The 115343-nt window shown below is 60.0% G+C and carries 92 protein-coding genes, 5 tRNA genes, 3 rRNA genes and 5 pseudogenes (2 of these 105 cut by a window edge); 42 read left to right on the top strand and 63 right to left on the bottom strand.

Annotation, left to right across the window (positions count from 1 at the left end; translation table 11 throughout):
- The 3 genes in view from sctC to PSH80_RS04170 are tightly spaced (each overlapping or abutting the next) and all read left to right on the top strand, a layout consistent with a single transcriptional unit that may run on beyond the window.
- On the top strand, positions 1-2026 hold the 3' portion of the coding sequence (sctC, locus tag PSH80_RS04180) for a type III secretion system outer membrane ring subunit SctC (RefSeq protein WP_305419314.1). The gene continues 116 nt to the left of window position 1, outside the view; the window shows 2026 of its 2142 coding nt (coding positions 117-2142); the start codon falls outside the window, past its left edge; the stop codon is at positions 2024-2026.
- Positions 2023-2226 (top strand): HrpT family type III secretion system protein, encoded by a 204-nt coding sequence (hrpT, locus tag PSH80_RS04175; RefSeq protein WP_305419312.1) that lies wholly within the window; start codon positions 2023-2025, stop codon positions 2224-2226. The genes sctC and hrpT overlap by 4 nt, the downstream gene beginning before the upstream one ends.
- Entirely contained in the window at positions 2223-2594 is a 372-nt protein-coding gene (locus PSH80_RS04170) for a hypothetical protein (RefSeq protein WP_057958288.1), read from the top strand. Before hrpT ends, PSH80_RS04170 begins: the two co-directional genes overlap by 4 nt.
- On the opposite strand, the gene sctU is transcribed toward PSH80_RS04170, so the two are convergent.
- From sctU to sctW, 11 genes are read right to left on the bottom strand one after another with little or no spacing between them, the layout of a single operon-like run.
- Positions 2591-3688 (bottom strand): type III secretion system export apparatus subunit SctU, encoded by a 1098-nt coding sequence (gene sctU / locus PSH80_RS04165; RefSeq protein WP_169990137.1) that lies wholly within the window; start codon positions 3686-3688, stop codon positions 2591-2593. The genes PSH80_RS04170 and sctU overlap by 4 nt on opposite strands.
- Positions 3685-4473 (bottom strand): type III secretion system export apparatus subunit SctT, encoded by a 789-nt coding sequence (gene sctT, locus PSH80_RS04160; protein WP_305419309.1) that lies wholly within the window; start codon positions 4471-4473, stop codon positions 3685-3687. Before sctT ends, sctU begins: the two co-directional genes overlap by 4 nt.
- 10 nt (positions 4474-4483) lie before the next feature.
- Positions 4484-4747, bottom strand: a complete 264-nt coding sequence (gene sctS / locus PSH80_RS04155) for a type III secretion system export apparatus subunit SctS (protein ID WP_057958285.1) — start codon at positions 4745-4747, stop codon at positions 4484-4486.
- Between the two features lie 7 nt (positions 4748-4754).
- Positions 4755-5408, bottom strand: coding sequence for a type III secretion system export apparatus subunit SctR (sctR, locus tag PSH80_RS04150; protein ID WP_057958284.1), 654 nt, complete (start codon positions 5406-5408; stop codon positions 4755-4757).
- Complete coding sequence (locus PSH80_RS04145; RefSeq protein ID WP_057958283.1) at positions 5405-6427, bottom strand: FliM/FliN family flagellar motor switch protein; 1023 nt, start codon at positions 6425-6427, stop codon at positions 5405-5407. The genes sctR and PSH80_RS04145 overlap by 4 nt, the downstream gene beginning before the upstream one ends.
- Complete coding sequence (locus PSH80_RS04140; protein WP_057958282.1) at positions 6424-6882, bottom strand: type III secretion system HrpP C-terminal domain-containing protein; 459 nt, start codon at positions 6880-6882, stop codon at positions 6424-6426. Before PSH80_RS04140 ends, PSH80_RS04145 begins: the two co-directional genes overlap by 4 nt.
- Positions 6879-7304, bottom strand: a complete 426-nt coding sequence (locus PSH80_RS04135; protein ID WP_057958281.1) for a YscO family type III secretion system apparatus protein — start codon at positions 7302-7304, stop codon at positions 6879-6881. The genes PSH80_RS04140 and PSH80_RS04135 overlap by 4 nt, the downstream gene beginning before the upstream one ends.
- On the bottom strand, positions 7291-8649 hold the full coding sequence (locus PSH80_RS04130) for a FliI/YscN family ATPase (protein WP_057958280.1): 1359 nt from the start codon (positions 8647-8649) through the stop codon (positions 7291-7293). Before PSH80_RS04130 ends, PSH80_RS04135 begins: the two co-directional genes overlap by 14 nt.
- The gene (locus PSH80_RS04125; protein ID WP_305420539.1) at positions 8646-9551 is read right to left on the bottom strand and encodes an FHA domain-containing protein; all 906 of its coding nucleotides are present in this window, start codon (positions 9549-9551) and stop codon (positions 8646-8648) included. Before PSH80_RS04125 ends, PSH80_RS04130 begins: the two co-directional genes overlap by 4 nt.
- Positions 9552-9608: 57 nt before the next feature.
- The gene (sctV, locus tag PSH80_RS04120; protein ID WP_198830825.1) at positions 9609-11705 is read right to left on the bottom strand and encodes a type III secretion system export apparatus subunit SctV; all 2097 of its coding nucleotides are present in this window, start codon (positions 11703-11705) and stop codon (positions 9609-9611) included.
- Positions 11702-12793 carry a type III secretion system gatekeeper subunit SctW gene (sctW, locus tag PSH80_RS04115; protein WP_057958277.1) on the bottom strand — a complete coding sequence of 364 codons (1092 nt, stop codon included), beginning with the start codon at positions 12791-12793 and terminating at the stop codon, positions 11702-11704. Before sctW ends, sctV begins: the two co-directional genes overlap by 4 nt.
- Positions 12794-13055: 262 nt before the next feature.
- On the opposite strand from sctW, the gene PSH80_RS04110 reads away from it, so the two are divergent.
- Positions 13056-13607 carry an RNA polymerase sigma factor gene (locus PSH80_RS04110; protein ID WP_057437724.1) on the top strand — a complete coding sequence of 184 codons (552 nt, stop codon included), beginning with the start codon at positions 13056-13058 and terminating at the stop codon, positions 13605-13607.
- 38 nt (positions 13608-13645) lie between these two features.
- Here PSH80_RS04110 and PSH80_RS04105 read toward each other — a convergent pair whose 3' ends face one another.
- The gene (locus tag PSH80_RS04105) at positions 13646-14863 is read right to left on the bottom strand and encodes an MFS transporter (protein WP_057958276.1); all 1218 of its coding nucleotides are present in this window, start codon (positions 14861-14863) and stop codon (positions 13646-13648) included.
- 387 nt (positions 14864-15250) lie between these two features.
- On the opposite strand from PSH80_RS04105, the gene PSH80_RS04100 reads away from it, so the two are divergent.
- Together PSH80_RS04100 and PSH80_RS04095 are read left to right on the top strand one after the other, a co-directional pair.
- A tRNA-Met gene (locus tag PSH80_RS04100) sits at positions 15251-15327 on the top strand.
- 140 nt (positions 15328-15467) lie between these two features.
- Positions 15468-15908, top strand: coding sequence for a hypothetical protein (locus PSH80_RS04095; protein WP_128593266.1), 441 nt, complete (start codon positions 15468-15470; stop codon positions 15906-15908).
- A 164-nt stretch (positions 15909-16072) separates the two neighbouring features.
- Here the strand turns inward: PSH80_RS04095 and PSH80_RS04090 are convergent, their stop codons facing one another.
- Entirely contained in the window at positions 16073-16678 is a 606-nt protein-coding gene (locus PSH80_RS04090; RefSeq protein ID WP_057958356.1) for a nucleotidyltransferase domain-containing protein, read from the bottom strand.
- Positions 16679-16740: 62 nt separating this feature from the next.
- Positions 16741-17697, bottom strand: a complete 957-nt coding sequence (locus PSH80_RS04085) for a GlxA family transcriptional regulator (RefSeq protein WP_057958274.1) — start codon at positions 17695-17697, stop codon at positions 16741-16743.
- A gap of 115 nt (positions 17698-17812) precedes the next feature.
- On the opposite strand from PSH80_RS04085, the gene PSH80_RS04080 reads away from it, so the two are divergent.
- Together PSH80_RS04080 and PSH80_RS04075 are read left to right on the top strand one after the other, a co-directional pair.
- Positions 17813-18814, top strand: coding sequence for an SLAC1 anion channel family protein (locus tag PSH80_RS04080; protein WP_170060234.1), 1002 nt, complete (start codon positions 17813-17815; stop codon positions 18812-18814).
- Positions 18815-19097: 283 nt separating this feature from the next.
- Positions 19098-19364 (top strand): hypothetical protein, encoded by a 267-nt coding sequence (locus tag PSH80_RS04075; RefSeq protein ID WP_225923839.1) that lies wholly within the window; start codon positions 19098-19100, stop codon positions 19362-19364.
- Between the two features lie 194 nt (positions 19365-19558).
- On the opposite strand, the gene PSH80_RS04070 is transcribed toward PSH80_RS04075, so the two are convergent.
- Positions 19559-21613, bottom strand: coding sequence for a TonB-dependent receptor domain-containing protein (locus PSH80_RS04070; RefSeq protein WP_057442027.1), 2055 nt, complete (start codon positions 21611-21613; stop codon positions 19559-19561).
- Between the two features lie 309 nt (positions 21614-21922).
- On the opposite strand from PSH80_RS04070, the gene ggt reads away from it, so the two are divergent.
- Positions 21923-23767 carry a gamma-glutamyltransferase gene (ggt, locus tag PSH80_RS04065; protein ID WP_186625427.1) on the top strand — a complete coding sequence of 615 codons (1845 nt, stop codon included), beginning with the start codon at positions 21923-21925 and terminating at the stop codon, positions 23765-23767.
- Between the two features lie 116 nt (positions 23768-23883).
- Here ggt and ddlA read toward each other — a convergent pair whose 3' ends face one another.
- Positions 23884-24978 (bottom strand): D-alanine--D-alanine ligase, encoded by a 1095-nt coding sequence (gene ddlA / locus PSH80_RS04060; protein WP_057442032.1) that lies wholly within the window; start codon positions 24976-24978, stop codon positions 23884-23886.
- A 153-nt stretch (positions 24979-25131) separates the two neighbouring features.
- Between ddlA and PSH80_RS04055 the strand changes: the two genes are divergently transcribed.
- Positions 25132-25941 carry an AraC family transcriptional regulator gene (locus tag PSH80_RS04055; protein WP_057442033.1) on the top strand — a complete coding sequence of 270 codons (810 nt, stop codon included), beginning with the start codon at positions 25132-25134 and terminating at the stop codon, positions 25939-25941.
- Positions 25942-26095: 154 nt separating this feature from the next.
- Positions 26096-26611, top strand: a complete 516-nt coding sequence (locus PSH80_RS04050; protein ID WP_057442037.1) for a GNAT family N-acetyltransferase — start codon at positions 26096-26098, stop codon at positions 26609-26611.
- A 35-nt stretch (positions 26612-26646) separates the two neighbouring features.
- On the opposite strand, the pseudogene PSH80_RS27260 reads toward PSH80_RS04050, so the two are convergent.
- Together PSH80_RS27260 and PSH80_RS27255 are read right to left on the bottom strand one after the other, a co-directional pair.
- Positions 26647-27078: pseudogene (locus tag PSH80_RS27260) on the bottom strand (methyl-accepting chemotaxis protein); the annotation flags it as partial.
- Between the two features lie 156 nt (positions 27079-27234).
- Positions 27235-27873, bottom strand: a pseudogene (locus PSH80_RS27255) (PAS domain-containing protein); the annotation flags it as partial.
- A 448-nt stretch (positions 27874-28321) separates the two neighbouring features.
- On the opposite strand from PSH80_RS27255, the gene PSH80_RS04040 reads away from it, so the two are divergent.
- From PSH80_RS04040 to PSH80_RS04025, 4 genes are all read left to right on the top strand, one after another.
- Complete coding sequence (locus PSH80_RS04040) at positions 28322-29650, top strand: OprD family porin (RefSeq protein WP_305419293.1); 1329 nt, start codon at positions 28322-28324, stop codon at positions 29648-29650.
- 185 nt (positions 29651-29835) lie between these two features.
- Complete coding sequence (locus PSH80_RS04035) at positions 29836-30009, top strand: hypothetical protein (RefSeq protein ID WP_162947689.1); 174 nt, start codon at positions 29836-29838, stop codon at positions 30007-30009.
- 291 nt (positions 30010-30300) lie between these two features.
- On the top strand, positions 30301-30975 hold the full coding sequence (locus tag PSH80_RS04030) for a heavy metal response regulator transcription factor (protein ID WP_057958269.1): 675 nt from the start codon (positions 30301-30303) through the stop codon (positions 30973-30975).
- A complete protein-coding gene (locus PSH80_RS04025) occupies positions 30972-32378 on the top strand; it encodes a heavy metal sensor histidine kinase (RefSeq protein ID WP_200660717.1) in 1407 nt (468 codons plus the stop codon). Before PSH80_RS04030 ends, PSH80_RS04025 begins: the two co-directional genes overlap by 4 nt.
- A 95-nt stretch (positions 32379-32473) precedes the next feature.
- Here the strand turns inward: PSH80_RS04025 and PSH80_RS04020 are convergent, their stop codons facing one another.
- The 3 genes from PSH80_RS04020 to PSH80_RS04010 are packed head-to-tail and all read right to left on the bottom strand — an operon-like array spanning position 32474 to position 38046.
- Positions 32474-35623: a CusA/CzcA family heavy metal efflux RND transporter gene (locus PSH80_RS04020; RefSeq protein ID WP_057958267.1), complete on the bottom strand. Its 3150-nt coding sequence runs from the start codon at positions 35621-35623 to the stop codon at positions 32474-32476.
- An 18-nt stretch (positions 35624-35641) separates the two neighbouring features.
- Positions 35642-36805 (bottom strand): efflux RND transporter periplasmic adaptor subunit, encoded by a 1164-nt coding sequence (locus tag PSH80_RS04015; protein ID WP_120731596.1) that lies wholly within the window; start codon positions 36803-36805, stop codon positions 35642-35644.
- 17 nt (positions 36806-36822) lie between these two features.
- On the bottom strand, positions 36823-38046 hold the full coding sequence (locus tag PSH80_RS04010) for a TolC family protein (protein ID WP_057958265.1): 1224 nt from the start codon (positions 38044-38046) through the stop codon (positions 36823-36825).
- A gap of 183 nt (positions 38047-38229) precedes the next feature.
- Between PSH80_RS04010 and PSH80_RS04005 the strand changes: the two genes are divergently transcribed.
- Positions 38230-38904 carry a heavy metal response regulator transcription factor gene (locus PSH80_RS04005; RefSeq protein WP_120731594.1) on the top strand — a complete coding sequence of 225 codons (675 nt, stop codon included), beginning with the start codon at positions 38230-38232 and terminating at the stop codon, positions 38902-38904.
- Between the two features lie 3 nt (positions 38905-38907).
- Here the strand turns inward: PSH80_RS04005 and PSH80_RS04000 are convergent, their stop codons facing one another.
- Together PSH80_RS04000 and PSH80_RS03995 are read right to left on the bottom strand one after the other, a co-directional pair.
- Positions 38908-39804: a cation diffusion facilitator family transporter gene (locus PSH80_RS04000; protein ID WP_305419287.1), complete on the bottom strand. Its 897-nt coding sequence runs from the start codon at positions 39802-39804 to the stop codon at positions 38908-38910.
- Between the two features lie 389 nt (positions 39805-40193).
- Positions 40194-41479, bottom strand: a pseudogene (locus tag PSH80_RS03995) (MFS transporter).
- A gap of 199 nt (positions 41480-41678) precedes the next feature.
- On the opposite strand from PSH80_RS03995, the gene PSH80_RS03990 reads away from it, so the two are divergent.
- The 4 genes from PSH80_RS03990 to PSH80_RS03975 all read left to right on the top strand — a co-directional run bounded on the left by PSH80_RS03990 (position 41679) and on the right by PSH80_RS03975 (position 45652).
- Entirely contained in the window at positions 41679-43097 is a 1419-nt protein-coding gene (locus tag PSH80_RS03990; RefSeq protein WP_057442063.1) for a short-chain fatty acid transporter, read from the top strand.
- A gap of 200 nt (positions 43098-43297) precedes the next feature.
- On the top strand, positions 43298-43507 hold the full coding sequence (locus PSH80_RS03985; RefSeq protein WP_169990524.1) for a hypothetical protein: 210 nt from the start codon (positions 43298-43300) through the stop codon (positions 43505-43507).
- Positions 43508-43768: 261 nt separating this feature from the next.
- The gene (locus PSH80_RS03980; RefSeq protein WP_305419284.1) at positions 43769-44959 is read left to right on the top strand and encodes a hypothetical protein; all 1191 of its coding nucleotides are present in this window, start codon (positions 43769-43771) and stop codon (positions 44957-44959) included.
- 168 nt (positions 44960-45127) lie between these two features.
- Positions 45128-45652, top strand: coding sequence for a hypothetical protein (locus PSH80_RS03975; RefSeq protein WP_057958259.1), 525 nt, complete (start codon positions 45128-45130; stop codon positions 45650-45652).
- Here the strand turns inward: PSH80_RS03975 and can are convergent.
- On the bottom strand, positions 45649-46293 hold the full coding sequence (gene can / locus PSH80_RS03970; protein WP_057442066.1) for a carbonate dehydratase: 645 nt from the start codon (positions 46291-46293) through the stop codon (positions 45649-45651). The genes PSH80_RS03975 and can overlap by 4 nt on opposite strands.
- A 151-nt stretch (positions 46294-46444) precedes the next feature.
- On the opposite strand from can, the gene PSH80_RS03965 reads away from it, so the two are divergent.
- Positions 46445-46849, top strand: a complete 405-nt coding sequence (locus tag PSH80_RS03965) for a hypothetical protein (protein WP_057442067.1) — start codon at positions 46445-46447, stop codon at positions 46847-46849.
- A gap of 134 nt (positions 46850-46983) precedes the next feature.
- Here the strand turns inward: PSH80_RS03965 and rimI are convergent, their stop codons facing one another.
- Together rimI and PSH80_RS03955 are read right to left on the bottom strand one after the other, a co-directional pair.
- Positions 46984-47436 (bottom strand): ribosomal protein S18-alanine N-acetyltransferase, encoded by a 453-nt coding sequence (gene rimI / locus PSH80_RS03960; RefSeq protein ID WP_057442068.1) that lies wholly within the window; start codon positions 47434-47436, stop codon positions 46984-46986.
- Entirely contained in the window at positions 47429-48181 is a 753-nt protein-coding gene (locus tag PSH80_RS03955) for an energy transducer TonB (protein ID WP_305420537.1), read from the bottom strand. The genes rimI and PSH80_RS03955 overlap by 8 nt, the downstream gene beginning before the upstream one ends.
- A gap of 229 nt (positions 48182-48410) precedes the next feature.
- Here PSH80_RS03955 and mksB point away from each other — a divergent pair, with 229 nt between their 5' ends.
- The 3 genes from mksB to mksF are packed head-to-tail and all read left to right on the top strand — an operon-like array spanning position 48411 to position 53216.
- The gene (mksB, locus tag PSH80_RS03950) at positions 48411-49688 is read left to right on the top strand and encodes an Mks condensin complex protein MksB (RefSeq protein ID WP_220172694.1); all 1278 of its coding nucleotides are present in this window, start codon (positions 48411-48413) and stop codon (positions 49686-49688) included.
- Positions 49678-50379, top strand: coding sequence for an Mks condensin complex protein MksE (gene mksE, locus PSH80_RS03945; RefSeq protein ID WP_305419278.1), 702 nt, complete (start codon positions 49678-49680; stop codon positions 50377-50379). Before mksB ends, mksE begins: the two co-directional genes overlap by 11 nt.
- Positions 50376-53216, top strand: a complete 2841-nt coding sequence (gene mksF, locus PSH80_RS03940; RefSeq protein ID WP_057958257.1) for an Mks condensin complex protein MksF — start codon at positions 50376-50378, stop codon at positions 53214-53216. Before mksE ends, mksF begins: the two co-directional genes overlap by 4 nt.
- Before the next feature lie 85 nt (positions 53217-53301).
- On the opposite strand, the gene PSH80_RS03935 is transcribed toward mksF, so the two are convergent.
- From PSH80_RS03935 to mrcB, 17 genes and pseudogenes are all read right to left on the bottom strand, one after another.
- Positions 53302-55605, bottom strand: coding sequence for a PqiB family protein (locus PSH80_RS03935; RefSeq protein WP_186625423.1), 2304 nt, complete (start codon positions 55603-55605; stop codon positions 53302-53304).
- Positions 55598-56221: a paraquat-inducible protein A gene (locus PSH80_RS03930; RefSeq protein WP_057442078.1), complete on the bottom strand. Its 624-nt coding sequence runs from the start codon at positions 56219-56221 to the stop codon at positions 55598-55600. The genes PSH80_RS03935 and PSH80_RS03930 overlap by 8 nt, the downstream gene beginning before the upstream one ends.
- Positions 56208-56867: a paraquat-inducible protein A gene (locus tag PSH80_RS03925; protein WP_057442080.1), complete on the bottom strand. Its 660-nt coding sequence runs from the start codon at positions 56865-56867 to the stop codon at positions 56208-56210. The genes PSH80_RS03930 and PSH80_RS03925 overlap by 14 nt, the downstream gene beginning before the upstream one ends.
- A 164-nt stretch (positions 56868-57031) precedes the next feature.
- A 5S ribosomal RNA gene (gene rrf / locus PSH80_RS03920) occupies positions 57032-57147 on the bottom strand.
- Positions 57148-57319: 172 nt separating this feature from the next.
- Positions 57320-60205, bottom strand: a 23S ribosomal RNA gene (locus tag PSH80_RS03915).
- A gap of 246 nt (positions 60206-60451) precedes the next feature.
- Positions 60452-60527: transfer RNA gene (locus PSH80_RS03910), tRNA-Ala, on the bottom strand.
- Between the two features lie 30 nt (positions 60528-60557).
- A tRNA-Ile gene (locus tag PSH80_RS03905) sits at positions 60558-60634 on the bottom strand.
- A 78-nt stretch (positions 60635-60712) separates the two neighbouring features.
- Positions 60713-62249: ribosomal RNA gene (locus PSH80_RS03900) — 16S ribosomal RNA — on the bottom strand.
- The 16S, 23S and 5S rRNA genes sit together here with 2 tRNA genes alongside, the layout of an rRNA operon.
- Before the next feature lie 544 nt (positions 62250-62793).
- Positions 62794-63414, bottom strand: coding sequence for a protein-methionine-sulfoxide reductase heme-binding subunit MsrQ (gene msrQ, locus PSH80_RS03895; RefSeq protein WP_057440148.1), 621 nt, complete (start codon positions 63412-63414; stop codon positions 62794-62796).
- A complete protein-coding gene (gene msrP / locus PSH80_RS03890; RefSeq protein WP_120731579.1) occupies positions 63414-64427 on the bottom strand; it encodes a protein-methionine-sulfoxide reductase catalytic subunit MsrP in 1014 nt (337 codons plus the stop codon). Before msrP ends, msrQ begins: the two co-directional genes overlap by 1 nt.
- A 63-nt stretch (positions 64428-64490) precedes the next feature.
- A complete protein-coding gene (gene pssA, locus PSH80_RS03885; RefSeq protein ID WP_029298897.1) occupies positions 64491-65348 on the bottom strand; it encodes a CDP-diacylglycerol--serine O-phosphatidyltransferase in 858 nt (285 codons plus the stop codon).
- 143 nt (positions 65349-65491) lie between these two features.
- Positions 65492-66508, bottom strand: coding sequence for a ketol-acid reductoisomerase (gene ilvC / locus PSH80_RS03880; RefSeq protein WP_003194132.1), 1017 nt, complete (start codon positions 66506-66508; stop codon positions 65492-65494).
- A gap of 47 nt (positions 66509-66555) precedes the next feature.
- Positions 66556-67047, bottom strand: a complete 492-nt coding sequence (ilvN, locus tag PSH80_RS03875) for an acetolactate synthase small subunit (protein WP_003176102.1) — start codon at positions 67045-67047, stop codon at positions 66556-66558.
- 2 nt (positions 67048-67049) lie between these two features.
- On the bottom strand, positions 67050-68774 hold the full coding sequence (locus tag PSH80_RS03870) for an acetolactate synthase 3 large subunit (protein ID WP_305419273.1): 1725 nt from the start codon (positions 68772-68774) through the stop codon (positions 67050-67052).
- Positions 68775-69205: 431 nt separating this feature from the next.
- The gene (locus PSH80_RS03865; protein ID WP_057440149.1) at positions 69206-69535 is read right to left on the bottom strand and encodes a YqcC family protein; all 330 of its coding nucleotides are present in this window, start codon (positions 69533-69535) and stop codon (positions 69206-69208) included.
- Complete coding sequence (locus PSH80_RS03860) at positions 69535-70266, bottom strand: M48 family metallopeptidase (protein WP_057960638.1); 732 nt, start codon at positions 70264-70266, stop codon at positions 69535-69537. The genes PSH80_RS03865 and PSH80_RS03860 overlap by 1 nt, the downstream gene beginning before the upstream one ends.
- A 16-nt stretch (positions 70267-70282) precedes the next feature.
- Positions 70283-72608 (bottom strand): annotated as a pseudogene (gene mrcB / locus PSH80_RS03855) (penicillin-binding protein 1B).
- A 117-nt stretch (positions 72609-72725) separates the two neighbouring features.
- Here mrcB and PSH80_RS03850 point away from each other — a divergent pair.
- From PSH80_RS03850 to PSH80_RS03840, 3 genes are all read left to right on the top strand, one after another.
- A complete protein-coding gene (locus PSH80_RS03850; RefSeq protein WP_169961059.1) occupies positions 72726-74282 on the top strand; it encodes a bifunctional aminoglycoside phosphotransferase/ATP-binding protein in 1557 nt (518 codons plus the stop codon).
- A gap of 91 nt (positions 74283-74373) precedes the next feature.
- Positions 74374-74718 (top strand): pentapeptide repeat-containing protein, encoded by a 345-nt coding sequence (locus PSH80_RS03845; protein ID WP_057960641.1) that lies wholly within the window; start codon positions 74374-74376, stop codon positions 74716-74718.
- A gap of 201 nt (positions 74719-74919) precedes the next feature.
- Complete coding sequence (locus PSH80_RS03840; RefSeq protein ID WP_057440152.1) at positions 74920-75192, top strand: TfoX/Sxy family protein; 273 nt, start codon at positions 74920-74922, stop codon at positions 75190-75192.
- A 269-nt stretch (positions 75193-75461) separates the two neighbouring features.
- Here PSH80_RS03840 and PSH80_RS03835 read toward each other — a convergent pair whose 3' ends face one another.
- Genes PSH80_RS03835 through PSH80_RS03825 form a run of 3 tightly spaced genes read right to left on the bottom strand, consistent with a single transcriptional unit; the run spans position 75462 to position 78141 of the window.
- On the bottom strand, positions 75462-76229 hold the full coding sequence (locus tag PSH80_RS03835; protein ID WP_057440153.1) for a heme ABC transporter ATP-binding protein: 768 nt from the start codon (positions 76227-76229) through the stop codon (positions 75462-75464).
- Positions 76229-77266 (bottom strand): iron ABC transporter permease, encoded by a 1038-nt coding sequence (locus PSH80_RS03830; RefSeq protein WP_057440154.1) that lies wholly within the window; start codon positions 77264-77266, stop codon positions 76229-76231. Before PSH80_RS03830 ends, PSH80_RS03835 begins: the two co-directional genes overlap by 1 nt.
- Positions 77263-78141, bottom strand: a complete 879-nt coding sequence (locus tag PSH80_RS03825) for a hemin ABC transporter substrate-binding protein (RefSeq protein ID WP_057960642.1) — start codon at positions 78139-78141, stop codon at positions 77263-77265. The genes PSH80_RS03830 and PSH80_RS03825 overlap by 4 nt, the downstream gene beginning before the upstream one ends.
- A gap of 174 nt (positions 78142-78315) precedes the next feature.
- Between PSH80_RS03825 and PSH80_RS03820 the strand changes: the two genes are divergently transcribed.
- Positions 78316-78633 (top strand): Rieske (2Fe-2S) protein, encoded by a 318-nt coding sequence (locus tag PSH80_RS03820; RefSeq protein ID WP_057960643.1) that lies wholly within the window; start codon positions 78316-78318, stop codon positions 78631-78633.
- Here PSH80_RS03820 and sfsA read toward each other — a convergent pair.
- Both sfsA and PSH80_RS03810 read right to left on the bottom strand, forming a co-directional pair.
- A complete protein-coding gene (sfsA, locus tag PSH80_RS03815; protein ID WP_057960644.1) occupies positions 78630-79343 on the bottom strand; it encodes a DNA/RNA nuclease SfsA in 714 nt (237 codons plus the stop codon). The two genes, PSH80_RS03820 and sfsA, sit on opposite strands and share 4 nt — an antisense overlap.
- Positions 79343-80513 (bottom strand): annotated as a pseudogene (locus tag PSH80_RS03810) (pyridoxal phosphate-dependent aminotransferase). Before PSH80_RS03810 ends, sfsA begins: the two are co-directional and overlap by 1 nt.
- Positions 80514-80834: 321 nt before the next feature.
- Between PSH80_RS03810 and dksA the strand changes: the two are divergent.
- The 14 genes from dksA (at position 80835) to PSH80_RS03740 (ending at position 100518) form a co-directional block, all read left to right on the top strand.
- Entirely contained in the window at positions 80835-81278 is a 444-nt protein-coding gene (gene dksA / locus PSH80_RS03805) for an RNA polymerase-binding protein DksA (RefSeq protein ID WP_057440158.1), read from the top strand.
- Positions 81279-81362: 84 nt separating this feature from the next.
- Positions 81363-82250: a tRNA glutamyl-Q(34) synthetase GluQRS gene (gene gluQRS, locus PSH80_RS03800; protein ID WP_057960646.1), complete on the top strand. Its 888-nt coding sequence runs from the start codon at positions 81363-81365 to the stop codon at positions 82248-82250.
- Positions 82251-82312: 62 nt separating this feature from the next.
- Positions 82313-82489: a hypothetical protein gene (locus PSH80_RS03795; RefSeq protein ID WP_003176118.1), complete on the top strand. Its 177-nt coding sequence runs from the start codon at positions 82313-82315 to the stop codon at positions 82487-82489.
- Positions 82473-85427, top strand: coding sequence for a sensor histidine kinase (locus PSH80_RS03790; RefSeq protein WP_170045325.1), 2955 nt, complete (start codon positions 82473-82475; stop codon positions 85425-85427). The genes PSH80_RS03795 and PSH80_RS03790 overlap by 17 nt, the downstream gene beginning before the upstream one ends.
- Positions 85428-85449: 22 nt before the next feature.
- Complete coding sequence (locus PSH80_RS03785) at positions 85450-86877, top strand: sigma-54 dependent transcriptional regulator (protein WP_057960648.1); 1428 nt, start codon at positions 85450-85452, stop codon at positions 86875-86877.
- 712 nt (positions 86878-87589) lie between these two features.
- Complete coding sequence (locus PSH80_RS03780; RefSeq protein WP_057960649.1) at positions 87590-88987, top strand: polynucleotide adenylyltransferase PcnB; 1398 nt, start codon at positions 87590-87592, stop codon at positions 88985-88987.
- A 5-nt stretch (positions 88988-88992) separates the two neighbouring features.
- Positions 88993-89478, top strand: coding sequence for a 2-amino-4-hydroxy-6-hydroxymethyldihydropteridine diphosphokinase (gene folK / locus PSH80_RS03775; RefSeq protein WP_128593137.1), 486 nt, complete (start codon positions 88993-88995; stop codon positions 89476-89478).
- Between the two features lie 272 nt (positions 89479-89750).
- Entirely contained in the window at positions 89751-90551 is an 801-nt protein-coding gene (panB, locus tag PSH80_RS03770; protein WP_057960650.1) for a 3-methyl-2-oxobutanoate hydroxymethyltransferase, read from the top strand.
- Positions 90548-91402, top strand: coding sequence for a pantoate--beta-alanine ligase (gene panC / locus PSH80_RS03765; protein ID WP_057960651.1), 855 nt, complete (start codon positions 90548-90550; stop codon positions 91400-91402). The genes panB and panC overlap by 4 nt, the downstream gene beginning before the upstream one ends.
- 317 nt (positions 91403-91719) lie before the next feature.
- Complete coding sequence (gene pgi, locus PSH80_RS03760; RefSeq protein WP_057440163.1) at positions 91720-93384, top strand: glucose-6-phosphate isomerase; 1665 nt, start codon at positions 91720-91722, stop codon at positions 93382-93384.
- Between the two features lie 122 nt (positions 93385-93506).
- On the top strand, positions 93507-95444 hold the full coding sequence (gene acs, locus PSH80_RS03755; protein ID WP_057960652.1) for an acetate--CoA ligase: 1938 nt from the start codon (positions 93507-93509) through the stop codon (positions 95442-95444).
- A gap of 16 nt (positions 95445-95460) precedes the next feature.
- Positions 95461-96330 (top strand): oxygenase MpaB family protein, encoded by an 870-nt coding sequence (locus PSH80_RS03750; RefSeq protein WP_057440165.1) that lies wholly within the window; start codon positions 95461-95463, stop codon positions 96328-96330.
- Between the two features lie 130 nt (positions 96331-96460).
- The gene (locus PSH80_RS03745) at positions 96461-97477 is read left to right on the top strand and encodes a class I SAM-dependent rRNA methyltransferase (protein WP_305419256.1); all 1017 of its coding nucleotides are present in this window, start codon (positions 96461-96463) and stop codon (positions 97475-97477) included.
- Positions 97478-97584: 107 nt separating this feature from the next.
- The gene (locus PSH80_RS03740) at positions 97585-100518 is read left to right on the top strand and encodes a DUF748 domain-containing protein (protein ID WP_252117705.1); all 2934 of its coding nucleotides are present in this window, start codon (positions 97585-97587) and stop codon (positions 100516-100518) included.
- A gap of 231 nt (positions 100519-100749) precedes the next feature.
- Here the strand turns inward: PSH80_RS03740 and PSH80_RS03735 are convergent, their stop codons facing one another.
- The 15 genes from PSH80_RS03735 to ftsH form a co-directional block, all read right to left on the bottom strand.
- Positions 100750-101097 carry a BON domain-containing protein gene (locus PSH80_RS03735; RefSeq protein WP_057960655.1) on the bottom strand — a complete coding sequence of 116 codons (348 nt, stop codon included), beginning with the start codon at positions 101095-101097 and terminating at the stop codon, positions 100750-100752.
- Positions 101098-101393: 296 nt separating this feature from the next.
- Positions 101394-103499: a polyribonucleotide nucleotidyltransferase gene (gene pnp, locus PSH80_RS03730; RefSeq protein ID WP_057960656.1), complete on the bottom strand. Its 2106-nt coding sequence runs from the start codon at positions 103497-103499 to the stop codon at positions 101394-101396.
- A gap of 194 nt (positions 103500-103693) precedes the next feature.
- Positions 103694-103963: a 30S ribosomal protein S15 gene (rpsO, locus tag PSH80_RS03725; RefSeq protein ID WP_003176135.1), complete on the bottom strand. Its 270-nt coding sequence runs from the start codon at positions 103961-103963 to the stop codon at positions 103694-103696.
- Positions 103964-104078: 115 nt separating this feature from the next.
- On the bottom strand, positions 104079-104996 hold the full coding sequence (truB, locus tag PSH80_RS03720; protein WP_060764100.1) for a tRNA pseudouridine(55) synthase TruB: 918 nt from the start codon (positions 104994-104996) through the stop codon (positions 104079-104081).
- Between the two features lie 3 nt (positions 104997-104999).
- Complete coding sequence (rbfA, locus tag PSH80_RS03715) at positions 105000-105395, bottom strand: 30S ribosome-binding factor RbfA (protein WP_029298974.1); 396 nt, start codon at positions 105393-105395, stop codon at positions 105000-105002.
- Between the two features lie 159 nt (positions 105396-105554).
- Complete coding sequence (infB, locus tag PSH80_RS03710) at positions 105555-108080, bottom strand: translation initiation factor IF-2 (protein ID WP_057440169.1); 2526 nt, start codon at positions 108078-108080, stop codon at positions 105555-105557.
- 27 nt (positions 108081-108107) lie between these two features.
- The gene (nusA, locus tag PSH80_RS03705; RefSeq protein WP_038445977.1) at positions 108108-109589 is read right to left on the bottom strand and encodes a transcription termination factor NusA; all 1482 of its coding nucleotides are present in this window, start codon (positions 109587-109589) and stop codon (positions 108108-108110) included.
- Positions 109590-109648: 59 nt separating this feature from the next.
- On the bottom strand, positions 109649-110107 hold the full coding sequence (rimP, locus tag PSH80_RS03700) for a ribosome maturation factor RimP (protein WP_032862957.1): 459 nt from the start codon (positions 110105-110107) through the stop codon (positions 109649-109651).
- A gap of 141 nt (positions 110108-110248) precedes the next feature.
- Positions 110249-110325: transfer RNA gene (locus PSH80_RS03695), tRNA-Met, on the bottom strand.
- A 97-nt stretch (positions 110326-110422) separates the two neighbouring features.
- Positions 110423-110508: transfer RNA gene (locus tag PSH80_RS03690), tRNA-Leu, on the bottom strand.
- 21 nt (positions 110509-110529) lie between these two features.
- Positions 110530-110913 carry a preprotein translocase subunit SecG gene (secG, locus tag PSH80_RS03685; protein ID WP_029298979.1) on the bottom strand — a complete coding sequence of 128 codons (384 nt, stop codon included), beginning with the start codon at positions 110911-110913 and terminating at the stop codon, positions 110530-110532.
- A 4-nt stretch (positions 110914-110917) separates the two neighbouring features.
- The gene (tpiA, locus tag PSH80_RS03680) at positions 110918-111673 is read right to left on the bottom strand and encodes a triose-phosphate isomerase (RefSeq protein ID WP_057960657.1); all 756 of its coding nucleotides are present in this window, start codon (positions 111671-111673) and stop codon (positions 110918-110920) included.
- 66 nt (positions 111674-111739) lie between these two features.
- Positions 111740-113077 (bottom strand): phosphoglucosamine mutase, encoded by a 1338-nt coding sequence (gene glmM / locus PSH80_RS03675; RefSeq protein WP_057440170.1) that lies wholly within the window; start codon positions 113075-113077, stop codon positions 111740-111742.
- Positions 113078-113093: 16 nt separating this feature from the next.
- Positions 113094-113945, bottom strand: a complete 852-nt coding sequence (gene folP / locus PSH80_RS03670; RefSeq protein WP_198792408.1) for a dihydropteroate synthase — start codon at positions 113943-113945, stop codon at positions 113094-113096.
- Positions 113946-113953: 8 nt separating this feature from the next.
- On the bottom strand, positions 113954-115343 hold the 3' portion of the coding sequence (gene ftsH / locus PSH80_RS03665) for an ATP-dependent zinc metalloprotease FtsH (protein WP_029298988.1). The gene runs 521 nt beyond the window's last position; 1390 of the gene's 1911 nt are visible here — the last part of the coding sequence; its start codon lies off the right edge, out of view; the stop codon is at positions 113954-113956.

The raw sequence follows: 115343 nt of genomic DNA, 5'->3' as shown, positions 1-115343 counted from the left end.
AAGTACGCTCGCGGCTATCCCCAGTGAATGGAAAAACACCGCGTATGCCTATGAAGCCGAACATAAGCCGGTGCAAGAAGTCCTGGAGGATTTCGCCCAGACCTTTGGCACGCAATTGCAGATCGACGGCCTGCTGGAGGGCAACGTCAATGGCAAGATCCGCGCTGATACCCCCCAGTCACTGCTCGACAGGCTGGGAGTAGAACATCGTTTCCAGTGGTACATGTACAACAACACGCTGTACATCAGCACCCTGGACCAACAGGAGTCCGCGCGCCTGGAAGTCTCCTCCGAAACCGTGGCGGACTTGAAGCAGGCCTTGACCGACATTGGCCTGCTCGATAGCCGTTTCGGCTGGGGAGAATTACCTGACGATGGTGTGGTGCTAGTGTCGGGCCCCAAGCGTTATATCGACCAGATCAAGCAGTTCAGCAGCCAGCGTAAATCTCCCGATGAAAAACAGAGTGTGCTGACGTTCCCGCTGAAGTTCGCCAACGCAGCAGACCGCCCGATTGATTATCGTGGCGAAAAGTTGGCCATCCCCGGGGTTGCCAGCATGTTGCGAGGCTTATTGGAACCTCGGGACACCTCAGTGCTTTCGTCGAGGACCTCACGTCCCGCCTCGTCATCGCAGCCCTCGCCTGTCACCCCGATCCTGCCCCGCCTGAGCAACCCGATGCTGGACCAGATGCTCGGCGCGCCAGCTCCCCTCGGGCAGATAAATCCAGGCATGCCGCTCACCACCAGAGCCCCGGTTGCAAGAGGCCGGATCCGCGTTGAAGCGGATGTGCGTAACAACGCCGTATTGATCTATGACCTGCCAGAGCGCCAGGCAATGTACCGCGAGCTGATCGCCCAGCTCGATGTGGCACGCAAGCTGGTGGAGATCGACGCGATCATTCTCGATATCGAGCGCACGCAGCTGCGTGAGTTCGGGGTCAACTGGGGTTTCCAGAACAGCCGCTTTCGTGGCGGGGTGAACATGGCGCCGGGTACCTCCGCACAGATGTCGATTGGAAACCGCGACCGCTTCTACGCCGATATCCGCGCCCTGGAGGCCAAGGGCCTGGCGACCATGGTGTCCAACCCGTCGGTGCTGACCCTGGAAAACCAGCCCGCTGTGATTGATTTCAATCGCACCCAGTACCTGACCGCTGGCGTCGAAAACGCGACCATCTTGCCCATCACCGTGGGCACCAGTTTCCAGGTGGTGCCACGGGTCATCACCTCGCGCGGCAGCCATCAGGTCCATCTGGCGGTGGATATTGAAGACGGCAACTTCGACGAAACCAACCCCGAACGCATCGGCCCCGATGTACGCCGCGGCAAGGTCAGCACCCAGGCGGTGATGGCGGAAAAACGCTCGCTGGTGGTCGGCGGGTTCCATGTCAGCGAAAGCGCCGACAGACGCAATAAAGTGCCGGTGCTGGGCGATATTCCCTTGCTGGGCAAGACGCTGTTCTCCTCCACCGAGCGCAAGAACAACCGCCGTGAACGCCTGTTTATCCTGACCCCGCGGGTGATCGGCGACCAGGCGGACCCGTCGCGCTATTTGCCCCAGGACGACCAGGCGGAACTGCAGGCCGCCCTCAAGCCTTTGGCCAGGCGCTATGCCGAGCATCAGCCCGTGATCAAGCGCAGCGATATCACCAGCGCCCTTGCACACCTGGTCACCGGTCAAGTGCCCCACACGTTCAAGGCTGAGCCTATGCCGCTAGGCCTGAACACCTTGTGCAGCACCCGTGATCTGCTGGCGCTCAACACCGAACGCAGCCAGTGGTACACCGGCCCGCAGTTCAACGTGGCGGTGGTCGTGCTGCGTAACCAGTTCAAGCGCAACGTGCGCATCGATGAGAAGGAATGCAGCAACTCCCAGACCCTGGCCGTCGGTGTCTGGCCGCGGGCCTGGCTCAAGCCGGGTGAAGAGGCCGAGGTATTCATCGCCATGCGCCCGGTGGTGAAGGATGAACATATCGGTGTGACCCGTCCCTCCCTGCTCACCCCAACACGGAAAACTGCGCCATGAAACAGCGAATCGCCTGCATCACCCTCCTCGGCCTGACCCTGCTGCTGGAGGGGTGTACACCGACATGTCGAGGCGACTCCTGCTCCCGCCCTCAATCGAGCACCGACAAACTGGTGGTGTGGTGGCCGCCGCAAATGCGTGTCGAACCCGGCCCCTCGGGGGAGCGCTCGGATTACCAGACAATCTCCCTGGAGCGATGACGGTCATGCCATTACCCGACGCTGGTTCGCATGACCAGGAGTTTCTGCAGAACCTGGTGAGCGGCCGTGTCGCTTACCACTCGCTGCACCCGGGCATTGGCCTGTGCCGTTTGAATCCCGGCTCGCAACCCGGCCTGGCCTTGCAGATTGCGCCTGAGGCGTTGCAGGTCGGCCAGTTGGAACGGGTGCTGGAGCGGCGCTTTGAACACGCAACGGCGTTCGATGGGTGCTTTGTGTTCCTCGATGCCAAGGGCAGCCTGGTGATCTGGCATGCACTGCCCTCCTGTGGCCACTCGCCCGCTGACACCCTCAGCCGCATGCTTTCCCTGGCCCGGCTCGAAGCGCTGGATGTACACCGCGCGCCCTAGCGGCGCGCAAGCTCCGGCAACTCCAGGGTCTGGCGCTTGGCTTCATCATCCAGTTCACGCAAGGTGCGATAGATCAGCGCCACTGCCTGCAGGGTCTCCCGGGGAATCGGCGCGCCCAGCTTGCGCTCATACAGCATGCGCGCCAACCACACACACTGGATCACCGGCACGTCGGCGGACTTGGCCCGTTCAATCAACTTACGGGCCAGGGCATCCGTGCCTTTGTCCACCAGCATCGGCAGCGGGGTTTTGCCGGGGCGGTAGTACAACGCCACGGCATAGTGCGTGGGGTTGACCACCAGCATGTCGGACTCTTCCAGCTTGGGTAACTTGATCTTGGGTTCTTCCTGGGCGAGCTGGTAAGCCAGGGAACGCCGCTGCCCCTTGACGTGGGGGTCGCCCTCCATGTCCTTGTACTCCTTGACCACCTCCACCTGGGTCATGCGCATGCGCTTGGCAAAGAAGTGCTTCTGCATGGCCAGGTCGATCAGCGCGAGCACCAGCAGCAGCCCCAGGCAGGCATGCAGCAAGTGGCGGAACAAGGTGATCAGCGCCACGATATAGCTTTGCAGATCGCTGGTGGCCAGGTTGATCAACACCTGCAAAGAGGGGGTGATAACCACATACAGAATCAGCGAGAGCAGCAATGCCTTGCCCAGCCCCATCAACAGGTTGATCACCGACTGGGCGGAAAACATCTGCTTGAGCTGGTTCAGCGGATTGAGGCGATTGAAATCCGGCTTCAGGCTTTCCGGGGCAAACAGGAAGCCGAACTGCATCCAACTGCTGATCAGTTTCGTCGCGATCGCCACCGCGCACATCAACAGACCAAACGAGAAAAAAACGACCAGGCCATCGAGCAACACTTCTTCCAGGGCGCGAACAAACGGTTGGTCCAAGCGCGAAAACGGCAACACCATCAACTGCTGGAAGCGCTGCATGCTGGTTTCGGCGGTGAGCAACGCGATCTCGCTGATCGCGGTGAGCACCAGCAACTTGGGCACGTCCTGGCTTTGTGCAACCTGGCCTTTCTTGCGTTGGTCCTTGAGCTTCTTGGGCGTTGCCGCATGTTTTTTCTCGCCGGAATCGCTCATTGGTTCACGCCCCGGAACATCAGGCCAAGGGCATGCTTAAGGTCGCCCAGCAGACCCATGCGCCCTACGATCAGATCTTGCAGCAATGGAAAATACAGCAGTAAAAAGGCCAGTCCCGCCAGGCTCTTTGCCGGCATTGCCAAGGTACTGACCTGCAACTGCGGGCTGTACAACCCGAGTAAGGCGAAACCGAACTCCAGTAACAGCAGCACCGCGATAAAAGGCGCAGCGTAAAGCATCATGTGTGTGAAGGTTTCGCCAAGCAGTCCAACGAACACGCTGAAACCGTTGACGGCCACCACCGGCAGCCAATCCGTGGCGGGCCAGATCAGGTAGCTATCCCAGATAACCTGGGTCAATACGCCCAGCCCAAAGGTGGCAATCAACAGGAAAATCACCACCTGCTTGAATAAATGCCCCACGGGCGTGGCGTCCGGGCCGAGCGAGGGGTTCAGTTGCCCGCCCGCCAGGGCCCCACGCTGGTTATCCAGCAGCGCGCCTACCGACTCGAACATCCAGAATGGCATGGACAACAAGACACCCAGCAAAACCCCCAGGCCCACTTCCTTGAGCAATAGCCCACCGAGCATCAGCACCGAGTATTCGTTGCCCGCCAGCGCAACATGGATCATCGGCGCCGGCATAAACGCCATGACCATCACAATGGTATGCCGGGGCATACCGCGTATATGTTGAAAACAGAAGGCCGGCACCAGGAACGCGCAAGGGTAGATGCGTGCCATGGCGATCACCAGGCTGGCCAGGAAGTCGAGATAAGGCAGCACCGGTCGTACCTCAGTTCAAGGCCGAACGGGCGATCATGTCGAACATCAGGTTGATCAGTTGGATCAATTCCACGCCAATCCAGCGCCCCGTCAGGATCAGGGTAATGCCAACCGCCACCAGCTTGATGCCAAAGGGCAGCGTCTGGTCCTGTATCTGCATCAGGGCCTGTACCAGAGATGTCATCACGCCGACGATCACTGCCACGATCAACGGAGGTGCCGATAGCACCACCACCAGCAACATGCCCTGCTTGAAGAGTAGGATCGGTTCCATAGGCCACTCAGAGATAAGAAAAGAACAAGCTGTCGAGCAGGCGCGACCACCCGGACACCAGCACGAACAACAACAACTTGAGGGGTAAGGAAATGGTCATGGGTGAGACCATCTGCATGCCCAGCGCCAGTAACAGGTTGGAAACAATCAGATCGATGACGATAAAGGGCACATAGATCAGGAAGCCGATCTCGAACCCTGCCTGCAACTGCGAAAGCACAAAAGCCGGGATCAGCAGCAACAGGTCATCGCGATGGGCGTTTTGCGCCATCTCCGGCGGCCACATGCGCGCGGTGTTTTCCACCAAATGGGTCAGGACGTCCGGGTCGGTGTTGCGGCTCATAAAGGTGCGCAGCGGCTTTATCGCCTCTAGCCCCGTTTCTTGCAGGCGCTGCACGCTGCTCATGTCCACGGGGAATTGCTTGGCATTCTGTGCCATTTCATATCCCACGGGCGCCATGACAAACAGGGTTGCCGCCAGCGCTATGCCGTTCAACGCCATGCTGGGCGGCACCTGCTGCACGCCAATCGCGTTGCGGGTGATCATCAGCACAATGACGATTTTCAGAAAGGCCGTGCAGACAATCAACAACATAGGCATCAACGACAATGCCGCGAGAAACAACGCCAGGACAATGGGGTCGATCCCCTGAAAAGTCATCGCGCGAAAATCACACGGGACAACTGCAAGCCGAGGCGTCCATCCACCTCCACCAACTGGCCCTGACCAATCGGTCGATCGCCGTAGTAAAGCCCTGCCATGCCCGGGGCGTAGCCCGCGATGCTCAACACCGCGCCGGGGGCCAGATTGCGCAGCTCCCCGAGGGTCAGGTTCAGGGTCCCACAGCGCACATTCAAGGCCATGCTCAACTCATCGAAAGGCTCATGGCCAAAAACATCTACCACGGGTTCATCAAGATCATGCTCGTCATACCCTGAGTAATGTTGTGCTGAAAGATCCTCGTCCACAGACGTCTCCTCGATAGATATAAGTGTCAGGCACACAGACCCCGATTCATCATCAAGGCGCCCATGCACGCGATGCCTTCCCATCCGCAACCGACCATTGCCGTGCACATCGAAAAAGGCCTGTTCCAGCATCACCACATCACCGACACGCAGGCTGCGAACCTGGGTCAGGGGTAGCTGCAAGCGCCCCAGCGTCACGGCAATCGCCAGTTGAAACGAGGCCGGTAATGGCTGGGCCGTCGGCTGCCATTGCCCCGCCTCGCACAGCGCCAACAGACTTTCAGGGGTCAGCAACAGATACCCCACCACCCTGGAGGGCCCCAGCGTCACCGTAAGCCGGCAACCGAAATTCAGTTTTCCAGGAGGCGTGCGAAGGCGCAGGTAACCGAACAGCGCTCGCACCTGAGGGCTCAAGTGGTGCTGGAACAGCTCCCAGAACCAGGAATCCGGATCATTGCCAGCCTCTGCCAGCGTCACCGGGCACTCCCCCAGCAGGCTGAACATCGGCCCCGGCTCGCTGAAGGCCAGCAGGCCGCAAGCACTGTCGAAATACAGGGGGGCAGCGCTTCTGGGCGCGCGCCCGGGTTCCAGCAGCAACTCTCCCTGCTGGTCCTGGACCGTAAACCCCATGCGCAAGCCGCGCCCCAAACGAAGCCTCGCCGCCACCGTGCCGCTTTTGACCGATGGAATGAGCAAGGTCGGCAGGATCATGCCGTCCCCACATGCACCAGATGCACATTGACCGGCTGGCCCAACCCTTCGGCCAAACGCTCCTCGCAGCACTGGCGCACGCCCCCCAGCCAACGGGCGGTCAGCTCCTGTTCTGCCGCCAACTCTATGCTCCAGGCCCCCTGTTCACGACGCACACTGGCATTGATCCGGCCCAGGCGCGGCAGATACAGCAACGCCTGCAGGGGCCACTGCACTCCCCCACGGATCTGGGGGAGCAACTGGCCGGTCATGGCTTCAATCATCAAGATATCGGCGGACGCCGCAGCACCCGTGGCCGATGGGCCGTAACCGGCGCTCTCGTCGGTGTCGCCAAGCAGATGAGTAAACAACTGCCCCAGCTCCCTGGCCAAGCCGCCCACCATCACCGGCTCCCTGTCGTCCCGAGGCTCACGCAGACGCGGGCGTTCGGGTTTGCTTGCTGGAACTTGCGTCATATTTCTTCCTGTATTGCTTCCTGAGCCAACAAAACGGACAACTCCTGAAGTTTCTCGACCTCTTTAAGGCATTGGCTCACCTGTTGCTGCGCACTGGCGACCTGCACCACCTGCTCCTCACGCCGGCCATGCAGCTCATGCAACTGCCCTTCTTCGCGCCGGGTTCCGGCGGACAAAGTGCGCTCCTGGGTCCCCCAGGACTTGAGCTGGGACAGCGAGAGCACCTGCCCCTGGTGCTTCTCCAACAGCTCTGCGGTTTTCTGGATTTCCTCCAGGCGGGTCTGCTCAAGGGCTTGCTGGGCCTGCTGGATTTGCGCCAACAAGGCCTGCTGGTGCCGCTTGGCCTCACGCAACGCGCGCTCGGCGCGGTCGGCGCGATGCCTGCGCAGACGCCGCAAGGTGTCGAGTTCAGAAAGGGACATGGGTGGTCAGGCTCATCAATTGATCGAGGGTCATCGGCATCGGTGCCGGCTCGCGCAAGTCCTGGCGCAGGAAGCCATCCACCGCCTGGCGGCTGTCCACGGCCAGGTCCGTCAGGGCATCGTTGCCGGGCTGGTATTCCCCCAGCTTGAGCATCAGCTCGATCTGTTGGTACGCCGATAACAAGCGACGCAGTGCCGTCCCGGCCTGGATATGCGCGGGCTCGGCGACGTTGCTCAAAATCCGTGACAGGCTGGCCAGCACATCCACCGCCGGGTAGTGGCCGCGCTCGGCCAATTTGCGCGACAAGACGATATGGCCATCGAGCAGCGAGCGCACTTCATCGGCCACCGGATCGCTCATGGAGTCCTGCTCGATCAGCACCGTATAGATCGCCGTGATCACCCCCTCGCGGGTCAGCCCTGCGCGCTCTACCAGACGCGGCAGCAAGCTGTACACCGACGGCGGCAGGCCGCCACGCCCCAGCGGTTCGCCGGCGGCCAGGCCGATTTCGCGCTGGGCCCGGGCAAAACGGGTCAGGGAGTCGATCAGCAACAGGACCCGCTTGCCCTTGCGTCGGTAGCCTTCGGCCAGTGCCGTGGCGGTGAAGGCAGCCCGGGCGCGCTCCATGCTTGAACGGTCGGACGTCGCACACACCAGCACCGCCTTGGCCCGCAGTTGCTCATCCAGTTCATGATCGAGAAACTCGCGCAACTCGCGGCCCCGCTCGCCAATCAGGCCGAACACAATCACATCACAGTCGACGTTACGGGCGATCTCCGCGAGCAAGGTGGTCTTGCCACAGCCGGCCCCCGCAAACAGGCCAACGCGCTGGCCTTCACCCAGGGTCAGCAGGCCGTCGATCGAACGCACCCCGGTGGACAATGCGCGGTGGATCCGCGGCCGCTCGGTGGGCAACGGCGCCTCGCACAACACCAGGCTGGTATCGTGGGCGTGCGCCTCGACAAAGGCGCTGGCCCCCTCCCCCGTAATCGGGCGGCCAAAGCCGTCCAACACCTGGCCCAACAGGTCATCGCCGACCCGCACCCGATGCGCAACCCCCAACTGCTCGACACTGGCCCCCACGCGCACGCCTTCCAGGTTGCCCAGGGCACTGAGCACCGCATCCTGCTGATCGAAACCGATAATCTCGGCCAGCATGTAGTCGCCCGTGGACTTTTCCACCTGGCACAAATCGCCAATACGCGCGTCGGGCAAGCGGCATTGCAGCAACATGCCGTTGACCCGCTGAATACGCCCACGTACCGAGACCGGCGCAAAATTGGCCAGGGCCTGTGATCGGTCCTGCTGCCAGGCCTCCAGGCGTGCCTGCAGCTCGCCACTCACCAGCGCACCTCATAGCGCTGCACGCCGTCGAACACCACCTTGCTGTTATCAATCAGGACCAGCCGCAAGCCATCCACTTCATCCCCGACAAACAGCCGGCTGCCTTCATCCAGGACCACATGCCCATTGGGCCCGCCGACGATCTGCAGGATCTTGAAAGGGAACACGGCGCTGCGCTCTTTGACCCGGCTGATCACCGGCACGGAGGTCTCGAACTGCTCGCCAAAACGACTGAGCATGCGCGACACCACTCCCACCTCGTCCAGGGAAACGTCACCGTCCAGAGCCACCTGGCCATTGATCACCTGCAGGCGGATCCGATGACCCAGCTCACGCTCGTTGAGCATTTTCAGCAGTTGCTGGCGGACTTCGTAGGGTGAGTCCAGCTCGTTTTTTTGACTTTTCACCGGCATCAACGACGCCTGCGCCTCGTGGTCGCCCGTGGTGGCCAGGCCCACCGCCGTAATGATGACGGCAATCACCAGCACCAGGCTGAGCATGCGCTTCTGTTGCGGCCCGGAAATCGAGGACAACGTTAATGCCGGCACCGCCTGGCCGACCGGCCTGGGCGCAGGCGCATCGGCAGCAGGCATCGCTGCTTGCGGCCAAGGCTGGTCGGCCAGGGTGACACACAGGCGAACATTGCCAATCGTAAAAGGACTACCCAGTGCCAGGTCGGCAATCTGCGCCAGAAGCCGACCGTCGCCGGCCCGCACCAGCCCTTCTTCGGCCTGCACCGACCAGCGCTGCTCGATACAACGCAACAGCACATGCCGCTCGGCAATACCTTCGTCATACAGCGAAAGATCAGCATCCGGGTGGGCCCCAATCAGCCATTGCCCGCCAAACAGTGGCAGCGCAGCCCCCTGGTGCAGACCATCAAGCACGCGCAATTCAAACATCATCGAGCCTCATCACCGCTGGAACGACATTGGCCCGCGCAAGACTCACCAACGCCCTCATGCCACCTCCTCGCGCATCAGATCGTCCCGGGCCAGATCAAAACGCCCCAGCACCTTGACCTTGGATGAAGCACTCAGCTCGGCGAACGACAGGACCGGCACATGGTTGAACTCTTCCAACAGCAGGGTGCGCAAGGGGCTGCGCAAGTCCTGCGCCACCAGCAGCACGCTCTTGCTCTTGGGGCGCACGGCAAAGGCTTGCTTGAGCAGGCTGACCAGCGCCGCACTGCTTTCGTGATCCAGGGAAAAGAACACCCCCGTCTGGGTCTGGCGCAGGGCATCGCGCAATACGTTTTCGGTGTGGGGTGACAGCAGCCAGGCATGCAGGCCGTCGACTTCGCTGTATTGGTGGAGAATCTGCGACTTGAGGGCTATGCGCGCATAGTCAGCCAGGGCATCCGGCTCACGCTCATGCTGACCGTGTTCGATCAGCGCCTCGACAATCAGCCGCACCGCCCGTAGGGGTACGCCCTCACCGGCCAGGCGCTGCAACACCGATGAAAACCGCGACAGCGGCATGATCCGCTGCAGCTCCTGCACCAGCTCCGGCTGGTTGAACTCCAGCCAACTGAGAATCGCCTTGCTCTCCTGAATCCCGAGAAACTGCGGGCCACTGAGCAACATCGCCCGGGTCATCCGCTCCTGGAGCAAGCTGTACGCCGTCGAGCGCGCCAGGTGTTCGTCCGCCAGCACCGGGTCATCGGGGGTGAACCAGACCCAGTCCTGTTCATCACGCTCCACCAGGCCCCTGCTGCCGCTTTCAGGCTCGGCCGACAGTGCCGCCAGCTCCACGCCGACCCAGTGACCTAGGGTGGCTTTCAATATGGGCACTTCATGCACGCAGAAGCGAAACTCATCGTCGGCCAGCGTAGGCGCAAACTCGACTTCAAACGGCGGCAGCGTCAAGCCAATCTGGGTCACCAGGCTATTGCGGCTCTGGCGCACCCCGTGGATCACTTCAGTGACCAGCGGGCTATCCTGCAGGGCCGGCGGAAACTGCAACAGGTAAGGCCGCGACGGATCGAAACCACGCAAGTCCTCCACCCCGTTCTGCTCCGGCGGGAGGGTATCGGCGACCGGTTCCTGCGCCTGCTGCTCACGCTGACGCTGGCGCGTAAGGTAATAACCCAGGCTGCCGGTCATCAGCGAAATAAGGATAAACACCACCGTGGGCATCCCCGGCAGCGTCGCGAACGCGAGCATGCCCACCGAGGCGATCATCCAGCTCTTGGGCTCACTGGTCATTTGCCGGGCAATCTCGGCGCCCATGTTGTTGCTGCCTTTGTTGCGACCGGACGGCGCCACACGGGTGATGATCATGCCGGCCGTCAGCGAGATCAGCAGGGCCGGGATCTGCGCGATCAAGCCGTCACCAATGGTCAGTACCGAGTACAACGCCATGGAGTCGCCGGCGCTCATGCCATGCTGGAACATGCCGGTGGCAAAACCGCCCAGCAAGTTGATCACCACAATGATCAGCCCGGCGATAGCGTCCCCCTTGACGAACTTCATCGCCCCGTCCATGGCCCCGAACAACTGGCTTTCACGGGACAGTTGCTCACGCTTGTCCCGGGCCTGGTTGCCATCAATCAGGCCGGCACGCAGGTCACTGTCAATGGACATTTGCTTGCCGGGCATGGCATCGAGGCTGAAACGCGCGGCCACTTCCGCAACCCGTTCCGAGCCCTTGGTGATCACCAGGAAGTTCACCAGGGTCAGGATCATAAAGATCACCAACCCCACCGCCAGGTTGCCGCCCACCACAAAGTTGCCGAACGCCTCGACAATGTCACCGGCGTCCTGCTCCAGCAGGATCAGACGCGTGGTGGCAATCGACAACGCCAGGCGAAACATCGTGGTCAGCAGCAGGATCGACGGAAACGAGGAAAAGGCCAGCGGCCCCGGCAGGTACAACGCCAACACGATCAGCAGGCACGAAATACAGATATTGACCGCAATCAGGATATCCACCAGCCAGGTGGGCAACGGCACGATAAAGATAAACACAATGGCCATGACGACCACCGCGCCCAGCACCTCGGCACGCTGTGCAACCTTCAACAGCACCCCGTTGATTGCCCGCAACGCACTCATGCCTTGAGCCCTGGCCACGTGTGGGTATGTCGCGCGCCTCGCTCCTGCATGGCGTATTCAAGCAGCACCTGCTTGTAGCTGTTCACGGCCTCTTCGCGCCGTCTTGCATCGCACCACCAGGCCAGGGGCAAGGCTTTGAGCTCGGGAAAAAAGGCGCCGAGGGAACTCAACTGGTGAGACAGCTCACTCCCCCCCAGGTCCCTGGCCAGGTGCTTGATTTCGTGGGGCGTAAGACCATTGGCCGCATACCCCAGCAAGCGCTGCAACAGACCCAGCGGATCCAGATGCAGTTCGGGGTACAACAGCAGGGAGCGCCCGATCAGCTCCTTGCAGCGCGCGAGCACGCCGCTCAGCCGGCTGCAGTCGTTCAGGCCCAACAGCAAAGTGCGCAACTGGCCCCGATCGACCGACGAGGTCTGCGCGGCAATATCATCGGCCAGGGCCCGGCGGATCAGCTTCAGCCCCGTCTCGAAGTCACCTTCACCATACAGCCCCAGCAGCGACTGCATCAGGGTCGCCAGCGATTGGGTCGTGACCACGCTGGTGTAATACAGGCTGCGCACCGCCTGGCGCATCTGTGGGTCATCGCTGCCGGCCTGCAGCGCCATCGCCGTGTTCAGGCCCGCCTGGATCTGCGGCTGGTAGTGGTTCTCCAGATCAGTCAGGGAACTGCGTGCCAGGCTAGCCTCCGCAGTACGCCCCTCAGCATCCGCCTGGAGCGCCACGTGCTTGAGCACCACATAGGCCCGCGCCGGGTCGTTGCCGGTGATCTGCATGATTTTGCCGACGCCGGCGCGGAGCAGCAATTGCCCCCTGACATTACGGGCAATGGTCGCCATTTTCGCCTGGGCCGGGTGACCCAGTTGCTCATAGAGCTGGACCAACTGCTCGGCCGGAGGCGTACGCAAGCCCAGTTGACGCTCGCTCAGGGACGTGGCGTTGCGTGCGACCTCCTGGCTGAACATCTCACTGAAATCGTCAGCGATGGGGGCGTTTATCTGCGACGACGGCCCACTCTCGAACCGTGCAGATGCCGGTTGATTCAACTGCGGGTGATTTTGCACATCAAGGTTGGGATCGACTTTCATGGGAGTGCCAGGACAAGAGATTCGTATCCTTGTGTGGCTACAGCACCCGATACAGTTCCATCTTCGCCGTCATTTCCCAGGGCAATGAAAATACCTGCACAAACTCATGATGCTTTGTGCAAGGCCTTGCATGAAAAACACCTAAAACAAGATATTTCCTTATATTTATCAACCAGATAGAGACTTTCCGCGCTTGGCACAAGCGGTGCTAACAGGGTTCTCGTCGAAACCATTTCGACTGCTTCTACCCTGAGGAAAAATCATGGATATCCCTATCAGTGTTTTAGTTAATTTACCCCGTGACCCTAGCCAATCCATCCAAGATCTGTCCGACGACCACCACAAGCGCCTGCGCCGGTTCATTCATAAACGCGTACTGAACCCAGAGGATGCGGACGACATCCTGCAACTGACGTATCTGGAGGCCTGGCGCAACCGCCATCACTTCAGCGCACAGGCGTCACTGAGCACCTGGATGTGCGGGATCGCGCTGAACTTGATCCGCAATCACTTCCGCCGCCTCTATGCCAAGCCGGTGCATTGCGAGTTCGACGAAGCGCTCTCCCATGGGCAGAACGAAGAACAGGATCTGGCGCGCCAATTTGAGATCAGCCGCCGCCTGGAAAATACTCTGAGTGCCATCCAGCACCTGCCCCTGGAAATGCGCAATACCTTGTATGCCTCATTGGAAACCGACGGCAGCTACCAGGACACCGCCGACGCCCTGGCGATCCCGATTGGTACCGTCCGCTCCCGACTGTCCCGGGCGCGGGAACAGCTCAAACGCGCGACAAAGTCTCACCCCTACCAGTAGGAAAGGTGTCGCCCAGGGATAGGGCAAACCTTACGGCTTTACGCTTTTTTCGTGCGAGGCAACAGAATCGCCAGCACCCCGAGCAATGGCAGGAACGAGCACAACGTGTACACGTACTCGATGCCATGAATATCCGCCAGATACCCCAGCAACGCCGCGCCAATCCCGCCAAACCCAAACATCAGGCCAAAGAACACCCCGGCGATCATCCCTACGTTGCCCGGTACCAATTCCTGCGCGTACACCACAATCGCCGAGAACGCCGAGGCCAGGATAAAACCGATCACCACACTGAGCACGCTGGTCCAGAACAGGTCGACATGGGGCAACAGCAAGGTGAACGGCGCCACACCGAGGATCGAGAACCAGATCACCGCCTTACGGCCGATCTTGTCGCCAATCGGCCCGCCAAAGAACGTACCCGCCGCCACCGCGCCGAGGAACAGGAACAGATGCAACTGGGAACTGGCCACCGACAGGTCGAACTTCTCGATCAGGTAAAAGGTGAAGTAACTGGTGAAGCTGGCCATGTAGAAGTACTTGGAGAACACCAACAGCCCCAGCACCACCAGCGCGCCGAGCACACGGTTTTTCGACAGGCCATGGGTGGCGGCCTGGCCTTGCTTGAGCTTGAACAGGTTCAAATGGTTGCGGTACCAGCGGCTGATCGCATACAGCACGCCCAGGGCAAACACCGCGAACAAGCCGAACCAGGCGACATTGCCCTGGCCGAACGGAATGATGATCGCCGCCGCCAGCAACGGGCCAAACGCCGAACCCACGTTACCGCCCACCTGGAAGGTCGATTGTGCCAGGCCATAACGCCCACCCGAGGCCAGGCGCGCCACGCGGGACGCCTCCGGGTGGAAGGTCGAGGAGCCAATACCGATCAACGCCGCCGCCAGCAGAATCAGCGGGAAACTGCCGACCTGGGACATCATCAAAATCCCCACCAGCGTACAGATCATCCCGCAGGGCAACAGGAACGGCTTGGGATGACGGTCGGTGTAATACCCCACCCATGGCTGCAGCAGCGAGGCCGTGAGCTGGAACGTCAGGGTAATCAGGCCGACCTGGGTAAAGGTCAGGCCATAGCTTTGCTTGAGCATCGGGTAGATCGACGGCAACACCGCCTGAATCAAGTCATTGATCAAGTGCGCCAGCGCCACGGCGCCGATGATACGCATGACCAACGGGCTGGATTGCGCCGCGGCCGGCGCCGTAGCCACTGAAGGCTGGGAATTGGTAAGGGCCATGAGGAACGTTTCCGTACAGCAGATGGATGCACAGGTGCAGGTGTGACAATGTGCCACTTAATGGGGCAGGAAGGCTATCCCGTTAGCAGGCTAACGAGTAGGTGAATCGTTGCAGCGAACACCTGCCAGGCGCCGAACGCGCCACAAATCAAATGTGTGCGGGCTTGTGTGGGAGCCGGGCTTGCCCGCGATGCAGGCAACTCGGTGTATCAGATGCCATCGCAGGCAAGCCCCACACTCAGATGTTCGCGGCCTGGTGAAGTGCACAAATCCCCAGCCACTGGTCGCCTCACCCGGTGTTTTTCCTTAAACAGTTGATAGCGTAGATAAATTTTCAAAAAAAGCGCTTGACGCATTCCCGTTCTACGCGAATAATGCGCGCCACTTGGCTACATAGCTCAGTTGGTTAGAGCATAGCATTCATAATGCTGGGGTCCGGGGTTCAAGTCCCTGTGTAGCCACCAAGTACCGATCCATAGATGTCTACAGCAGTCTATGAATCACCTCAAGAAGCCCGCCTCGTGCGGGCTTTCTTGTTTCTGGCTGTCTACCTCTACCCCATCCTTCCCCTCTGTGTAGGCCCACACGCATGCTTCAATAGCACATGGCGGAAGCTCGGGCGCAGACCATCATCGATGAAGGCATCCCATCAGAAGAGACGCTTCGCGAACTGCTTATTCTTTGCTGGCACTCGTCCCAGATCGCGGACTCATTCTTTCTATCTCACGCCAACTGCACCCGTTTTCTCGTCCAACTGGCGCAGATCGCAATTGACGAAAAAGACTATCAAGGCGACGCACCGCCCGCTGCTGCTTACTACCTTGAGAAGCTGCCACCTCCAGTGTTGAAGGGCGTCGCGGATATCCTGCTACGTGGTTTTCCCGTCGAGGAGTGCGGCCACAACAATTCACTCGCTGTCGCAATTGCACTCTCCGGGATCGAAGGTGGCAGGGCAAAAGTTCAGGGCGCATACGAGAATGATTTCCTCAACACCGACAGCTACGAAAAGGTCATGGCAATCTATGCCGAGCACTCGCAGCCCTGACCCTACGCTCAAGTTCGCTCAGTAAAGCGTAAGCTGGAGATGCGAATGGCCGAGGCTCATGCCAGGGTCGCTCAGGAGCTTGATACTGCGCGACGCGTCGGGACCACAGAAGTGTGGCGATGCGCCCTCAAAAGGGAGAGCCCAATGCAGCGGGCAATTGTTGATCAATGGGTTATCCAGTGATGCCCCGGATGAAGCTTCAGCAAATGCCGCCTCAGCCACGCCACCTCCTCATCGGGCAGAGTCGGCAAGGCCTTGTGAAAATCCTCCTCATCCTTTGGCCGCACGTGCAGGGCTTTGAACAAGAGGATCGCCGCAGGCCTTAAATATGGAATGCCTTCACTGCTCAGATACAACATTTCGGTACGGGGAAACCGGATAGACCCATCCCGTTTGTATACCCATACTTCAGGGCTTCCTGATTCAATCATCATGTCCACCCGCCAGGCTTGAGCAACAGGGTCGAAACACCACACCTGCTGAATGTCTAATCCTGGGATTTGACCCACGGGAAGAAAAGTGAGCACTCCGGCCTTCGCGGTGTACATATCAAGGTCGCCAAGCGCGTGCCGGAACTCCGAAAAATCGTCTCGCAACAGGGTGAACTCTATATCGTCATGCTCCCTCGTCTTTTCGCCGTGCCATAGGTCAAGCGCCCACCCGCCGACAACGCACCAGGGGAGCGAGACGGTCTTCAGGCGAACAGCCAACTCAGCGGGCGTCCATGAACGCCATAGTTCTTGATCCGGCGCCAGAGCCTTGTCCGTCATAACCTGATCTCCGATCGTTCTGAAAATTACTGGCATGCCTAGCGCATTGGGCCACTCACGCATCACATCAATGAAAACCGCTTTCGATAATCACTTGGCCCAACGCCGAGACGGCGCATAAATGCCCTTCTGAACCCGTCCGCATTGGCATAACCGACTGTATCGGCCAAGCGTTTAAGTGAAACATCGGCATCTTCAATCAGCCGTCTGGCCGCATCAATGCGGGCCAATTCGACAAATTCGGCCGGGGTCGAGCCGGCTTCAGCCTTGAAGGTACGGGCGAAGTTTCGCTCACTCATACCGGCGCGGGCGGCCAAGGCAGGGACGCTCAAGTCGGCCTTCAGGTGCTCCACCACATATTCCTGCACGTCCCGGATCACGCTGCGTTCGGCGGTTTGCGCTGCCAGTTGCGCGCTGAACTGCGATTGCCCGCCAGGCCGCTTGAAGAACATCACCATTTCACGGGCCACGCTGAGCGCCAATTCTCTGCCGTAATCTTCTTCGACCAGCGCCAACGCCAGGTCCATGCCCGCCGTAACACCCGCCGACGTGTAGATGTTGCCGTCCTTGATAAAGATGCTATCCGGATCGACGTGGGTGTGCGGATACTCCTTGGCAAGCCTTGCGCTGGAATTCCAATGGGTGGTGACACGGCGCCCGTCGAGCAGACCTGCGGCGGCCAGCAAAAAAGCACCGCTACAGACTGAGCCGATACGACGGACGGATTTGGCTTGCCGGCGTAGCCAATCTTGCAACGCAGGGTCATGCGCGATTTCGTTGATATGTGGGCTGCCGGCCACGAGCAAGGTGTCGACCTTGCCCTTATATGTTTCGAAGGTTTCATCAATGCCAAGCTTCAAACCACTTGAGGTTTTGATCAGGCCCTTGCTGGTACCGATGACTTCGACCCGATAGGCACGCGGGTTCCCCAGTTGCTTGGCGGCTTCAGCAAAGATATCGGCGGGCCCGGCGACGTCCAGCAGTTGCACACGAGGGAATGCCAGGAGGGTGATACGCATGATGTCTGTCCTTGTCGAATAATTGGCTGAATACATCGCTTTATGACTATTTCAGCCAATGTTTATTTGGCTGAAAATATCCACAACAGCAAATTCAGTCAATCAAGAGACTAGCATGAACACTGCATACACCCCCACCGTCGATACCGCTCGAGCGGTAACCGTCAGCAAAACTTCGATCAAAAACCTGCCTATCAATTTATTCGGCTCAGTGATGGGTTTGGCCGGCCTGGCCCTGGCTTGGCGCTTGAGTGGTCAGTATTACGGCGTCGGCGGCAGCTTGGGTGAGGCCATTGGCGCGCTGGCCGGCCTGGTATTCGTGCTGTTGACCCTGGGTTACCTGACCAAATGGGTGAAACATCCAGCAGCGGTCAAGGCCGAGTTCAACCACCCGATTGCCAGCAACTTTTTTGGCACCGTCACCATTGCACTGCTGTTGCTTTCGGCAGTCGCGGGGGCCCACAACGAATGGCTCGGACAGGCTCTCTGGATACTGGGCAGCGCACTGACGGTGCTGCTCGCAGGCTTCGTGGTTTACCGTCTGTTGTCGGGCAATCAGGACCCGTTGAATGCCGTACCTGCCTGGCTGATTCCAGGCGTTGCCACCCTTGATATCGCGGTAACCGGTGCGCATATGCCGATGGCCTGGGCGACTGAGTTCAACCTGTTTGCCCTCGCCGTGGGTGCGGTGCTGGCGCTGGTACTCTTCACCCGAATCTTTTCGCGGCTGGTGCATGAGGCCGCTCCGGCCAAAGGCATGGTGCCTTCGCTGATGATCCTGATTGCCCCCTTTGAAGTAGGTTTTCTGGCCTACACCAACGTATTCGGCGAGATCGACCGGTTTGCCAGCGTGTTGTTCTACTTCGGCCTGTTCCTGTTCGTGGTGCTGAGCTTCAAAGTGTTCCGTCGGGATGTGCCTTTTGCCCCTTCATGGTGGGCAATCAGCTTCCCCATCGCAGCGCTGAGCAACGCAGCGTTGAAATATGCACATGCCCAGGACAGCAGCGTGTTGATGGTCATCGCCGCTGTGATCCTGCTGTTCCTCACTGTGGCACTGAGCGTGCTGCTGGTGAAAACCCTGACCAGCCTGTTCAGCGGCAAACTGTTGGCCAACTGACCTTTTACCTCCCTTTGGCGAGCCTTAACCGGCTCGCTTTTTTGCCTTTGCGCATCGTCATGCCGGCTCTGAGTGCTAACCCACCTAGCGTACACCGCCAAAGACAATGGCTCCCATCAACCATGCTACTCCCCAAGCGCCAGACCGGGCCGTTGCCAGCCTTGATCGCGAGCAAACCGAACAATGGCCAGGCAAGAGTTATGTGAAAGATTTGCGCCATCAGGCGGGCTCGCCCGCAACGGCTCTATCGCTACCTTTATCACCAAATGATCCGAGGTGAACGTTGAAAGGTAACAAGGCAGTTCCCCTTGTTGATCCCCTGACGACCCATCGGTTGGTACTGCGCACGGTCCATGCATCTCATGCGGCAACAATGCACACTTATTTGCTGGAAAATCGTACCTATCTCCAACCGTGGGAACCGCTGCGAGATGGTGGATTTTTCAACCTTGATGCCGTGACTCAACGGCTGCAGTTGATGGAGCACAAAGCCGCCAGAGGCGAGGCCTTGCACGTGCTGATGCGCGATAGCGATGAGCATCGAGGGTAGGAAGCTGCACCGGATCATGGCCAATGACCGACCGGAGAACCTGCGCAGCGCGCGTCTGTTAACGCACTTAGGATTCGAAACCGAAGGCAAGGCACGCGCCTACCTTCAGATCAATGGCGCCTGATCAATCCTAAAATGGACTGAGCCATCAGCAAGCCCGCGAGCAGCTGTTGCTCGCGGGGCATGGCTACACCTCAAAAGTAAGTCGTAGCCCCGGCAAAAAACGCCCGGCCCGGCACATAGAACGTCGTCGAACCATCCCGCGCATCTTCATCCAGCAAGTTCTGCACGCCGCCATTGAGCGTCAACCACTTGGTCACGGCCAGGTTCGCCGTCAGGTCATAGGTGGTGTAGGACTTGACGAAGTCGTTACCCACACCCCGCTGCTTGCCGACATGCTGCGCCGACAGTTCGGTGTTGAGTGTGTCGGTGGCTTGCCAGTTGATTGCACTGAACGCCGACAACTTGGGCGCGCTGATCAGGTCTTCGCCGGTGGACAGGTTTTTGCTCTCCAGCATGTAGGTGGCGTTGGTGCGCCAGTCCAGGGAGTCGGTCAGTGGTACGCGAACCGAGCCTTCCCAGCCGCGGGTGCGCGCTTCTTCGACGTTTTCCAGCATGGTCCACCAGCGACCCTGGAACTGGCCCAGTGGCGCGTATTCGATCTTGTCTTCGAAGTCGGTGTGGAAGTAGGTCAGGCTGGCCTCCCAACCGTCACGGTCGAAGGACACGCCTATTTCCTTGTTGACGCTGGTCTCTGGCGACAGGTTCGGGTTACCGGCCATCCAGCAACTGCCGCTCACATAACCCAGGGGTTTCAAGGAGCCGCAACCGCGACCGCCGGATTCAGTGGCGGCGCCGGCGCTGCCCTCTTTCAGGCTTGGCGCACGGAAGCCCTTGGACACACCGCCGCGCACGGTCCAGTCCGGGTGCGGATGGTAGACCAGGTACGCCCGCGGGCTGTTGTGGTTGCCATAGTCTTGACTGTGGTCGAAACGGTTGCCCAGGGTCAGGGCCAGGTTGTCGAGCAGGTACAACTCATCTTCGATAAACGCGGCCGAGTAGTCACCTTTAAGCGACGAACCGGAAACCGCAGCGCCCTGGTAGTCCACAGGCACCGTGCCCAGGGTATCGCTGTTGGTCAGTTCTTCACGCTTCCACTGCCCGCCCACGGTCATGCGCTGGCTGAGCAGCAACTCAAACGGAATGTTCAGGCTGCCTTCGGCGATTTTCTCTTCGGCGCTGGATTTGCCCCAGTCGATGTCGTTCTTGAATTTGTTCAGGTACAGGTCGACCTTCGAGGTACCGAAACTCCAGTCCCCGCTGTGGGACACAGAGTAGCTGTCGCGAATCAACCGCCCAGGACCGAAGCCAGCGCCGAGGGTTTCGCCCCAATCGCCAAAGGTCTTTTTGCTCGACCAGGAGCGCTCGACGCCATGCACGGCCTCGAACGACAGGCTTTGCTCGTCATTGATTTTCCAGTCGAGCAAGGCGTTGACGCTATGGTCCTTGGCGCCGCCAGCGCCGTCGCCGTACATGAACTCGCCATCCTTATCCAGGCGCGCCGTGACCTCATCGGCGGCCCGCCGGGTCAGGTTGGCGCCCAGGCGCAGGCCCACGGACTCGGTCAACGGCCCGGACAGGTTGAGGCTGGTCTGGGTGGTCTGGCCACGGTCGGAATCTTCGGGAATCGTGGTGTTGACGTTGGCCGAACCGCTCCAGGTGCTCGAGACCTTGCGCGTGATGATGTTGATCACCCCGCCCATGGCATCCGAGCCGTACAGCGACGACATGGGGCCGCGCACGATCTCGATGCGCTCAATCATGTTCGGGGTGATCCAGTTCAGGTCCTGGCGCGCCAGGTCGCGGCGATAGCTCAAGTCTCCGGAACCACCGAGGCGTTTGCCGTCCACCAGGATCAAGGTGTACTTGTCGTCCAGGCCACGCAGTTTGATTTTCGATTGCTCGCCCACCGGGCCGAAGCCACCGGTGACCCCGGGTACACGCCGCAGCAGGGTATTGAGGTCGTACACCGGCTGGCGCTCGATTTCTTCGCGGGTAATCACGCTGACGCTGGCCGGTGCGTCGCGCAGGTCCGTGGCGCCGCCGGTGGCGGTGACGAATGAGGTATCGAGTTCGGTGACGGCGTGTTTATCGACCTCGCCAATCTCTTCTGCCTGCAACACGGGGGCGGCGATCAGCACGCCGGCGGTGAGGAAAAGAGAGCTGAAAAGGCAGGGAGGGGTTTTCATTGCAAACAGTCCTTGTTGGGCCAATATGCACCATGGTGGAGCATTAAAGGCCAAGGATCGTAATGCAAATCCTTATCATTTAGAAAGACGTTTTTGAAAAATCTCGCAACAACCCCATGCGGTTGAAACAAATTTGTTGTCTGCGCCACGCCTGGTCATAGGCCAAGATGGCCGAGAACGCCGAAGCCGGAGGGGGGATTTTGACGCTCCTGTCTCCCGCTGTTAGTGTCCGCCCTCCTCCCCGCAGATATCTGCCTGGTGCGTTTTACCCGCCAAGCATCACCCCAGGGACAACAGATCATTCTCAAAATGAACGGAGTTCAGCGCGTGCTTTTCAACCTACGCTTGCAGCGCCTTACCAGCCTCTCGGTGATCATCGCCGCCCTCAGCCTCGGTGCCTGCAACAGCACCAGCACCCCCGACCTGCCGCCCGCCCCGGAGCTGGGTTCGGGTTATCGCACGGACATGACGGTACGCCACGCCGAACGCCATATGGCGGCGGCGGCCAACCCGCTGGCGGCCGAAGCCGGGCGCAAGATCCTGCGCCAGGGTGGCTCGGCGATTGACGCGGCCATCGCCATGCAAGCGGTGCTGACACTGGTGGAGCCGCAGTCCTCGGGGATCGGTGGTGGCGCCTTTATCATGCTGTGGGATGGCAAGCAGGTACGGGCCTATGACGGCCGTGAAACGGCCCCGGCCGGCGCCACGGCCGATATGTTGTTGAAGGCCGACGGCACACCGATGGCGTTTGCCCAGGCGCAGATCGGTGGTCGTTCGGTCGCCACCCCCGGTGTGCTGCGCGCGCTGAAGATGGCCCACGAACACAGCGGCCGTCTGCCCTGGGCGCAGTTGTTTGTGCCGGCGATCCAGCTGTCCGAGCAAGGCTTTGCGATTTCCCCGCGCCTGCACAGCCTGATCGCCGCCGATCGCTACATCAGCCAGTCACCGGACATGGCGGCGTACTTCCTCAACGCCGACGGCAGCCCGAAAGCCACCGGTACCCTGTTGAAAAACCCGGCGCTGGCCAATGTGTTCAAGCGCATCGCCAAGGAAGGACCCGACGCGCTGTACCACGGCCCGATCGCCGAGGAGATTGCACGCAAGGTCCAGGGTCATCAGAACACGGGGCGCCTTGCACTGAGCGATCTCAAGGGCTACCGCGCCAAGGAGCGCGCGCCGCTGTGTACCGACTACAAGCGCTGGCAAGTGTGCGGCATGCCACCGCCCTCTTCAGGCGGGGTGGCCATTGCGCAGATCCTCGGCACCTTGCAGGCCCTCGAAGCCCGCGACCCACGCTGGGCCCTGGCGCCGCTCAAGCCGGTGAAGAGCGCGACAGCCGCCGGCCTGGAACCGGTGCCCGAAGCGGTGCATCTGATTGCCGAAGCTGATCGCCTGGCTTACGCCGACCGTGGGCAATACGTCGCCGATACGGACTTCGTCCCGGTGCCGGTCGCGGGCCTGGTCGCCCCCGGCTACCTGGCCAGCCGCGCAGGATTGATCGGCGAACGCAGCATGGGCGTGGCCAAGCCCGGCCAACCGATGGGCGTTCAAGTGGCCTACGCGCCGGATCGCTCGCCGCTGCGCATTTCCACCTCGCAAGTGGTGGCCGTGGATGACCTGGGTGGCGCAGTGTCGATGACCACCACCATCGAAGCCGCGTTCGGTTCCCACGTCATGGTTCAGGGCTTCCTGCTGAACAATCAGATGACTGATTTTTCCTTTATCCCCGAGGAAAACGGCCAGCCGGTGGCCAACCGCATCGAGCCGGGCAAACGCCCCCGGTCGTCCATGGCGCCAACCCTGGTCTTCGACCGCCAAAGTGGCGAGCTGCTGGCCACGGTCGGCTCCCCCGGCGGATCGCAGATCATCGAATACGTGAGTAAATCCCTGGTGGGCATGCTCGACTGGAACCTCGACCCGCAAGCCGCCATCAGCCTGCCCAACTTCGGCAGCCGCAACGGCGCGACCGAGCTGGAGCAAGGGCTGTTCAGCGAGCCGTTGAAGGCGGCGCTCAAGGAGCGAGGGCATACCTTGAGCGAGATCGAGATGACCAGCGGCACCCAGGCCATCGTGCGAGTACGCGATGCCCAGGGTAAGGCGACCTGGAGTGGGGGCGCGGATCCGCGTCGTGAAGGGGAAGCGTTGGGGGATTGACCCAGGGTTGTATCGCCTTTACGGGCCTCATCGCTGGCAAGCCGGCTCCTACAAAGTTAACGGCAGAATACGCCATACCCTGTAGAAGCTGGCTTGCCGGCGATGGCGGTTGAAGCTTAGCGACTGATCTTCAGCCCCTTGCGCATCCCATGCCGCTCCAGCGCCAGTTCGATCAGGCGGCTGACCAGTTCGCTGTAGCTCATCCCCGCCGCCTGCCACAGCTTGGGATACATGCTGATGCGCGTGAACCCTGGCAGTGAGTTGACCTCATTGATCAGTACTTCACCGTCCTCGCAAAGAAACACATCGACCCGCGCCAGCCCGGCGCAGCCCAGCACTTCAAAGGCCTCGACGGCCAGGGCACGAATGCGTTCGCTGGCTTCGACGCTGATGTCCGCCGGCACCAGCACTTGGGCGGCCTGGTCGTCGATGTACTTGCTGTCGTAGGAATAGAAGCCGTCACGCACCACGATCTCACCACAACCGCTGGCGATGGGACGCTCGTTGCCCAGCACCGCGCATTCGATTTCGCGGCCTTTGACGGCAGACTCCACCAACACTTTTTCATCGAAACCCAGGGCCAGTTCAATCGCCGCCAGGTACTCGGCTTCGTCAGCCACCTTGCTCACGCCCACCGAGGAGCCTTGGTTGGCCGGTTTGACGAACAGGGGCAACCCCAGCTTTTGCCGAGCCTGATCGAAGGTTGTGCGTGCCGCGTTGCCACGGTTAAGGGTGATAAAGGGCGCCACGGCGATACCGGCATCACGCAACAGGCGCTTGCTGATGTCCTTGTCCATGCACACCGCCGACCCCAGCACGTCGGAACCCACAAACGGCAGGTCCGCCATGCGCAGCAAGCCTTGCAGGCAACCGTCTTCGCCGAGGGTGCCGTGGACGATGGGGAAGATCACATCGACGTGTTCCAGCAAGCCCTGGCCCGAGGTTTCCACCAGTTGCTGGCTGGCCTTGCCCGGCACCACCGCCAGTTCGCGGTTGGACTGGTTGAGGGCGATCAGCGCCGGGTTTTCCTGGTTGAGCAGAAAGTTCGAGGTGTCGTTGAGGTGCCAGTGGCCGGCCTTGTCGATGCCGATCAGTACCGGCTCGAAGCGCGTGCGGTCGAGGGCGTCGACGATGTTGCGTGCCGACTGCAAGGACACTTCATGCTCGGCCGAACGCCCACCAAAAATAATACCTACCCGCAACTTGCTCATAACCTGCCTCACATTTGAAATGTAGGGTTTATTACCACGAGCGGTCAGCAGCCTGCCACCGTTGAGGCCGCGCACAATCGTTCAAGACCCTGGCAGACAGCCGCCCCAGACTCAGTTAACGTAACTCCATCCGACATATTTCGAAAACATCCCATGGGCAAACCCACTGCAAATATCGATTGGCTGCACCGGGCGCCTCATGCCAGCGGCCTGGAGCGGATCGAGGCATATTTCTCCGGGTTCGGCTTCGACCCTCATCGCCACGATACCTACGCCATCGGCCATACCCTGTTCGGTGTGCAGAGCTTTCATTATCGCGGCGGCCAGACCCACAGCCTGCCGGGCACGACCATGGTGATCCACCCCGACGAAGTCCACGATGGCTGGGCCGGCAGCGACGAGGGCTTCAAGTACCGGATGATTTATGTGGAGCCGGCGCAGATCCAGCAGGTTCTCGGCGGCAAGCCGTTGCCGTTTATCCACAACGGGCTGTCCAACGACCCATGGCTACACCGGGCCTGCCAGGCCTTTGTGCAGCAGCTCGACTGCCCGCTGGACCCGCTGCAGGAGCAGGACGCGTTGTTCGACCTGGCCCACGCCCTGAACAACGCGTCGGGCATCAGCGTCAGCCGCAAGACGTTTGATTACCAGGCCGCCGAGCGGGCCCGGGAATTTATCCACAGCGCCCTGGGGCGCAGCATCACCCTGGATGAAATGGCCGCGCACTGCGGGCGGGATCGTTGGGCCTTGTCGCGGGACTTTCGCCTGTTGTTCGGCACCAGCCCCTATCGTTACCTGACCATGCGCCGCCTGGATCTGGTGCGCAACCTGCTGGGCCAGGGCCAGTCACTGGTGGATGCGGCGCTGATCGCCGGGTTCACCGACCAGAGCCACATGACCCGGCAGTTTCGCAGTACCTTTGGCATACCGCCTTCGCGGTGGGTGAAGATGCTAGGCCGATAAGCCAATAGAAACGGTAGGACCAAGCTCGCTCCTACAGAAAATCCAAGCCGCCTGCAGAACAGGTCCGGACCGCAATGACCCCAGCCTCATTGCCACCAGCGCCCCGAGTGTGAGAAGAAAGGATGCGCTACCACCACCGCGAGGTTTTCCACGGATGAACCTGACATTGACGCCCCCCCAGTGGGATGACGTGAACGAGCTGCTGGCGTTCGAGCTGGCCAATCGGGCCTTTTTCGAAAGTTGGATCAATGCCCGGCCCGAGGCTTACTACAACGTGGAAGGGGTACAACGCGCCATCGAGAGTGCGCTGCTGGAGGCCAGTGAAGACCGCGCCTATCAGTACCTGATCCGCGAAAACGGCGTGCTGGTGGGGCGGATCAACTTTACCCAGGTGCGCCGCCGCTACTATCACTCAGCGTCCCTGGGCTATCGCATGGGGGCCGAGTTCACGGGGCGCGGCCTGGCCCGGCAAGCTGTGGCACTGGGCCTGCAAAAAGCCTTTGGCGAGCACGCCCTCAAGCGCATCGAGGCCACCGTGCGCCCGGAAAATCCGGGCTCGTTGCGGGTGTTGCAGCGCAGCGGTTTTACCCAGTATGGGCATTCACGCAAGGCGTTCCTGCTCGATGGGCAGTGGTTCGACCTATTGCTGTTCGAGGTCCATGCCCCCTGACAAACACAGCTCCTGCCTTTGAGCCGGCCTGCGGCCTAGCTGGATAACTGATTGGCAAACTGGCCAACCGCACTCACTACTTTCTGCGCGCCGTCCTGGATCTCGACGATCACCGTACCGGCCTCGGCCGCCAGGGACAGCCCCTGCTCGGCCTGCAGCCGGCCATCGGTCATCAGCGCCACGGCATCGCGGGCCATGTCCTGGTTCTGGCGCACCACGCCGACGATTTCTTCAGTGGCTTTGCTGGTACGCGAGGCCAACTGCCGCACTTCATCGGCCACCACCGCAAACCCGCGCCCCTGCTCGCCGGCACGGGCCGCTTCGATGGCGGCGTTGAGCGCCAGCAGGTTGGTTTGCTCGGCAATCCCGCTGATGGTCTTGACGATACTGCCAATCACCTGGGACTGAGCATTCAGGGCCTCGATCCCCTCACCCGCCTGTTCCATGTGTTTGGCCAGGTCGCGCATCACCTCCACCGCCTGGGTGACCACGGCGGTACCGCGCTGGGCGCTGCTGTCGGTTTGCAGCGAGGTGCTGTAGGCAATGTTGGCAGCCTCGGCCACCGCGCGTTCCTGATTGATCTGGTCGGTGATCACCGTGGCGAACTTGACCACTTTGTACAGCCGGTTATTGGCATCCAGTACCGGGTTATAGGACGCTTCCAGCCAGACCTCGCGACCATGGGCGTCGACACGCTTGAAGCGCCCGGCCACAAACTCACCGCTGTTCAAACGCTTCCAGAACGCCTGGTACTCGGCGCTGTTGTAATCCTGCGGTTCACAGAACATACGGTGCGGCTTGCCCAGGATCTGCGCCAGGCTGTAACCCATGCCCTGCAGGAAACGCTCGTTGGCAGCCAGCACGTTGCCATTGAGGTCAAACTCGATCACCGCCGTGGAGCGCACCAGGGCGGTGATCAGGTTTTCGTGCTCGCGGGAGGCTTCGATGGTGCGGGTCAGGTCGCTGGAGTACACCGAAAACCGCTTGATGCGCCCATCCGAGCTCCGCACCGGCTGCACGATGGAACGCAACCACGCCTCCTTGCCGTTGCCGCGCAACAGGCGCACGGTGCCGGCATAGTGTTCGCCACGGCTCAGGGCGTTGTTGAAGCGCTGCTGGAATTCATCGCGTTTCACATGCTCGGGCACAAACCCGTGAATGGCATGGCCCAGCAGGTCGCTGGATTTGTAGAGCATTTCGTCGAGGAAGTTCTGGTTGACCGACTCGATCCGGCCCTCGGGGTCCAGGCTCAGGGCCAGCATCTCGCTCTCCAGGCTTTCCTGGACCTGCTGAAGGCTGGACAGTTCTTCGCGAAGAGCGGACAGCTCCTGCTTCAAGCGGGTATTGAACATAGGAACACCAGAGGGCAGAGATGAGTGGTTTATCTAACCATCGGCGCTTCTGGCGTTTTCTGAAGAGGGCTTGAGTGTTCGACTCAACTATTTTTTCAGTCCCTCAACAGCCGTTGTGACGGGGCCGCCTCAGGACCTGGGACTCCAAGGTAACCAACGCCGCGTTTCAGGGGGCTCGCGTGCGGATTGCCAATCCGTCATCCCGTGTGGAGCTGGCAAAATTGTAATGCGCATGCCACCTCGGCGTTATCCGCTGTTTGCAACTATGAGCCGGGCTCCCCTTATCAGGGACAGCTCTCCAATAAGAACGCCCCAGGCGACTAAAAAGCTCATAGCTGCCAACACCGAGGAGCGATACATGCGTACTAACCGCACACTTTCCCTTTCCATCATTGCGGCACTGGCCAGCGCTGCACCGCTGGCGGGCATGGCCGCAGGAGATAAACCCGAGGGTTTTATCGAAGGCAGTACGTTGAACGTGCTGGCACGCAACTTTTACTTCAACCGCGATGACCGCAAAGGCCAGTCCAGCCAGACCGGCAACGGCTACTCAGAGGCGTGGGCCCAGGGCCTGATCGGCAAGTTCGAGTCCGGGTTCACCCAAGGCACTGTAGGGTTTGGCCTGGATGCCTTTGCGATGTATGGCTTGAAGCTCGACTCCGGCACCGGGCGCAGCGGCGGCCGGGGTTCCTTCGACATGTTGCCGGTGGACAGCGACAATCGCCCTGAAGACGACTACAGCAAACTCGGCGGTGCCGTAAAAATGCGCCTGTTGGATACGGTGGTCAAAGTCGGCGATGTCTTTCCACAAACCCCGGTGGTGCATTACGGCGACTCACGCCTGCTGCCGGAAAGCTTTCGCGGCGTGACCCTGGAAAACACCAGCCTGGAAGGCTTGACCCTGCAGGGCGGACGCTTGCACGCCATGAGCCAGCCGAACAGCAGCAGTATGCGTGACGGCTTCGCGACGTTTTATGCCGGCAACCTCAACTCGCCCTGGGTCGGTTACTTCGGTGGCGACTATCAGTTGAACCCGCACCTGAGCCTCAGCCTCTACAGCAGCCGCTTGAAAGACGCCTGGGACCAGTACTACTTCGGCACCGCCGCCAGCTATCCGCTGACGGAAGAAGTCTCGCTGTTTGGCGGTTTCAACTACTACAACACCCAGGACGAGGGTAAAAAACTGCTGGGCGAACTCAACAACAACATCTGGAGTGCCAAGCTCGGGGTCAAGGTCGGCGCCCATCGCCTGGCCCTGTCGCACCAGCGCAACAACGGCAACAATGACTTCGACTACCTGCGCCAGTCGGACTCGATCTTCCTCGACAACTCGATCCAGTACAGCGATTTCAACTCGCCGAAGGAGCGCTCGTGGGCGCTGCGCTACGACCTGGATATGCAGCCCTTCGGCATTCCCGGCCTGTCGTTCATGACCCGTTATGGCAAAGGCACCGGCGCCGATTACAGCAACGCCAACGCGGTATATATGCGCCGTGATGCCGCGGGCGACCCGCTGACTGACCAGCGCCGCTGGGAGCGCGACATCGAGGCCAAATATGTATTTCAGGGCGGCAGTTTGAAAGACCTGTCCCTGCGCATTCGCCAGGCCACGGTGCGCTCCAGTGCCTTTGAATCAGACCTGGAAGAGTTCCGGCTGATCATGGAGTACCCGCTGGCCATCCTCTGATAGGCCCCAACGGCAAGTGCTTACATTCACTTGCCGTTGACTAGCACTTCTTCACAATTGGCAGTCTGTCAGAACTGTAATATGCGCCTCACGTTCTCGTTAAGTTGCACTTCATATACTGCCCGCATCGACCGGCCGAGTAGCTTTGGGCAACTAACGGCACGGGTCTTTTGCGGAGAAGGTTGATGAAGGTACTGCATAGTTTATTCACCGGTTTGCTCATTGCGGCCTCCACCGCAGCGCTGGCCGACGATGGCGGCGAGCGCTCCCGCCAGTTGCTGGCTGAGTTTCGCCAGCAACAGCAACAGATCCATGGCACCCAAGTGCTAACCCAGCAAACACCCGCGCCCTCGACCTGAGCGGCGCACTCCGAGCACATTCATCTCTTGAAGCTTTTTTTGTGGAGCTCCTTTGGAAGGAGATGAATTTTTAGCGCCCTCACGGGCGCTTTTTTTTGCCTGCCCAGTGGAGTCAAAGCCCCGCCCCCAGCGACCAATCGTCGCACCTGTGCCCAAACAGCAGGATTGCGCGGGATGCGCCTTGACCCTGAAGTAGCTTCAAGGCTCAGAATTTTCCTACTTTTGGGACTACAGCCCTTATCTCGCGTAGCTCCCGTCGCCTTTCCGCTTACCAGTATGAGGTCAATCTGCATGCGTATCCTTGTGGTTGAGGACGAGCCAAAAACTGCCGACTACTTGCATCAAGGCTTGAGTGAAAGTGGTTATGTCGTCGATTGTGCCGCCAGCGGCATCGACGGCCTGCACCTGGCCGAGCAACACCGCTACGAACTGGTGATCCTTGACGTCAACCTGCCCGGCAAGGACGGCTGGCAGGTGCTGGAACAACTGCGCCGCAACAACACCTTGCGGGTGATGATGCTCACCGCCCGTGGCCGGCTGGCCGACAAGATCAAGGGCCTGGACATGGGCGCCGATGATTACCTGGTCAAACCCTTCGAGTTTCCCGAGTTGCTGGCCAGGGTGCGTTCATTGCTGCGACGCAGCGAGCCGATTGCGCTGCCGGAAGTATTCCGCGTCTCGGACCTGGAGCTGGACCCACGTCGCCACCGAGCGTACCGGGGCACGCGGCGCATCGACCTGACCACCAAGGAGTTCACGCTGTTGCAGGTTTTGATGCGCCAGAGCGGCGAGGTCCTGACGCGCACGCAGATCATTTCCCTGGTGTGGGACATGAACTTCGACTGCGACACCAACGTGGTGGAGGTGTCGATCAGCCGGCTACGGGCCAAGATCGACGACCAGAGCGAGGTCAAGTTGATCCATACCATTCGTGGCGTGGGCTATGTGTTGGAAGCACGCCAATGAGACCTGGCAGTTTATCCATGCGCCTGGGGCTCACCGTCAGCCTGATGGGCGCCGGCCTGGTGCTGTTGCTGGCGACCCTGGCGTACCTGGCCCTCACCCACGAGCTGGAAAACCTCGCGCGCAAGGGCCTGGAAAGCAAGATGGAGCAGATCCAGCACAGCCTGCTGCAGGATCTCAACACCCGCGACATCAGGGCCCGGCCCCATTCGCTGCTGGACCTGGTGATGGGCCACGACAATTTCTACCTGACCATCATCGGCCCGTCGCCCGCCAATACGGTGCTGCTGAGCGTCGGCGCCAAACCCCAGGAACCCTTGCTGCTCGACTTTGCCGCCAGGCCGACCCTGGGCTTTTTCAACTGGACCGATGGGCGCGGCAACCAGATCCTCAGCGCGTCGAGCCTGATGCCCCTGCACACCGGGGAGAAGGTGCGGGTGCTGCTGTCCCTGGACCGCTCCGACGACCAGGCGCTGCTCAGTGCCTATCTGCAATCCACGGTTATCGCCCTGCCGCTGTTGCTGATCCTGATCGGCATGGGCGCCTGGTGGCTGGTGCAGCGCGGGCTGGCACCGTTGCAGCAATTCAGCCGCGTCGCCGGCAAAGTCACCACCCAGGACCTGAGCCATCGCCTGGCCGTCGAGAATCTGCCCCGGGAACTCAGCGAACTGGCGCGGGGCATCAATGTGATGCTCGACCGGCTGGATGCCGGTGTGCAGCAGTTGTCGCAATTCTCCGACGACCTGGCCCACGAACTGCGTGCGCCCCTGACCAACCTGATGGGCAAGGCCCAGGTGACACTGTCCCGCGCCCGGGCGCCCGACGAGTACAAATCGGCGCTGGAGTCCAGCACCGAAGAGCTGGACCGCTTAGCGCGGATCGTCGCCGACATGCTGTTTCTCGCCCAGGTCAGCCATCCGGCGGCGCGGGTGTCGTTTACCACGGTGAACCTGCGGGATGAAGCGCTGCGGGTCATGGACCTGTTTGCCTTGAGCGCCGAAGACAAAGGGTTGCGCCTGAACCTGGCCGGCGACGCCTGGGTCCTGGGGGATCGGCTGATGATCCAGCGGGCCATTTCCAACCTGCTGTCCAATGCGATCCGCCACAGCCCGCACGGCTCTGGCATTGCATTGCAGATCGACAGCCACGACCAGCGCGTCTCACTCACCGTGAGCAACCCTGGCGCAGGCATTGAAGCGCAACACCTGCCCCACCTGTTCGAACGTTTCTACCGCGCCGACAACAGCCGCGCCCGCAGCGAGGGCGGCACCGGGCTGGGCCTGGCGATTGTGCGTTCGATCATCAGCCTGCACCAGGGCCAGGCCGAGGCCACCAGCGTGCTGGGTGGCGTGACCTCGTTCCGACTGATATTCCCCGTCCTGTCTGCCGCCCCAAAAGCCCCGTAGCAACCCTCTTAGTGGTCCGGCCCCCTGCTGAACATGCTTGCCATGGCCAGCTGGGGGGTTGTTGTGGTGAGGGAGCTTGCCCCACTCCCCCAAGGTCACTGGGGCTCCTGCTCCTCATCGCGACGATGGGCCCAGTGGTAGAGCGCAGGCAGTACCAGCAACGTCAGCAGCGTCGAAGAAATAATCCCGCCAATCACCACCGTCGCCAGTGGCCGTTGCACTTCAGCGCCGGTGCCGGTGGCCAGGGCCATGGGGATAAACCCGAGGGACGCGACCAGCGCGGTCATCAACACCGGGCGCAAACGGGTCAGTGCCCCCTCGTTGATCGCCACCGTCAGCGAACGCCCTTCCTCGCGCAGGTTGCGGATAAACGCGATCATCACCAGGCCATTGAGCACTGCCACCCCCGACAGCGCGATAAACCCCACCCCGGCGGAAATCGACAACGGAATATCGCGCAACCACAGCGCCATGATCCCACCGGTCAGGGCGAAGGGAATCCCGGTGAACACCAGCAACCCATCCTTGAGGTTGTTGAACATCATGAACAACAAGCCGAACACCAGCAGCAATGCCACCGGCACCACCACCTGCAGGCGCTCTGACGCCTCCTTGAGTTGCTCGAACTGGCCGCCCCAGGTGGTCCAGTAGCCGGCGGGGATTTTCACCTGTGTCGCCAACGCGTTTTCCGCCTCGGCAACAAAGGAGCCGATATCCCGCCCCCGCACGTTGGCGCTGACGATCACCAGGCGCTTGCCGTTTTCGCGGCTGATCTGGTTCGGGCCCAGCACCAGGTCCAGGCTGGCCACTTGCGACAAGGCGATAAAGCCCAATTGCCCCGTGGTATTGCCGGCCAGCGCCGGGATCGGGATCAACAGCCGCGACAAGCCCTCGATATCGGTACGCAGGGTTTCCGACAAGCGCACGACCATGTCAAAGCGTCGGTCGCCTTCGTACATCGTGCCGGCCTGGCGCCCACCCACGGCCACCGCGATGGTGTCTTGCACATCGCCCACGTTCAGGCCAAAGCGCGCGGCCTTGTCGCGGTCGATGTTGATGGTCAGCACCGGCAGGCCGGAGGTCTGTTCCACTTTCACTTCCGAGGCACCATCGAGCTTCTGCAAGGTTTCGGCAATCTCCCCGGCAGTCTTGTTCAGCACCGCCATATCATCGCCAAACACCTTCACCGCCACATCGCTGCGCACCCCGGAAATCAACTCGTTGAACCGCAGCTGGATCGGTTGCGACAACTCGTACTGGCTGCCCGGCACAATCGCACTGGCGCGCTGGATATCGGCGATCAGGGCTTCGCGGGATTTTTTCGGATCCGGCCACTGGTCCTTGGGTTTGAGCATCAGATAGGCGTCGGAAATATTCGGCGGCATCGGGTCGGAGGCAATTTCTGCGGTGCCGGTACGGGCAAATACCCGCTGGATTTCCGGCACCTGTTCCATCAAGGTTTTTTCCAGTTGCTGTTGCATCTGCACCGACTGCGTGAGGCTAGTGCCCGGCACGCGCAAGGCTTGCTGGGCGAAGTCACCTTCGCTGAGGCTGGGGATAAACTCGCTGCCCATGCGGCTGGCCACGGCGCCGGAGAGCACGATGGTCAACAGTGCCAGGCCAAACGCCCACGTACGGTGCGCCATCACCCAATCCAGCACCGGCGCATAACCCCGGCGCGCGTTGCGCATCACCCAGTTTTCGTCTTCCTTGACCTTGCCGGTGACGAACAGCGCAATCGCCGCGGGGACAAACGTCACCGACAGAATCATCGCGCCCAGCAAGGCCATGACCACGGTGAACGCCATGGGGTGGAACATTTTCCCGGCCACGCCCGTCAAGGCGAAGATCGGCAGGTACACCACCATGATGATCAATTGCCCAAAGATCAGCGCACGGCGCGCTTCCTTGGCGGCGGCGAACACTTCGTGCAGGCGTTCGCTGCGGGTCAGCAGGCGGCCGTGGCGTTGCTGCGCATGGGCCAGGCGGCGGATCGCATTCTCGACGATCACCACCGCACCATCGACGATAATCCCGAAGTCCAGCGCGCCCAGGCTCATCAGATTGGCGCTGACCTTGTTGGTGAACATCCCGGTAAACGTGAACAGCATGGCCAGCGGAATCACCATCGCGGTGATCAACGCCGCGCGGATATTGCCGAGGAACAAGAACAGAACCACGATCACCAGCAGCGCACCTTCGAAGAGGTTTTTCTTCACGGTGGCGATGGCTTTTTCCACCAGGTTGGTGCGGTCGTAAACCGTGACCGCGACCACGCCTTCGGGCAGTGAACGGTTGATCTCTTCGAGCTTTTTCGCCACGGCCTGGGACACGGTGCGGCTGTTTTCGCCGATCAACATAAAGACCGTGCCGAGCACCACTTCACGGCCATTTTCGGTGGCCGCACCGGTACGCAGCTCACGGCCGATATCGACCTGGGCCACATTGCGCACGCGGATCGGCGTGCCGTCCACGGTGTTGATCACGATATTGGCGATGTCGTCGATGGACGCCACCTGCCCCGGCGCGCGAATCAGCAACTGCTCGCCGCTGCGCTCGATATACCCGGCGCCAACGTTGGCGTTGTTGCGCTCCAGCGCCGTCACCAGATCACTCAAGGTCAGGTTGTAGGCCGCCAGGCGCTTGGGGTCCGGGGCGATCTGGTATTCCTTGGCAAAGCCGCCGATGGTATTGATCTCGGCCACGCCGGGCACGTTGCGCAACTGTGGCTTGATGATCCAGTCCTGGATCACCCGCAGGTCCGTCGGGGTGTAGGCCGAGCCGTCTTCCTTGCGCGCGCCGTCTTCAGCCTCCACGGTCCACAGGAATATTTCCCCGAGCCCCGTGGAAATCGGCCCCATCGCCGTTTCAATGCCGTCCGGCAGTTGCTCGCGGGCCACTTGCAGCCGCTCATTCACCAGTTGCCGGGCGAAGAACAGATCAGTGCCGTCCTTGAAGATCACCGTGACCTGGGACAGCCCCGAGCGCGACAGTGAACGAGTCTGCTGCAAGCCCGGCAGGCCGGCCATGGCGGTTTCGATGGGAAAGGTGATGCGCTGCTCGGTTTCCAGCGGCGAAAAACCGGCCGCCGCCGAGTTGATCTGCACCTGGACGTTGGTGATGTCCGGCACCGCGTCGATCGGCAGTTTCTGGTAGCTGGCGATGCCGACACCGGCCATCAGCAACACGGCCAGCAGCACGATGATGCGCTGCTCGATGGCAAATTGAATCAGACGTTCAAACATGGGCAATCACTCGCAGGATCAATGGGCGTGCTCGGCCGAAGCCTTGCCCAGCTCGGACTTGAGGACGAAGCTGCCAACGGCCGCCACCTGGGCGCCGGCCTCCAGGCCCTGGCGCACTTCGACGAAGCCGTTTTCACTGACCCCCAGCTCGACGTGGCGGGTGGCGAAGCCTTCGGCGGTGCGCACAAACAGCGACGGTTTGTCTTCCACGGTCTGGATCGCCTCCACCGGCACGGTGACCGGCGCCGAGTAGGTATCCGTGGCCACCTGCACCGCCACGAACAACCCGGGGCGCCACGAGTCGTCGGGGTTGGGTACGTTGACCCGGACCATTGCGGTGCGGGTCTGCTCGCCCAGCAAGTTGCCGACATAGGCCACGGTGCCCATCACATCGGTGCCCATTTCCGTGGAACTGACCTTCACCGGCCGGCCCACCTGGACCTTGTTCAAGTCCTTGGGAAACACCCCAAACGTAACCCACACCTGGGACAGGTCCGACAGGGTGAAGGCAGCGCTGGTCTCACTCACCACTTCGCCGACACCCAGGTGTTTTTCCACCACCACCCCGGCAAACGGCGCACGCAACTCGTAGCGATTGCCGCCGACCAGAACCGCGCTGCCGCTCAAGGCATTCATCTTTTGCCGCGCATTGTTCAGGGCGATCTCGGCTTCTTGCAGGGTCTGGCGGGCCAGCAGGTAATCCTGTTCGGCAGAGATTTTGTCCTGCCATAACTGGCGCTCACGCTGGAAGGTGGTGCGGGCCAGCTCGACCCGGCGTTCGCTGGCGGCCAACTCACTGCGCTGATCGGAAATCTGCTGGCTGGCGATCACCGCCAATAGCTCGCCCTGCTTGACCTTCTGACCAAGGTTGACCCTGACCGACTCCACCACACCCGCTGCACGGGGCACGATATGCGAGGTGCGGTCTTCATCGAATCGCACCTCGCCCGGCAACGACAGCACGCTGCTGATTTGCCGGGGTTGGGCCTTGGCCAGTTGAATGCCGGCGGCCTGGATCTGCTGCTCATTGAGCACCAGCACACCCTCTTCCTCTTCTTCCTCCGGTGCTTCGACGTGCGCTACCGGTGCCTGAGGCGCCACACTGGTGGCCGGCCAAAACACTATCGCCCCGAGGGCGACGGCCACTGCAACGGCCAAAGCCAGGCCTTGTAGTTTGTTCATGGGGAACTCCTGAAAGATCAAATGCGGGCGAGGTCGCCGTAAATCCGTTCGATGCGCACCCAGGCATCGGTGGCCTGGGCGAGTGCGGCGAGGTATTGGGTGCGGGCGGCGATCAAGGTGCGCTGGGCGTCGAGTACCTCGAGGAAGTTGAACTTGCCCATCTCAAAACCACGGGTGGCGCTGTCCACCGCGCTTTGGGCGGCGGGCAGGATCACTTGGTTGAACGCGCGCACTTCACTGTTGGCCGTCGCCCACAGGTCCAGGGCCTGGCGGGTTTCGGTGCGCAGGCGCAGCTCGGTGGCGTTGCGCAAGTCCCGAGCCTGATCGGCACGACGGCTGGCGGCCAGTACATTGCCCTGGTTGCGATTGAACAGCGGGATCGGCATCGATACGCCCACCAGGTTCACCCGCTCACGCACGCTGGCGTCGTACTGGCTGCCGATGGACACGTCGAGGTCGGGAATCCGCTGGGCCTTTTCCAGGCCCAGGCCGGCTTCCCGTTGCTGGATTTGCAGCTCCGCCAGGCGCAGCTCGGCGGTGCTCTCCAGGCGCGCCAACAGTTGGGTGGCCGAAGGCAACGCCGGGGTGCTCAGGGCCCCTGACTCGACACGCTCAAAGCCGATGTTGGCGCTGCCGGTGATGGCGGCCAGGCGGCGATAGGCATCACTCACACCAATCTCGGCGCGGCTGCGCTCCAGGCGGATTTCCGAGAGCTGTACCTGGGCGCGGGTAGCTTCGACCGGCGACGCCTTGCCCGCCGTGACCCGGCCATTGGCAATCACCAGGCCGCGCTCGGCCAGCGCCATCGAGCGTTGGGCCAGCTCCAGGCGTTCCTGGGCCCGCAGCGCACCATAAAAGCCCTCGATGACCTCGGCCCGCAGCAGGTTGCGCCGCTGCTCCAGTTCCTGGGCGGCCGCATCTTGTGCACGCGAGGCCACGTCGATGCGTGCCCCGCGCTTGCCACCCAACTCCAGGGTCTGGCTCAGCTTGACGGTGGTGGTGCGCGTGCTGCGGCGGGTGTCTTCGGCGTCCCAGGAGGCCACCGGGTTGGGGATCAGCCCGGCCTGTTGCCGCCCACCCTGGGCAATCTCGATTTCCCATTGGGCTGCGGCCAGGTCCGGGTTGCCGGCAAACGCACTTTGCAGGGCCGATTCAAGGGTCAGGGTCTGGGCGCTTGCCACTTGGGACAGCGCCAAGACCCCCACTACAGAGCACACAATTGTTCTTAAAAACGTTGGCATAACAAGCGTTCCACACCCATGAGTTGGCGGACAAATCCAAGCAGGGGCAATGTAGCTTTCGCTCCTTATCAGAGGGGTGGCCGGAACATTACAAATCCGTTAGCAAAGGCTCTGTTCCGGGCTTTTGCTTTAATCTGCGCGCAACTATGCAGATCCTTTCTCCTGCCCCGAGGCACGCTCTACATGCGAATCCTGGTTATCGAAGATGAACTGAAAACGGCGGAGTACTTGCTTCAGGGACTGAGCGAAAGTGGCTATGTGGTCGACTGCGCGGCCAGCGGCGCCGACGGTGTGCACCTGGCGCGGCAATACGCCTATGACCTGGTGATCCTGGATGTGAACCTACCGCTGATGGACGGCTGGGAGGTGTTGCAACGCATCCGCCAGAGCAGCAACACACGCATCATGATGCTCACCGCCCAAGGGCGCCTGGCCGACAAAATCAAAGGCCTGGAGCTGGGTGCCGACGACTATCTGGTCAAGCCTTTCGAGTTTCCCGAACTGCTGGCCCGGGTCCGCAGCCTGATGCGCCGCAGCATCGAGAGCGCAGTGCCGGACGTGCTGCGGGTGGCCGATCTGGAACTGGACCAGGGTCGCCACCGGGCCTTTCGCGGCAGCCAGCGGATCGACCTGACCACCAAGGAGTTTGCCTTGCTGCACCTGCTGATGCGCCAGAGCGGCGTGGTGCTGTCCCGCACGCAAATCATCTCGTTTGTGTGGGACATGAACTTCGATTGCGACACCAATGTGGTCGAGGTTTCGATCCGCCGCCTGCGCGCAAAGATCGACGACCCGTTCGAGCGCAAGTTGATCCATACCTTGCGCGGGGTGGGCTACGTGCTGGAAGACCGCGAATAGCGGTCAGTGCGTGAGGGCTTCCTGATGAAAGCCCGCGCCTTCGATCTGAATGGTGACGTGGGAAATTTCGAATTGCTCATGCAGCAATTCCGTCACCTGGGCGAGGACCTGTTGCTCGCTGCCCTGCGCCGGGTCCACCACCAGATGGGTGCTCAGCACGTTCTTGCCGCTGGTCAGGGCCCAGATGTGCAAGTCATGCACCTCCCTGACCCCAGGCACCGCGTGAATGGCCTGCTCTACCGCGTCGATATCAATGCCGTCCGGCACACCTTGCAGCAGCACGTTCATGCTGGCCTTGAGCAGTGTCCAGGTTCGCGGCACCACCCAAAAACCAATCGCGGCGGCCACCACCGAGTCGACCCAGCCCCACCCGGTGAACATGATCAGCACGGCGGCAATGATCACCCCGATAGAGCCGAGCATATCGCTCCAGACCTCCAGGTAGGCGCCCTTGACGTTCAGGCTCTCGCCACTGGCCGCGCTGAGCAGGCGCATGGAAATCAGGTTGACGATCAGGCCGAGCACGGCAATCACCAGCATGCCGGTGGACTGGATTTCGGCCGGTGCCTGCAGGCGCAGGTAAGCCTCATAGAGGATGTAGAACGCCACCCCGAACAGCAGCAATGCGTTGAACGCGGCGGCGAGGATTTCGAAGCGCGCATAGCCAAAGGTGCGCTTGCGGTCCGCAGCGCGCTTGGCCACCTGGATGGCCACCAGGGAAATGGCCAGGGCCAGGGCGTCGGTCATCATATGGGCGGCGTCGGACAACAGCGCCAGGCTGCCGGTGACAAAGGCGCCGATCACTTCGGCAATCATGAAACTGCCGGTCAGGCCCAGGGCCATCCATAACTTGCGTTCATGACCGGCGCGTACGGTGGCGTGGCTGTGTCCTGCGCTCATGGCATGTCCTCGTGGGGGGATGTGCGCTGATCATAGAGCGATAAGGGGAAACCTTTGGTATGGATTTCACAATTGTCATAACGCTGCCAGCGGGGTGTTAACCACATAGGGGAGTTGGCTTGCCTGCGATAGCAGTACACCCTGACCCACCGCCATCGCGGGCAAGCCCTAATGCCAGTCAGTTAAGCGCAGATCCCCTGTGGGAGCGGGCTTGCTCGCGAAAGCAGTGGGTCAGTCAACATCAATGTTGGCTGGGCCGACGCCTTCGCGGCGATGCGGCGATCCGACAAGCCCGCTCCCACATTTGATCTTCACTGCCTTGAGCATTGCGTTCGCTTAACTGATCGGCATTCGGGCAAGCCCGTTCCCACAGGGGGAATGCGGCGGCTTTAAAAAACCGGGCGCCGGCTAAACCGCAATGCGCTGGCCACGCCCACCGCGCCCATCACCACACAGTAGAAAACGCAGATCCACGGGCTGGTGGGCATCAAGGCGATCAGCATCAACGGCGTGGTACTCGCCCACAGCGCGTAGGCAATGTTGTAGGTAAAGGAAATCCCCGACACGCGCACCGGTGCCGGAAACAGGCTGACCATCACCGAGGGCACCGCACCCACCACCCCGCAACTCAACCCCGCAATTGCGTAGGCCGCGCCCAGCCACACGCCGCCGGCAATCAGGCTGGCATATAGCACGGCAATGCCCACCGGCAACAGCAGGCTGTAGACCAGCACCGCGCGCCAGGCGCCGATGCGATCCACCAACAGGCCGGCCAGCACACAACCGATGTTCAGGAAAACGATGCCCAATGCACTCAGGGCGAAGGTGTGGCTGGGGCTCATGCCGAAGGTTTTCTGCATCATGGTCGGCGTGATCACCACCAGCACCACCACCGCTGAGGTGAGCACACAGGTCAGCAACATGGCCGGCAGCAATGCCTGGCGGTGGTCACGCAACACCGTGCGCAGCGGTAGTTCGGCGTCGGCCTGGCGGCGCGCCTGCATGGCCAGGAACACCGGGGTTTCACTCAGCCAACGCCGAAGCCACACGCCGATCACGCCAAACACACCGCCCAGCAGGAACGGAAAGCGCCAGGCGTAATCGAGGATCTGTTCAGGGGTGAACATCTGCGCCAGCAATGTCGCGGTCAAGGCCCCCAGCAGGTAACCGAAGGTCAGCCCGGCCTGCAGGAACCCCCAAGGCATACCCGCGATGGCCGGCGGGCGCGTGCTCGGCGACAAACACCCAGGCGCTGGGCACTTCACCGCCCACTGCCGCGCCCTGCAGGACGCGCAGCGCCAGCAAAATCAGGGGGGCGAAATAGCCGATTTGCGCGTAGGTCGGCATGATCCCGATCAGCAGGCATGGCAAGGCCATCATCAGGATACTCAGGCTGAACACGCGCTTGCGCCCCAAGTGATCGGCAAAGTGCGCCATCAGGATCCCGCCCAGTGGCCGCGCCAGATAGCCGGTGACAAAAATCCCGAAGCTCTGCAACAGGCGCAGCCATTCGGGCATTTCCGGGGGGAAGAACAGTTGGCTCAGGGTCAGGGCGAAAAATACGAAAATGATGAAGTCGTAGATTTCCAGGGCACCGCCCAGGGCAGCCAGCCCCCAGGGTTTTGTAGTCGGAGCGGGAAAAACGCTGCGCCTGTGGATAAGCGGTGGCAGTCATGAAGAGGCTCGGCAGACAAACAAAATGGCGTGCAGGTTATGAGCTGAACCGGATCCTGGCAATCGCCGCCGATATATTCGTTTTACTCATTGATCCATGAAAATAACAACATTCCCAAATAAATAGCCGTGGGCCAAGATGCAGCGATACCTTGCCAACACCCCGACGCTTGCATAATAACTACAAGAGGTACTCCCACATGGCCGACCCTATCGAAGATAGCCGTTATGCCCGCTTTGCCCTGCGCTGCTCCAATTTTGCCGAACGCTGGTTTCCCGACTCCTGGGTGTTTGCCGCCCTGGCGGTGATCATTGTCACCGTGGCGGTTCTGGGCATGGGCGCTGCGCCCACCGACGCTGCCAAGGCCTTTGGTGATGGTTTCTGGAGCCTGATCCCGTTCACCATGCAGATGGCCTTTGTGGTGATTGGCGGCTATGTGGTGGCCAGTTCGCCGCCCGCCGTAAAGCTGATTGATCGCCTGGCACGCATCCCGAAAAACGGCCGCTCGGCCGTGGCGTGGGTGGCGCTGATCTCGATGGTCGCGTCGCTGCTCAACTGGGGCCTGTCCCTGGTGTTCGGCGGGTTGCTGGTGCGGGCCCTGGCCCGGCGCACGGATTTGCGCATGGACTATCGCGCCGCTGGCGCGGCGGCTTACCTGGGCCTGGGCGCCGTGTGGGCGCTGGGGTTGTCGTCATCGGCCGCGCAATTGCAGGCCAACCCGGCCAGCTTGCCGCCGTCGATCCTGGCGATCACCGGGACCATCCCCTTCACCGACACGATCTTTTTGTGGCAATCGGGGGTGCTGTTGCTGGCACTGATCGTGGTGTCGCTGATCATCGCCTACGTCACCGCACCGGGGCCCAACTCGGCCCGTGATGCCAAGGCCTGTGGCGTGGACCCGGCGTTCAACCTGCCCAAGCTACAACCGCCAACCCGCCCGGGGGAATGGCTGGAGCACAGCCCGCTGCTGACCATCCTCCTGGCACTGCTGGCCGCCGGCTGGCTGTTCCACGAGTTTTCGACCAAGCCTGCGATCAGCGCGATCTCGGGGCTCAACACCTATAACTTCCTGTTCCTGATGGTCGGCGCCCTGCTGCACTGGCGCCCGCGCAGTTTCCTCGACGCAGTGGCGCGCGCGGTGCCCACCACCACCGGGGTGTTGATCCAGTTCCCACTGTACGGCTCCATCGCGGCGTTGATTACCGTGGTCAAGGGCGGCGACGGCCAGACCCTGGCCCACCATATCTCGATCCTCTTCACTTCCATCGCCTCCCACGACACCTACGCGCTGCTGATGGGCGTGTACTCGGCGGTACTGGGGTTCTTTATTCCGTCGGGCGGTGGCAAGTGGATCATCGAGGCGCCCTATGTGATGCAGGTGGCCAATGACCTGCAATACCACCTGGGCTGGGCCGTGCAGATCTACAACGCCGCCGAGGCCCTGCCGAACCTGATCAACCCGTTCTATATGCTGCCATTGCTGGGGGTACTGGGGCTGAAGGCGCGGGACTTGATCGGCTTCTCGTTTGTGCAGCTGCTGGTGCACACGCCGCTGGTGTTGTTCCTGCTGTGGGCGCTGGGGACGACGTTGAAGTACATGCCGCCGGTAATGCCTTAATCATTGGACGCCGCACCCGTCGTTGTGACGGGTGCATCCAGGTCGACATTGAGCGCCGTTGTTCCCTCTGAATATTTCAGGAAGGGAACCACGCGTAAATGACGGGCCACCTAACAGTGTCTTTTAGTAGCACCAGACACTCTTCAACTTAACTAAGAGACCACAACTAATTATTTAGAGTTACAACTGGAGTCATACCGATGAATATCGCACCTACCGCTACTACGCCCACACCTCAAAACAGTGCTGAGACTGGCAATACCCAAGATGTCAACCCACAGCAAAATCCCGCGTTGAAAAAATTCAGACAATTCAAACCGGCATTCGGCCAGCCGGCGGGAAGAATAGTATTTGCAGAATCAAACCCTAACAAAAACCTTTTCAAGCCTGTTGCAGCGTTTAAAGGCTGATTCCTTTATAGAGGCTGTGATCCCCCTCAAGCCCTGGAGCTTCAAAGCCTGCATTGAATACTTACAAGTAACGCGACGACCTCAAACCTAGTTGCACATTCATGGGCAACCACAGCAACGTGCTGCACTTCACGATATAGCGAGGCGGCCAGGCCCTGCAAAAAAACTGCATTTTCCGAGGCATTTTCCCGGTCAGCCGCTACTGTGTGAAGGTGGGCATTCATCCCGCGCAGACGGGCATTAGCTGACAAGGAAACATGCATGTTTAAACTGACCAGGCTGTCCTTCACCTTTGTCGCACTTGCTGTGAGCACGGTCGTACAAGCCGACGTCGAACTTGATCTGGGCACGGCACAACGGGTCACGCAATTGTTCGCCTACCCCAACAATTGCAGCGTGATCTGCTTTCGGCCGCTGACCCTGGAACAGACCGTCGAACACTATCTGACCCAGAGCCTGCAGCGCGATGGCTACAGCCGGGCCAGGGTCAGTGTGAAGACCGAACAGGGTCAGGTCCGCGCGCGCTTTACCGGGGTGCCCGATGGCTATGGGCAGCCCTTGACCGCGTTGCTGAACACCGCCGACCTGGCTTACGAGGGCGCCTGGCTTACGAGGGCGCCAGCCGGCTCAACCGCGATGGATGGCAAGTGGCAATTTAGCTGGTACCTGTTCCTGCCGCTGGGCATGGCCCTGGAAAACCGCAAGAGCATCGAGTTGATGCACTTCCCGCCGGATTACTCCCTGACCCACTACCAGGACTATCTGGAATCAGCCACCACCGACCGTTGGGCCACGCTACTGAGCGCCAACGGTATACCGGCGACCCAGACCCCGGAATACCAGACCATCATTGATATCGCGCCCATTGCCGCCCCCTCCACGGCGGGCAAGGATCTGGAGGGGGTCTACAGCTACTTCAGCGAGTATCAGACCCGGGTTGTCCGGGAACTGAGCCTGCACCCCACTGGCCCGCTGCCCATGGTCGCTTTCGGTGCACCCGTGCGCAGTTGGATCCAGCAACACTACGGGCAAACCCTCGGGGTACTGGGCCTGACGCAAATCAGCCCGGCCGAAGGCAGTAAAGTCGCAGTGCTGGGGGCCAATCACCCCAGTTACATCTGGTACGCCGCCAACCCGGACAGCTACGACGGCGACGAACAGAAAGCCGACGAGGCCGGCTTGAAAGTCATGGGCCAGGACTTGAGCGCGGCCTGCTGGCAAGCCGGGATGGGGCAAAAGCCTGCCAGCGACCCCAATGTGTTGCTCAAGGGCTGCATGAACACCTGGCAGGTGACGCGCAAGGAGCAGACCTGCGAATTGTTCTACACCTCGGTGCGCGAATTGTCCGCCGAGCAGGCCAAGGAAAAATGCACCAGCGCCTCGATCAAGCCCCAGCTCAAGCGCCTGAAAAGCCCTCTGCCAGAAGCTTCTGTCGCGGCGCCGGCGCTGTAGGCTCCTGCCCTTATCGCCAGTGTCTTACGCAAAAAAGCCGATACCTACTGTCAGATTTGACAGTAGATATCGGCTTTTTTTTGCGCAAACCTTGAGCGGTGCCCATTTGCTGCAAGACTGGCAGTCATAGCAACACCAGGAGGTCGATGCAGCCCGACAAGGAATGCTATGAAAACCCAGATCATGGAAGAGGCGCCCGCTGCGGCCAGTGACTGTCTGTACCCCTTCGCAGCACTGTTGGCGAAAAAAGGTTACCCCTCGCGTCAAAACTTTGAGGTGGTACACACCCGCAATGGGCGCGGAACCGGGATCAAGGCCAAAGTGGCCTTCGACAGCCGTGTGCGAATCGCCAAAATTTCCGGGCACGCCCTGGGTGAACGGCGCTTGCACACGCTGCAGGTGTCTTCACGCATCCACTTGTACGACCCGTGGTTCAGCGGCCTGCTCCTGCATTCGTGCGATCCGAATGTGTTCCTCGACATCAGCGAGCTGGAGCTATGGTCGATCCAGGCCATCCGCCCTGGCACGCTGCTGACCATGGATTACGCCACCACCGAGGATGTGCTGTACCGGCAGTTCCCGTGCCGTTGCGGCGCGGGGAACTGCCGGGGCTGGATCACCGGCATGAAAGAGCCGCTTAACCGGGAAGGCCAACTGTTTATGGAACAGTGGCGCCAGCGCAAACGCTCTTAAAGGGCCTCCACCGGACGCAGGCGGTACTGCGGCGGCAGTTGCTCGAAGCCGGTGATGGTGGCGTTGAGGCTTTTCCAGCGGCCGTCCTTGATCCCGTAGATGCACCCGTGGATCGATAGGCTCTGCCCGCGATGCCAGGCGTTCTGCACGATGCTGGTGTGACCGACATTGGCGACTTGCTGGATGACATTGAGTTCACACAGGCGATCGACCCGTTCTTCTTCGGTAGGTAACTGGGCCAGTACTTCGCGGTTCTCGTAGTACAGGTCGCGGATCGACCGCAACCAACCGTCGATCAGGCCGAACTGGCGGTCCTGCATCGAGGCGCGCACGCCGCCGCAGCCATAGTGGCCAGTGACCAGGATATGTTTGACCTTGAGCACATCCACAGCGTACTGGATCACCGACAGGCAGTTGAGGTCGGTGTGCAGCACCACATTGGCCACGTTACGGTGCACAAACAGGTCGCCGGGCAACATGCCGACGATCTCGTTGGCCGGCACCCGGGCGTCCGAACAGCCGATCCACAGGTATTCCGGGGTCTGCTGGCGGGCGAGCTTGGCGAAGAATTCGGGATCTTCCTGTTTGATCGCATCCGCCCAGCGTTCGTTGTTATCAAGCAGGTCTTGTAGTTCGTTCATCAGGGAAAGCCTCAGGAATGATGCGCAGCTTTGACAGACGACCGCCCGTCCGGGTCACGCCGTCTATAAAGATAGCCGGTCGGTAATGACTTGAATCTTGGGGCGCCCTGCCTGTCCACACACTATAAGCCCCACAGTATGAGGATTGACCATGACTGAATCACGACGTCCGTACGGCGCTACGCAGCCCGAACCGATTGATGACAACGAAGATCGCATGGGCTCGATGCGGGAGCTGGATTTTGACGAGGAGACGCCGACGGCGGAAATCGGCGATGAGATCCCCCGTGCCGAGCGCGAGCAGCTGATGCCCGACGAACGGGTACGCGAGGCTGGGATGACTGGGGCGTCGACGGCGGATCATGAGTCCACGGATGATGATATGAGCCCCGAAACGCTGATTCAGGAAGACGGCGCGCGCGATGCCCTGGAAGAAGGTGAAGACGAACCGGCCGATTGGGACCTGAGCATCGTCGATGAAGATGAGATTGGCGGCGGTAATGGGTTGGATGAGGCAGAGCTGGCGGACATTGATCCGGTCGACGGTAACCGCTGATACAGCGCCAGACTTATGGTGAAGCATGGCGGTGTGGGAGCTGGCTTGCCTGCGATAGCGGCGCTGGATTCACCACCGCTATCGCAGGCAAGCCAGCTCCCACACAAGACTGCTCCCACCCGGGATCGTGTGTGTTAGTCGACCAGGGTGCAGGCCATGACAACTGCGTCTTCGCGGCCACCGACGGCCGGGTAGTAGTCGCGACGACGGCCAATTTCATTGAACCCGTAGCGCTCATACAGGCGGAAAGCCCCGGTATTGCTGTCGCGCACTTCCAGGAAGCACTCCCGTGCATGGGCGGCATACGCCCGCGACATCAGATGCTCCAGCAAGGCCAGGCCCAGGCCACGCCCTTGGTTTTCCGGCTTGACGGTGATGTTCAGCAAATGCGCTTCATCGAGGATGATCTGCACCACGCCGTGGCCCACTTGTTGCTCGCCTTCGAACATCAACCAGATCTGGTACTTGCCCAGCCCATCGAGAAAGATGCCCCGGGTCCAGGGGTGGCTGAACGCCGCGTATTCGATTTTCAGCACGGCGTCGAGGTCAGCCTCGGTCATCGGGCGGAAGGATAAAGCCTCACTCATCGGTTGTTTTCCAGCGCGCCATCAGCCGGCGCATGGCTTGCCAGACATCAGCCTTACGCTGTGGCTCTTCCATTAATAATTCCAGGCCCGGCAAGGCCCAGACCGAGCCCAGGCCTTCGACCTGCAGTTCGCGGTACCAGGCCTCGGCGTCGGCTTCGCCGGCAAACCGCACGGCCGGCAGGCCGATCACCCACAGGCACACGCAGGGTTCGTCTTCCAGGCGGGCCGAGACAAAACCTTGCACAAAATCACGCGCGGCGTCCGGGCCCTGGTCCATATTGCCGCGCACCAGCAGCGGCCAGCGCACGGGCTCGCCGACGATCTGCGGGCTGTCGGGCAGGCCGGCGGCGCGCAGCATGTCCTTGAGCAGCAGGTAGGCCGGGTCACGCGTCTGGAAGCGCTCGCCGGTCGGCAACTCGACCAGCAACAGGCAACGCCCGGCCCGCAGCAACTGCAGGGCAAAACGCGGTGGCGGCACGACCGGGGCCTTGGCCACCGGGGCCGGGGCATCGTCGGCCACGGCAGCGGGCTTGGGCGCGGTCGAGGGGCGTGGTACTTCGATCTTGACCCGCTCCGACGGCCGCACAGGCACCTCGGCCACGGGTTTGACCAGCGCAACCGGCGCCGCCGCTTCCTCACCCGAGGCGTCGAACGGCTCGAAGGCTTCCAGCGCCTGCAGCAGTTCGGGCCGCGACGGCGCGGCAAAGGGCAATTCGGTGCGCGGCAGCCAGTTGACCACCTGCATGGCAGTCAAGTAAGCGCGACGTCGGGACTCGATAAGCAAGGCTCGGCCACTTGTGGATAACTAAAGAGCGCAGATTCTACCGCCCTTCGACGATGATCGCCCACCGTTGATGACTTTCTCTGCATTGCTGACCGCCCATCGCGAACGCGCCCTGACCGGCTGTGGATAAATCCCGCGCCTGATGCAGTACAATCGCTGCTTTTAATTCGCCAACCAGCCGGCCATTCCGATGATCGAACCCAAGCGCGTCTTGCGCGCCCTCGCCGAACACTGGGCCCTGCTTGAGCCACTGTGCGAACACTTCGACCAAGGCACCCTGAGCCTTGGCGAGTTGCGCGCGCAACTGGCCGCCCAACAACTGGACAGCACGCCACAGGACATCACCAACCTGCTGGACGTGTGGATTCGCCTGGATATCCTGGTGCCTGTCGCCAAGAGCCCGAACCGTTTCGAGCTCAACGCGCAGATCCATGACTTCCTGGCCTATCTTCGCAAGGAGCACCGGCTAGGCCTGTGCCTGGAAATCGAAGCCTACCTGCGCCACCTCGAGCGCCTGGCCGGTTATATCCAGGACGCCTTCGACATCCGCGACGGCCACGACCTGGCCCGCCAACTGCGGCTGCTGGACATGCGCGTGCGCGACGTGCTGAAAAAACTCGCCAATGACGAACAGGCCCTCGCTGCCGTGGCCGACCGGGCCAAGACCAGCGACCGGCAGATCCCGTTGCGCCAGCGTTATGCCGAGGTCCTGGCGACCTGGGACGAGTACGTCGAGCCGATGATCCAACTGGTGAACGCCGACGGTGCCTTCGAGCAAGGCGTGCGCAAGGTAGAGAACGTGCTGTTGCGCATGCTCACCGAGCAGCAACGCCTGGGCCACCTGGTGGACGACGACATGTTGCTGCGCACCCACGCGCGCATCCTCGAAATGCAGACCAGCGCCCAGTTGACCTTGCGCCATGCCCGGGAACTGCTGCTGCCGCTGCGCGAAGAAGCGCGCCGGCACAACGCCGTGACCCGTGGCGCAGCGCTGGCCCTGTCGGCGATCCGGCGCAAGGGCCTGGACGCGGTGCCGCAAGCGGCGATGCCGATGTTTACCCGGCCACAGAGCACCTTCCTCGGCAGCGCCAGCCAGGTGGAAGCCTATGTGTATGCCCTGGCGAATTTCGAACCCAAGCCGGCGCGCTTCCCCAAGGCCCACAAATCCCACAAGGGCGAAGCCCAGCGTGCGCCGCGCACGGTCAAGGAGATGCTCGAGCGCTGCGAAGACGCACTGCCGATGCCCGACCTGATGACCTGGCTGCTGGAACAGGAACCGGACGGGGCCACCGACGAGTTGCTGTACTGGTTCTCGCGTTTGTCGCGGGAGAAGCGTTTCAAGCGCGAGCGCCTGGAACGCCGGGATTACCATACTCACGAGCACCAGGTCAGCCTGCGCTCATTCGCCCTGCTCCCGGCCAGCACCGACTTAGCCGAGAATTCTGCGAGCACACCTTATGCATCTTGATCTATCCGAACTGTCCCAGCTGGCGCCGATCTTTCGCGAGCTGTTCAAGGGTTACCACGTCAGCCGCCGCGACCCGGAGCTGTACGCGCAACTGTCGAACTTCCAGGACCAGTACCGCACGCTGTTCAAGGCCCTGGGCTTTGAGTTGGTGTGCGATACCCGGGGTTTCTACTACTTCGTACCCGACTCGGCCATCGCCAGCGCGCAGGTGAACAAGACTGCGCAACGCCTGGCGCTGTTCACTTTCATCATTGTCGAGCACCTGGCCGATCAGGGCCGCGACCCGATTGCCGTGCTCGACGGCGGCAGCCTGGGCCGCGATGAACTGCCCTCCTTGCTGGAGAAGTACCGCGACCTGTTTATCCAGGCCGAAGTGCAGACCCAGGAAGAACTGGAAGAAAAAATCATGCGCCGCATGACCCAGCTCGGGTTTGCCAGTGAAGACAACGGCGTCTATCGCTTCCTGCCGCCGATGCACCGCTTCCTTGATGTGTGCCTGTCGGTCCAGGCCGACCGCGACCTGGCAGCCAGCGTGCACAGCGTGCTGCCGTTGCCAGCGCCGGTGATCATCGACGAAGACAACGATGAAAAACTGCTGCAGACCGATGACCCGCTGGACTTGAGCGAATTTGAAAGCGAAGAAGATGCCCTCGCCCGCGCCATTGCCGAAGAACAGGAGACCGATGCATGAGCAAGGAACGCTACGGCATTCGCCGCTTCGCCCTATTGAATACCGCCGGCTACAGCCTGGGCCTGTTCCCGCTGGAAGAGCCGCTGTCGGTGTATGGCGCGAACAACCTCGGTAAGTCGGCGTCGATCAACGCCTTGCAGTTCCCGATCCTGGCGCGCATGTCGGACATGAGCTTCGGCAAGTACACCCTGGAACAGTCGCGGCGCTTCTACTTCGCCACCGACACCAGCTACATCCTCGTCGAAGTCTCGCTGCCCCACGGCCCGCACGTGATTGGCGTGGTCGGCCGCGGCCCGGGCGGTGGTTTCGGCCACCAGTTCTTTGCCTACGCCGGCAAGCTGGACCTGGCCCACTACCAGAAGAACGACACCTGCCTGCGCCAGAAAGAGCTGTTCACCAACCTTGAGCGCGAGGGCCTGAAGGCTTACGAGCTCAAGCCCGACGAACTGCGGCGCTTGCTGGTCGGCGGCCATACGTCGATCCCGCTGGACCTGACCCTGATTCCGCTGCGCTCCACCAGCGAGCAGAGCCTGAAAACCTTCCGTGCGCTGTTTATCAACCTGCTGCACATGCGCGAAATCACCGCGGCCAAGCTCAAGCAGCTGTTCCTCGATGCCTTCGAACACAGCCTGCGCTCCGGCAGCGTGGATTACATTGCCGCGTGCGAAGAAGCGTTCCGCGATGTACGACGCATGGAGCAGGACTACAACTCCCTGGTGGCCGCCGGCCCTCTGGTGGAGGCGCTGTCCAACGGCGTGAAGCAGCGGGAAATCCTGCGCGGCAAGTTGCATCGCCTGTCGCCATTGCTCGACTCACTGCTGGGCACCTGGTCGGACTACGCCAATGCACGCAAGGAAGAGCTGACGATCCAGGCCGAACACTACCGCAACGAGCAGGATGCGCTGCAGAACGATCAGCGCGGCGGCACCCAGGAGCTGATGCGCCTGGAGCGGGAAATCAGCGGCATTCAACGCTGGCTGGGCGAGTTGTCGGTGCTCAAGCATCGCTTTGCCCTGGTGGATGACGTCAAGGTCCTGGAGCAGCAACTGCTGGCGGCCAAGGATGCCCACGACGAACTGGCCGGCGCCCTGGCGCAATCGCGACAGTTCAGTGCCGAGGACCTGGACGAACGCCTGCGTGACCTGGAAAAACGCCTGAAGTCGGTCAAGCAGCAACTCGATCACGCCGACAACAACAGCTACGCCAAACTGCGGGAAGAATTCTCACAGCAGGACGTCGAGCGTCTGATGCGTCTGTTCAACAGTTCGTTGTTCAGCCTGCCGCTGGGCGAGCATGGCATCACCCTGGATGAAGACGGCCAGTGGGTCAAATCCCTGGAGCTGATCCTCGATGGCTTCACCGGCGAGCGCTTTGAAGTGCCGGGGCTGTCCATCGACATCTCGCACATCGAGCCACCGGCCTTGCAGGCCCTGGCGGACCGCGCGGCGTTGCGCGACCAGAAGGAGCGCCTGGAAAAAGAACTCAAGCAACTCAAGACCCAGCAGGCCGTGGCCTCGGACCGCGCGGCGAGCAAGACCCAGACCGAAGCCCTGTACCAGCAGGTACTTGATGCGCAGAAAGCCCTGGAAGACTTCCGCCGCGCCCAGACCCTGAGTGCCGAGGAAGACGAGAAACTGGAAAACCTGGCGCAGATGGAAGCGGCCCAGGATGAACTGAAGCGCTCCAGTGATGCGTTCACCGAACGCGTCCAGCAATTGTCGGCCAAGCTGCAACTGGTCGGCCGGCAGATCGGTGATATGGAAGCCAAGCAGCGCACCCTCGATGACGCCTTGCGCCGTCGCCAGCTGCTGCCGGCCGACTTGCCGTTCGGCACGCCGTTCATGGACCCGATCGACGATTCCATGGACAACCTGCTGCCGCTGCTCAACGACTATCAGGACAGCTGGCAGGGCTTGCAGCGCGCTGACGGGCAGATCGACGCGCTGTACGCCCAGGTGCGCCTCAAGGGCGTGGCCAAGTTCGACAGTGAAGACGATATGGAGCGTCGCCTGCACCTGTTGATCAATGCGTATGCGCACCGTACCGACGAAGCCCTGACCCTGGGCAAGGCACGCCGTGCAGCGGTGACGGATATCGCGCGGACCCTGCGCAATATCCGCAGCGACTACGACAGCCTTGAGCACCAGTTGGCCCTGTTCAACCGCGAGATCAACAAGCGCCAGGTATCCAACCTGCAAAGCTTCCGTATTGTGTTGGCGCCGAACAAGGAAGCGCTCAAGCATATCGACCAGATCATTCACAGTGCCGGTCAGTATGAGGAAGGCGAAACCCTCTCGGTGTTCGATCTCAGCCAAAGTGCCGAGCAGGACAACAAGAACGAAGAGGCCAAGGAATACCTGGCACGCCTGGTCGCCGCCAACCATAACCAGTTGGGGCTCAAGGACCTGTTCGAACTGGCGTTCGAGATCACCAAGGTCAATGGCCAGCCGATCATTCACACCGACATTGATGGCGCCGCGTCCAACGGCACCACCATGACCATCAAGGCGCTGACCAACATGTACTTGTTGCTGCACTTGATGGACCGCGACCAGGCCGGTCGCGTGCGCCTGCCGTACTACCTCGACGAAGCGGCGGATATCGACGAGAAGAACCAGGCAGCACTGCTGGAGACCAGCCTGCAGCTGGGCTTTGTGCCGATCCTGGCCAGTGTGAAGCCGCAGGTCTCCGCCCAGGTGGCGATCGACCTCGAAGGCGGCAGCGGGCCGAACGGGATCTACATTGATGAGGCGGACTGGAAGTACATTCGCCGGCATGATGCGGTGAAGGCGACGGTGAATGTGCAGGCGGATGAGCCGGAGTTGGATGAGGTCTGATCCGCGCTGTTGAAATACAAAAAGGCCGCGATCCTATGGATCGCGGCCTTTTTTGTAGGCGGGTTATGCGGTGTTGGTGGGGGCGCTATTTACCCAGGGGGATCTTCGGCGCCCAGATCAGCCACTCGTCTTCGAACTTGTCGAACAACGGGAAGGTCTGCTCGGGCAGCGCCGGGTTGCCCATGCGCTCGCCATCCGGCGTGGCAAAGGCGATACCGCCCTGGACCAGGGTTTCCAGGGACTCGGTGCGCACTGTCGCGCCCTTGAACAGGCCAAAGTCCAGGCCAAAGCCGCTGCTGTTCCAGAAACGGCTACCGCCACGAACCAGCGGAGCGTATTTGGGCTCGATCAGCACATGGATCAGCACACGGTCAGCGGTCTTGCCCAACTCGTAGCCGGTGACCTTGCCGACTGTGACTTCCCGGTAGGTGACTGGCACGCCGACTTTCAGCGAGCCACGGCGGGCGGCGCTGAGTACCAGGCTCAAGCCGGCTTCTTGCACGTTGCTCTCTGGCGGTTGGGCCAGGGCCACGAAGTTCTTTTGCGCACCGGTGCTTTTCACCGCCGGCAGCACTTCGATGTATTGGCCGGTGACCAGGGTTTCCAGGTTGGCGGTCTTCATCAGGCCCAACTCGGGCTTGACCACCCAGAACTGGCTGCCGGTACGGGCGATCCGCTCAGGGACTTCGGTGATGCGCGCAGTGAGCATCACCGACTGCATGTCCGGGCTCAGGTCAACGCTTTCAATCTTGCCCACGTCCAGGCCTTTGAAGCGAATCGGCGTATCGGTGCGCAGGCCATCGGCGCGGTCAACCTTGATCGTGATCAGGGTGCCACGCTGGGTGGAGGCTTCGCGATCGGCAAACAGGCGGAAACGCGGGATGCGATTTCTCAGCGGTACGTTCGGCTCTGGGGTCTCAAAGGCGATCCCCCCGGCCATCAGGCTTTGCAGGGATTCGCTTTTGACCTGGATGCCGCCGGTGAGCCCGCCGGTCAGGGTCACGCCACTGGCGTTCCAGAAGCGCGTCGAACCGTTGACCAGGCCTTCATATTCCTTCTCGATATGCACGCCGATCACCAGTTGCTTGCGCTTGCGCGAAAACTGGTAGCTCTGCACCGAACCGACCTTGACCTGTTTGTAGAGGATCGGGCTGCCAACTTCCAGGGAGCCGAGGCTTTCTGTGAGCAGGACCAGGTGCAAGCCAGGGGAGCGCAGGTCCAGCGGTGGCGCCTTGGCCCGGGCCACAAACTCGCGCTGGGGGTTTGCGCCTTTGTCACCAGGGCGGATGGCAATGTAATTGCCCTTGACCAAGGCTTCCAGGCCGGTGATGCCCGCCAGGGAGATGGATGGCTTGACCACCCAGAACTGGGTGCCCTCCACCAGGTAATCTTCGGCCAATGGGTCGAGGGTCAAGTCGGCGCTGGCGCTGGACAGGTCAGAGTCCACCTTCAGGGCCTTGAGGCTGCCGACCTGGATGCCTTTGTACATCACCGGCGTACGACCGGCTTGCAAGCCCTCGAAGTCACTGAGCTTGACCTTGATGCGGATCCCTGCGGCGGCGGCATCGAAGTCTTCGTACAGGCGGAATGGCAGGCTCGGGTCGGTGGGCGGGCTGTCCTTACGGTTCTCTGGCGTAGCGAAGGCAATCCCCCCGGCGACGATGCTGGCCAGGGACTCGCTGCGCACTTTGACCCCGGAGAGGTTGGCGTCGATGCTGATGCCGCTGGCATTCCAGAAACGCGTATGTTTGCGCACCAGGCTGGCGTAGGTCGGCTCGATATAGACCTTGATCTCGACCGTGTTCTGATCAGCCGACAGCAGGTAGCTTTTGACCTGGCCGACCTGGATCTGTTTGTAGAACACCGGGCTGCCACGGTCCAGCGAGCCGAGCCGCTCGGCCTTGACCGTCAGGTGCAGGCCGGGCTTGGCGTCGGATAATGGGGGCTCTTCGGAGAGCGCCTTGAATTTACGCGTGGGCTCACCGTCGCCGGGGCTGGCGGCGATGTAATTGCCCGAGACCAGGGTTTCCAGGCCAGTAATCCCGGCCAGGCTGACGCTGGGCTTGACCAGCCAGAAGCGCGTATTGGCCTTGAGGTATTGCTCGACATCCTTGTTCATCTCAATAGTCGCAATCACCCCACGATTGCTGCCCTCGTCATCCAATGCCAAGGTCTTGACCTTGCCCACGGTCATGCCTTTGTAGACCACTTCGGTCTTGTTGACCTGGATGCCTTCACCGCTTTCAAAGCGAACCTGGATCTCGATGCCCGTCTGGGTATAGGCGCGCCATCCGAGCCAGCCGCCGATCACCAGGGCGATCAACGGCAGTACCCAAATGGCCGACCAGTTCGAAGCGGGGCGGGTTTTAGCCTTTGGCAAATCAGTCATGGTCGTCGTCCGACTCCGTGTTATCCCAAATCAGTCGGGGATCGAAAGTTACTGCGGCAAGCATCGTCAAGATCACCACACTGGCGAACGCCACGGCACCGAGATTGGCCTCGATACTGGCTAGTCGCCCAAAGTTAACGACCGCCACCAGAATGGCGATCACGAAGATATCCAGCATGGACCAGCGACCGATAAACTCGATAAAGCGGTACATGATAATGCGTTGTCGGGCGGAAAGCGGCTGGTGACGTTGCACCGAGAACAGCAGCAGTGCGATGCCTACCAGCTTGAAGGTCGGCACCAGGATACTGGCAATAAACACCACGGCGGCAATCGGGAACATGCCGTGCTGAACCAGTTCGATCACGCCGGACATGATGGTGCTTGGAGCGCCCTGCCCCAGTGAGTTAACCGTCATGATTGGCAACAGGTTAGCCGGGATGTACAGAATTGCCGCAGTAATCAGCAACGCCCAGGTGCGCATCAGGCTGTTCGGCCGGCGCGCATGGACCAGGGCACCACAACGGGTGCAGGTTTGCTCGTCGGTGTCCGGGTCCTGCCTGTTCAGTTCGTGACATTCGGTACAGATCAGAATGCCAGCATCAATCGCCCGCATGTTCGTCCTCCCCGGACAACGCTTGCCAGATCTGATGGGGTGACATCACCACCTCCAGCAGTACCTGGACCATCAACAGGCTGATAAAACAGGCCAGTCCCAGGCCCACGCTAAGGGCAGCCATATCGGCCAGTTTTACAATCGCCACCAGCACGCCCATCAGGTAGACCTCCAGCATCCCCCAATCGCGCATATGGTGATAAATACGGTATAGCAACAGGCCATAACTGCGGCCTATGTTCCAGCGGATGCTGAGCAGCACCGCAAGCTGGCAGAGCAGCTTGAGCAATGGAATGCCCATGCTGCACAGGAACACCACCACCGCCACGCCTTGCATGCCGGTATTGAACAGGGCAACTACACCGCTCCAGACCGTGTCCTGCGAAGACTGCCCGAGTAGATTGAGCTGCATGATGGGTAGAAAGTTCGCCGGGATGTACAGCAATAGCGCTGCGATCACCAAGGCAAGGCTGCGCTCTACGACATTGTAGCGGTGGGCGTACATCTCATAACCACAGCGTGGACACAGGGCCTTTTCACCGTGCGCAAGCTCTGGCTTGCGCATCAGCAAGTCGCACTCGTGGCAGGCAACCAGGTCCTCCAGCGGTAGGTCGGACACCTGGGTGGTATCAACCGGGTCGGACATATAGGACTCTAAGACAAAATGATCAGGTGTGTATTCTAGTGTTCTGGTTCAGAAATAACTGTGCAAATTTGTCGGGATCAAGCGATGGCGATAGGCCAGAACCTTTTCGACCGCCCAAAACAAAACCCCTGTTTGCGTTAGCAAACAGGGGTTTTGGAATTTAATCTTGACGATGACCTACTCTCACATGGGGAAACCCCACACTACCATCGGCGATGCATCGTTTCACTACTGAGTTCGGGATGGGATCAGGTGGTTCCAATGCTCTATGGTCGTCAAGAAATTCGGGTACTGAGTCGTGACCAGATGGCCTCGCTTCAGCAAATTGGGTATGTGACAGCTTTCGGTGTTTTGTGAGATTCGAACTTTCGGTTCATTTCGTCTTCACACACCGCAATCTGATGCTTTTGCTTGTTTCCAAGTCAAGAGTAGTCAAATTGCTTGGGTGTTATATGGTCAAGCCTCACGGGCAATTAGTATTGGTTAGCTCAACGCCTCACAGCGCTTACACACCCAACCTATCAACGTCGTAGTCTTCGACGGCCCTTCAGGGAACTCAAGGTTCCAGTGAGATCTCATCTTGAGGCTAGTTTCCCGCTTAGATGCTTTCAGCGGTTATCTATTCCGAACATAGCTACCCGGCAATGCCACTGGCGTGACAACCGGAACACCAGAGGTTCGTCCACTCCGGTCCTCTGTACTAGGAGCAGCCCCTCTCAAATCTCAAACGTCCACGGCAGATAGGGACCGAACTGTCTCACGACGTTCTAAACCCAGCTCGCGTACCACTTTAAATGGCGAACAGCCATACCCTTGGGACCGGCTTCAGCCCCAGGATGTGATGAGCCGACATCGAGGTGCCAAACACCGCCGTCGATATGAACTCTTGGGCGGTATCAGCCTGTTATCCCCGGAGCCTTTTATCCGTTGAGCGATGGCCCTTCCATACAGAACCACCGGATCACTAAGACCTACTTTCGTACCTGCTCGACGTGTCTGTCTCGCAGTCAAGCGCGCTTTTGCCTTTATACTCTACGACCGATTTCCGACCGGTCTGAGCGCACCTTCGTACTCCTCCGTTACTCTTTAGGAGGAGACCGCCCCAGTCAAACTACCCACCATACACTGTCCTCGATCCGGATAACGGACCTGAGTTAGAACCTCAAAGTTGCCAGGGTGGTATTTCAAGGTTGGCTCCACGCGAACTGGCGTCCACGCTTCAAAGCCTCCCACCTATCCTACACAAGCAAATTCAAAGTCCAGTGCAAAGCTATAGTAAAGGTTCACGGGGTCTTTCCGTCTAGCCGCGGATACACTGCATCTTCACAGCGATTTCAATTTCACTGAGTCTCGGGTGGAGACAGCGCCGCCATCGTTACGCCATTCGTGCAGGTCGGAACTTACCCGACAAGGAATTTCGCTACCTTAGGACCGTTATAGTTACGGCCGCCGTTTACCGGGGCTTCGATCAAGAGCTTCGCGTTAGCTAACCCCATCAATTAACCTTCCGGCACCGGGCAGGCGTCACACCCTATACGTCCACTCGTGTTTGCAGAGTGCTGGTTTTTAATAAACAGTCGCAGCGGCCTGGTATCTTCGACCGGCATGGGCTTACGGAGCAAGTCCTTCACCCTCACCGGCGCACCTTCTCCCGAAGTTACGGTGCCATTTTGCCTAGTTCCTTCACCCGAGTTCTCTCAAGCGCCTTGGTATTCTCTACCCAACCACCTGTGTCGGTTTGGGGTACGGTTCCTGGTTACCTGAAGCTTAGAAGCTTTTCTTGGAAGCATGGCATCAACCACTTCGTGTTCTAAAAGAACACTCGTCATCAGCTCTCGGCCTTAGAATCCCGGATTTACCTAAGATTCCAGCCTACCACCTTAAACTTGGACAACCAACGCCAAGCTGGCCTAGCCTTCTCCGTCCCTCCATCGCAATAACCAGAAGTACAGGAATATTAACCTGTTTTCCATCGACTACGCTTTTCAGCCTCGCCTTAGGGACCGACTAACCCTGCGTCGATTAACGTTGCGCAGGAAACCTTGGTCTTTCGGCGTGGGTGTTTTTCACACCCATTGTCGTTACTCATGTCCAGCATTCGCACTTCTGATACCTCCAGCAAGCTTCTCAACTCACCTTCACAGGCTTACAGAACGCTCCTCTACCGCATCACCCGAAGTGATACCCGTAGCTTCGGTGTATGGTTTGAGCCCCGTTACATCTTCCGCGCAGGCCGACTCGACTAGTGAGCTATTACGCTTTCTTTAAAGGGTGGCTGCTTCTAAGCCAACCTCCTAGCTGTCTAAGCCTTCCCACATCGTTTCCCACTTAACCATAACTTTGGGACCTTAGCTGACGGTCTGGGTTGTTTCCCTTTTCACGACGGACGTTAGCACCCGCCGTGTGTCTCCCATGCTCGGCACTTGTAGGTATTCGGAGTTTGCATCGGTTTGGTAAGTCGGGATGACCCCCTAGCCGAAACAGTGCTCTACCCTACAGTGATACATGAGGCGCTACCTAAATAGCTTTCGAGGAGAACCAGCTATCTCCGAGCTTGATTAGCCTTTCACTCCGATCCACAGGTCATCCGCTAACTTTTCAACGGTAGTCGGTTCGGTCCTCCAGTTAGTGTTACCCAACCTTCAACCTGCCCATGGATAGATCGCCCGGTTTCGGGTCTATTCCCAGCGACTAGACGCCCTATTAAGACTCGCTTTCGCTACGCCTCCCCTATTCGGTTAAGCTCGCCACTGAAAATAAGTCGCTGACCCATTATACAAAAGGTACGCAGTCACCCAACAAAGTGGGCTCCCACTGCTTGTACGCATACGGTTTCAGGATCTATTTCACTCCCCTCTCCGGGGTTCTTTTCGCCTTTCCCTCACGGTACTAGTTCACTATCGGTCAGTCAGTAGTATTTAGCCTTGGAGGATGGTCCCCCCATATTCAGACAAAGTTTCTCGTGCTCCGTCCTACTCGATTTCATGACTAAGAGATTTTCGCGTACAGGGCTATCACCCACTATGGCCGCACTTTCCAGAGCGTTCCGCTAATCTCAAAGCCACTTAAGGGCTAGTCCCCGTTCGCTCGCCACTACTAAGGGAATCTCGGTTGATTTCTTTTCCTCAGGGTACTTAGATGTTTCAGTTCCCCTGGTTCGCCTCTTAAGCCTATGTATTCAGCTTAAGATAACCATCTTATGATGGCTGGGTTCCCCCATTCAGACATCTCCGGATCAAAGTCTGTTTGCCGACTCCCCGAAGCTTTTCGCAGGCTACCACGTCTTTCATCGCCTCTGACTGCCAAGGCATCCACCGTATGCGCTTCTTCACTTGACCATATAACCCCAAGCAATCTGGTTATACTGTGAAGACGACATTCGCCGAAAATTCGATAATACTCAATTTGAGTAACTCACAAATTTTACCTTAGCCTGATCCGTTACCAGTGAAAGTAACGTTCAGTCTATCTTTCTATCACATACCCAAATTTTTAAAGAACGAACTAGTCAAAGACTAGAAATCCATTCACCATCGCATGGATGGAATGCTCATTTCTAAGCTTTATACAAACAGAAGCAGTAGTGGTGGAGCCAAGCGGGATCGAACCGCTGACCTCCTGCGTGCAAGGCAGGCGCTCTCCCAGCTGAGCTATGGCCCCGTATTTCTACAGGCGTTTCCCACACAAAATTGGTGGGTCTGGGCAGATTCGAACTGCCGACCTCACCCTTATCAGGGGTGCGCTCTAACCAACTGAGCTACAGACCCAATTTCGGGCTGCTTCTTTCGTCTTCTTCAATGAATCAAGCAATTCGTGTGGGAACTTATGGAGCAGCTGTCGTCGATTAAGGAGGTGATCCAGCCGCAGGTTCCCCTACGGCTACCTTGTTACGACTTCACCCCAGTCATGAATCACACCGTGGTAACCGTCCTCCCGAAGGTTAGACTAGCTACTTCTGGTGCAACCCACTCCCATGGTGTGACGGGCGGTGTGTACAAGGCCCGGGAACGTATTCACCGCGACATTCTGATTCGCGATTACTAGCGATTCCGACTTCACGCAGTCGAGTTGCAGACTGCGATCCGGACTACGATCGGTTTTGTGGGATTAGCTCCACCTCGCGGCTTGGCAACCCTCTGTACCGACCATTGTAGCACGTGTGTAGCCCAGGCCGTAAGGGCCATGATGACTTGACGTCATCCCCACCTTCCTCCGGTTTGTCACCGGCAGTCTCCTTAGAGTGCCCACCATTACGTGCTGGTAACTAAGGACAAGGGTTGCGCTCGTTACGGGACTTAACCCAACATCTCACGACACGAGCTGACGACAGCCATGCAGCACCTGTCTCAATGTTCCCGAAGGCACCAATCTATCTCTAGAAAGTTCATTGGATGTCAAGGCCTGGTAAGGTTCTTCGCGTTGCTTCGAATTAAACCACATGCTCCACCGCTTGTGCGGGCCCCCGTCAATTCATTTGAGTTTTAACCTTGCGGCCGTACTCCCCAGGCGGTCAACTTAATGCGTTAGCTGCGCCACTAAGAGCTCAAGGCTCCCAACGGCTAGTTGACATCGTTTACGGCGTGGACTACCAGGGTATCTAATCCTGTTTGCTCCCCACGCTTTCGCACCTCAGTGTCAGTATCAGTCCAGGTGGTCGCCTTCGCCACTGGTGTTCCTTCCTATATCTACGCATTTCACCGCTACACAGGAAATTCCACCACCCTCTACCATACTCTAGTCAGTCAGTTTTGAATGCAGTTCCCAGGTTGAGCCCGGGGATTTCACATCCAACTTAACTAACCACCTACGCGCGCTTTACGCCCAGTAATTCCGATTAACGCTTGCACCCTCTGTATTACCGCGGCTGCTGGCACAGAGTTAGCCGGTGCTTATTCTGTCGGTAACGTCAAAATTGCAGAGTATTAATCTACAACCCTTCCTCCCAACTTAAAGTGCTTTACAATCCGAAGACCTTCTTCACACACGCGGCATGGCTGGATCAGGCTTTCGCCCATTGTCCAATATTCCCCACTGCTGCCTCCCGTAGGAGTCTGGACCGTGTCTCAGTTCCAGTGTGACTGATCATCCTCTCAGACCAGTTACGGATCGTCGCCTTGGTGAGCCATTACCCCACCAACTAGCTAATCCGACCTAGGCTCATCTGATAGCGCAAGGCCCGAAGGTCCCCTGCTTTCTCCCGTAGGACGTATGCGGTATTAGCGTCCGTTTCCGAACGTTATCCCCCACTACCAGGCAGATTCCTAGGCATTACTCACCCGTCCGCCGCTCTCAAGAGAAGCAAGCTTCTCTCTACCGCTCGACTTGCATGTGTTAGGCCTGCCGCCAGCGTTCAATCTGAGCCATGATCAAACTCTTCAGTTCAAACATCTTTGGGTTTTTAAGAAACCCTAAACTTGGCTCAGCAATCGTTGGTTACATCTTTGATTTCTCGCGGAGTAACTTGTGATGCTGATAATCTTGTTGACTATCAGTCTGACTCCACAAGCACCCACACGAATTGCTTGATTCAGTTGTTAAAGAGCGGTTGGTTAAGATCTTTCGTCTCAACCGAGGCGCGCATTCTACAGCAGCCTCATTTGCTGTCAAGTGATTTTTTCAGAAGTTTTCGAGGATTTCCTCAACAACTTCAACCACTTGCGCTTCCGATCTCTCGTTAGCGGGAGGCGAATTCTACAGCGTTACACGCTGCTGTCAACACCTCTTTTTCTCCGCTTTCGACCGAGAGGATCGAAACGTTAATAGAGCCAAACAACACTGCTCTACCAACTCCTTCTGGGCTTCGATGAACTGAAGCAACTCGCTGTCGAATTCTGCGTAACTCTTTGTTTACCAAGGAGTTTTCCGTTTCGACTGCGCCGGAAGTGGGGCGAATTATAGACTTCCAGAATCTGCCGTCAAGCGTTAATTACGCTTTTGTTGCAGAAGGTGCTTTTTTAGCAATAAGGCGGGGAATTCGGCGCATCACCGGTGGAATCCGCAGGACCAAAAGCAGCGCCCCTATAGAAGCATAGATAGCCCACTCCTTCAGGTCGGCACGCACGATCCACAGCATATGCAACAAACCAAGCCCCAGAATCACATACACCAGGCGATGCAACTTCTTCCAACGGGTACCCAATCGACGCTGGCTATAGCGATTGGATGTCACCGCCAACGCCAGCAAACACAGGAACGCCAACGCTCCCACAATAATGTAGGGGCGTTTGCGCAGCTCGACGCCCAACTGCGACCAATCCAACCCAAGGATAAATACACAATAAGCCGCAAGGTGCAGCACCACATAAGCAAAGCACCACAACCCCAACTGCCGGCGCACAGCGATCCACCCCGCCCAACCGCTCAACTTTTGCAGAGGCGTCATCGCAAGCGTGACCAGCAGCAAGATCAGCGTTCCCAGCCCCAGCCGATCAACCAGCACTTTGCCGGGATCAGGCCCCAAGGTAAGACTCCAGGCCTCATACAACCAGTACAACGGCCACACTGCCGCAGCTATAAAGACGCCAAGACGCCAGAGGGGGTAGCGCATCAGTAGTTCTTCCGCAGATCAAGACCCGTATAAAGAGAAGCGACCTCATCCGAGTAGCCATTGAACATCTGCGTCTCGCGCACATTCGGGCTGAACAAGCCGCTAGGCAGACGTCGCTCCCGCGCCTGAGTCCAGCGAGGATGATCGACCGTGGGGTTCACATTTGCATAAAACCCATACTCATCCGCCGCAATGCTCTGCCAGGTGGTTTTCGGCTGCTCACTCACCAGACTGATCCGCACGATGGACTTCACACTCTTGAAGCCATACTTCCAAGGCACCACCAGCCGCAGCGGCGCGCCATTCTGGTTGGGCAGTTCACGGCCATACATGCCCACCGCAAGGATTGCCAAAGGGTTCATCGCTTCATCCAGACGCAACCCTTCTATATAAGGCCAGTCGATCAGGCCGAAACTCGAACGCTGGCCCGGCATGCTCTTGGGATCCTGCAGAGTTTCAAAGCGGATGTACCTGGCCTTGGAAGTGGGTTCGACCTGTTTAAGCAAGGCCGATATAGGGAAGCCGATCCAGGGAATGACCATCGACCACGCCTCGACACAGCGTAGACGGTAGATCCGCTCCTCCAGCTGATACGGCTTCATGAAGTCCTCCAAGGCATAACGCCCAGGCTTGGCGACCTCACCATCAATCACGACGCTCCACGGCTCCGTCTTGAGGGAACCAGCATTCGCCGCCGGGTCGCCCTTGTCGGTACCGAACTCATAGAAGTTGTTGTAGTGGGTCGCATCTTTGAACGGGGTGATGGCTTCGTCTTTGACCGTCACCGCCTGCCATTGGGTGCCTGGCAGCTTCTCGGCAAACCAGCCGGGAGCCTTGCCCGGCTCGACATCGGCATAACGCGCGGTATCAGCTGCACTCGCCCAACGCGGCAGGCTGCTGGCAGCAATACCGGCAAGCGCACCACCGAGCAAACTGCGGCGGGAGAAATAGAGGGATTCCGGGGTGACATCCGATTCGTGACAATCGGACGCTTTAGGCAACTTGATTAACATGGCAACTCCGCAGCATTGGAGAACTGATGCACCAATAGACTGCGGAGTATGGGGGAAATTACATTAAGGCAATGTTTTGTCCCGCCGCAGATGCAACAGGTACTGAACCGGACCCGAAGCCGCATACACCAGGAACGCCAGCAACAGAATCCGCGGCGGATCGCTGAAGACCACTGCAAAAACCAGCACCACCACCAGAATCGCCACGAAAGGCACCCGCCCCTTCAGGTCGAACTCCTTGAAGCTGTTGTACTTGATATTGCTGACCATCAGCATGCCGGCCGCCGCAACCATCAAGGCCACCAGGAACGACATCTTCGACCCCTGGATACCGTAGTCACTGAACGCCCAGACAATACCCGCCACCACACCTGCCGCAGCAGGACTGGCAAGGCCAATGAAGTAACGCTTGTCGGCAGTCCCCACCTGGGTATTGAAACGCGCCAGGCGCAGTGCAGCACCAGCCACGTAGATGAAGGCAACCATCCAGCCAACCTTGCCCATATCACCCAGGGCCCAGGCAAACGCCAACAGCGCAGGTGCGACACCAAAGGCAACCATGTCCGACAGCGAGTCGTATTCGGCACCGAAGGCACTTTGCGTATTGGTCATGCGCGCTACGCGGCCATCCAGGCCGTCAAGGACCATGGCCACAAAGATCGCGATGGCAGCAAAACCGAAGTATTTGCTGGCACTCGCCGCATCACCTGCCGCCAGCGCACTCTGGGCACTCATGGAATTGATGATGGAGTAGAAACCGGCAAACAGGTTCGCCGTGGTGAACAGGTTGGGCAGAAGATAGATGCCACGATGCCGGACCTTGCGGCCTTCCGCGTCATGCCCTTCTTCGACATGCTCATCGATCGGTAGCAGGCTTTCGGCGTCAGAGGCCTGGTTTGGCTCTTCGGGACGTTCGCTCATGGACTTTACCTTGCAACGGTGTGAAAAAATTCGACAGACACTTGCGGCGAGTGTTCGCCCGCAAACGATGCAGCTTTATACCAGAACCGGCCCGTAAACGAAAAAACGCGGCCTAGGCCGCGTTTTCCCTTGATGCATCCGACTTAGTTTTTGGCTTTGTCGACGATCTTGTTGGCACCGATCCACGGCATCATGGAGCGCAGTTGCTCGCCGATGACTTCGATACCGTGAGCAGCGTTGTTACGACGCTTGGCGGTCATCGAAGGGTAGCCGGTTGCACCTTCGCTGATGAACATTTTGGCGTACTCGCCGTCCTGAATACGTTTCAGGGCGTTGCGCATGGCCTGACGGGATTCGGCGTTGATCACTTCCGGACCTGTCACGTACTCGCCGTACTCAGCGTTGTTGGAGATCGAGTAGTTCATGTTGGCGATACCGCCTTCGTACATGAGGTCAACGATCAGCTTCAGTTCGTGCAGGCACTCGAAGTAGGCCATTTCTGGCGCGTAGCCAGCTTCAACCAGGGTTTCGAAACCGGCTTTTACCAGCTCAACGGTACCGCCACACAGAACGGCTTGCTCGCCGAACAGGTCGGTTTCGGTCTCGTCCTTGAAGGTGGTTTCGATGATGCCGGTACGACCGCCACCGACGCCAGCAGCGTAGGACAGTGCAACGTTCTTGGCGTTGCCCGAAGCGTCCTGGTAGATCGCGATCAGGTCAGGGATACCACCGCCTTTGACGAACTCGGAACGCACGGTGTGGCCCGGTGCTTTCGGCGCGATCATGATCACGTCGAGGTCAGCACGCGGCACGACCTGGTTGTAGTGGATCGCGAAGCCGTGGGAGAAGGCCAGGGTGGCGCCTTTCTTGATGTTCGGCTCGATTTCGTTCTTGTACAGCGAGGACTGGAACTCGTCCGGGGTCAGGATCATGACCAGGTCGGCAGCCGCAACAGCAGAAGCCACGTCAGTGACTTTCAGGCCGTGGGCTTCAGCCTTGGCAACGGTAGCCGAGCCTTTACGCAGACCGACAGTGACGTCGACGCCGGAGTCTTTCAGGTTGCACGCCTGGGCGTGGCCCTGGGAGCCGTAACCGATGATGGCGACTTTCTTGCCCTGGATGATCGACAGGTCACAATCTTTATCGTAATAAACTTTCATGAGGTTCCTCTATATATCCAGGCCGTAAGGCCATTCGCTAATTTGGGTTAGATGCTGAGTACTTTGTCGCCACGGGCAATCCCGGTGACGCCACTGCGTACGGTTTCCAGAATCGAGGCCGTCCCGATCGACTGGATGAAGCTGTCCAGCTTGTCGCTGGTACCGGTCAGTTGAACGGTATAAACGCTGGCGCTCACATCGACGATCTGCCCACGATAAATATCGGTAGTCCGCTTGATCTCGGCACGCTGGGCGCCCGTGGCCTTGACCTTAACCAGCATCAGCTCGCGCTCGATGTGGGCACTTTCCGACAAATCGACCAGCTTGACCACTTCGATCAGCTTGTTGAGGTTCTTGGTGATCTGCTCGATCACTTCATCATGGCCTACAGTGGTCAACGTCAGGCGCGACAGGGTCGGGTCTTCGGTCGGGGCCACCGTCAGGCTTTCGATGTTGTAGTTGCGCTGCGAAAACAGGCCGACCACACGAGACAGAGCGCCCGGTTCGTTCTCCAGAAGCAGGGAGATAATGTGCCGCATGATTAGGTCCGCTCCGTCTTGTTCAGCCACATGTCGCGCATAGAGCCGTCTTTGATCTGCATCGGGTAGACGTGCTCGCTGGTGTCGACCTGGATGTCGATAAACACCAGACGATCCTTCATGGCGAACGCCTCTTCCATCTTCGGCTTGAGATCCTTCAAATCGTTGATGCGCATGCCGACATGGCCATAGGCTTCAACCAACTTGACGAAATCTGGCAGCGATTCCATGTAGGAATGGGAGTGGCGACTGTTGTAGCTCATGTCCTGCCATTGGCGAACCATGCCCAACACACCGTTGTTCAGGCAGACGATCTTCACCGGCAAGCCATATTGCAGGCAGGTCGACAGCTCCTGGATGTTCATCTGGATGCTGCCTTCACCGGTGACGCAGGCCACGTCAGTGTCCGGGAAGCTCAACTTCACACCCATGGCCGCCGGGAAACCGAAGCCCATCGTGCCCAGGCCACCGGAGTTGATCCAGCGGTTAGGCTTGTCGAACTTGTAGTACTGCGCGGCAAACATCTGGTGCTGGCCCACGTCCGAGGTCACAAAGGCGTCGCCCTTGGTCACTTCACACAGGGTTTCGATCACGGTCTGTGGCTTGATGATGCTGCCGTCGCCCTTGTCGTAAGGGAACAGGCCGCGATCACCGCGCCATTCGTCGATCTGCTTCCACCAGCTGGCGACCGACTCCTTGTTCGGAGTTTCGCCAATGTCCTTGAGCGCGGCGACCATTTCGGTCAATACGCTCTCCACAGGACCGACAATCGGCACGTCGGCCTTGATGGTCTTGGAGATGGACGCCGGGTCGATGTCGATGTGGATGATCTTGGCATTCGGGCAGAACTTGCTCGCGCCATTGATCACCCGGTCATCGAACCGTGCACCCACGGCCAGGATCACATCAGCGTGGTGCATGGTCAGGTTGGCCGTGTAGCTGCCGTGCATGCCGAGCATCCCGACGAACTGACGATCCGAACCCGGGAAGGCACCGAGGCCCATCAAGGTGTTGGTCACCGGCAGGTTGAGCATCTTGGCCAGTTCGGTCAAAGGTGCGGAACCACCGCCCAGGATCACGCCGCCACCCGAGTACAGCACTGGACGCTTGGCCGCCAGGAGCATTTCTGCCGCCTTGCGGATTTGCCCCGAGTGCCCACGAACGGCCGGGCTGTAGGAACGCAGCTTGGCTTTCTTCGGGAAAACGTATTCGAATTTTTCCGCCGGGTTGGTCATGTCTTTCGGGATATCGACCACCACAGGACCCGGGCGACCGGATTGCGCGAGGTAGAACGCCTTTTTCATGATTTCCGGGATTTCCGAGGCGTGCTTGATCATGAAGCTGTGTTTCACGATCGGCCGGGAAATACCGATCATATCGGTTTCCTGGAATGCATCAGTGCCCACCATGGTGCTCGCCACCTGGCCGGAAATGATCACCATCGGAATAGAGTCCATATACGCAGTCGCGATGCCAGTAATGGCATTGGTTGCGCCTGGGCCGGACGTTACCAGTACCACGCCGGCTTTGCCGGTGGCACGGGCATAACCGTCAGCCATATGGGTCGCGGCCTGCTCATGGCGAACCAGGATGTGGTTGACAGCCGGTTCCTTGAACAGTGCGTCGTAGACATGCAGCAGAGCACCACCTGGGTACCCGTAGATATAGTCGACGCCTTCGTCACGCAAAAAGCGGACGAGCATCTCACCGCCAGATAAAAGCTCCACGTTGTTCACCTCTAAAACGCCAGAATACCGTCCGTTAAAAACCGACGGGTCTTAATAGGTTTACTTCTCAACAGAGCATGAGCGACGGTGGTCGCCGACTACGTCAGCACTGACTGAGCAAGTATTGGGATCGTCCCAAGTGTTGCGGGCTTTTCCCACCCAGCGCGAGGTAACGCGTTGCGGGTGTAACAGGTCGGCGCGGATGTGCGCCTCATGATCTGCTGAGCGGGCCTGCTTCTGGCAGTCCCGATACAGCGGACTTTGGATTCTTCTGTTTCAGCCCCTTCAAGTCAAGCAATAATTGCGCTTTTTTCCAACTAAGCGCATGTGAACGTAGAAGAAAGGGCTTTGAGGAGGGATAAAACTCGCCTGAATGTCGTCAAGCGGTAGAAATGTGCGCAAGACTGCCGGAAAACCCGGCAGTCAGGCAATTAACGAGCGCCGACGATCAGTTGGTCGAACTTTTTCAGCGCCGACCGTAGGCCGAGGCTCTCTTGAGGACGATCGGCGTAGACCATCTCGGCCATCTCCAGAATGCCCGAGGCATTGGGCAACGGCAGGTCCTGCTCGAGGATCTGTTTCATGCGACCCAGGAAGATCCACTGCAACCACTGATGAAAATCCAGGGTATCAACCGAAAACGGCTCGACGCTGCTCAGCGCCTCGGCACTGGGGGACACTTCATCCCACCAGCCCGCCAGGCGCAATTCGCGCTCAATCAGCAATAACTGCTCGGCAATTGCCGGAAAACGAGGATCCATCAGAGACTGACCTTGGCCTTTTGCCGAGCCTGGGCAGCACCGGCAGCATCACCTTGCGCAGCGCGCGCGTCGCCAATCAGGGCCCACAGACTGGCCTGCAGGTCAGGACGACCGTTAGCCATGGTCAGGCCACGACGGGCGAACTGTTCGGCTTGTGGCGCATCCCCCTGGGCCATGCGCACTTGCGCCAGGCGGTAGAGCACCTGCGGTTCACGTGGCGCGACACGCTGGGCGCGCTCGAGGCTGGACGATGCACCGTTCAAGTCTCCACCGGCTTGCTGTTGCTGCGCAGTGGTGAGCAAGGCCAGGACCGGACCGTCCAACTGCTCGTCGGCGGACAGGCCACCGGCGTTGGCCGAAGGAATCCCGCTCGGGGTCGAGGGCATGTTGTAGGTGCCCTGGTTGATCGGCGCGCTATCAATCGGCGCGGAGTTCGACGGCCCAGGTGTGATCGGGCCCGGTGTCCATGGCGCCGAGCTGATCGGCGCAGACGTAGTAGCGCCGCCCCCCGGAACCATTACCACCACTCCGGAATCCTGGGGTACAGCCTGGGTTGTGGCAGGGTTTGGACGCGTGGTCACGGTCTGGCGGAAGCCGCCGTTGGCCGAGATCCGGTCATTGTTGGACACGGCCGTGCCGGAATCCACCACCGGGATGGACCCGCGCTGCACGGTGGAGCAACCACTGAGCAAAGCTAACGTTGTAATAGCCGGAATCAACCACTTGTTCACTTGAAATCCTCTTTGCTTAATTCATCCAGCCCTTGACCCAATCCATCACCGAATCGGCATCCGTGGGCACACCTGTGCCACATGGAGCGCCGGCTGGCGGTTCACTGCCGCGAATATACGGCATCTGCACCGCGCCCGGACAGTTGGCATCGGAGCCCTGCCCGGTATGGGGGGTCGATCCAGGCCTGCACGATGTTGTCGGGTTGCGGCATGTTCAGTGGCAGCGGGTCGGCCTTGCGCATAAAACTGGTCCAGACCTGCAAGGCGCCGGTCGCCCCCGTGAAGGGTGTCTTGCCATTGTCATCGCGCCCCAGCCACACCACCGCGAGCAGGTCCTGGCTGAAACCGGCGAACCAACTGTCCCGGGAATCGTTACTGGTACCGGTCTTGCCGGCCAGCGTCAGGTTGCCAGGCAGTGAGCTGTACACCGAGCGCCCGGTACCTTCGCGCATGACCCGCTGCATGGCGTTCTGGGTCAGATAGATGGAGGCCGGATCAAAGCGCTGCTCGATCTGGAACGGGTAGCGCTTGAGCGGCTCGCCTTCCGCCGTAAGCACACTGCGGATCCCGCGCATCGGTGTATTGAAACCACCGTTGGCCAGGGTCTGGTACATGGTCGCCACTTCCATCGGGCTCAAGCCCCCCGCCCCCAGCAACATCGAAGGGAACGCCGGGAACTCGCGGCTCACGCCCAGGCGCGCCAGGGTCTTGAGGACGTTCGGCACCCCCAGCTCCAGGCCCAGCCGCGCCGTGGACAGATTGTAGGAGTGTGCCAGGCCCTGGTACAGGAACACCGTACCGTGGGAGCGACGGTCATAGTTCTGCGGCTTCCACACCTGGCCATCGGCGCCCTTGACCGAAAACGCTTCGTCGGACAACCAACTGGTCAGGGTGTACTTGCTCGGTTTTTCCAGCGCCGTGAGGTACACCGCCGGCTTGATCAGCGAGCCAATCGGCCGTACGGCATCCAGGGCACGGTTGAAGCCGGCAAAACTGGCCTGGCGGCTGCCGATCATGGCCTGGACTTCACCGGTTTCCGGATTGGTCACCACCATGGCCGCCTCAACCTCATCCGAACCCTTGCGCCCGGCCAGGCGCTTGAAGGTATCGCTGACCGACGCTTCGGCCTTCATCTGCAGGATCGGGTCGAAACTGGTGAAGATCCGCAGGCCTTCTTCGGTCAAGTCTTCGTCGCGATAGTCTTCGCGCAACTGGCGCTTGACCAGGTCGATGAAGCCGGGGAATGAACTGTCGGCCAACTTGCCACGGGTAGTGACACCCAGGGGCATCTTCTTCGCGGCGGCGACCTGTTCTGCGGTGGCCACGCCCTGCTGTTCCAGCACGTCGAGGACCAGGTTACGACGTTCCAGGGCCCGCTCCGGGTTGCGGCGCGGGTTGTAATAGGACGGCCCCTTGACCATGCCCACCAGCAACGCCACCTGATGCAGCTTGAGCTCGGACAATGGCTGGCCGAAGAAGAACTGACTGGCCAGGCCGAAACCATGCACCGCGCGCTGGCCATCCTGGCCGACGAACACTTCGTTGAGGTAGGCCTCCAGGATCTCCTGCTTGCTGTAATGCAGCTCCAGCAACATCGCCATCATGGCTTCAGTGAGTTTACGGGTCAGGCTGCGCTCACTGGTCAGGTAGAAATTCTTGACCAATTGTTGCGTCAGCGTACTGCCGCCCTGGGTCATGCGGCCACCCGAGGTGTTGACCCAGATGGCGCGGGCGATGGACTTGGGCGATACGCCCCAGTGGCTGTAGAAATCCCGGTCTTCAACCGCGACCAGGGTTTCCAACAGATACGGCGGGACCTGATCAATCTTGATCAGGATGCGATCTTCAAGGTTCTTCGGGTAAATCCCGCCGATCAGCAATGGCTCAAGGCGCACCACCGGCAGCTTGCCGCCGTTGAGTGCGGAAAGCTCGGCCACGTAATCCCCGGAGAAACGCACACGCACCGGCTGGGCCTTTTCCAGGCCTTCATAGAACTGGAAGCCCCGGGTGTTCAAGTCCACGGTATTGCCGCTGACCGCCGCCGCCCCCGGACCGTTGGCCACGGCTTCGCGTCGGTAGCCCAGCGCATCGAGTTCGGTGAGAAAGTCTTCCTTGCTCAGCTTCTGGCCGGTAAACAGCTCCAGCGGGCGAGCGTAGACCTTCGCCGGGATGGTCCAGCGCTTGCCAGAGAACTTCTCCTGGACCACGGCATCGAGGTACACCGCGACGCCTGCGAGTGCCACCAGGCCAACCAGGCCGAGCTTGATCGCCCAGCCCAGCCAGGGGCGCAGGCTGCGGGGAGGAGGTTTTTTACGGGAACGGGGAGATCGGGTACGAGTCATGGCGGCGGATTATACGCATTTTATTGATGATCAACATGAACCGGACGGCGGTTTGCATGACCGACTTGAGCGGCCATAATGCGCTCCATTATTTTCCCAGACTCCGAAGGATCGCCCGTGAGCCAGCCCCTGATTGCCGCCCTGCAAAACCCGGCCCTGTTTCCTCATCCGGTCGAAGCGTTTCAAGTCATCGAAACCCATATTTCCTGGGTTCTGCTCACTGGCCCCTACGCCTACAAGATCAAGAAACCGGTGAACTTCGGCTTCCTCGACTTTACCCAGTTGGACGCCCGCTCCCACTTCTGCAACGAGGAACTGCGCCTCAACCAGCGCCTGACACAAGATTTGTATCTTGAAGTGTTACCGATCACCGGCAGCGTTGAAGCCCCGCAACTGGGCGGCGAAGGTCCGGCCATCGAATATGTGCTGAAAATGCGCCAGTTCCCGCAAAGCCAACTGCTGAGCACCTTGCAGGCCAATGGCGAGCTGACCAGCAGCCACATCGACGAAATGGCCAGCCAGATTGCGCAGTTCCACTTGAACGCGCCCAAGGTTCCCGAGGCGCACCCGGCCGGCACGCCGGACGAGGTGATGGCACCTGTACAGCAGAACTTCGAGCAGATCCGCCCGTTCCTCAGCGACAAGGCCGACCTGGCCCAACTGCAAGCACTGCAAGCCTGGGCCCAGAGCAGCTTCGAACGCCTCAAGCCACTGCTGGAGCAACGCAAGCTCAATGGCTTTATCCGCGAGTGCCACGGCGACATTCACCTGGGCAACGCAACGATGATCGACGATCACGTGGTGATCTTCGACTGCATCGAGTTCAACGAGCCGTTCCGCTTCACCGACGTGTGTGCCGACACTGGCTTCCTGGCCATGGACCTGGAAGACCGTGGCCTCAAGTCCCTGGCCCGACGCTTTATCAGCCAGTATCTGGAACTGACTGGCGATTACCAGAGCCTCGAACTGCTGAACTTCTATAAGGCCTACCGTGCCCTGGTACGGGCCAAGGTCGCCCTGTTCAGCATGCCGTCCGAAGCAACGCCTGTAGAGCGTGCGACCACCCTGCGCCAATACCGTAACTACGCCAACCTGGCCGAAAGCTACAGCACCATCCCTTCGCGCTTCCTGGCAATTACCCACGGTGTGTCGGCCACCGGCAAAAGCCATGTGGCAATGCGCCTGGTCGACGCGCTCGGTGCCATACGCCTGCGCTCCGATGTAGAACGCAAGCGCCTGTTTGGCGAGCAGCAAGTGGAGAACACCCCACAAGCCGGGATCTATGCCTCGGATGCCAGCGCAGCGACCTACGCCCGCCTGCATACCCTCGCCGAAACCGTGCTGCGCGCGGGCTTCCCGGTGGTCCTGGACGCCACCTACCTCAAGCGTGAACAACGCGACGCCGCCGCCAAAGTCGCAGAGGCCACTGGCGCGCCCTTCCTGATCCTCGATTGCAATGCACCACAGGCAGTGATCGCCAACTGGCTGGCGAAACGTCAGGCAGATAAAAACGATCCTTCTGACGCCACCCTGGAGGTCATTGAGCAGCAGCAAGCCAGCCGCGATCCTCTGAGCGCCGAGGAACTGCTGCTGAGCAAGCGGGTCGAGACCAATGAAAGCGGGACGCTGGACGCGTTGGTTGCCCATGTTCGTCAACACCTGCCAGGGCTGTAAGAAATATTTCCTGGCTGTGAAGCAGTTAACAGCTCACAGCCAGCAATAGTGGCACTATAATGGCGCCATAAATCCAACAGGAGATGCCGCCATGGGCCAGCCGAAGTTGCTTGATACCCCGCTCTACGCGCTGCTGCATAAAGATGACATCCATGGCTTCAATCAGGAACGCCCCAAGGATGGCCCCATTGATATGCGTGGCGGTGACTTCCGCGGGCTCGACCTGCGCCACCTGGATGCCGAGGGCGTGGATTTTACCGACGCCTATTTCCGTTCGGCCGATTTGCGTGGCCTGGACCTGCGCGCTTGCGCGCTGGAAGGCGCCAGCCTGGCCCATGCGCAGATTTCGGGCACTTACTTCCCGCCTGAGCTGAGCGCTGACGAGATCCTGATGTCGGTCAATTTCGGTACTCGCCTGCGTTACCGCACCCGCTGACAACACGCCCTTATCCCCAGCTACGCGCAACGCGGGCTGGGGGCTTGCGCCACTCGCCGTCAATAATCCAGCGCCAGCCTTAGAAGCGTTTACATCGTTTCTGAGCAAAGAACTACGCTTTTCCTACTGAGCGCTACACTCCTTTCAGGCTTGCCTGGTCACGATACCCACCGAACCATTCGGCCGTCGCAAGGAGGCTTAATGAACGATGAGCTGCAACACCTGAAAAACCTTGGCAAGACCTCTGCGCAATGGCTGCATGCGGTGGGCATCCATAGCGCTTCAGACCTGCGTCGCCTGGGCGCCGTGGACGCCTATCGGGCGGTACGCAGTCGTGGCTTTCGGGCGTCCAAAGTCCTGCTGTATGCCATCGAAGGCGCATTGATGGATGTGCATTGGAACGATATTCCAACTGAGCGCAAGGAAGCCTTGAATCGCCAATTGGAAGTTTTGTCGGTACGCAACAAGAACTGAAACAGTCCGGAGCCCAGGATTTACGGGAATTTCAAACATGCGTTTGAGGAAAAGCCCCAGGGCGTAAAAACAAATATTGACTCTCAAATGAGAATCGTTATGATTATCACAACTGGTCGCGAGATCAGCCGATAACTGAAAGACCCTTGGTTCGGACTCTCAGTTTATCTCCTCATCAGGCTAATCACGGTTATTTGACCCGGCTCTTGCCGGGTCTTTTTTTGCCTGGGTTTTATGAACCCGGTACATCGCTGCAGCCACGACGAACCTCAGCGGGCAATGACCAATGGATGACCTAGTTCAGGATGGGGCTGCACCAGCACATCCAGGCCAAACACGGCCTTGAGCAGTTCCGGGCGCAATACCTGCGCCGGCGTACCCAGGGCATGGGGGCGGCCGTTTTCCAGCAGCAGAATGCGGTCACAGTAGCGCGCCGCCAGGTTCAGGTCGTGGAGGATCACCAGCACAGCCGCGCCACGATCAGCAAAGCTGCGGATCGCCTGTAAGGTGGTGTGCTGGTGCAGCGGGTCGAGCATCGACGTCGGTTCGTCCAGCAATAATGTCTGCCCCGCCTCGCCCGGCCAGAGCTGCGCCAGCACTCGCGCCAGGTGCACACGCTGGCGCTCGCCGCCAGACAAGGCCAGGTAACTGCGCCCGCTCAAGTGGCTCACGTCAGCGGCCTGCAAGGCGGCGTCGATGATTTCAGCGTCGCGCGCCCGACCGGTCTGATGGGGCAGTCGTCCCATGCCCACCACTTCCTCGACGCGAAACGCGAAATCCAGGGTCGACACCTGTGGCAGCACCGCCAGCCGCTGGGCCCGTTGCGCACCCTGCCAATCCTTGAGTTCGCGGTCATCCAGCCAGACCTGGCCTTCATCCGCCTGCAACTGCGCGCACAACGCGCCCAGCAACGTACTTTTGCCGGCGCCATTGGGGCCAAGCACACCCAGGACTTCACTGGGCTTCAGGTCCAGGGTCACGTCGGTCAATACGGTTTTGCGACCGCGGCGGATCTGCAGGTTTTCCACTCGCAGCATCAGGCGCGCCCTCGCAACAGCAGGTAAAGAAAAAACGGCGCGCCAATAAAGGCGGTAACAATGCCAATGGGCAACTCAGCGGGCGCCAGGGCCAGGCGGGCCACCAGGTCGGCGAATAACAACAGGCTCGCCCCCGCCAGCACCGAGGCCGGCAGCAGCACGCGATGATCCGGCCCCGCCAGCAGGCGCACCAGATGCGGCACCACCAGCCCGACAAAACCAATCAACCCCGCTGCGGCGACCGCGGCGCCAACCCCCAGGGCCGTGCAAAACACCAGCTCACGCTTGAGCCCCTCGACATTGATCCCCAGATGACTGGCTTCCGACTCCCCGAGGAGCAAGGCATTGAGCGCCTTGGCCCGGCGCGGCAGCCACAGCGCCACCCCGGCACTGACCAGCAGCAACGGCCACAGCCGCGAGTAACTGGCGCCATTGAGGCTGCCGAGGTTCCAGAACGTCAGGGTGCGCAAGGTGGCGTCATCCGCCAGGTAAGTGAACAGGCCCACCGCCGAGGCCGCCAGGGCGGTCAGGGCGATACCGGCCAACAGCATGGTTGCGACATTGGTCTGGCCATCACGCCGCCCCAGGCGATAGACCAGCGCCGTCACGCCCAAGCCACCGAGGAATGCACACAGCGACAGCAGATACGGCCCCACCGCATCCGGCAGGCCACCAAAGGCCGCGCCGCCGACGATAGCCACCGCCGCCCCGAGCGCGGCGCCACTGGACACACCAACCAGCCCCGGGTCGGCCAAGGGGTTGCGAAACAACCCCTGCATGGCCACCCCCGACAGCGCCAGCACCCCGCCGACCGCCAACCCCAACAAGGTGCGCGGCAAACGGATCTGCCCCAGAATCAACTCTGCCTGCTCCAGCCCCTGAGCCTCAAGGGGCACGCCAAGCAAGCGTAACGCGGCGCGCAATGTGTCGAGCAACGGCAGGCTGACAGGCCCCAAAGCCAAGGACAGCCAGATCGCCAATACACACAACAGGCTCAGGCCTATAAACAGGGCGCGTGGTTTAACCAGAGTGGTCATGGGGCGGCTTGGGTTTTAGCGGGGTAGAACCCGGCGGACAAGGCTTGCAGGCTGGCCGGCAACCGTGGGCCCAGGCCCCCGACCAACAAGGTGGGGTCCAACTCAACGACCCGACCGGTCTTGGCCGCCGAGGTGTTCGCCAGAATCGGATTTTCCTTGAACAAGGCTGCGCGGGCCGCCTCGCCACTCAGGGCACGGTCGGAGAACACCAGCACTTCAGGGCTCAGCCCCGCCAGGGACTCCACCGAAAACGGCTTGTACCCGGTGTGCGTCGCCAGATTGCGCCCACCGGCTTGTTGCAGTACCCAATCGGCGGCGGTGTCCTTGCCGGCGATCAATGGCTTGCCGCCAGCATGCCCGAGCACCAACAGCACGCCTGGGGCCTTTTGCCGGGTTTGCGCCTGGGTCACGGCGTTTTTTTGCAGGTTTAGTTGCTGTTGATACGTACTGAACAGTGCCATGGCCCGATCTTCAGCCCCCAGCAGCGTGCCCAAGTGTTGCAGGTTGCCTTGCAGGGTCGGCAGGTCCGGCTGTGCGGAGAACAGCTCCACTTGCACCCCGGCATTGCGAATCTGCGCCAGCACCGGGGGCGGTCCCATTTCCTCAGTGCCCACCAGGATTTGCGGGCGCAGGCTCAAGATCCCTTCGGCCGACAGCTGGCGCTGGTAACCGATACTGGGTAATGCCTTGAGCGATTGTGGGTGCTGGCTAGTGGTGTCGACGCCCACCAGCTTTGACTCGCCCCCCAGGGCCACCACCCACTCCGACAACGCCCCGCCGGCGCTGACCCAGCGTTGTGGCGGTTCAGCGGCTTGCGCCACGTGGTTGACCAGCAGTCCGACAACAAGCGCAATAGCGCTGGTACTCAGGCGCATAAAAGGGTTTCCTTCCAGGGGGTGGAGCCAGTCATGCGACCGTCTGAGCACGCAGTCAGCTAACAGGCGAAGCCGGCATTTGATAATTGTTTGCATTTGAACGTCAAGCACCGGGCTCACCCGCAAACCCCGGATCACTCTACAGCCCTTGACCCGCACCACCTGAGAACGCTTATGAAGTTTCTATGCCCCTCCCACGAACTGGCACCCGACAGCAGCCGCGGCTTCGATATCGACGGCCGCAAGCTGTTTGCCGTGCGCCGCGAAGGCCGGGTGTATTTCTATATCAACCGCTGCCCTCATCGCGGCGTTCCGCTGGAATGGCAGCCGGACCGGTTTCTCGATCCCAGCGCGAGCATGATCCAATGCGCCACCCACGGCGCGTTGTTTCTGATCGAAAACGGTGAGTGCGTGGCCGGCCCGTGCGCGGGCCAGAGCCTCAGCCCCCTGCCCGGCCGCGAAGACGCACAGGGGTTGTGGGTACAACTCTAGTCGTTGAGCAACACCGTCAATGGCCGATCAATATAGATTTGCTGCGCCCCCACCTGCACGCCGTACGCCAGGACTTCCACCCCGGCAGCTTTGGCTTCACGCAGTGCCGCCGCGTAGCCCGCGTCGATTTCCTCGGCCGGCCTTACGCTGTCGATGCCCGACAGGTTCACACAGTACAACTGCACCGCCCGCACGCCGCTGCGGGCCAAATGCGCCAATTCGCGCAAATGCTTGGCCCCACGCTGAGTCACCGCATCGGGAAACGCCGCGACAGAGGTGCCGTCAAACCCCAGGGTGACACTTTTGACTTCGACATAGGCCGCGCCGTCGGGATAGTCCAGGCGAAAGTCGATGCGGCTTTTTTCCTGGCCATACGGCACTTCACGCTTTAGTCCGGTAAAGCCATTGAGCTCGGTGATCACCCCGGCATGCAGCGCTTCTTCGACCAACGGGTTGGCACGCGCGGTGTTGACGCACGCCAGGCGACCCTGGGGCGTTTCAGCGATTTCCCAGGTGCCCGGCAGCTTGCGCTTGGGGTCGTTGGAGCGGCTGAACCAGACTTGTCCGCCCTCGACCATGCAATTGAACATCGAGCCCGTGTTCGGGCAGTGAATGGTGAGCAACTCGCCGGTAGCGGTTTCGATATCGGCCAGAAAACGCTTGTAGCGGCGAATCAGCCGACCTTTTTCGAGGGGAGGATGAAAGCGCATCAGCCTTGCCAGCTCCGCAAACCACGGGCAATCCGCTCCACCGCTTCCTGTAGTCGATCGAGATTTTGCGTGTAGGCAAAACGCACATGATGCCCCGCCTGGAAGCGACCGAAATCCAACCCGGGCGTGAATGCCACGTGCTCGGTTTCAAGAAAATGCCGGCAAAATGCAAAGGCATCGCCACCAAAGGCGCTGATATCGGCATACAGGTAAAACGCCCCTTCAGGCTCGACCGCAATACCAAAACCCAACTCGCGCAAGGCCGGTAGCAAAAAGTCACGCCGGCGACCGAATTCGGCCCGTCGCTCTTCAAGGATCGCCAGAGTCTGCGGGGTAAAGCAGGCCAATGCCGCATGCTGGGCCATGCTCGGCGCGCTGATGTACAGGTTCTGCGCCAGCTTCTCCAGTTCGCCCACGGCTGCAGGGGGCGCCACCAGCCAGCCCAGACGCCAGCCGGTCATGCCGAAATACTTTGAAAAACTGTTTAAGACAAACGCCTCGTCATCCACTTCCAGCACGCTGGCCGCGTCAGTGCCGTAGGTCAGGCCGTGATAGATCTCATCCACTACCAGGTGGCCGTTGCGGGCCTTGATCGCGCTGGACAGGCCCGCCAGTTCATCACGGGTCAGGATGGTCCCGGTCGGGTTGGCCGGCGAAGCGACCAAGGCCCCCACGCTGTCCTGATCCCAGTAGCGCTCCACCAGATCGGCAGTCAGTTGGTAGCGCACCTCGGGGCCGACCGGCACCAGTTGCGCCGCACCCTCTACCAAGCGTAGGAAATGCCGGTTGCAGGGGTAGCCCGGGTCCGCGAGTAACCAATGCTTGCCGGGGTCCACCAGCAGGCTACTGGCCAGGAGCAAGGCTCCGGAGCCGCCCGGGGTGATCAGGATGCGCTCGGGGTCGATACTCAAGCCATAACGCTGCTGGTAGAAGCCACTGATGGCCTCGCGCAGTTCCGGCAAGCCACGGGCGGCGGTAGCGGGTTTTGCCGTTGGCCAGCGCGGCCTGGCCGGCCTGGATGATCGGTTCGGCGGTGGTGAAGTCCGGCTCGCCGATTTCCAAATGAATCACATCATGGCCTGCGGCCTGTAGCTCATTGGCCCGCGCCAGTAACGCCATGACATGAAAAGGTTCGATAGCTCGACTGCGAGCACTGTAGGGCTGAGCCATTAGCCTTCCTTAACAATGAGGACAAAATCGGGATTCTACCGAACCCGCGAGGTAAAACAATGCTCTATTGCCTGCCTGGCCCAGGGCAATGAGCCGGGCAAGCACCTGCAAAACGACTAAAATCAACATTCGAGACAATGTATACCCAGCCATTGCCGGTCGCAGCAGTTTGCAACCCCGGCAGGACGGGCCTCGACAACCGGGAGTGGCGCACCCCGAAGCTATCTGGTAAGTTCGCCCGCTTGCAGCCGCAGGGCCGGCAGGTGTCGGTGATGTTGCAATCCTGCGCAATGGATTAGAAGAGTGAGAGGCGGTCTATTCATGTCCACCCAAGCAAAGCAACAGCAGACTCAAGGTCTCGGCGGCTTCGAACCTTACGTAGAAAAGAAGGGCGAAGAATACATGGGCGAGCCCATGCGCGAGCACTTCACCAAGATCCTGAACAAGTGGAAACAGGACTTGATGCAGGAGGTCGATCGTACCGTTGGCCATATGAAGGACGAAGCAGCCAACTTTCCTGACCCGGCAGACCGTGCCAGCCAGGAAGAAGAATTTGCCCTGGAATTGCGTGCGCGCGATCGCGAGCGCAAGTTGATCAAGAAGATCGACAAGACGCTGCAACTGATCAAGGACGAAGAATACGGCTGGTGCGAATCCTGTGGCATCGAGATCGGTATTCGTCGCCTGGAAGCCCGTCCGACCGCAGACATGTGTGTGGACTGCAAGAACCTTGCAGAAATCAAGGAAAAACAGGTCGGCAAGTAATCCCTGCCGGGCCGAACAAATGGGGCGTGCAAACGCCCCATTTTTGTTTCTGGGGTTTGGCGGTTTTCCAGTAATATCCAGGCCATGACAGCCTCTCCCTATATCGGGCGTTTCGCCCCCACCCCCAGCGGCCATTTGCACTTCGGCTCCCTGGTTGCAGCCCTCGCATCCTATCTCGACGCCCGCGCCAATCAAGGCCGCTGGCTGATGCGCATGGAAGACCTCGACCCTCCCCGTGAAGAGCCCGGCGCCCAGGCGGCGATCCTGCATGCTCTGGAAAGCTATGGTTTTGAATGGGACGGGGAACTGGTCCGACAAAGCGAGCGGCATGATGCCTACGCCAAAGTCCTGAACGACATGTTCAACCATGGCCTGGCCTACGCCTGCACCTGCTCACGCAAGCAACTGGAACCGTATAACGGCATTTACCCGGGCCTGTGCCGCAACGCCGGCCACGCTCAGCAGGATGCTGCCATTCGCCTACGGGTTCCCGAACTGGAATACCATTTCACTGACCGCGTACAAGGCCAATTCCGACAACACTTGGGCCGCGATGTAGGCGATTTCGTCATCCGCCGCCGCGACGGCCTGTATGCCTACCAACTGGCGGTGGTGCTCGACGATGCCTGGCAAGGTGTCACCGATATCGTGCGCGGCGCCGACCTGCTGGACTCCACGCCGCGCCAGCTGTACCTGCAAGAACTGCTGGGCCTGCGCCAGCCGCGCTACCTGCATGTACCGCTGATCATCCAGCCGGACGGTAACAAGCTGGGTAAATCCTACCGCTCGCCGCCGCTAACGCCCGACCAGGCCACACCTCTGCTACTCAGGGCCCTGCGCGCCCTCGGCCAGCAGCCGGGGGATGAGCTGCTCCACGCCAGCCCACAGGAACTGCTCGGTTGGGGCATCCGGCACTGGGATGCCACCCGGATCCCGCGCACACTGACCCTGGCCGAAGCGCAATTGCACTGAAGACGCTTGCAGCCTGCCAACCATCCGTTAACATCGCCGCAGTTTTTCAATCAGAGGCCAACATGTACATCTATCGATTGGTCCTGCTGCTGGTCGTCGGGATCTACCTGTTTTCTCCCGCCATCATGGACTGGTGGATCGACGCCACGGGCGCCTGGTATCGCCCCTATCTGCTGTGGTTGATCCTGATCGTCGTGACTTTCATCCTGCAGAGCCAAAAAGATGCCGATGAGCTTTAGCCTGACCCAGATGCTGCTGATCAGCGCCGCCTACCTGGCCGCGCTGTTCGGGGTGGCCTGGATCAGTGAGCGTGGGATGATCCCGCGGGCGATCATTCGCCACCCGCTGACCTACACCTTGTCCCTGGGCGTCTATGCCAGCGCTTGGGCGTTCTATGGCACGGTGGGCCTGGCCTACCAATATGGCTATGGGTTTCTTTCCAGCTACCTCGGGGTATCCGGGGCCTTCCTGCTGGCGCCGGTGCTGCTGTACCCGATCCTGAAAATCACCCGCACCTACCAACTGTCGTCGCTGGCTGACCTGTTTGCCTTCCGCTTTCGCAGCACCTGGGCCGGCGCGCTGACCACGATCTTCATGCTGATTGGCGTGCTGCCGCTGCTGGCCCTGCAGATCCAGGCAGTGGCCGATTCCATCGGTATTCTTACCCACGAGCCGGTGCAACATCGGGTGGCCCTGAGCTTTTGTGCGCTGATCACCCTGTTCACGATTTTTTTCGGCTCGCGGCATATCGCCACCCGGGAAAAACACGAAGGCCTGGTGTTTGCGATTGCCTTCGAGTCGGTGATCAAGCTGATCGCCATCGGTGGCGTGGGCTTGTACGCGCTGTACGGGGTGTTCGACGGCCCGCAACAACTTGAGCTGTGGCTGCTGCAAAACCAGACCGCCCTCGCCGCCCTGCACACTCCGCTGCAGGAAGGCCCCTGGCGCACGTTGCTGCTGGTGTTCTTTGCCTCGGCCATCGTCATGCCGCACATGTACCACATGACCTTCACCGAGAACCTCAACCCGCGTTCGCTGGTCAGCGCCAGCTGGGGCCTGCCCCTGTTCCTGTTGCTGATGAGCCTGGCGGTGCCGCTGATCCTCTGGGCCGGGCTGAAACTGGGGGCCACCACCAACCCGGAATACTTCACCCTCGGCATCGGCATCGCCGCCAACAGTAAATCCCTGGCGCTGCTGGCCTATGTCGGTGGGTTATCGGCGGCCAGTGGCTTGATTATCGTCACCACCCTGGCGCTGTCGGGCATGGCCCTCAACCACCTGGTGCTGCCGCTGTATCAGCCGCCCGCCGAAGGCAATATCTACCGCTGGCTGAAATGGACACGCCGCGCGCTGATCGTGGCCATCATCATGGCCGGCTATGGCTTCTACCTGCTGATGGCGGCCGAGCAAGACCTGGCCAACCTCGGCATTGTGGCCTTCGTCGCCACCTTGCAGTTCCTGCCGGGGGTGTTGTCGGTGCTGTACTGGCCAACCGCCAATCGGCGTGGATTTATCGCCGGGCTGCTGGCGGGGATCCTGGTGTGGCTGGTGACCATGCTGCTACCACTGGTCGGCAACCTGCAGGGTTTCTACATCCCGCTGCTGAACATGATCTACGTGCTGGATGACACCAGTTGGCACATGGCAGCCATCGCCTCACTGGCGGCCAACGTACTGATGTTCACCCTGATCTCCCTGTTCACCAACGCCAGCCCCGAAGAAACCAGTGCGGCCGAAGCCTGCGCGGTGGATAACGTACGCCGCCCGCAACGCCGCGAACTGCATGCCGCCTCGCCCCAGGAATTCGCCACGCAACTGGCCAAGCCCCTGGGCGCCAAGGCTGCACAAAAGGAAGTGGAACAGGCACTGCGCGATCTGTACCTGCCTTTCGACGAGCGCCGCCCCTATGCCCTGCGCCGCCTGCGCGACCGCATCGAGGCCAACCTGTCCGGGTTGATGGGCCCCAGCGTGTCCCAGGACATGGTCGAGACCTTCCTGCCCTACAAGGCCGGCGGCGAAAACTATGTAACTGAAGATATCCACTTTATCGAGAGCCGGCTGGAAGACTACCACTCACGCCTCACCGGCCTTGCCGCCGAACTCGATGCCCTGCGCCGCTACCACCGCCAGACCCTGCAGGAACTGCCCATGGGCGTGTGCTCCCTGGCCAAGGACCAGGAGATCCTGATGTGGAACAAGGCCATGGAAGAGCTGACCGGCATCGCCGCCCAGCGCGTGGTCGGCTCGCGCCTGACCACCATCGGCGATCCCTGGCGCGAGTTGCTGCAGGGCTTTATCAACCTGCCCGACGAACACTTGCACAAACAGCACCTGGCCCTGGATGGCCAGACCCGCTGGCTGAACCTGCACAAAGCGGCCATCGACGAACCCCTGGCCCCAGGCAACAGTGGCTTGGTATTGCTGGTCGAAGACCTCACTGAAACCCAGATGCTCGAAGACAAGCTGGTGCATTCCGAGCGCCTGGCCAGTATCGGGCGCCTGGCGGCAGGCGTGGCCCACGAGATCGGCAATCCGATCACCGGTATCGCGTGCCTGGCGCAGAACCTGCGCGAGGAGCGCGAAGAAGACGACGAAATCACCGAAATCAGCGGGCAGATCCTCGAGCAGACCAAACGCGTCTCGCGCATCGTGCAATCGCTGATGAGCTTCGCCCATGCCGGCGGCCACCAGAATCACGATGAAGCGGTGTGCCTGGCTGAAGTCGCCCAGGATGCTATTGGGCTGCTGGCCTTGAACCGGCGTAATTTCGAAGTACAGTTCTATAACTTGTGCGATCCGGAACACTGGGTGGTCGGCGACTCACAACGCCTGGCCCAGGTGCTGATCAACCTGCTGTCCAATGCCCGCGACGCGACACCCGCCGGCAGTGCGGTAAGGGTCAAGAGCGAGGCTTACGAGCACACGGTAGACCTGATCGTCGAAGACGAAGGCAGCGGTATTCCACAGAACATCATGGACCGATTGTTCGAACCCTTCTTCACCACCAAGGATCCTGGTGAAGGTACCGGTCTGGGCCTTGCACTGGTCTATTCCATCGTTGAAGAGCATTATGGACAAATCACCATCGACAGCCCGGCTGACACCGAAAGCCAACGCGGCACCCGTATTCGGGTGACCTTGCCGCGTCATGTCGAAGCGACGTCCGCTGTGAACTGAGACCGTCGAGAGAATTGAATCAATGCCGCACATTTTGATCGTCGAAGACGAAACCATTATCCGCTCTGCCTTGCGTCGCCTGCTTGAACGTAATCAGTACCAGGTCAGCGAAGCCGGCTCGGTGCAGGAAGCCCAAGAGCGTTTCAGCATTCCCACATTCGACCTGATTGTCAGTGACCTGCGCCTGCCTGGCGCGCCCGGTACCGAACTGATCAAGCTGGGCCAGGGCACGCCGGTGCTGATCATGACCAGCTATGCCAGCCTGCGCTCGGCCGTAGACTCCATGAAGATGGGCGCGGTGGACTACATCGCCAAGCCCTTCGACCACGACGAAATGCTCCAGGCCGTGGCGCGCATCCTGCGTGACCGCCAGTCCACCAACAGTGCCCCGGCGGAACGGCCGGCCGGCAAGGCCGCCAGCGACAAACCCGGGGTCGACAACAGCAATGGCGAAATCGGCATCATCGGCTCCTGCCCGCCCATGCAGGACCTGTACGTCAAGATCCGCAAGGTTGCGCCCACGGACTCCAATGTCCTGATCCAGGGCGAGTCCGGCACCGGCAAAGAGCTGGTGGCCCGCGCCCTGCACAACCTGTCCAAACGCGCCAAGGCCCCGATGATCTCGGTGAACTGCGCGGCAATCCCCGAATCCTTGATCGAATCCGAACTGTTCGGCCACGAGAAAGGTGCCTTTACCGGCGCCAGCGCCGGACGCGCCGGCCTGGTGGAAGCGGCGGACGGCGGCACGCTGTTCCTCGACGAAATCGGTGAGCTGCCCCTGGAAGCCCAGGCACGCCTGCTGCGCGTATTGCAGGAGGGCGAGATTCGCCGGGTCGGCTCGGTGCAGTCACAAAAAGTCGATGTGCGCCTGATCGCCGCGACTCACCGGGACCTGAAGAGCCTGGCGAAAATCGGCCAGTTCCGCGAAGACCTGTATTACCGCCTGCACGTAATCGCCCTCAAGCTGCCGGCCCTGCGCGAACGCGGTGCCGACGTCAACGAGATTGCCAATGCATTCCTGTTGCGCCAGAGCGCGCGCGTCAACCGTACCGACCTGACGTTTGCGGCCGACGCCGAGCAAGCCATCCGCCACTATTCGTGGCCAGGTAACGTGCGCGAGCTGGAAAACGCCGTGGAGCGGGCTGTGATTCTTTCGGAGAGCCCGCAGATCTCCGCCGAGCTGCTGGGCATTGATATCGAACTGAGTGACCTGGACGATGACGACTTCATTGGCCTGGCACCACAACAGGGCGGCAGTAACACCAGCCATGAGCCTACAGAAGACTTGTCCCTGGAAGACTACTTCCAGCACTTCGTCCTGGAGCACCAGGACCATATGACCGAGACCGAACTGGCGCGCAAACTGGGTGTCAGCCGCAAGTGCCTGTGGGAACGGCGCCAGCGCCTGGGCATTCCACGGCGCAAGACCGGGGTTGCCAGCGAAAGCTGAGGTCAACTCACATTGGGTAACACCCCAAACGTGAAAAAACTGTTACCTCAGATATTCACGTAACAAAAAGCCGGGGCTTACGGTAACGAAGCCCCGGCTTTTTTTCGCCTGCCAAACACCCAAAACCCGGCCATCCCCCTGATTTTGCTGGGGCTCGCAAAAGTTGGCACGCACCCTGCTATATGCTTAGTACAAGAACAATAAAAAGCACCGTACACACACAATAAAAATAAGACGAATCGACTCACGCACAATAAAAACAACACGGCGGAGGCGCAGCTAACTGATTCTTTTGGAGAGGCGTTGCATTTGGGGCTTGCCCCGCAACCAGGCCGAGAACAACAAAAACTGCCCTAAGGCAGAGCCTGAACTGGTTGGATCATTGATCATCGCAACACAGCGACCAAAGCAATCCGTTTGCTCTTGACTCCCGATTGGGAGTGTCATGAAGGTCAAATCTCATGGCGAGGGCGATCAACAAAAACAAGAAGCCCGAAACCAATAATAAAAATAGAGCACGCAACTACTTTCTGGGGGAGCTTCGGCTCCCCTTGTAGTTTCTGCGATTTGAGCGCCGCACCGGCTTATTTAAGCATCTGGCTCAACGCTTGCAGCTAGTTCCTACACCATCCCCTGACTAAATGCTAGAATCCCGGCCCATCATGCGGTCATTCTTCGTTATGGCCGAACATTCCTTCAAACAGTGCATCCCATGCTGAAGAAGTTGTTCCAGTCATTCCGTTCCCCCTTGCGTCGTACGCAACACATTCGCAGCACGCCTGAAGTGCTCAACAGCAATCAACATTCGCTGCAGCGCGCCCAGTTCAGCCGTTATGCGGTGAACATCGTCGAACGCCTGCAGAACGCTGGCTACCAGGCCTACCTGGTCGGTGGTTGTGTGCGCGACATGTTGCTCAACATCACTCCCAAGGATTTCGACGTCGCCACCAGCGCCACGCCTGAACAAGTGCGCGCCGAGTTTCGCAACGCGCGGATCATCGGTCGGCGCTTCAAGTTGGTGCATATCCACTTTGGTCGCGAGATCATCGAGGTCGCCACCTTCCGAGCAGGCCACCCGCAAAACGATGAAGAGGAAGACAGCAACCAGTCTTCCCGCAACGAAAGCGGACGCATCCTGCGGGACAATGTGTACGGCACCCTGGAAGAAGACGCGCAACGCCGCGACTTCACCATCAATGCCCTCTATTACGATCCGGTCAGCGAGCGCATCCTCGATTACGCCAACGGCGTACACGATATTCGCAACCACCTGATCCGCCTGATCGGCGACCCTACGCAGCGCTACCAGGAAGACCCGGTGCGCATGCTGCGGGCCGTGCGCTTTGCCGCCAAGCTGAACTTCGGCATCGAGAAACATACGGCCGCGCCGATTCGCGAGCTGGCGCCGATGCTGCGGGAAATCCCTTCGGCACGCCTGTTCGAGGAAGTGCTCAAGCTGTTCCTTTCCGGGCATGCCGCCGACACCTTCGAAATGCTGGTGGACCTGCAGTTGTTCGACCCACTGTTCCCGGCCAGCGCCGATGCACTGGAGCACAACCCCACGTACACCCACACGCTGATCAGTGAAGCGTTGATCAACACTGACCTGCGGATCAAACAGAACAAACCGGTGACCCCGGCATTCCTGTTTGCCGCCCTGCTCTGGCCGGCGCTGCCCGCCCGCGTGCTGCGCCTGCAGAACCGTGGCATGCCGCCGATTCCAGCGATGCAGGAAGCCGCGCACGAGTTGATCGCCGAGCAATGCCAGCGCATCGCAATCCCCAAGCGCTTCACCATGCCGATCCGCGAGATCTGGGACATGCAGGAACGCCTGCCACGGCGCAGTGGCAAACGTGCCGACCTGCTGCTGGACAACCCGCGCTTCCGTGCCGGCTATGACTTCCTGCTGCTGCGTGAAAGCGCCGGCGAGCAGACTGATGGCCTGGGCGAATGGTGGACCGACTACCAGGACGCCAATGACAGCGAACGTCGCGAGATGATTCGTGAACTGAGCAGCAAAGGCGAACCCACTGGCGACGGCCCGAAAAAGCGCCGCCGCAGCAGCGGTAGCAAACGCAAGCGCAGTGCCGCCGATACCTCTGGCGAATAAGCACCGTGGAGCGTATCTACATCGGCATGGGCAGCAACCTCGCTGCCCCGCAACAGCAATTGCGCAACGCCATCGAGGCGTTGGCGCAGTTGCCGAACACCACATTCGTCGGTGTTTCTGCCTTCTACCAAAGTGATTCCCTGCTTCCCGGCCAGCCCCGCTATACCAATGCGGTGGCGGCGCTGAACAGCACCCTCGCGCCACTGGAACTGCTGGATGCGCTGCAAGCCATCGAGAACGACCAGGGTCGCGAACGCCTTGAGCGTTGGGGCCCGCGCACCCTGGACTTGGATATCCTGCTGTTTGGCGATCGCCTGATTGATGAGCCGCACCTCAAGGTGCCTCATTACCAGATGCATCTAAGGGCTTTTGTGTTGTATCCACTTGCCGAACTGGCACCGGCCACTTTGCAACTGCCTGACGGCCGCCTACTCAGTGATCTGCTCGATCAATGCCCATTCGTCGGCCTGGAACGCCTGCCTCCTGCTTGACTCAAGCCCTGTGGGCGCTGGCCGAGCACGCCTTTTACCTGCTGAATCGCATCAGTAACAGCGGTAACACCCCGCTCGTAACAATGCGGTAACACATCCAATTGACTTCCAGAGTCCTCCTCACGACTATAGGCGTCCCGCTGCCGCCAACCCGGCGCTGAAGGGCGCAATCCAGGCCTTATAAGCACTGCTCTGAAGAAAGTGCGCCTGTATAAACGAAGACTCACGCGCGTTACTCGCTGTTTCCAAGCGCCTGAACGAGGACCCTTTTCATGCCAGACATTACCCTGACCACCTTGCAGAGCCTCAAACTCAAGGGTGAAAAAATCACCATGCTGACCTGCTATGACGCCACGTTCGCCCAGGCTTGCTGCCAGGCCGGGGTCGAGGTGTTACTGGTGGGCGACTCCCTGGGCATGGTTCTTCAAGGGAATGACAGCACCCTCCCCGTCACCACCGATGAACTTGCCTACCACACCGCCAGCGTCAAGCGCGGTAACGAAGGCGCCTTTATCATCGCCGACCTGCCGTTCATGGCGTACGCAACGCTTGAGCAGACCTTCCAGAACGCCGGCAAGCTGATGCAGGCCGGGGCACATATGATCAAGGTCGAAGGTGCCTTGTGGCTTGCCGAGTCGATCCGATTGTTGGCTGAACGCGGCGTTCCGGTATGCGCACACATGGGCCTCACGCCACAGTCCGTCAATATCCTGGGTGGCTACAAGGTCCAGGGCCGTAATGAAGCCCAAGCCCGGCAGATGCGGGCCGACGCCATCGCCCTGGAGCAGGCCGGCGCTGCAATGATTGTGCTCGAGTGCGTGCCTAGCGAACTGGCGGAAGAAATCACCCAGGCGGTGAAAATCCCGGTGATCGGCATTGGCGCCGGCAGCGCGACCGACGGCCAGGTCCTGGTGCTGCATGACATGCTCGGCCTGAACCTCACCGGCCGCGCCCCCAAATTCGTGAAGAACTTCATGACCGGCCAGGACAACATCCAGGCCGCGCTGAGCGCCTATGTGGCTGAAGTCAAAGCCGTTACCTTCCCTGGCCTCGAACACGGATTCTCTGCATGAACACCGTAAAAACCCTGCGCGAACTGCGGGCCGCCGTCACTCACGCGCGTAACGCCGGCAAGCGCATTGGCTTCGTGCCGACCATGGGCAACCTGCATGCCGGCCACGCTACGCTGGTGACACGCGCCGCCGAACAAGCCGACTTCGTGGTGGCGAGCATTTTCGTCAACCCACTGCAGTTTGGCGCCGGTGAAGACCTGGACAAGTACCCGCGCACTCTGGCCGCCGACCAGGAAAAGCTGCTGGTGGCGGGCTGCAACCTGCTGTTCGCCCCCACCGTCGACGAGATGTACCCCGACGGCATGACGGTGCAGACCCGGGTCAGCGTGCCGCAACTGTCCGAAGGCCTGTGCGGCGCCAGCCGCCCGGGTCACTTCGAGGGCGTGGCGACGGTGGTGAGCAAACTGTTCAACATGGTCCAGCCCGACCTGGCGGTGTTCGGGCAAAAGGACTACCAGCAACTGGCGGTGATCCGCGCCATGGTGCGCGACCTGAACATGCCGATCCAGATCATTGGCGAGCCCACCGTGCGCGCCGAGGACGGCCTGGCGCTGTCCTCGCGCAACGGTTACCTGACTGAAGAACAGCGCGCCATCGCCCCGGTGCTGTACCGCAGCCTCCGTCATATCGCCACCGCCATTGAAAACGGCGACCGCGACTTCGCCAAGCTGCGGGCCGAGCAGGTCCAGCACATCGAGGCCGCCGGCCTGCGCATGGACTACCTGGAAGTCTGCCAGGGCCAGCACCTGCGTCCGGCAACCGCCGAGGATCGTGATGTGGTGATCCTGGTCGCCGCGTACCTGGGCGCAACACGGTTGATCGACAACCTGCACCTCAACCTCAGCGCTTAAGCCTGGCAATCTCCCCATGTGGGAGCGGGCTTGCCCTCGATGGCGGACGGTCAGTCGATGTATTTGTCGCTGACCCAGCACCATCGCGGGCAAGCTCGCTCCCACATTCAGTTTTTAGCGCCTCCCAGGCCCCGGTATAAAAAAGTACCGGCTTGCGCGCAGACAAAGCCAAGACATATCGACACGCTAGGTTTAATGTAATCGCCCGGCGTTATAGTTAGCGCTGTCTGGAACCCAAACCTTGATACAAAACTGGATGTTCCGGGTTTAGAAGTGTCCTAAAAGCAGTCCCAGTAATAAAAAGGAAACCCGCAGCGATGGCGTATTACCGCACCCCTCATGACGTTACCGCTCTGCCCGCCTGGCAAGCGCTCAATCAACATCGCCAAGCCATGCAGGATTTCAGCATGCGCGAAGCGTTTAATGCCGATCCCCAGCGCTTTACCCAGTTCACGTTGAGCAGCTGCGGACTTTTCCTCGATTACTCGAAAAACCTGATTACCCCTGAAACCCGCGACCTGCTGGTGGGCCTGGCCAACGAAGTCGATCTCAAAAGCGCAATCAAGGCGCTGTTCGATGGCGAGCCGGTCAACTCTTCGGAAGGTCGTCCGGCGCTGCACACCGCACTGCGCCGCCCGGTGGGCGACAAGTTGTCGGTCAACGGCACCAATATCATGCCCGACGTGCACAAGGTGCTGAACCAGATCACCGACCTGGTGGGCCGCATCCATGACGGCCTGTGGCGTGGCTACACCGAGAAGCCGATCACCGACGTGGTCAACATCGGCATCGGCGGTTCGTTCCTCGGCCCAGAGCTGGTCTCCGAGGCACTGTTGTCCTACGCCCATAAAGGCGTGCGCTGCCACTACCTGGCGAATATCGATGGCAGTGAATTCCACGAGCTAACCCAGAAGCTGCGCGCCGAGACCACGCTGTTTATCGTCTCGTCGAAGTCCTTCAACACCCTGGAAACCCTGAAAAACGCCCAGGCCGCCCGCGCCTGGTACCTGGCCCAGGGTGGCTCGGAAGCCGAGCTGTATCGCCACTTTATCGCCGTGTCGAGCAACAACGCGGCGGCCGTGGCCTTCGGTATCCGTGAAGAGAACATCTTCCCGATGTGGGATTGGGTCGGCGGCCGTTACTCGTTGTGGTCGGCCATCGGCTTGCCAATCGCCCTGGCCATTGGCATGTCCAACTTCAAGGAACTGCTGTCGGGTGCCTACACCATGGACCAGCACTTCCAGACCGCGCCGTTCGAGGCAAACATGCCGGTGCTGCTGGGCCTGCTGGGTGTGTGGTACGGCAACTTCTGGGGCGCCCAGAGCCACGCGATCCTGCCGTACGACCACTACCTGCGTAACATCACCAAGCACTTGCAACAGTTGGACATGGAATCCAACGGCAAGAGCGTACGCCAGGACGGCACGCCGGTTTCCACCGATACTGGCCCGGTTATCTGGGGCGGCGTGGGCTGCAACGGTCAGCACGCGTACCACCAGTTGCTGCACCAGGGCACCCAGTTGATCCCGGCCGACTTCATTGTGCCGATCGTCAGCTTCAACCCGGTCTCCGACCACCATCAGTGGCTGTATGCCAACTGCCTGTCCCAGAGCCAGGCGCTGATGCTCGGCAAAACCCGCAGCGAAGCCGAAGCAGAGTTGCGTGACAAAGGCATGGCCGAAGACGAAATACAAAAGCTGGCGCCGCACAAGGTGATCCCGGGCAACCGCCCGAGCAACACCCTGGTGGTGGAGCGGATCAGCCCGCGCCGTCTGGGCGCGCTGGTGGCGATGTATGAACACAAAGTATTCGTACAAAGCGTCATCTGGGGCATCAACGCCTTTGACCAATGGGGCGTGGAGCTGGGCAAGGAACTGGGCAAGGGCGTCTACAACCGCCTGACGGGCGCCGAGGAAACCTTGGCCGACGATGCCTCGACCCAAGGCTTGATCAACTACTTCCGTGGTCGTCACCGCGGTTGATGTGATCGGCACTACAATCAGGGATTGAACCTGCACAAGCGCCCCCTGGGGGAGCTGGCTTGCCAGCTCCCCCAGGGACCAGCCTTGAACTCTTGTCTCTATAACAAGAAGAGGGATCCCTAATGTTCGATATCAGCCAGTTTCCCCATGCCGATGCAGTGCGCCGGGGCGCGCAACTCAGTCAAGAGGGCTACCAGCGCCTCTATCGGCAATCCATCGAACACCCCGATACGTTCTGGGCCGAACAGGCCAAGGCGCTGCTCGACTGGATCACGCCCTGGCAGACCGTCCAGCACTGCGATATCAACACCGGCGCCGCGCAGTGGTTTGCCGGTGGCCAGTTGAACGTCAGCTACAACTGCATTGACCGTCACCTGGCGCAACGCGCCGATCAGCCGGCCTTTATCTGGGAAGGCGATGATCCTGCAAAATCTTCCAAAATCACCTACCGCCAACTTCACCAAAACGTCAGCCGCCTGGCCAATGTGCTGAAAAGCCGTGGCGTGAAAAAAGGCGACCGGGTGTGTATCTACATGCCGATGATTCCGGAAGCCGCCTACGCGATGCTGGCCTGCACGCGGATTGGTGCGGTGCATTCCGTGGTGTTTGGCGGGTTCTCACCGGATGCCCTGCGCGACCGTATCCTGGATGCCGACTGCCGCACCGTGATCACCGCCGATGAAGGCGTACGCGGCGGTAAACCGGTGGCGCTGAAACAGAATGTCGACAAGGCCCTGGCCAGCTGTCCGAATGTCACGACGGTGCTGGTGGTGGAACGAACCGGTGCGCCCGTAGCCTGGACTGAAGGGCGCGACCTCAAGTATCAACAGGCGGTGGAAGCGGTCAGCGACGCATGTCCGCCCGAGCCGATGGCTGCCGAAGACCCGCTGTTTATCCTCTATACCTCCGGCAGTACCGGCAAGCCCAAGGGCGTGCTGCACACCACCGGCGGCTATCTGCTGCAAGCGGCGATGACCTTCAAATACGTGCTCGATTATCGCGAGGGCGAAGTGTTCTGGTGCACCGCCGATGTCGGCTGGGTCACGGGCCATAGCTATATCGTGTACGGGCCGCTGGCCAATGGCGCCACGTCCCTGATGTTCGAGGGTGTGCCGAGTTACCCGGACAGCTCGCGCTTCTGGCAGGTGATCGATAAACATCAGGTGAATATTTTCTACACCGCGCCCACCGCCCTGCGGGCCTTGATGCGCGAGGGTCATGGCCCGCTGGAAAGTACGTCCAGGGCCAGCCTGAGATTGCTCGGCAGTGTCGGCGAGCCGATCAACCCGGAAGCCTGGGAGTGGTATTTCAATGCCGTCGGCGAGCAGCGCTGCCCGATTGTCGATACCTGGTGGCAGACCGAGACCGGCGGCATCATGCTCAGCCCGCTGGTCAGCGCCCAGCGCATCAAGCCCGGCTGCGCGACCCAGCCGATGTTTGGGGTGCAGCCGGTATTGCTCGACGAGCAGGGCAAGGAAATCAGCGGCGCCGGCAGCGGCGTCCTGGCGATCAAAGCCAGTTGGCCGGGGCAGATCCGCAGCGTGTATGGCGACCCGCAGCGGATGATCGACACCTACTTCAAGCCCTACCCCGGCTACTACTTTACCGGCGACGGTGCGCGGCGCGACGAGGATGGCGACTACTGGATCACCGGGCGTATTGATGACGTGATCAACGTCTCCGGCCATCGCATCGGCACCGCCGAGGTGGAAAGCGCGCTGGTGCTGCATGACAAAGTGGCCGAGGCTGCCGTCGTCGGCTATCCCCATGACCTCAAGGGCCAGGGCATCTATGCGTTTGTCACACCGATGAATGGCGTCGAGCCCAGCGATGCGCTGAAAAAACACCTGCTGGACCTGGTCAGCAAGGAAATCGGCGGCTTTGCCAAGCCGGAGCTGATCCAATGGGCGCCGGCCTTGCCGAAAACCCGTTCAGGCAAGATCATGCGGCGTATCCTGCGCAAGATCGCCTGCAACGAACTGGACAGCCTGGGCGATACCTCGACCCTGGCCGATCCGAGCGTGGTCGACGGCCTGATCGACAAGCGCCTGAACCGATAGGAACCCCCAAGCCACCATGGAATTTCTGCGCAACCGTATCGAATCCCAACTGATGAGCCTGACGGGGCTGTCCCTGGGCAATCTGGACCTGGAAAGCCCCAAGGGCGACCCAGGGCTGTTCGGCCCGGACTCGGTGAGCTGGAAGGTCCATGGTGACTTCAGCAGCATGCTGATCGGGGGTATCAGCGCCTTGATGTTGCAGGCGCTTCATCCCCTGGCGCTGGCCGGCGTGTGGGACCATTCGAATTTTCGCCAGGACATGCTTGGGCGTTTGCGCCGCACTTCGCAGTTTATTTCCGGTACTACGTTTGGCTCGCGCCGCGACGCGTTATGGCTGATCGAAAAGGTGCGCACCATCCACCTGCAAGTGGTCGGGCACGCACCTGACGGGCGCCCCTACGCGGCCAGTGATCCTGAATTGCTGACCTGGGTTCACGTCGCCGAAGTCAGCAGCTTTCTGGCGGCGCATTTGCGCTACAAAAACCCGGATCTATCGCCCAGAGACCAGGATCGGTATTACAGCGAGATTGCCCTGGTCGCCGAACAACTGGGGGCTCGCCACGTGCCGCGTTCAAGGCAGGAAATTGCTGATTACCTGCAACGTATTCGCCCACAACTGCTGTGTGACGAACGCAGCCGCGAAGTACTGCGCCTGTTGCTCGATGCCCCGGCTCCCAGCGCCCTGGCCAAGCCGTTCGGGGCGCTGATGATGCAGGCCGGGATCGACCTGCTACCGGACTGGGCGGGTGACATGCTGGGTCAACAGCAAAGCCCGCTGCAACGCCAACTGATCCGCGCCGGGGTCAGGCGCAGCGCGCCGCTGCTGCGCTGGGCGATGCGCAATGGTTCGGTGCAACGGGCCCACAGGCGGATGGGCCTGCTGTAACGACACACACCCTGTGGCAATTGGCTTGCCCGCGATACTGATCGACCTGCACCCGCGCCATCGCCGGCAAGCCGACGCCCACAGGAGCTGTTAAACTTGCGCGCTTCAATTCCCCAGCAAGGCGCGCTCCATGTCGTCCCTGAATCAGGCGCTGCGCGCCGCCCTCGATCACCGCCAAGACCTGCTCGCCGAGCTGCATGCCCAAGGCACCGATTGCTATCGGTTGTTTCATGGCAGCCAGGAAGGCGCGGGGGGCCTGACCATCGACCGTTACGGCCCGCAATTGATGGTGCAGAGCTTTCACCAGTCCCTGGACAGCGATGCGCTCCTGCAAGTGCACCTGATGATCAACCAGTACCTGGGCCTGGAGTTGCTGCTGGTCTATAACGACCGCTCCCGAGGCAACTCGCGTATCGACCGCGAAGACACGGTGTACCGCGCCGAACCTGCGGCCCTGGAAGACCTGGTTGGCCACGAATGGGGCCTGAACTATCGCGTGCGCGGTCGCCACCCGGGGCAGGACCCGCTGCTGTTCCTGGATCTGCGCAATACCCGCGGCTGGGTCAAGGCGCACAGTGCCGGCAAAAGCGTGCTGAACCTGTTTGCCTACACCTGCGGCGTCGGCCTCAGTGCAGCGGCCGGCGGGGCCCGCGAGGTGTGCAACCTGGACTTCGCCGAGGGCAACCTGGCAGTCGGTCGCGAAAACGGCGAGTTGAACCCGCAACTGCCAGCCATGACGTTTGTACAGTCCGATTACTTCCCGGCAATCCGCCAACTGGCCGGGCTGCCGATCACCCAGCGTCGCGGGCAAAAACTGCCGAGCTACCCGCGCCTGGAGCAACGTCAATATGACCTGGTGCTGCTCGACCCACCCGCCTGGGCCAAGAGCGCCTTTGGTACCGTGGACCTGTTGCGTGACTACCAGAGCCTGCTCAAGCCGGCATTGCTGGCCACCGCGCAAAACGGTGTACTGATCTGCTGCAACAACCTGGCAAAGGTCAGCATGGATGACTGGCGCGAGCAGGTCTTGCGCTGTGCTGAAAAGGCTGGCCGCCCCGTACGCGACTGGACAGTGATGACACCCGGCGCTGACTTTCCCTCACAAGACCAGCAGCCGCCGCTGAAGACCCTGATCCTGCAGTTGTAGGATTGCCCTGAAAGAACCTGTCTGGCGTAATAAAGGCGCGGTTCTTCGGAACCGTAAACCCGTGCCATACTCCAAGGCACTCCTGATCGACATAGATGGCGTCACCCATGCCCAAAGGATTGATTCGCGCCACAGGCGCCTTGCTGACCGCCCTTGCACTCTACAGCTTGCTGGGCTTTTTGATTCTGCCCGGTATTGCGCTTCGCGTGGCCAACCAACAGTTGGCCAATTACGCTACCGTGCCGGCCCGTATCGAGCGTATCGAGCTCAACCCGTTCAGCCTGGAACTGACCCTCTGGGGCCTGAAAATCGGTGAGCCGGGCAAGGAACAGGTGGGCTTTGAACGCCTCTATGCCAACCTGCAGATCGACAGCCTCTGGACCCGCGCCCTGCACCTGGCCGATGTGCAGTTGGACAAGCCGAAGACCGAAATCCTCTTCGACAAGACCGGTACCCTCAACCTGGCCCAACTGTTCAAGTTGCCGCCGAGCGAACCGACCCCCGATGACCCCGAAAGCAAACCGTTCCCGCTGCGCATCGAACGCATCAAGCTGGCGAGCGGTTACGTGCACTTCGAAGACGTGCGCCCCAGCGAGCCTATCGAGTTCCTCTACGACAAACTCGACTTCGAGCTGAAAAACCTCAGCACCCTGCCCGAAGACAATGCCGACATGACCCTGGTCGCCGCTGGCCCCGAGGGCGGGCAGATCGACTGGACCGGCAATTTCAGCCTGGTGCCGATCGCCTCTGAGGGTAAGTTGAAGGTCACAGATGGCAAGATGAAAGTCTGGTGGCCCTATGTGCGGGACGCCGTGCCCCTGGTCTTGGAAGACGGCACCCTTAATTTCAGTACCGACTACAAGCTGAACCTGGCCAAAGAAACCGAACTGAACCTGACCAACGTCTCGGCGAGCATCGCGCCGTTCGCGATCAAGGCCCCGGATGGCCGGCCACTGGCCCGCCTGGAGCGCCTGGATGTCAGCGAAACCTCGATCGACCTGGCCAAGCAGCAAGTGATCGTGGGCAAAATCCGCAGTAACAAGCTCGAAACCTGGGCCGCCCGTGAAGCCGATGGCCAACTGGACTGGCAGAAACTGTTCGCCAGCCAGCCGAGCAAGCCAGCCACCAAGCCTGAACCAGCAAGCGCTCCCGCCGCGGCCGATTCGCCAAAACCCGAGTCGACAGCGCCGAGCAAGCCTTGGCAAGTGCTGCTCAAGGATGTGCAACTGCGTAACTATCAGGTGCACTTGGCTGATCGCCAGGTAAAACCTGCGGTGGCCCTGGAGCTGGGCCCGCTGAATGTCGATGTACAAGACTTCGACAGCCTCAATCAAAGCCCCTTCACCCTCAAGATCGACAGTGGCCTGGGCAAGCAGGGCAAGATCCAGGCGAGCGGCCAGGTCAACCTGAACCCGGTCAGCGCCAAGTTGAAAGTCGACACCAAGGATATCGACCTGCGGGTTGCCCAGTCCTATATCAGCCCCTTTATCCGCCTGGAACTGCGCAGCGGCATGCTCGGCAGTAACCTCGATGTGAACCTCAAGAGCACCGAGCCCCTCGCGCTGCAGATCACCGGCCGCGCCCAAGTGGATCAGCTGCACACCCTGGACACGCTCAAGACCCGCGACTTCCTCAAGTGGCAGCGACTGGTGGTGGAAGGCTTGAACTACCAGCACGGCAACAGCCTGTCGATCGACAAGATCAACCTGCTGCAACCCTATGCGCGCTTTATGATCAACGATGATCGCACCACCAACGTCGATGACCTGCTGATCCCACAGCCTGCCGACAGTGGCGCCAAATCGACGGCCAAATCCAGCGCGAGCAATGAAAAACCCCTGGGCATCCGTATCGGGCAGATCGCGATCAATGACGGCTCGGCCAACTTTGCCGACTTCAGCCTGACGCCGAACTTTGCCACGGCGATCCAGCAACTCAATGGCCAGATCGGCACCATCGACAGCCGCCAGGCCAAACCCGCCAGCGTGGACATCAAGGGTAAGGTTGACCGCTATGCACCCGTGACGATCAAGGGCAGCGTCAACCCGTTTGACCCGATGGCCGCGCTGGACATCGCCACCAGCTTCAAACGCGTCGAGCTGACCACCCTGACACCGTACTCGGGCAAGTTTGCCGGGTTCCGTATCCGTAAGGGCCGGCTCAACCTGGACCTGCACTACGTGATCACCAAGGGCCAGTTGAAGGCCGAGAACAAGGTGGTGGTAGAGCAACTGCAACTGGGCGAGAAAGTCGACAGCGCGGACGCGGTGGACCTGCCGATTCGCCTGGCAATTGCCCTGCTCAAGGACACTGACGGCAAGATCTCCATCGAGTTGCCGGTGACCGGCGACTTGAACAACCCGCAGTTCAGTGTGATGCCGATCGTCTGGCAGACCCTGCGCAACCTGGTAGTGCGCGCGGCAACGGCGCCGTTCAAGTTCATTGGCGGGCTGGTGACCGGTGGAGGCTCGCAAGACCTGGGCAACGTGTCGTTCGCCGCAGGCTCCAGCGCCCTGAGCAAAGACGCCGAGTCGGCCCTCAACAGCCTCGCCAAAGCCCTCAAGGAGCGCCCTGCCCTGCGCCTGGAAATCGAAGGCACTGCGGCAGCCAGCAGCGATGGTCCGTTCCTGGCCGCCGAGCGGCTTGAGCGTGAGTATCAGTACAACTACTACAAGATACTCCAGCGCCGTGGCGATAAAGTCCCGGCCCAGGCGTCATTGCTTGTAGTACCGGAAAAGGAAAAGGCGCCACTGCTCGAAGGCATCTATCGCACCCGCTTGAAGCAACAGCCACCGGCTGAGTGGAAAGACCTGGGCAGCGATGAGCGCTCGGCGAAGCTGCGCGACGGCGTGATCAAGTTCTGGAGCGGCAGTGATGTGCTGCTACGCAAACTGGGCCAGGACCGCGCGAGTGCAATCAAGGACTATCTGGTCGACAAGGGCCAGTTGGAAGACGATCGGGTGTACTTCATTGATGCCAGCCTCGGCCAGGCCGAGAAAGATGGCCGGGTAATTACGCCAATGCACCTGGATGCCGAGTAACTACCGGCACCATAAGTCCAAAGTGTGGGAGCTGGCTGCCTGCTCCCACACTTGATCTGCATAATCCGCAGACATGTATTCCCCGCCACAATAAAACGGGCCCCGACACAAGTGTCGGGGCCCGTAGTGACCACATCCCTGTGGTCGGTCGCATGAACCTGTAAGGTGCATTGAGCGGATATCTGCCTCGCTCGTGGCCGCCTTGCCTAAGTCCAGTCGAGTCGTTGCGCGTTACTCTGCTTTCAGGCCGTCGGCCGATACAGCTTTAACGCCTTTGATTTTCTTGGCGATGGCTACTGCCATTTCCTTTTGTGCATCAGTCACAGCAACAGTGGAGGACAGGGAGACCACACCTTTGTTGGTTTCGACTTTGATGTCGGTGCCAGGAATGCCTTTCTCGGTAACCAGGTCAGCTTTGACTTTAGTGGTGATCCAGGTATCGGTGGTCGCTTCTTTGGCCTTGTCCACTTCACCGGCGGCTACAACCATTGGAGCCTGGGAAGTTTGGGCGAACGCAACGTTAGCCATGGTCAGGGTCAGCGCGGTGGCAGTTGCAGCAGCGATAGCGAACTTCTTCATACGAGTAACTCCTGTTTTTTCGAAGGTCTGCAGCGTTTCAACGTTAATGCTGCAGGGTTACCAGTACTGTTGCAGGCGCTGTGCCAACTTTCGCATAAGAATAAAAACCTTTAAATTCAATAGCTTATGTTTTTTGTCGAAATTCAGAATCGTGCAACTTGCATGAAGCCCATCGTGCCTGCATGCAAGTTGCGGCTTTTGTCCTGGGCTAAACGGCTGATTTACCTTCACTTTCCTGCAGCCCAAAAAAAAGGACTCCGAAGAGTCCTCTTTTTCAGCGTAAAGCCTGGGAGTAATTAAACGCCCGAAGCCTTGGCTGCTGCTACGTCCTTGATGGACAGCTTGATACGGCCGCGGTTGTCCACGTCCAGTACCAGCACTTCCACTTCCTGGCCTTCTTTCAGGATGTCGGTCACTTTCTCTACGCGAGCATCGCTCAGCATGGAGATGTGAACCAGACCGTCCTTGCCCGGCAGGATGTTGACGAACGCGCCGAAGTCGACGATGCGCTCAACCTTACCGACGTAGATCTTGCCGATCTCGGCTTCAGCGGTGATGCCCAGGACGCGCTGGCGTGCAGCTTCAGCCGCTTCCTTGGTTTCGCCGAAGATCTTGATCGAACCGTCGTCTTCGATGTCGATCGAAGCCTTGGTTTCTTCACAGATCGCACGGATGGTCGCGCCGCCTTTACCGATGACATCACGGATTTTGTCGGTGTCGATTTTCATCGCGATCATGGTCGGAGCATTTTCCGACAGCTCGGTGCGGGACTGACCAATGATCTGGTTCATCTGGCCGAGGATGTTCAGGCGCGCTTCCAGGGCTTGGCCCAGAGCGATTTCCATGATTTCTTCGGTGATGCCCTTGATTTTGATGTCCATCTGCAGCGCGGTAACACCTTTGGCGGTACCGGCTACTTTGAAGTCCATGTCGCCGAGGTGGTCTTCGTCACCCAGGATGTCGGTCAGGACGGCGAACTTCTCGCCTTCTTTAACCAGACCCATGGCGATACCGGCAACTGGCGCCTTCATCGGCACACCAGCGTCCATCAATGCCAGGGAAGCACCGCAAACGGAAGCCATGGAGCTGGAACCGTTGGACTCGGTGATTTCCGACACCACACGGATGGTGTACGGGAACACGTCGGCGGCAGGCAGCATGGCTGCAATCGAACGACGGGCCAGGCGGCCGTGACCGATTTCGCGGCGACCAGCACCCCCCATGCGACCACACTCACCTACCGAGAACGGAGGGAAGTTGTAGTGAAGCATGAACGGGTCTTTTTTCTCGCCTTCCAGGGTGTCCAGCAGTTGTGCGTCACGGGCAGTACCCAGAGTCGCGACTACCAGGGCCTGGGTTTCACCACGGGTGAACAGGGCCGAACCGTGGGTCTTCGGCAGAACGCCGACTTCAATATTCAGCGGACGTACGGTGCGGGTGTCGCGACCGTCAATACGTGGCTTGCCGTTAACGATATTTTCGCGAACGGTGCGGTATTCGATTTCGCCGAAGGCTGCTTTGACTTCGCTGGAAGAAGGCTGGCCTTCTTCACCGGACAGCTTGGCAACAACCTGATCCTTCAGTTCACCCAGGCGAGCGTAACGGTCGGCCTTGATGGTGATGGTGTAGGCGTCGGAGATCGCAGCACCGAACTCGGAGCGGATAGCGCCCAGCAGTTCAGTGGCTTCTGGCTGAGGAGCCCAGGTCCAGGTCGGCTTGGCGGCTTCGGCAGCCAGTTCTTTAACAGCGTTGATCACAACCTGGAACTCGTCGTGAGCAAACAGTACAGCGCCCAGCATCTGGTCTTCGGTCAGCTCTTTGGCTTCCGATTCAACCATCAACACGGCTTCCGAAGTACCGGCAACGACCATGTCCAGGCTCGAAGCTTTCTGTTGTTCGTAAGTTGGGTTCAGCAGGTAGCCGGTGCTTTCGTGGAAAGCAACGCGAGCTGCGCCGATCGGGCCATCGAAAGGAATACCGGAGATGGCCAGGGCAGCCGAGGTGCCGATCATCGCAGCGATGTCCGGATCGGTCTTCTTGCTGGTGGAAACGACGGTGCAGACAACCTGCACTTCGTTCATGAAGCCTTCTGGGAACAGCGGACGGATCGGACGGTCGATCAGTCGGGAAGTCAGGGTTTCTTTCTCGGAAGGACGGCCTTCGCGCTTGAAGAAACCACCAGGGATCTTACCGGCAGCGTAAGTCTTTTCCTGGTAGTGAACGGAAAGAGGGAAGAAGCCTTTGCTTGGGTCAGCGGTCTTGGCGCCTACAACGGTTACCAATACGGTAACGTCGTCGTCAACGGTGACCAGCACTGCGCCGGAGGCTTGACGGGCAATACGGCCTGTCTCGAGGGTAACGGTCGACTGACCGAACTGGAATTTTTTGATTACCGGGTTCACGGTGTCCTACCTTCTTTGTGGCTCTTGGGGAACTTGTCTTCTTGCGAAATTCTTGGGCAATGTCGGGAATCGGCCCAACCCTTGTCCAGGGTAAAACGTGTATCCAGATAAAACTTGAGGCTGGGAGCCTGCCATGGGCCAGCGGGAAACCCACTGACACACGGCAAACAACCAACCTCTAGCGCAATCGCTGATTAGCGACGCAGACCCAGGCGACCGATCAGAGCCTGGTAACGGCCCAGATCCTTGCCTTTCAGGTAGTCCAGCAACTTACGGCGCTGGTTTACCATGCGGATCAGACCACGACGGGAGTGGTGATCTTTACCGTTGGCCTTGAAGTGACCCTGCAGCTTGTTGATGTTGTGGGTCAGCAGTGCAACTTGCACTTCTGGCGAACCAGTGTCACCAACAGCTTGCTGATAGTCAGCTACGATTTGTGCTTTTTCTTGAACGTCGAGAGCCATGAGGCAATCCTTTTTTCAGGAAACCACCCAAAGGGCAGTTTCAACAGGCCAGGGACAAATCCCTGTATCTAAAAATGAGTGTTGACCGTGCCTGTTAACAGCCACACTCGTTCGGTCATTCTGACCGAATCAGCCGACGCGGCGCGATGCGCCCGTCTTCGCTCACTTCACCGATACCGATAAAGCGACCGTTATGATCTTGTACCCGCACCATGCCGAACTTCGGAGCATCCGGTGCGCGGACCGGCTGGCCGTTGAGCCAGTAGAACGCGCTGTGTTCCGAGAAGTGCAGCAATGGCCAATCCAGCAAACCGCTGTCCGATGGCATCAGGAAGCGATCAACTGCTTCATTGCCGCCTTCGGCATGTACAGCTTCCAACTCTTCCAACGTGACCGTCTGGGCCAGGGTGAAAGGGCCAGCCTGGGTGCGTCGCAGTTCTGCAACGTACGCGCCGCAACCGAGCTGTTCACCAATATCTTCCACCAGGGTACGGATATAGGTGCCTTTGCTGCAGTCCACGGCCAAGCGGGCGGTGTCGCCTTCACAGGCGAGCAATTCCAAGCGCGTAATAGTAACAGAACGCGGTTCACGCTCCACTACTTCGCCCGCACGTGCCAGCTTGTAAAGAGGCTGGCCATCACGCTTGAGAGCCGAGTACATCGGCGGTATCTGACTGATTTGCCCACGAAAAGCGGGTAAGGCAGCCTCGATATCTGCACGACCAACGGTCACGTCGCGAACCTGCAGAACATCACCTTCGGCGTCTGCCGTGGTGGTGGTCTTGCCCAGCTGCATAAGGGTTTCGTAACCCTTGTCCGAATCGAGCAGGTATTGCGAGAACTTGGTGGCCTCGCCAAAGCACAATGGCAACACGCCAGTAGCCAGGGGGTCGAGGCTACCAGTGTGCCCGGCCTTTTCGGCATTGAGCAGCCAGCGGACCTTCTGCAACGCCGCATTGGAGGTAAAACCAATGGGCTTGTCGAGCAGGATGATGCCGCTGACGTTACGACGGATACGTTTGACCTGAGCCACCGCTTACTCCTTGGCGTCTTCAGGTGTGGACGGATGCTGATTGTCTTCAGCCACGGCGCGCTCGATCAGGGCCGACAGGTGCGCACCACGCACGACGCTTTCGTCGTAGTGGAAGTGCAACTGGGGCACGCTGCGCAGCTTCATCTCACGGGCCAACTGCATACGCAGGAAACCTGCAGCGGAGTTGAGCACCTTGATGCTTTGCGCGATTTCTTCGCTGTTGTCCTGACCCATCACGGTGATGAAGATCTTGGCGTGACCGACGTCACGGCTCACTTCAACAGCGGTGATGGTGACCAGGCCAACGCGCGGGTCTTTGACTTCGCGACGGATCAGTTGGGCCAGCTCGCGCTGCATCTGATCGCCGATACGTTGGGTACGGCTGTATTCTTTTGCCATGTCTTGTTACCTGTTACTGCCACACGGTGAAACCCGTGGGGTCTGAAAGCGGCAAACGCCCGGCCTGACAAAAGCCAGACCGGGCGTTGCGTTTAGAGTCCGGACACTGCGCGGGGCATTTGCATGCCCACACGCGGCGTGGCTCCTGAAGTGCGCGAGTTAGAGGCTGCGAGCAACCTGAACCTTCTCGTAGACTTCGATCTTGTCGCCAGGCTTGACGTCGTTGTAGCTCTTGACGCCAATACCGCATTCCATGCCGGCACGTACTTCGGAAGCGTCATCCTTGAAGCGGCGCAGGGATTCCAGCTCGCCTTCGAAGATAACGATGTCTTCACGCAGTACACGGATTGGACGGTTACGGTGCACAGTACCTTCGATAACCATGCAACCGGCGATCGCGCCAAACTTCGGCGAACGGAACACGTCACGGACTTCGGCGACACCCAGGATATTTTCCCGAACGTCACTGCCAAGCATGCCGGTGAGGGCTTTCTTGACGTCTTCGATGATGTCGTAGATGACGTTGTAGTAACGCATGTCCAGGCCTTCCTGCTCGACGATCTTCCGTGCGCCAGCATCGGCACGCACGTTGAAGCCGAACAGTACAGCGTTGGAAGCCAGTGCCAGGTTGGCGTCGGATTCGGTGATACCACCGACACCGCCACCGACAACACGCACTTGCACTTCGTCGTTACCCAGGCCGTTCAAGGCGCCGTTCAACGCTTCGAGGGAACCACGGACGTCAGATTTGAGGACGATGTTAAGCGTCTTCTTCTCTTCCTGGCCCATGTTCTCGAAGATGTTTTCCAGCTTGCCGGCGTGAGCACGGGCCAGCTTGACTTCGCGGAACTTGCCTTGACGGAACAGAGCCACTTCACGGGCTTTCTTCTCGTCGGCAACTACGCTCATCTCGTCGCCAGCGTCCGGGGTACCGTCCAGGCCGAGAATCTCGACAGGGATGGCTGGACCGGCTTCCTTGATTGGCTTGCCGTTCTCGTCGAGCATGGCACGTACACGGCCGTAGTTCGAACCGACCAGCACCATGTCGCCTTGGCGCAGGGTACCGTCTTGAACCAGAACGGTCGCAACCGGGCCACGGCCCTTGTCGAGGCGGGATTCAACCACAACACCACGGCCAGGAGCCGATGGGGTAGCGGTCAGTTCCAGGACCTCGGCTTGCAACAGGACTGCTTCGAGCAGTTCGTCAACGCCGGTACCCATCTTCGCCGAGACCGGTACGAATGGAGTGTCGCCACCCCACTCTTCGGAAGTCACGCCATGAACCGACAGTTCGCTACGGATGCGATCGAGATCAGCGCCCGGCTTGTCGATTTTGTTCACGGCAACCACCAGCGGCACGCCAGCTGCTTTAGCATGCTGAACGGCTTCGATGGTTTGCGGCATCACGCCGTCGTCCGCTGCAACCACCAGGATCACGATGTCGGTCGCCTTGGCACCACGGGCACGCATGGCGGTAAACGCGGCGTGACCAGGGGTGTCGAGGAACGTCACCATGCCACGGTCGGTTTCAACGTGGTAGGCACCGATGTGCTGGGTAATGCCGCCGGCTTCGCCCGCTGCAACCTTGGCACGACGGATGTAGTCGAGCAGGGAAGTCTTACCGTGGTCAACGTGGCCCATGACGGTCACGACTGGAGCACGGGAAACCGCTTCACCTTCAAACTTCAGGGACTCGGCCAGGGAATCTTCCAGGGCGGTGTCGCTGACCAGGGTCACTTTGTGGCCCAGCTCTTCAGCAACCAGCTGGGCAGTTTCCTGGTCCAGTACCTGGTTGATGGTGGCTGGAGTACCCAGCTTGAACATGAACTTGATGATTTCAGCAGCCTTGACCGACATCTGCTGAGCGAGATCGCCAACAGTGATGGTCTCGCCGATCTTCACTTCACGCACGACAGGGCCGGTTGGGCTCTGGAAACCGTGGGCGTTGCGTTTCTTCAGCTTGGCCTTGCCGCGACCACCACGACGGAAGCCATCGCTTTCTTCGTCGGTAGTCCGTGGGGCAACGCGCGGAGCAGGCGCTTTCTCTTTGACCGAAGCACGATGTGGAGCGTTTTTACGCTCGCCATCGCCACCGCCGCTACGACGATTGTTATCGTCGGCACGTGGTTTGTCCGGACGACGAGGTTCGTCGCGCTTGCGAGCGTCAGCAGCAGGCGCTGGTGCAGCGGCAACCGGAGCGGCCTCACGCACAGCTTCTACAGGCGCGCTAGGCGCAGCGACTGCGTCAGTACCAGCAGGTTGCGCAGCAGCAGGCTGGCGACGCGCTTCTTCTTCGGCGCGACGCTTGGCTTCTTCTTCAGCCTTCTGACGTGCAGCATTTTCTACTGCGCGACGTTCGTCCATCTCGCGTTTGCGCTCGGCTTCGATTTCTTCCGGGCTGCGCTGTACGAAGACTTTCTTCTTACGCACTTCAACGCTGATGCTCTTGCTACCAGCCACCCGCAGGGTGCTGGTTGTTTTGCGCTGCAATGTAATCTTGCGCGGTTCTTCCACTTTCGCCTTGTGGCTGCTTTTCAAGTGAGTCAGCAACGATTGCTTCTCACTGTCGCTCACATGTTCCTCGGCGGCGGTGTGCGGCAGACCTGCCTCACGCATCTGCTGCAACAGGCGCTCTACCGGTGTTTTGACCTCATCGGCCAGTTGTTTCACCGTGACTTGCGTCATGCACTTCTCTCCTCAGGCCGCGCCTAATTACTCGAACCAATGGGCTCGGGCGGCCATGATCAACTTGCCGGCACGATCATCGTCAATGCCGTCGATGTCGAGCAGGTCGTCAATAGACTGCTCGGCCAGGTCTTCGCGGGTAATTACGCCGCGCACCGCCAGTTCCATCGCCAAATCCTTGTCCATACCCTCAAGCGAGAGCAGGTCTTCGGCCGGATGGGCGTCTGCCAGCTTTTCCTCAGTAGCGATGGCTTTAGTCAACAAGCGATCCTTGGCCCGAGCGCGAAGCTCGTTGACGGTGTCTTCGTCAAAGCCGTCGATGTTGAGCATTTCCTCCACCGGTACGTAGGCAATCTCTTCCAGGCTGGTAAAGCCTTCATCTACCAGCACCTGTGCCAGATCTTCGTCGACTTCCAGCTCATCGATGAAGTTGCGCAGGATGTCGCCGGTTTCTGCTTGCTGCTTAGCCTGGATGTCCGATTCGGTCATGACGTTCAGGGTCCAGCCAGTCAACTGGCTGGCCAGACGCACGTTCTGACCACCGCGACCGATGGCCTGGGCCAGATTGTCTGCGCCAACGGCGATGTCCATTGCATGGGCATCCTCGTCAACAATAATTGCCGCGACTTCAGCCGGGGACATGGCGTTGATCACGAACTGCGCCGGGTTATCGTCCCACAGCACGATATCCACACGCTCACCGCCCAATTCGCCCGACACTGCCTGGACGCGCGAACCGCGCATACCAATGCAAGCACCCTGCGGGTCGATGCGTTTGTCCTTGGAGCGGACCGCGATCTTAGCGCGCGAACCCGGGTCGCGGGACGCAGCCATGACTTCGATCAGGCCTTCGGCAATTTCCGGCACTTCGATACGGAACAGCTCGATCAACATTTCCGGCGCGGTACGCGACAGGATCAGTTGAGGGCCACGGTTCTCAGTGCGGATTTCCTTGAGCAGCGCACGCAAACGCACGCCGACACGGAAGGTTTCGCGGGAAATGATGTCTTCACGGGCCAGCAACGCTTCAGCATTGTTACCTAGATCGACGATCACGTTGTCGCGGGTCACTTTCTTCACGGTGCCGGAGATGATTTCCCCCAGGCGCTCGCGATAGGCGTCAACGACTTGAGCGCGCTCGGCTTCACGGACCTTTTGCACAATGACTTGCTTGGCAGTCTGTGCAGCGATGCGGCCGAACTCGATGGACTCGATCTTTTCCTCGACGACGTCACCCACCTGGGCGCCCGGATGCGTTTGCGCAACCTTGCTTGGCCAGGTTTCGATGGCCGGATCATCAAGATCGGCTTCTTCAACGACTGTCCAGCGACGGAAAGTCTCATAAGCTCCGGTGTGGCGATTGATTTCCACACGCAGATCAACTTCGTCTTCAAAACGCTTTTTGGTAGCAGTGGCCAGGGCCAACTCCAGCGCTTCAAAAATCACGTTAGCCGGTACGCCCTTTTCATTGGATACCGACTCAACAACCAGCAGTACTTCTTTGCTCATCGTACGCCTCGCCTTTCGCAAGCCATTGGATCCGCGGGATCCGCAGTTTCTGGCACGTCTCAGTCAAAACTGGGAATAATGTTGGCCTTGTCGATCATATCGATCGGCAACAGGAACTCGTGGTCTTCTACCTGCACCACTACATCCTGTTCTTCTACACCGCGCAGAAGGCCCTGAAAGTTGCGTCGCCCTTCGAAAGGGGATCGCAGCTTGATCTTCACTTGTTCACCGACATATTTAGCAAACTGCTCAATAGTGAACAGTGGGCGTTCCATGCCTGGCGAGGAAACTTCGAGGGTGTATTCAACGGCGATCGGATCTTCAACATCCAGGACACCGCTGATCTGACGGCTGACGATGGCACAATCGTCCACCAGCACACCGCCCTCTTTATCGATATAAACGCGCAACATTGAGTGGCGACCTTGAGCCGAAAACTCAATACCCCAGCATTCATAGCCTAGGGCCACGACCACCGGGGCCAGCAAGGCCTGCAACTCTTCTAGCTTGCTCGACACCTGAACCCCCTCGTGCATGTATGTGCATGCTGTGCAAAATAAAAAAAATGGGCGAAACGCCCATCCTTGAAACGCCGTCGAACAGCGGCGTTGAAAGTGTCCAGCTAACAAAAAGCCCCTTAAAAGGGGCTCCGCTAAAACTGGTTGCGGGGGCCGGATTTGAACCGACGACCTTCGGGTTATGAGCCCGACGAGCTACCAGACTGCTCCACCCCGCGACAAAGCTGGGGCGGAAGTAATACGACCGATCCCTTACAGGGTCAATGTAACCTTCCACCTACAAGAAAGCCCGCAACAGCGGGCTCTCCTGATAATTGGTACCGAGAAGGGGACTCGAACCCCTACACCCTATGGGCACAACCACCTCAAGGTTGCGTGTCTACCAATTCCACCACCTCGGCAATACAGCGTTTACAACCTTCTTACTTCTGCTCTTGAGCTGGAGGCACGTCAGTCGCTGGAGTAGCCGACTTTTGCTCTTGAAGCACCGGGACATCATCAGAAGCCGGTTTTGCTTTTGGAACTTCCAACACTGCTGGATCTGGCAAACCTGCTTGAGTCAGCACATGAGCTTTCTCTTTAGCAAAGTAACCTAACCCCAGGCTGGTTATGAAGAAACCGGCGGCAAGTATAGCAGTAAACTTACTAAGAAAGGTAGAGGAACCTTGGCTTCCGAACACAGTATTTGAAGCACCTGCCCCGAAAGACGCACCAGCGTCCGCACCTTTACCCTGTTGCAGCAATACCAGGGCAACAACGCCCAGTGCACCCAACAGATGAAAAACGACTACGACTGTTTCCAGCATTTTCTCAGTTTCCCGCGGCGCGACAAATCGCACCGAACTCATCTGCATTCAGGGAAGCTCCACCAATGAGCCCCCCATCGATATCCGGCATGCCGAACAGTTCGACCGCATTGGCCGCCTTCACGCTGCCGCCGTATAGAAGCCGCACACCTTGTGCGACCTCAGAATTCTCTGCCGCCAACTGCGCGCGGATGGCTGCGTGCACATCCTGCGCCTGTTGCGGTGTAGCAGTCAGCCCGGTGCCAATGGCCCAGACCGGCTCGTAAGCAATCACTGCCTTTGCAAACGCACCAACACCCAGCTCCTCGATAATGCTGCCCAGCTGACGCGAGACAACTTCAAGAGTCTTGCCCGATTCACGCTGCTCAAGGGTCTCCCCTATGCACAACACCGGAATCAAGCCACAAGCCTGTGCTGCTGCGAACTTGCGATTGAGTATCCCATCACGTTCGCCCATCATCTGACGGCGCTCGGAGTGCCCAACAAGCACATAGGAACAACCCGCATCCACCAGCTGACTCGGTGCAATCTCACCGGTCAACGCACCCTGCATGGCTTCCACCGCAGAATTCTGCGCGCCGACCTGGATCGACTTGCCTTTCAAGCCATCAACCACTTGGTTGATATGCAAGCAAGGCGGGAATACCGCGATATCAACACCGCTCGGCAGGGCCAGGTGACGAAGGCCATTGACCAGCTCAGCGACACTGGCGCGGGTACCGTGCATCTTCCAGTTACCAGCTACCATAGTGCGACGCATGCTGTACCTCGTCGGTCAAAGTGGGCGCAGATGTTACCCAACCACATCAACACTGGCAAGCCGAATTCAGGCGCAAACTTCAGTTACCAGTTTTGCCAGCTCTTCGGCGTAGCCGCGAACCTGTGTTTCATCATCGCCTTCGACCATCACACGCACCAAAGGCTCGGTCCCCGACTTGCGCAACAAGACCCGACCACGCCCCGCCATAGCGACGGTAACGCGCTCACAGGCTTCCTTGATCGCCGGGTGCTCGATAGGGTTTTCGCCACCCGAAAAGCGCACATTGAGCAGCACCTGCGGGCACTTGCGCAGCGCCTGGCGCGCCAGGGCCAGGCTTTCGTCACGCCGACGCAGGGCCAACAGCACCTGCAGCGCCGCAATGATCGCATCCCCGGTCGTGGTGTGCTGGAAGCACACGACATGCCCCGAATTCTCGCCACCTACCAGCCAGTTGCGCTCCAGCAGCTCGGCAATCACGTAGCGGTCGCCCACATTGGCCCGCACGAACGGGATCCCCAGGTCTGCCAGGGCCAGCTCCAGCCCCAGATTACTCATCAGGGTACCGACCACGCCACCTTGCAGCTTGTTACGCTCATGCAGGTCGCGGGCAATGATGAACAGCAGGTCGTCACCGTCGACGATGGCGCCGGTATGATCGACCATCAACACGCGGTCACCGTCGCCATCGAAGGCAATACCCAGGTCCGCGTGCTCGGCCAATACCGCTGCCTGCAATTGACCCATATGGGTCGAACCACAGTTATCGTTGATGTTCAGGCCGTTGGGCTGGGCCGACAGCACTGTAACCTCGGCACCCAACTCCTTGAATACACTCGGAGCAACCTTGTAGGTTGCACCATGGGCACAGTCGATGACCACCTTGAGCCCGGCAAAATTAGTGCTGGTAGGCACGCTGCTTTTGCAGAATTCGATATAACGGCCAGACGCATCGTTAATCCGTGAGACCTTGCCCAGCTTGCTCGATTCGACGACGGTCATCGGCGCATCCAGCAACTCTTCAATCATGTGCTCGATCGCGTCCGGCAGCTTGGTGCCCTGGCCCGAGAAGAATTTGATGCCATTGTCATCATGGGGATTGTGCGAGGCACTGATCACAATACCGGCTTCAGCGTGAAAGGTACGCGTCAGGTAAGCGATCGCCGGCGTAGGCATCGGCCCCAGCAACATCACATCTGCCCCGGCGGCAGACAGGCCCGCCTCCAGCGCAGACTCGAACATATAGCCAGAAATCCGCGTGTCCTTACCCACCAGGATGCGGCATGCCCCCATGCTGCGGAAGGCCATCCCGGCCGCCCAGCCCAGCTTGAGCATAAAGTCCGGAGTGATCGGGAATTCGCCGACCCGACCACGAATACCGTCGGTGCCAAAATATTTCTTTGTCATAAGTGCTCCATCATTCTTATTCGGCTGATTCTACTGCTTCGATCATCCGTACAACGTCAACTGTCTCGGCCACATCGTGCACCCGCAGAATACGCGCGCCCTTGGCCACGGCAAGCGCCGCCAGGGCCAGGCCGCCATACAGACGCTCACCCACAGGGCGATTCAAGGCCATGCCTATCATGCTCTTGCGCGACACCCCAACCAACAGGGGGCGACCAAGGGCATGCAGCGATTCCATATGTTTGAACAGGCTCAGATTGTGCTGCAGGGTTTTGGCAAAACCAAACCCGGGATCGAGAATGATCCGCTCAGGGGCAATTCCCACAGCGGCGCATTGGGCAATGCGATCGACAAGAAATTCCGTCACTTCTGCGACCAGGTGATCATAGTGCGGCGCGTCCTGCATCGTCCCGGGCTCGCCGAGCATATGCATCAGGCAGACAGGCAACCCGGTGGCCGCCGCCGCATCCAGCGCGCCGTCGCGCTGCAGCGAGCGCACGTCATTGATCAGCCCGGCCCCAAGCCGCGCGGTTTCGCGCATGACCGCCGGGGTCGAGGTGTCTACCGAAATGATGACATCCAGTTCGCGGTGAATACGCTCGACAATCGGCGCAACACGCTCCATTTCCTCCACAGGGGAAACAGCACGCGCGCCAGGCCGGGTCGATTCGCCCCCCACATCAATAATGGTCGCACCTGCAGCTACCATTGCCGCCGCATGGCGCAACGCCGCATCCAACTGGCTGAAGCGACCACCATCGGAAAAGGAATCAGGGGTTACATTGAGAATGCCCATTACATGCGTATGGGCCAAATCAAGAACCCGGTTGCCGCAAGGCAACCGGGCGGAGGACAACACAGAAGTCATTTCAAGCCTTAAAGGTCGGCAGCCGGGCCGCCGATTGGGTTTTCCGGGCGTTCGTTCTGTACCACTGGCGGTGTGCCTGAAGTACCCGAACCACCTTCCCAATCACGAGGCTCGCGAGGCGTACGACCAGCCATGATGTCGTCGATCTGCTCGGCATCAATGGTCTCGTACTTCATCAGGGCATCGGCCATGGCGTCGAGCTTGTCACGGTTATCGGTGAGGATCTGCTTGGCCGTGCCGTAGCACTGGTCAATGATGCTGCGCACTTCAGAGTCGATCAGCTTGGCAGTCTCGCCGGAGAAGCTGGCACTTTGACCGCCACCACCACGACCCAGGAACACTTCGCCTTCTTCCTCGGCATACATCAGCGGGCCGAGTTTTTCGGACAGGCCCCACTTGGTAACCATATTCCGGGCAATCTGGCTGGCACGCATGATGTCGTTGGAAGCGCCGGTGGTCACACCGTCAAAGCCCAAGGTCATCTCTTCAGCGATACGACCGCCGTACAGCGAGCAGATCTGACTGATCAGAGCGCGCTTGGAGAGGCTGTAACGATCCTCTTCCGGCAGGAACATGGTGACACCCAGTGCCCGGCCGCGAGGAATGATCGACACTTTGTAGACCGGGTCGTGCTCAGGCACAACGCGACCGACAATGGCGTGACCAGCCTCGTGATAAGCAGTGTTCTGCTTCTCTTTCTCGGACATGACCATGGATTTGCGCTCGGCACCCATCATGATCTTGTCTTTGGCCAGCTCGAATTCTTTCATCTCGACAATGCGCTTGCCGGTACGGGCAGCGAACAGCGAGGCCTCGTTCACCAGGTTGGCCAGGTCGGCACCGGAGAAACCAGGGGTACCGCGGGCAATCACGCCTGGAGCGACGTCGTCGCCCATTGGCACTTTGCGCATGTGGACCTTGAGAATCTGCTCGCGGCCACGGATATCTGGCAAGCCAACCACAACCTGTCGGTCGAAACGGCCCGGACGCAGCAGCGCCGGGTCAAGTACGTCAGGACGGTTGGTGGCGGCAATCACGATGATGCCGTCATTCATTTCAAAGCCGTCCATCTCGACCAGCAACTGGTTGAGGGTCTGCTCACGCTCGTCATGACCACCGCCCATGCCCGCACCACGATGGCGACCGACAGCGTCGATTTCGTCGATGAAGATGATGCATGGCGCGTGCTTCTTGGCCTGCTCGAACATGTCACGCACACGGCTGGCGCCCACACCGACGAACATCTCGACGAAGTCGGAACCGGAAATGGTGAAGAACGGCACCTTGGCTTCGCCGGCAATCGCCTTGGCGAGCAGGGTTTTACCGGTACCCGGAGGACCGACCATCAGTACACCGCGAGGAATACGGCCACCCAGGCGCTGAAACTTGCCCGGATCG

This window comes from Pseudomonas sp. FP818, from assembly GCF_030687335.1.
GTDB classification, from domain to species: Bacteria; Pseudomonadota; Gammaproteobacteria; order Pseudomonadales; family Pseudomonadaceae; genus Aquipseudomonas; species Aquipseudomonas shahriarae.
The sequence above is the reverse complement of the archived record's forward strand: the minus strand, read 5'-3'. Positions and strand labels throughout refer to the sequence as shown.

Coding starts and splice junctions, on each gene's coding strand:
- hrpT (WP_305419312.1), top strand. CDS start 2,023: ATGAAACAGCGAATCGCCTGCATCACCCTCCTCGGCCTGACCCTGCTG.
- PSH80_RS04170 (WP_057958288.1), top strand. CDS start 2,223: ATGACGGTCATGCCATTACCCGACGCTGGTTCGCATGACCAGGAGTTT.
- sctU (WP_169990137.1), bottom strand. CDS start 3,688: ATGAGCGATTCCGGCGAGAAAAAACATGCGGCAACGCCCAAGAAGCTC.
- sctS (WP_057958285.1), bottom strand. CDS start 4,747: ATGGAACCGATCCTACTCTTCAAGCAGGGCATGTTGCTGGTGGTGGTG.
- sctR (WP_057958284.1), bottom strand. CDS start 5,408: ATGACTTTTCAGGGGATCGACCCCATTGTCCTGGCGTTGTTTCTCGCG.
- PSH80_RS04145 (WP_057958283.1), bottom strand. CDS start 6,427: ATGATCCTGCCGACCTTGCTCATTCCATCGGTCAAAAGCGGCACGGTG.
- PSH80_RS04140 (WP_057958282.1), bottom strand. CDS start 6,882: ATGACGCAAGTTCCAGCAAGCAAACCCGAACGCCCGCGTCTGCGTGAG.
- PSH80_RS04135 (WP_057958281.1), bottom strand. CDS start 7,304: ATGTCCCTTTCTGAACTCGACACCTTGCGGCGTCTGCGCAGGCATCGC.
- PSH80_RS04125 (WP_305420539.1), bottom strand. CDS start 9,551: ATGTTTGAATTGCGCGTGCTTGATGGTCTGCACCAGGGGGCTGCGCTG.
- sctV (WP_198830825.1), bottom strand. CDS start 11,705: ATGAGTGCGTTGCGGGCAATCAACGGGGTGCTGTTGAAGGTTGCACAG.
- sctW (WP_057958277.1), bottom strand. CDS start 12,793: ATGAAAGTCGATCCCAACCTTGATGTGCAAAATCACCCGCAGTTGAAT.
- PSH80_RS04110 (WP_057437724.1), top strand. CDS start 13,056: ATGGATATCCCTATCAGTGTTTTAGTTAATTTACCCCGTGACCCTAGC.
- PSH80_RS04105 (WP_057958276.1), bottom strand. CDS start 14,863: ATGGCCCTTACCAATTCCCAGCCTTCAGTGGCTACGGCGCCGGCCGCG.
- PSH80_RS04095 (WP_128593266.1), top strand. CDS start 15,468: ATGGCGGAAGCTCGGGCGCAGACCATCATCGATGAAGGCATCCCATCA.
- PSH80_RS04090 (WP_057958356.1), bottom strand. CDS start 16,678: ATGACGGACAAGGCTCTGGCGCCGGATCAAGAACTATGGCGTTCATGG.
- PSH80_RS04085 (WP_057958274.1), bottom strand. CDS start 17,697: ATGCGTATCACCCTCCTGGCATTCCCTCGTGTGCAACTGCTGGACGTC.
- PSH80_RS04080 (WP_170060234.1), top strand. CDS start 17,813: ATGAACACTGCATACACCCCCACCGTCGATACCGCTCGAGCGGTAACC.
- PSH80_RS04070 (WP_057442027.1), bottom strand. CDS start 21,613: ATGAAAACCCCTCCCTGCCTTTTCAGCTCTCTTTTCCTCACCGCCGGC.
- ggt (WP_186625427.1), top strand. CDS start 21,923: ATGAACGGAGTTCAGCGCGTGCTTTTCAACCTACGCTTGCAGCGCCTT.
- ddlA (WP_057442032.1), bottom strand. CDS start 24,978: ATGAGCAAGTTGCGGGTAGGTATTATTTTTGGTGGGCGTTCGGCCGAG.
- PSH80_RS04055 (WP_057442033.1), top strand. CDS start 25,132: ATGGGCAAACCCACTGCAAATATCGATTGGCTGCACCGGGCGCCTCAT.
- PSH80_RS04050 (WP_057442037.1), top strand. CDS start 26,096: ATGAACCTGACATTGACGCCCCCCCAGTGGGATGACGTGAACGAGCTG.
- PSH80_RS04040 (WP_305419293.1), top strand. CDS start 28,322: ATGCGTACTAACCGCACACTTTCCCTTTCCATCATTGCGGCACTGGCC.
- PSH80_RS04035 (WP_162947689.1), top strand. CDS start 29,836: ATGAAGGTACTGCATAGTTTATTCACCGGTTTGCTCATTGCGGCCTCC.
- PSH80_RS04030 (WP_057958269.1), top strand. CDS start 30,301: ATGCGTATCCTTGTGGTTGAGGACGAGCCAAAAACTGCCGACTACTTG.
- PSH80_RS04025 (WP_200660717.1), top strand. CDS start 30,972: ATGAGACCTGGCAGTTTATCCATGCGCCTGGGGCTCACCGTCAGCCTG.
- PSH80_RS04020 (WP_057958267.1), bottom strand. CDS start 35,623: ATGTTTGAACGTCTGATTCAATTTGCCATCGAGCAGCGCATCATCGTG.
- PSH80_RS04015 (WP_120731596.1), bottom strand. CDS start 36,805: ATGAACAAACTACAAGGCCTGGCTTTGGCCGTTGCAGTGGCCGTCGCC.
- PSH80_RS04010 (WP_057958265.1), bottom strand. CDS start 38,046: ATGCCAACGTTTTTAAGAACAATTGTGTGCTCTGTAGTGGGGGTCTTG.
- PSH80_RS04005 (WP_120731594.1), top strand. CDS start 38,230: ATGCGAATCCTGGTTATCGAAGATGAACTGAAAACGGCGGAGTACTTG.
- PSH80_RS04000 (WP_305419287.1), bottom strand. CDS start 39,804: ATGAGCGCAGGACACAGCCACGCCACCGTACGCGCCGGTCATGAACGC.
- PSH80_RS03990 (WP_057442063.1), top strand. CDS start 41,679: ATGGCCGACCCTATCGAAGATAGCCGTTATGCCCGCTTTGCCCTGCGC.
- PSH80_RS03985 (WP_169990524.1), top strand. CDS start 43,298: ATGAATATCGCACCTACCGCTACTACGCCCACACCTCAAAACAGTGCT.
- PSH80_RS03980 (WP_305419284.1), top strand. CDS start 43,769: ATGTTTAAACTGACCAGGCTGTCCTTCACCTTTGTCGCACTTGCTGTG.
- PSH80_RS03975 (WP_057958259.1), top strand. CDS start 45,128: ATGAAAACCCAGATCATGGAAGAGGCGCCCGCTGCGGCCAGTGACTGT.
- can (WP_057442066.1), bottom strand. CDS start 46,293: ATGAACGAACTACAAGACCTGCTTGATAACAACGAACGCTGGGCGGAT.
- PSH80_RS03965 (WP_057442067.1), top strand. CDS start 46,445: ATGACTGAATCACGACGTCCGTACGGCGCTACGCAGCCCGAACCGATT.
- rimI (WP_057442068.1), bottom strand. CDS start 47,436: ATGAGTGAGGCTTTATCCTTCCGCCCGATGACCGAGGCTGACCTCGAC.
- PSH80_RS03955 (WP_305420537.1), bottom strand. CDS start 48,181: ATGCAGGTGGTCAACTGGCTGCCGCGCACCGAATTGCCCTTTGCCGCG.
- mksB (WP_220172694.1), top strand. CDS start 48,411: ATGATCGAACCCAAGCGCGTCTTGCGCGCCCTCGCCGAACACTGGGCC.
- mksE (WP_305419278.1), top strand. CDS start 49,678: ATGCATCTTGATCTATCCGAACTGTCCCAGCTGGCGCCGATCTTTCGC.
- mksF (WP_057958257.1), top strand. CDS start 50,376: ATGAGCAAGGAACGCTACGGCATTCGCCGCTTCGCCCTATTGAATACC.
- PSH80_RS03935 (WP_186625423.1), bottom strand. CDS start 55,605: ATGACTGATTTGCCAAAGGCTAAAACCCGCCCCGCTTCGAACTGGTCG.
- PSH80_RS03930 (WP_057442078.1), bottom strand. CDS start 56,221: ATGCGGGCGATTGATGCTGGCATTCTGATCTGTACCGAATGTCACGAA.
- PSH80_RS03925 (WP_057442080.1), bottom strand. CDS start 56,867: ATGTCCGACCCGGTTGATACCACCCAGGTGTCCGACCTACCGCTGGAG.
- msrQ (WP_057440148.1), bottom strand. CDS start 63,414: ATGCGCTACCCCCTCTGGCGTCTTGGCGTCTTTATAGCTGCGGCAGTG.
- msrP (WP_120731579.1), bottom strand. CDS start 64,427: ATGTTAATCAAGTTGCCTAAAGCGTCCGATTGTCACGAATCGGATGTC.
- pssA (WP_029298897.1), bottom strand. CDS start 65,348: ATGAGCGAACGTCCCGAAGAGCCAAACCAGGCCTCTGACGCCGAAAGC.
- ilvC (WP_003194132.1), bottom strand. CDS start 66,508: ATGAAAGTTTATTACGATAAAGATTGTGACCTGTCGATCATCCAGGGC.
- ilvN (WP_003176102.1), bottom strand. CDS start 67,047: ATGCGGCACATTATCTCCCTGCTTCTGGAGAACGAACCGGGCGCTCTG.
- PSH80_RS03865 (WP_057440149.1), bottom strand. CDS start 69,535: ATGGATCCTCGTTTTCCGGCAATTGCCGAGCAGTTATTGCTGATTGAG.
- PSH80_RS03845 (WP_057960641.1), top strand. CDS start 74,374: ATGGGCCAGCCGAAGTTGCTTGATACCCCGCTCTACGCGCTGCTGCAT.
- PSH80_RS03840 (WP_057440152.1), top strand. CDS start 74,920: ATGAACGATGAGCTGCAACACCTGAAAAACCTTGGCAAGACCTCTGCG.
- PSH80_RS03835 (WP_057440153.1), bottom strand. CDS start 76,229: ATGCTGCGAGTGGAAAACCTGCAGATCCGCCGCGGTCGCAAAACCGTA.
- PSH80_RS03830 (WP_057440154.1), bottom strand. CDS start 77,266: ATGACCACTCTGGTTAAACCACGCGCCCTGTTTATAGGCCTGAGCCTG.
- PSH80_RS03825 (WP_057960642.1), bottom strand. CDS start 78,141: ATGCGCCTGAGTACCAGCGCTATTGCGCTTGTTGTCGGACTGCTGGTC.
- PSH80_RS03820 (WP_057960643.1), top strand. CDS start 78,316: ATGAAGTTTCTATGCCCCTCCCACGAACTGGCACCCGACAGCAGCCGC.
- sfsA (WP_057960644.1), bottom strand. CDS start 79,343: ATGCGCTTTCATCCTCCCCTCGAAAAAGGTCGGCTGATTCGCCGCTAC.
- dksA (WP_057440158.1), top strand. CDS start 80,835: ATGTCCACCCAAGCAAAGCAACAGCAGACTCAAGGTCTCGGCGGCTTC.
- gluQRS (WP_057960646.1), top strand. CDS start 81,363: ATGACAGCCTCTCCCTATATCGGGCGTTTCGCCCCCACCCCCAGCGGC.
- PSH80_RS03795 (WP_003176118.1), top strand. CDS start 82,313: ATGTACATCTATCGATTGGTCCTGCTGCTGGTCGTCGGGATCTACCTG.
- PSH80_RS03790 (WP_170045325.1), top strand. CDS start 82,473: ATGCCGATGAGCTTTAGCCTGACCCAGATGCTGCTGATCAGCGCCGCC.
- PSH80_RS03785 (WP_057960648.1), top strand. CDS start 85,450: ATGCCGCACATTTTGATCGTCGAAGACGAAACCATTATCCGCTCTGCC.
- PSH80_RS03780 (WP_057960649.1), top strand. CDS start 87,590: ATGCTGAAGAAGTTGTTCCAGTCATTCCGTTCCCCCTTGCGTCGTACG.
- panB (WP_057960650.1), top strand. CDS start 89,751: ATGCCAGACATTACCCTGACCACCTTGCAGAGCCTCAAACTCAAGGGT.
- panC (WP_057960651.1), top strand. CDS start 90,548: ATGAACACCGTAAAAACCCTGCGCGAACTGCGGGCCGCCGTCACTCAC.
- pgi (WP_057440163.1), top strand. CDS start 91,720: ATGGCGTATTACCGCACCCCTCATGACGTTACCGCTCTGCCCGCCTGG.
- acs (WP_057960652.1), top strand. CDS start 93,507: ATGTTCGATATCAGCCAGTTTCCCCATGCCGATGCAGTGCGCCGGGGC.
- PSH80_RS03750 (WP_057440165.1), top strand. CDS start 95,461: ATGGAATTTCTGCGCAACCGTATCGAATCCCAACTGATGAGCCTGACG.
- PSH80_RS03745 (WP_305419256.1), top strand. CDS start 96,461: ATGTCGTCCCTGAATCAGGCGCTGCGCGCCGCCCTCGATCACCGCCAA.
- PSH80_RS03740 (WP_252117705.1), top strand. CDS start 97,585: ATGCCCAAAGGATTGATTCGCGCCACAGGCGCCTTGCTGACCGCCCTT.
- PSH80_RS03735 (WP_057960655.1), bottom strand. CDS start 101,097: ATGAAGAAGTTCGCTATCGCTGCTGCAACTGCCACCGCGCTGACCCTG.
- rpsO (WP_003176135.1), bottom strand. CDS start 103,963: ATGGCTCTCGACGTTCAAGAAAAAGCACAAATCGTAGCTGACTATCAG.
- rbfA (WP_029298974.1), bottom strand. CDS start 105,395: ATGGCAAAAGAATACAGCCGTACCCAACGTATCGGCGATCAGATGCAG.
- infB (WP_057440169.1), bottom strand. CDS start 108,080: ATGACGCAAGTCACGGTGAAACAACTGGCCGATGAGGTCAAAACACCG.
- nusA (WP_038445977.1), bottom strand. CDS start 109,589: ATGAGCAAAGAAGTACTGCTGGTTGTTGAGTCGGTATCCAATGAAAAG.
- secG (WP_029298979.1), bottom strand. CDS start 110,913: ATGCTGGAAACAGTCGTAGTCGTTTTTCATCTGTTGGGTGCACTGGGC.
- tpiA (WP_057960657.1), bottom strand. CDS start 111,673: ATGCGTCGCACTATGGTAGCTGGTAACTGGAAGATGCACGGTACCCGC.
- glmM (WP_057440170.1), bottom strand. CDS start 113,077: ATGACAAAGAAATATTTTGGCACCGACGGTATTCGTGGTCGGGTCGGC.
- folP (WP_198792408.1), bottom strand. CDS start 113,945: ATGACTTCTGTGTTGTCCTCCGCCCGGTTGCCTTGCGGCAACCGGGTT.